Consider the following 102,847-nt stretch of genomic DNA (forward strand, 5'->3'; position numbering starts at 1 on the left):
GCCGCGGCAATGGCTCGCGTCGGGGCCGACAAAGGCGATGCGCCCGGCGGCGATGGCGATGTCATGGTCGGGCAGGCATTCGCGGGTGTGCACATTGACCCATGTGCCGCCGGTGATGATCGTATCGGCCGCGCGCCGTCCGGCGGCGACCTCGACCAATTGCGCGGCCACATCGGGCCAAGAGGGGAACGTTTTATCTGTCATGTCCAAAGGTGACATAGGGCCGGGGGAGGTTCAAGCGATCACGCCATCGGAAAGGGCGCGCGATGTTGCCAGAGCGCGCCGCTTGCGGCTAACTGGCGCGCAAGGCATTTACGGAACGATTATATGAATTTTCTCTTTGTGCACCAGAACATGCCCGGCCAATACCGGGAATTGATACAATGGCTGGCGCAGGCGGGCGGGCATCGCATTTATTTTCTGACCCAACGTCAGAATGCGCCGCAGTTGCCGGGGGTCGAAACCCGTGTCTACCGCCCCCATCACCGCCCCGACGAGAAGGCCTATGGTCTCTCGCGCATTTGGGAGGAAGCCTCAGGCAATGGGTTCGGCGCCGTCAACGCCGCCCAGCAGATCGAAACGCGAGAGGAGTTTCGCCCCGACATCATCATCGGCCACGTCGGTTGGGGGGAGTTAAGTTTCTTCAAACAGCTTTGGCCGGATGTGCCGATCATCGGTTATTTCGAGTATTACTATAACATGACCGGCGGCATGGTGGGCTTTGACCCTGCCGAGAAAATCTCGGCCCATGCGCCCTACCTCAACCATGCCCGCAACATCGTACCGCTGGCCAATATCGAAACCGTCGATCTGGGCCATTGCCCGACCTATTGGCAGCGCGACCGTTTTCCCGAGAGCTTTCACCGCAAGCTCTATGTCTGTCACGACGGCATCCGCACCGATCAGCTCTTGCCCGATCCGGATGTCAGTCTGCGTCTGGGGCGTTTGGCGCGGCCCGTGACGCGCGAGGATGAGATCATCACCTATGTCGCGCGCAATCTGGAAAAGACCCGCGGCTTTCACACGATGATGCGCGCCCTGCCGCGTATCTTGGCAGAGCGGCCCCATGCGCGGGTGGTGATCGTCGGCGGCAATGAGGTCTCCTACGGCAAGCAGAGCGATCATCCCGGCGGTCTGCGCGGAGAGATGGCGGCGGAGTTGCAGGATCGGGTCGATTGGGACCGCGTGCATTTCGTGGGCAAAGTGCCCTATCCCGACTTCAAGAAGCTGGTGCAGATCAGCCGCTGTCACATCTATCTGACGATGCCCTTCGTGCTGTCTTGGTCCTTGCTCGAGGCCATGTCGATGCAGGCCACGATCGTCGCCTCCGACGTGGCCCCGGTGCGCGAGGCCGTGACCCATGGTGAAACCGGCCTGCTGGTGGATTTCTTCGACCCCGATGCGCTGGCAGCGCAGGTGGTAGAGGTGCTCGCCCATCCGCAGGATCACGCCCATCTCGGCCCGGCGGCGCGGGCCCATGTGGTCGAGAATTACGATTTCCTGACCCGCTGCCTGCCCGAACACCTTGCGCAGATCAACGCATTGGTGCCTGAGGGCAAGCGGATCGGCTAGGTCAGTTGCCGAGGTTTCCGGCGGTATTCACCAGCCCGAAGACCGATCCGACAAGGCCCAGAATGGTGCGGGTGTCCGACAGCGGGCTTTCCGTCGCGAGCACCAGATCGCCGGATTGAATGTGGAAATTCCGCGCCGAGAACAGCCCGTCGGATGTGGTCAGATCCAGCGTGAACACCACCCGCGTGCGGCGCGGGCCGCGCACGCCCGCACTCACCGCGCTGGCGGGGTATTCGCGCAGGATCAGGATGCCTTCGGGATCGGCGCGGGATTCGTTCACCCCGCCGATGATTGCCAATGCGTCCAGCGCCGAGACTTCGTCGCGGTTGAAGGGAAACTGTGCCTCCCGCCCGGCGGCACCCAGCGACAGGAAGTAGCGGCGGTCATCTTCGATGATCAGCTTGTCGCCCCCGATCAGCCGGGTGTCGAGGCTTGGGTTCTCATAAAGCCGGTCGATCGAGGTGGTATAGATATTGGCGCCGCGCAGCAGTTTGACCTGCGGGTTTTCGATACTGGAGAGCACGCCGCCGCCAGCCGAGATTGCGGCGAGAACGGTGAAGTTGTTGTCCGGCATTAGGATGTTGCCGGGGCTGCTCACGCCGCTCACCAGATCGACAGAGTTGCTGCGACCCTCGGTCATCGCCAGTTGCACCTGTGCCGCAGGCACGATTGTCTCAAGCCGGCGTTGGAGCAACTGCCGCGCTGAATCCGGGGTGCGGCCCGAGACTCTGACCTTGCCGATATAGGGCATGAAGATGGTGCCGCTTTCCGAGACGCGAATGCCGGGGAGGGTGGCAACTTGCTGAGCCGGAGATGTCAGCAACGAGTTGTCGCCGCTGTCCCAAACCAGAATGTCCAGCCGATCACCGGGGCGGATGACCTGGGCGTTCGATCCTCGGCTGGCACCGATCCAGCCATGGCGCCGCTCGCCAGTGTTGGGCCACTGAGCCACACTGGGCAGAAAGGCTCGGGTAACCGGATAGACGGCGATATCGGCATCAGGAGCGGCTGCTTCCTTCGTTACCTCTCTCTCGATCGCCGCACCGCGGGGGAGGTTGCCGCAAGCCGCCAGAGAAAGGGCCATCAGGGCCAAGAGGAACAGTTTGCTCAGGTGCTTCATAAGATGCGCAGTCGCTTTCTGGTGTTTCACCGGTAAACCGGGGTACTTGTGCCTGTATGCAGTGTAAATTGGTGGCTTGCAAAGGATGTTGTAAAGCCGGTCCCCATCCGAAATTCTAGTCATTCAGGATAGAGGCTGAACATATGGCGTCAATGATTTCAAAAGACAGCGCGTGTCCGGGCAGCTCTGTGATCTTTAACGGCGTGCTTTTGCTAGGTGCGACGGGCCGATTGGGCGGTATGCTGCGCCGTCATTGGCCAGAGCCGCAGGCGCTGCGCAGCCAGTCTAGAGAGCCGCGGCCTGGCTTTTATGATTTCAAGCTACCGAATGCGGAAGAGAGCCCAAGCGACGCGGCCCTCGCAGCCGCGCGTGGGGCAAGGGCGATCATCTCTTTGGCAGGTGTGACCCCGGCCCACGCGGGTGCTTGTGATGCCGCTTTGGAAGACAATGCGACCCTCGCCTTAGCTGCGTTGAAACTGGCAGAGACGGCGGGGGTCCCGCGGCTTCTCGTCGCCTCATCGGCGGCGGTCTACGGTGCAGAGGGCGGCCCGCTGCAAGAGGATCTGTCCTGCGCTCCGCTGTCGGATTACGGCCGACAGAAGCTTGCGATGGAAAAGGCAGTGCAAGAGGCGAGCGGCGAGACCGCAGTCACCGCGCTACGGATCGGCAACGTAGCGGGGGCGGATGCGATCCTCGGCGGTTGGCGGCCGGGCATGCAGATTGATCGCTTCCCCGATGGCCGCACGCCAAGCCGCAGTTACATCGGGCCGGTGACCTTGGCGCGGGTGCTCCACGCGCTCTGCCATGTAGAACACCTGCCGCCCATTCTGAACATCGCGGCACCCGGCGCGGTGGAAATGGGCGCGTTGTTGGATGCGGCGGGGCTGGCGTGGGAGCCCAAGCCGGCCCCTGCTTCCGCCATTCCCGAGGTGCGGCTGGATACGAAGGCACTTGAACGCCACGTCGATTTCACGCCAGAAACTCAAACGCCCGCCGGTTTGGTGCGAGAATGGCAGCAGGATATGAACAAACGATGAAGACCCATCAATGACTTGGCGCAAGCGCATTTTCGATCTGTTCTTCGCCAGCCTGCTTGTCGTCATCCTGGGGCCGATCCTTCTGGGGTTGCTGGTCTGGCTGCTGGTCAAAGAGGGACGGCCACTTTTCCATGTGGCCGAGCGGATGAAAACGCCGGAAGAGAGTTTCAAGCTTTGGAAGCTGCGCACGATGACCGTGGCCGAAGAGGATCAGGGCGTGTCGGGCGGCAACAAGGCCGCGCGGATCACCCCCACGGGCGCATGGCTCAGGGCGCGGCGCTTGGATGAGTTTCCCCAGCTTTGGAACATCCTGCGCGGTGATCTGAGCTTTGTCGGCCCCCGTCCGCCGCTGCGTGAATACGTTGAGCGTTTCCCCGAAGTTTACGGCAAGGTTTTGAAATCCCGGCCCGGCGTTACCGGTCTGGCCACAATCCGGTTTCACAAACATGAAGAACGGCTGCTGTCACGCTGCGAGACCGCGGCAGAAACCGATCATGTCTATTGTCGCGTCTGTGTCCCGCGCAAGGCGCAGCTTGATCTGATCTATCAGCGCCATCAAAGCGTCTGCTACGACTTTGATCTCGTGTTTCAGACCATTAGCAACCTCTTTCGCCGCAGTTAGAGTTTGCGGTTGTCAGCGGGGGCGTTGATGGGCAAATTGGTTAAGAATTGGTGTTTCTGACAAAATCATGGCATTGTTTGCTGAAAATTTAAGCGAATCCAGATTCGAATGGTGATACATTAAGCGCTATTTACTGTTTTTGTGCTTGTTGGCGCTCCCGAAGAACACCATGGACAAAAGAGAGCTACTAATAGGTTTCGGCCGCTGCGGTCGCCAATATACTCGTAGACAGGAGACGGCGCATGTTGAGCATTATCAAGTCGCTGACCAAACGGCAAAAGCGCGTGATCATGCTAACGCTCGACTCCCTTTTAATCGTTGTCTCCACGATTGCCGCCTTGGCTGTGCGCGGCCTGCCCGAAGATTTGCTCGAAACCCTCGTTACTTACGCTCCAATTATACCCCTTACCCTGATCGTCGGTGTGATCGTTTCGATCCGCTTGGGGGTCTGCACCACGCAACTTAATGCCTATGAAACCGCAGCGGTCGGAAGCACCGCGATACTGGGGACCACCCTTGCAGCCGTATCCCTGCTGAGCGCGACCCTTCTGGGGCTGGATTTCCCTATCGGCGTGCATGTGATGTTCGGGGCGATCTTTTTCTCTCTGGTGGTGCTGTCGCGGGTCATCTTGTTGCATATCGTTTTGCAAATCTACCGGACGGGCGACGCGCGGTGCCGTGTTTTGATCTACGGTGCGGGCACCACGGGGACGCAACTGGTTTCGGCCCTGCGCGGCCATGAAACGATTGAACCGATTGCCTTTGTTGATGACAATATCGCGCTTCAGGGGCTCAACGTCTCGAAGCTGCCGGTCTATTCGCCACGGGGCATCGCGGAACTTGCCGTCGAAAAGCAGATTGACCGCGTGTTGCTGGCCGTGCCGTCGCTCAGCACCCCCAAACAGGCCCAGATCGCCCGGCGGTTGGAGAAGCTGGGTCTCGAGGTGCAGACCCTCCCCTCCTTCGCGCAGCTGATCGGGGAAGAGGCTTTGGTCGACAAGCTCTCCCCCGTCTCTCCGAGCCGCTTTTTGAACCGGGATGAGGTCGCGCCTTTGATTAACGAAGGCGGCGAAAGCTATGCGGGCAAAGTGGTTTTCGTCTCGGGGGCAGGCGGCTCCATCGGGTTGGAACTGTGCCGCCAAGTGCTGCTATGCCGGCCCACCAAACTGGTGCTTTTCGAGTTGAGCGAACTGGCCCTCTATAACGCCGACATGGAGATCCGCCAGTTGGCCGAGGGCAGCGATATCGAGATCGTCTCGGTCTTGGGGACGGTGACGGATACCCGGCAACTGCGCAAAGTGCTGTCGCAACACGGGGTCAATGTGGTCCTCCATGCCGCGGCCTATAAACACGTGCCCTTGGTCGAGGCGAACCCGCTGTCGGGGCTGGTGAACAATGTCCTTGGAACCCATGCTTTGGCCGAACAGGCCGCCCGGGCAGGGGTGGAGCGTTTCATCCTCGTATCCACCGACAAGGCCGTGCGCCCGACCAATATCATGGGCGGGTCCAAGCGGCTTGCCGAACTCGTCATTCAGGATATGGCGCGCAAATATGGCGGCCCGGGCGGTGTCATCTTCTCCATGGTTCGCTTCGGCAATGTTCTGGGGTCCTCCGGGTCGGTCGTGCCACTGTTCCAAGAGCAGGTCAGCCGCGGTGGCCCGTTGACGGTAACGGACCGCGGGGTGGCGCGCTACTTCATGACGGTCGAAGAGGCCGTGCGCTTGGTCCTACAGGCCGGATCGCTGGCTCAAGGGGGTGAGGTCTTTGTTCTGGACATGGGCAAACCCGTGCCGATCCTCAAACTGGCCCGGCAGGTGATCGAGGCCGCCGGCTACACCGTGCGGGACGAAGACAACCCCGATGGCGATATCGAGATTGAGATCACCGGTCTGCGCCCCGGCGAAAAGATGACCGAAGAGCTCACGTTGAGCGGTCTGCTGATCAATACGGCCCATCCCAAAATCTATTCCGCGCGGGAAAACGGGCTGCACGAACTCGAAATCGCCTCGGCCCTGCGAGACCTGCGTGAAGCGCTGGTGGCGAATGACGAAGCGCTGGCGCGTCAGGTGGTCTACCGCTGGGTCGAAGGGTTCGCCCCGCCTGAGGCGTTGCGTAAGTCCTCCTGAAAGCGGTTCGATATGTCGCGATATTGCCGCGGTCGGGTGACAGGGCCACGCGGTAGGGGGACAAAGATTGATCTGCAGGGGCCGTCCGTGTCAAATCTAATCAACAATATCGCAGGTAAGGGGCGCTTCGTGCATCAGCGGACGAAATTTGGAACGCGTAGACTGCGCCATGGTTCTTTGGCGTCAATGCTCTTGGTGGGCGGGGCACTGCCTTTTGCCGCTTTGGCTGACCCGACCTATGACATTTTCGAGACGCCCGAACGACCCTCGCTTAACTTTTACGGTTCGCCGGGGTTGGTCGATATGCCAACCGCCCATCCGATGCCGGACGGGCAGCTTGCGATCGGGGTCTCGAACTTTGCCGGCATGACGCGCAGCACTTTGACCTTTCAGGCTACGCCGCGCCTATCGGCCAGCTTTCGCTATGTCGGACTTCAGGATTGGACCGCTGTCGTTCCCGGTAGTTTCGATACCTATCGCGACCGAAGCTTTGACCTGCGCTATCTACTGAAAAAGGAAGACGCCTTCTGGCCTGCAATCACAGTAGGCTTGCAGGATTTTGCAGGCACAGGGATTTACGCGGGCGAATATGTCGTCGCGACCAAGACTTTTGACAACACGCTGCTGCCCGGTCGCGTCAAGGTGACTGGCGGTCTGGGCTGGGGGCGTCTGGGAAGTCACGGCAGTATCGGTGCGCCCTTCGGGGGCAATCGAGGCTCGTTCACCGGGGGCAGTACAGGGGGCAAACCTTCGTTTGATCAGTGGTTCCGCGGGTCTGCCGCACCCTTTGCCGGGGTCGAGTGGGCGGTGAATGACCGTTGGACCCTCAAGGCGGAATACAGTTCCGACGCCTATGAGACCGAAGACGGATCGCGCGAAATCTTTACGCGCAAATCGCAGTTTAACTTCGGCACCGAATACCAATATTCCGACGGGCTGCGATTGGGCGCCTATTATCTCTACGGCGCTGAGATCGGGGTGAACCTGCAATATCAACTGAACCCACGAAGACCGCTCACGCCGATCAAGGTTACCCCGGTCGCGCCATTAAAGGTACGCCCCGCCCGCCCCATCTCTCCGGCGACGTGGGATACGCAATGGGCCGCTAGCACGAGCCAGCAGCGCAACCTACATGCGCAGGTGAAAGAGGTGTTGGATGCAAGCGGTCTTTCCCTCGTTGCGCTGAAGCTGGATGCCGCAAGCGCAGAACTGCGTCTGCGGAATGATAAATATCAGGCCCCGGCTGTTGCCGTCGGTCGAGGCGCGCGCGCACTGGCGTGGGTTTTGCCCGCCTCGGTCGAGACTTTCCGTATCGTCTTGGTCGAAGAAGGTCTGGCGCAATCCGCCGTGACTTTGCGGCGCTCTGACCTTGAAGCTTTGGAGTTTGATCCACAAGCCGCGGATGCGCTGTTGGCCGTAGCAGGTATTGGCGAGGCCGCGCCTCGGTTGCCGCGCGCCATGAAGAATAATGATCTCTACCCCGATTTCGCTTGGGCCATCGGTCCCTATCTGTCGCCCAGCTATTTCGACCCGGAAGAGCCGGTTCGGCTGGACGGCGGCGTCGAGGTGACGGCCAGCTATCGCCCCGCGCCGGGTTGGACCGTCGCTGGCGGGTTGAAGCACCGTCTTTTCGGCAATGTCGGCGATAAGACAAGACCGAGCAACTCACGGCTTCCGACCGTCCGCACCGAGGGCCCGCGTTATGCTCGCGAAGGCAGGACGATCATCGACAATGCCTATGTGAGCAAGCAATGGAAGCCCGGCAACGACCTCTATGCCCGGGTAACCACGGGCTATCTTGAGCGGATGTTCGGTGGCGTTTCGGCAGAACTGCTGTGGAAGCCGGTCAATAGCAACCTCGCGCTCGGGGTCGAGGCGAATTATGTCAAACAGCGCGACTATGACGGTGCTCTTGGCTTTCTGGACTACAGCGTGGCGACGGGCCATGTCTCGGCCTATTATGCCTTTGGCGGCGGCTATCACGGTCAATTGGACGTGGGCCGGTACTTGGCAGGTGATCTTGGCGCAACCGTGACTTTGACGCGCGAGTTCACCAATGGTTGGAAGATCGGCGGCTTCTTCACCATCACCGATGTCTCGGCCGAAGAGTTTGGCGAAGGTTCCTTCGACAAAGGCATCAATCTGACGATCCCCATAAATTGGTTCTTGGGCAAACCGGACAAGCGCAGCGTTTCTACCACGATCCGCCCCATCCAGCGCGACGGCGGCGCGCGGCTTGAGGTCCCGGGCCGTCTTTATGAACAGGTGCGCAGCGGCCACCGCAATGCATTGGAAGATCAATGGTCGAGGGTTTGGGAATGAAGCGTTTTGCAACCGGGCTTCTGCTGATCGCCAGCCTGACCTTGACCGCCTGTGCCGGCGGCGGACGCGAAGAGGAGCGCAGCCCGCTGTTCAGCGCGGGCAGCACGTTGTTCACCATCCTCAAAGACCGGACAGGGCCAGAAGCCCCCCCAAAGGGGCGGGTTACCGTGACCCGGGCATTGCTGGATCAGACCCCCGGCGCCGTCATGCAGGTCGTGCCGGAAAACACCGGGTTGCAGGACTTTCTGCGGCGTGTGGCTCGGCGCTCGGATGGGACGCCGGGTATGGTTGAGGTCTGGCAGTCGACAGACCAGGTTCAGATCGTTCTGCGCGAGGGGGTTCTGGTCGGCACGAAAGGGCTTGGTGGAGACATGCGCTCGGCGCAGGCGCAGACGGTGATTGCAGCACTGGACGGGCAAGGCGGCGGCGGTGAAAGGTTGATCACGCTCGCGCGGCTTGATGGCACGGCACAGACGGTGCCCTTCGCCTGTGATGTGACCCATTTGGGGCCCGAAACGATCCAGATTGTCGACCGCCGCCTTTCAGTACGCCATCTTCGTGAACATTGCGTCTATGGCGCCACGACCTTTACCAATGACTATTGGGCCGAGACCGGAACCGGTAAAATCCGCCGATCCCGGCAGTGGGCCGGGCCAGCATTCGGCTACATGGCAATCGACCTCCTGAAAGAGTAAATCCACCGCTTGCCGCTTGTGATTGCGGCCCATGCGGGCCACTTTGGCGGTATGGATAAAACGCTTCTTTCCCTCGGCCATGGCTATAGCGCGCGGGCCTTGGCGGCCCGGTTGATCCCGCAGGGCTGGCGCATCATCGGCACGACCCGTAGCCGCGAGAAACTGGATGAGATTGCCGCGACGGGGGTGGAGCCGATGCTCTGGCCCGGCAGCGATTTGTCTTCGCTTTTGCAAGAGGTGCCCAACCTGTTGGTCTCTGCCGGGCCGGGGCCGGAAGGGGATCCGGTACTGCTGGATTTGCAGGATGAAATCACCGCAGCGGCCCCCTATTTGCGGTGGGTTGGCTATCTGTCGACCACCGGTGTTTACGGTGACCATGGGGGCGATTGGGTGGATGAGACGACACCGCTCACCCCCTCCACCCGGCGCGGCGCGGCGCGGGTGCAGGCCGAGGCGGCATGGGGCGCGATCCCCGGCCTGCCGCTGCATATCTTCCGGCTCGCGGGCATTTACGGCCCCGGGCGCGGGCCATTCGCCAAGGTACGCAAAGGCACGGCGCGGCGCATCATCAAGCCGGGGCAGGTCTTCTCGCGTATTCATGTGGAGGATATCGCCCAAGCCTTGGACCTGTCGCTGGCCAAGCCGCAGCCGGGGGCGATCTATAACCTTTGTGACGATGATCCGGCCCCGCCGCAGGATGTGATCGGCCATGCCGCCGCGCTTTTGGGCCTGCCCCTTCCCCCGGCGGTGGACTTCGACAAGGCCGAGATGACCCCCATGGCCCGCAGCTTTTACGCGGAGAGCAAGAAGGTCCGGAACGATCACGCCAAGGCGGCGTTGGGCTGGCAACCGATCTATCCCGATTACCGCTCTGGTCTGGCCGCGCTGCTGGAGGCGGAAGACTGAATTCGAGGCACCGCCAGAGGCACTGAATGCGTCAAGACGAACACACGTTGGCCCATTTGCTGGATAGCATGGAGCGCGCGGCAGAGAAGGAGGCGGTGTCGATCAACGACGTGCTGCATGAGATCGGCGACCGTTCGATCACCCCTCTGATCCTGATCGTCGCCTTGCTGCTGGTCTCACCCTTGTCGGGCATTCCCGGCGTCTCGACCCTTGCGGCGGTGACAATCATCCTGCTGGCCGTGCAGGCGGTGACCGGGCGGCGCAGGCTATGGATGCCGCAATTTCTGTTGCGGCGCGAGGTGGCGGGCCATCGGTTGAGCGGCTGCGTGCGCTTTCTGCGCCGCCCCTGCGCTTTCGTCGACGGGCGCTGCAAGCCGCGCCTTCAGTTTCTCACCACCGGGCCAATGCGGTTCATCACACTGGTGGTGGTCACGATCATTCCGCTCGGCTGGCCCTTTATGGAGGTGCTGCCGATGATGTCATCGCTGGGGGCGGGCACCGTTGCCCTCTTGGTGTTTGGGCTGTTCACCCGCGACGGGCTTTTCGTGCTTTTGGGCTATGTCTGTGTGGTGATCACCTTGGTCGCGGGCGGCCTGCTGGTGCTGACCGCCGCCAGTTAGGCGCGCTGCGCGTCCAAGTCACCGATCCCCAGCACTTCGAGCACCTTGGCCGCGATCTGTTCGGCGTTCATCCCCGCCACGGCATACATATCCGCCGGGCTGGCCTGATCGATGAAGGTATCGGGCAGCACCATGGAGCGGAACTTGAGCCCCTTGTCGAACACCGCCTCATCCGCCAGCAGCTGCGCCACATGGCTGCCGAAGCCGCCGACTGCGCCCTCTTCGATGGTGATCAGCGCCTCGTGGTCATGGGCGAGCTTGAGGATCATCTCACGGTCCAGCGGCTTGGCGAAACGGGCATCGGCGATGGTGGGGGTGATGCCCTTGGCCTGAAGCTGTTCGGCGGCCTTCTCGACCTCTTCCAAACGCGTGCCGAAGGACAAAAGCGCGACCTTACTGCCCTCTTGGATCATCCGGCCCTTGCCGATTTCCAGCGGGGTGCCACGCTCTGGCATCTCGACCCCGCGCCCTTCGCCGCGCGGATAGCGGAAGGCGATGGGGCCGTCGTCATGGGCGGCGGCGGTGGCGACCATATGGCGCAATTCTGCCTCGTCCGCGGCGGCCATGACCACGAAACCGGGCAGGTTGGCGAGGAAGGCCACATCGAAGGCGCCCGCATGGGTCGGCCCGTCGGCGCCCACGAGACCGGCGCGATCGATCGCGAAACGCACCGGCAGGCGCTGGATCGCCACATCATGCACGACTTGGTCGTAGCCGCGTTGCAGGAAGGTGGAATACATCGCGCAGAAGGGCTTCATCCCCGCCGCGGCGAGCCCCGCGCAGAAGGTCACGCCATGCTGCTCGGCGATGCCCACATCGAAGCAGCGGCTGGGGTAGCGTTCGGCAAAAAGGTCGAGGCCGGTGCCATCGGGCATGGCGGCGGTCACGGCGCAGATCTTGTCGTCCTCGGCGGCCTCGGCCAGCAGGCTGTCGGCGAAAACGCGGGTGTAGCTCGGCGCGTTGGAGGGGGCTTTCTTTTGCTCGCCCGTCACCACGTTGAACTTGGCCGTGGCATGGCCGCGATCCCGCGCGGCTTCGGCGGGGCCATAGCCCTTGCCCTTTTGCGTCTGGATGTGGATCAGGATCGGCCCAGTCGCGCGTTGATGGACGGTGCGCAGCACCGGCAGCAGCTGGTCCATGTCATGCCCGTTGATCGGGCCGAGGTAGGAGAACCCGAGGTTCTCGAACAGCGTGCCGCCCACGGCCATGCCCTTGAGCATATCCTTGGCGCGTTTGGCGCCTTCGCGGAAGGGCTCGGGCAGCAGGCTCACCGCGCCCTTGGCGGCGGCTTTGAAATCCTGAAACGGCGCTTCGGCGTATAGACGGCTCAGGTAGCTCGACATCGCGCCGACGGGCGGGGCGATGGACATCTCGTTGTCGTTAAGGATGACGATCAGGCGTTTTTTCAGATCGCCCGCGTTGTTGAGCGCCTCATAGGCCATGCCCGCGCTCATCGCGCCATCGCCGATCACGGCAATCGCGTCGCCCAGTCCTTCGGGGATCACGCCACCCAGATCGCGGCCCACGGCAAAGCCGAGCGCTGCTGAGATTGAGGTCGAGCTATGCGCCGCGCCAAAGGGGTCGTAGGGGGATTCGCTGCGCTTGGTGAATCCCGATAGCCCGTCTTTCATGCGCAGGCTGCGGATCCGGTCGCGGCGTTCGGTCAGGATCTTATGCGGGTAGCATTGGTGACTGACGTCCCAGATGATCTTGTCGCGCGGCGTGTCGAAAACCGCGTGCAAAGCGACGGTCAGTTCGACCACGCCAAGCCCGGCGCCAAGATGCCCGCCGGTTTCCGACACGGCCGAGATCGTCTCGGCCCGCAATTCGCGGGCGACTTGGGTCAGTTCGGCATCGGACAGGTGTTTCAGGTCCGCAGGGCGGGTGACCTGATCGAGCAGGGGTGTGGCGGGTTTGTCACTCATCGGGGCCTCTCTGGTGCCGCATTGGCGCATGTGCCGCCCGGCTAGCTGTCGCGGGCAATAACGAAGGCGGCAGCGGCTCGCAAGCTCTGCGCCTCTGGTCCATATTCAGATAGGGCGTCGCAGGCCATGTCCACCAATTCGGCGGCGCGGGTCTTGGCTCCGACCAGTCCAAGGTGGGACACGAAAGTGGCCTTGCCCGCCGCGTCGTCCTTGCCGACCGCCTTGCCCACCGTTTCGGCGTCGCCTTCGACATCGAGGATGTCATCGGCGATCTGAAAGGCGAGGCCGAGGTGTTTGGCGTAAGCGCCGAGGGCGGTGGCATCGGCACCGGCCATCCGTGGCCCGGCCATGGCGGACCATTCGATCAAGGCGCCGGTCTTGCCCGCCTGAAGCGCCGTGATCTCGGCCAGTGACAGCGGGGCGGGGGCGGTTTCGGCGGCGATGTCCAGCGCTTGACCGCCGACCATACCGCCGACGCCTGCCGCTTGGGCGAGGCTGGTCATCAGGGTCAGACGCGCCTCCGCCGGGCAGGGCGCTTGGCCGAGCAGTTCAAAGGACAGCGTTTGCAGCGCGTCACCGGCCAGAACGGCGGTCGCCTCATCCCATTTGCGGTGCACCGTGGGCTGGCCCCGGCGCAGATCGTCGTCGTCCATGCAGGGCAGGTCGTCATGCACCAGCGAATAGGCGTGCAGCGCCTCGATGGCCGCCGCCGCAGGGGCGGCCATGCCGGGGGCGATCCCATGCAGCCGGGCGGATTCGATCACCAGAAAGCCGCGCAGCCCCTTGCCGCCGCCGCAGGCATAGCGCATCGCCTCGGCAACGGGGCCGTCATGCGCGCTAAGCGCTGTGTCGATCTGCGCTTGCGCCAGATCGCGGGCATGGGCGAGCGCCTCTGCCAAAGGGCGGGGGGTGGTCTCTTGCATGCGGGCGGTCAAAGCCCTTCGACGGGTTTCAGCCCATTCGGGTTGCCATCGCCGTCAAGCGTGATCGCGGCGACCTTTTCTTCGGCCTCTTTCAGCTTGGTCTCGCAGCGCGCCTTAAGCTTGGCCCCGCGTTCGTAAAGCGCGATGCTTTCGTCCAATGCGACATTGCCGTTTTCAAGCTGGCCCAAGACTTTCTCAAGCTCGGCCATAGCGGTCTCAAAGTTCATCTCTTCTACGGGTGTGTCGGACATTGCGCGCCTCGTTATCGGAATTTCGCGCGACAATAGAACTTCGCGCCCCGCATTGCCAGCGGGCTTGCGTGATGAATTTTACCGGCCCGGTTCAGCAGGCGGGGCGAGGTCAGTCCGGGGCCAGCATATAGCCCGCGCCGCGCACGGTTTGCAGGTATTGCGGCTGTTTCGGATCGCTCTCGATCTTGCGGCGCAGGCGGGTGATTTGAACATCGACCGCGCGTTCCTGCGCTTGCCCCCGGTCGCGGCCCAGTTCCTCGACCAATTTGGCACGGCTCAGCGCGACACCGGGCTGGGCGGCGAAGATCTTCATCAGCTGCACCTCGGTCGCGGTGAGGCGCACCAGATCGTCGCCCTGCCACATCTCGCCCCGCTCCATGTCATAGCGGATCACGCCGAGCGACAGCACTTTTGGCGCGGTGTCGGCGGCAGAGGTATCGGGCATTCGGCGCAGGATGGCGTTAATGCGCAGCAGCAGTTCTTTCGGCTCAAAGGGTTTGGGCAGGTAGTCATCCGCCCCGGCCTCCAACCCTTCGATGCGGTTGTCGGTCTCGCCCTTGGCGGTCAGCAGCAGGATCGGCGTTTGCAGGGTTTCGCGCAAAGCGCGGGTCAGGGCCATGCCGTCTTCGCCGGGCATCATCACGTCGAGCACGATGAGGTCGAATTCCAACCCCGCCAGCACCCGCCGCGCATGGGCCGCATCGCGGGCCGTGCTGACCAGAAAGCCGTTCCGCATCAGGAACTTCTTCAACAGGCTGCGGATCCGCTCATCGTCGTCAACGACCAGCAGGTGCGGGTCGAGATCGTTCATGGGGCGCTTTCGCGCAGCCGGTCAAAGCTCTGGCGCATTTCGGGGTCCATCATGGCCTCCAATACCGTTCTGAAACCGGCCACGGCTTCGGGTCCGGCGGTGCGAAAGGCCAGCCGCATGCGCGCGCGCTGAGCGTCTGATAGCTCCTGTTCCAGCTTGCGACCCTCGTCGGTCAGGAACAGATGCCGCTCGCGCTTGTCATTGCGGCCAACCTTGCTCTGCACCAGACCATCGGCGATCAGCGTGCGCAAGACACGGTTGAGCGATTGTTTCGTGACCCCGAGGATATTGAGCAGGTTGTTCACCGTCGTACCGGGGGCGCGGTTGATGAAGTGGATGGCGCGGTGATGCGCGCGGCCATAGGCCATATCGGCCAGAATCCGGTCAGGATCGGCAGTGAAACCGCGATAGGCAAAGAACATCGCCTCGATCCCCTGCCGCAGTTGTTCGTCCGTCAAAAACAGCAGGCTGTCGCCGCTGCTAGGGGCCATCATGCGCCCGTCAGCCATAGTGTGTCTCATTCTCTCTCGGGCCTGTTGGGGATCAGTTTACGTCAGCGTTGTTGACATTCCAATAGTGAAAGGCTATCGAATCCCGTGTTTTGCGCAATTAAATGTCTGCATCTGCCGATTGTTGCGCAATTTTTGAAAAGATAGCGCGTCATTTGGAGGGGAAACACCATGGCAGGCGGATATGACAACCGGGATGGGCACATCTGGATGGATGGCGAAATGGTGGATTGGCGCGAGGCCAATGTCCACATCCTGACCCATGCGATGCACTATGCGTCTTCGGTGTTTGAGGGCGAGCGCGCCTACAACGGCAAAATCTTCAAAAGCCGCGAGCATTCCGAACGGCTCAAGCGCTCGGCTGAGATGATCGACTTCGAGATCCCCTACACCATTGACGAGATCGAAGCCGCCAAGGCCGAAGTCCTCGCCGCCTCTGGTCTGCAAGACGCCTATGTGCGTGCGGTCGCTTGGCGTGGTGTGGGCGAAGACATGGGTGTCGCCTCGGCCCGCAACCCGGTCCGCATGGCCATCGCGGCTTGGGAATGGGGTGCCTATTACGGTGACGCCAAGATGAAGGGCGCCAAGCTCGACATCTCCAAATGGAAGCGCCCCTCGCCCGAGACGATCCCGAGCCATGCCAAAGCGGCGGGCCTCTATATGATCTGCACCATGTCCAAACATGCGGCCGAGGCAAAGGGCTGCTCTGACGCGATGATGTATGACTACCGCGGCTATGTGGCCGAGGCGACAGGTGCGAATATCTTCTTCGTCAAGGATGGCGAAGTGCACACGCCGACGCCCGATTGCTTCCTCAACGGCATCACCCGGCAGACCGTGATCGACATGCTGCGCGAGAAGAACATCAAGGTCCACGAGCGGCATATCATGCCCGAAGAGTTGGAAGGTTTCGAGCAGTGCTGGCTCACTGGCACCGCCGCCGAAGTGACCCCGGTGGGGCAGATCGGCGACTGGCATTTCGAGGTCGGCGCGCTGACGCGTGAGATCGCCTTGGACTATGAAAAGCTGGTGCGCAGCTAAACGCTGCCGCTGAACTTTGCCAAAGTTACGCCGCCGTCCTGCAAACCCTTGCGGACGGCGGTTGCAATTTGAACGGCCTCTGCGGTATCGCCATGCAGGCAGATCGTGTCGATCCGACTGGAGATGTGCTTGCCGCTCTCGGTGATGATCGCGCCTGCCTTGACCATTTCAACCATCCGCGCCGCTGCCGTTTGCGCGTCATGGATCACCGCGCCGGGCTTGCTGCGGTCGACCAGCGTCGCGTCGTCGTTATAGGCGCGGTCGGCGAAAATCTCCCCGGCCCATTTGCAGCCCAGTGAGCGCACCGCCCGTTCCTGCGCCGTGGCGGCCAGCACCATGACGATGAGGTCCGGCGCCACGCTGAGCGCCGCCTCATAGAGGTCGCGGGCCAGTTCCTCATCCTCCGACGCCATATTCGCCAGCGCGCCGTGCAGTTTCAGGTGCCGCACTTGCGTGCCGACGCTGCGCGCCATGCCGACGCTCGCGGCGACCTGATAGCGGATCTGGTTCTGCAAGGTGCCACGCGGCACTGAGAGGCGGTTGCGGCCAAAACCGGCGAGGTCCATGAACCCCGGATGCGCGCCGATGCCGACGCCGTTTTCATGCGCCATGCGCATCGTCGCCGCCATGACATCGGCGTCGCCCGCATGCCCGCCACAGGCGATATTGGCCGAGGTTACGACGCGCAGAAGCGCCGCGTCGTCGCCCATTTTCCAAGGGCCAAAGCTTTCGCCCATGTCGGCGTTGAGATCGACGGTTGTCATGTCTGCTCCTTCTCGAAGGGGTCGGCAGTGGCTGAAACCACGCCGGAGATCAGTTGATAGCCCAAAAGGTCGCGAATCCGCGCCGGGTCGCGCAAAAGCGGCTGGCGGTGTTTGGGCAGGGCAGCAAGGTCGGCGCGGTGGCGCGTCTCGGCGGCCAGCGCTTCGTCGAGGTCAATGAACTCGAACCGCAGCGCAGCACCCGGCTGCGCCTGCGCGACGATCGGCAGGTCGCAGGGGATCACCGTGCCGATGCGGGGGTAGCCGCCGGTGGTTTGGCATTCGCACATCAGCACGAAGGGCGCGCCGTCGCCGGTGATCTGGATGTCGCCGGGGGTGATGACCTCCGACACGATGGTGAGCTGCCCGCCGGTGGCGAAACCTTCGCCGTCATGATCCATCCGTGCGCCCATCCGGTTGGCGCGCGGATCACGGCGAAAGGTGGTTTCGGTGAACCGCTGGCGGGTTGCCTCGTCGAAGGCATCGGTCTGCATGGAGGCGACGATGCGCACCCGCCCGGCCCCGAACCGGCTGTCGCGCGGGAGAGTGAGGTTCGTCTCGCCTCCCTTATCGACCCCCAGTGGCAGGGTCTCACCACTTTGCAGCAGCGCGCCAATGCCAGCGGCCAGATGGCTGGCGCGCGCATTCATCACCGGCGCCACGTCAAACCCTCCGCCGACATGGAGGTAGCCATAGGCCCCGTCCCGTGCGCCGCCGATGGTCAATTTGGCCCCGGCAGGCAGCAGGTGGCTCGCGTTCCATGCAATCGCTTCGCCGTCGATGCTCACCTGCATCTGCGCCCCGGTCAGGGCGATGCGGGTGTCCTGATCGACCTCGAAACTGCCGCCGCTGCCCGCCATCTCAAGCGTGGCGCTGTTCGGATCTTGCCCCAGCAGGGCGGCGCCTTCGTGCAGGGCAGTCGGGTCCGCCGCGCCGCCGTGGGTTAGGCCAACGGCGCGATAGCCGGGGCGACCAAGGTCTTGGATGGTCATGGCCGGACCGGCTTGAAGGATGGTCAGCGTGCCGCTCATGTCAGCGCCTCCCGCTCGGCACCGCCGGTGGGGTCGTCGGCGATGCGGTCGAACTCTTGCCGGGGGATGGATGGGAAGATCAGCTCATCGCCCGGCGACAGCGGAAAGGGCATGTCGCTGCCCGGGCGGAAGGTGCGAAAAGCCGTCTGGCCGATGTGCCGCCAGCCGGTGGGGGAGGCATTGGTGAAGATGATGAGCTGCCGAATGGCCACGACGAGCGACCCCGGCGGCACCGATTTCGTCAGCCCCTGCTGGCGCGGAATGTCCCAATGCGGGGGCAGTTCGCCCATGTAGGGCTGGCCGGGGGCGAAGCCGATGGTCAGCACCCGGACCCGCGCCTGCGACAGTTCCGCAATGGCCACGTCGGGGTCGAGGCCCGCGGCCTCGGCGGCCTCCTCCAACTGCGGGGCCAGATCGGTGCCATAGACCGTGGGCACATGCCACAGGCTGCGCCCGGCGGGGAGGGCTTCGGCGAACCAGTCGCGGGTTTCGAGCAGTCCGCGCAGGCGGTCGGTCATCGTGGTGATGGCCTCTTGGGAGACCTCGAATTGCACGAAGGTCGACACCAGCGAGGTGCTCGTCTCACTCATCTCGGGCCAGTCCTGTTCCTCTACCGCCGCGCGAAAGGCGAGGGCGGCGCGGTTGGCGGGTTCGGACATCTTCTCGGCAAAGGTGACCAATAGGCCAGAGAGGCCGACACTGCGGATGCGGGGCCAGTCAGTCATTGCGAAGCATCCTTTCGTAAAGGCGCGGCAGCAGCACCGGGGTCAGATACATCGGCAGTTGCCAGCAGCCGATAAAGATCATCAGCGGCGCGATGACCTCCGCAGGCAGCGCCACGAGAAACAGCGCGATATTGCGGTTGCCCGCGCCGATTGCCAGTGGTCCGGCCACGGCGCGCAGCGGGCCGCGCCGGGTCAGCAGCAATGTGCCCGCCTGCAACAGATAGCTTAGGGCGAAGGCCAGCAGCGTCCAGCACGCCACGGCCCATGGATCGCTGCGCAGCGCCGGGTTCAGCGCCGCCATCAACCCCACCACGATGACCGAGAAGGCGAGCACCGATGCGCCGTCCAGCGCCTCGGTCTGGCGCGGGGTGGGCTGGGGCAGGAAGACATGGCGCAGGGCAAAACCCAGCCCCGTCGCGCCAAGGATCACCGCCAAGAGCCGCAGGGCGGCGAGGGCGATTTCCGAGGCCGGGCCGAGTTGCGGCAGGGCCGCCAGCACCGGCAGGACGGTCAGCGGAAAGGCGGCGGTGCCCAGCACCATGAGCTGCATCATCCGCCCCGCGTCGAGCCGCATCAACAGGGCGAGGTTCACGCTGCCCGTCAGCGCCGGAGCCGCCGCGGCGAGGGTCACGGCCAGTGCCGCAGGGGTCTGCCCCAGCCCGACCAGCACGAAGCCCCCCAGCAGCAGGGGCAGCAGCGTCTGCAAGGCCAGCACCGAGGCCAGCCCCCAGATGAGATCGCGCACTGCACCAAGGGCCGCGCGGTGCCCGATCCTGAGCGCGGTGATCGTCAGCAATGCCGCCACCATCTGCGGCAACCACCCGGCCAGCGCCGCCGCCAGGCCGGGCAGGGCCAGCCCCGCCAGCAGCCCGACGATCAGGCAGGCCCGCGCATGGCGCGAGGCCAGTCTCAGCATATAGCGCATGGCCCTTCACCGCTAAACCGGTGCGCTGCGCAGGTTTTCGGGCAGCCATGTGGCCACTTCGGGGAACCAGATCAGCACGAAGACCATGAAGACCATAATCGCGAACATCGGCAGCGCGGCCTTGGTGATATAGCCCATCTCGTGGTTGGTCATGCCCTGCAGCACGAAGAGGTTAAAGCCAATCGGCGGGGTGATCTGCGCCATTTCAACGACCACGACCACGAAGATGCCGAACCAGATCAGATCGATGCCCGCGCTGCGCACCATTGGCTCGACCACCGCCATCGTCAGCACGACCGAGGAGATGCCGTCGAGGAACATGCCCAGCACGATATAAAAGACCAAGAGCGCCATCAGAAGCTCGAAGCGCGAGAGCTCCATCGCCGCGATCCCGTCGGCCAGCGCGCGGGGCAGACCGGTGAAGCCCATCGACAGTTTCAGGAAGGCCGCGCCCGCAAGGATCAGCGCGATCATCGCAGAGGTCCGCATCGCCCCCATCAGGCTCTCGCGGAAGCTGTGCCAGTTCAGCGAGCCTTGGAACAGCGCCAGTGTGAGGGAACCGATGACGCCGATGGCCGCCGCCTCGGTCGCCGTGGCAAAGCCGAGGTACATGGATCCGATCACGACCGTGATCAGCGCAAAGACCGGCAGCAGGAAACGCGAGTTGCGCAGCTTTTCGCCAAAGCTCATGCCGGTTTCGGCATCGGGGTTCCAGTCCTTCGACAGCATGCTGGTGACGGCGACATAGCCCATGAACATCAGCGCCAGCAGCAGGCCGGGCAGGACGCCCGCGAAGAAGAGTTTGGTGATGCTTTCGTTCACTGTCACGCCATAGACGATCAGCGCCAGCGACGGCGGGATCATCAGCCCCAGCGTGGCCGCACCCGCCAGCGTGCCGATGATCATCTTTTCAGGATAGTTGCGCGCGCGCAGTTCGGGGATCGACATCTTGCCTACGGTGGTCAGCGTAGCGGCGGAAGAGCCCGAGACGGCGGCAAAGACCGTGCAGCCGACGATATTGGTATGCACCAGCCCGCCCGGCAGTTTCGCCAGCCAAGGCGACAGCCCGCGGAACATGTCCTGCGACAGCCGCGTGCGGTAGAGGATCTCGCCCATCCAGACAAAGAGCGGCAGCGCGGTCAGCGTCCAGCTTGAGGAACTGGCCCAGATCGTGGTGATCATGGCGTCGCCCACGGGGCGGGTGGTGAAAAGCTCCATCCCGACCCAAGCCACGCCCATCAGGGCAAGGCCGACCCAGACGCCGGTGCCAAGGAGGAAGAAAAGGACGATCTGAAACAGGGTGATGGCATAGATCTCGGTCATGGCGTCATTCCCCGAAGCTTTGATCGACTAGGTCACGGGTGACGCGGTGGTCGCCCTTGAAGATGAGGTGCAAAAGATTGTCCGTCAGCGCGATGGCAAGGATGCCGCCGCCGATCACCATGACCGATTGGGGTATCCACAGCGCGGTGGCGTCTTGGTCTTGACTGACTTCGTGGAACTTCCACGACCAGTAGACGAACCAATAGGCGTAATAGGTGAAATACCACGCGACCGCCGCCGCCACGGCGAAACACCAGATATCCAGCAGCCGCTTCCCGCCCGCGCTCAGCGCGTTAAGCAGGATCGACACGCGGATATGCGAGCCGCGGTTGAGCGCATTGGCGAAGGCGAGGAAACTGGCCCCGGCCATGGCATAGCCCGCATAGCTGGCAGCGCCGGGAAAGACATTGCCGGTCCAACGGGCGACCATCTGGGCCACGATCAAGGTAAGGATGGCCACCAGACAGAGCGCGGCAAGCGCCCCCGCCCCAGTATAAAGCCCGTCCAATAGTCTGCGCAGCGCCTTCATGCGGCTCTCCCTCCGTCAAGTCATGCCCGGGCATGAGAACGGCGGCCCGGGTGACGGGCCGCCGCAGGTTTCGTGATTATTGCATCGCCTTGTAGTCGTCGACGATCGCCTGACCGTCTTCGCCCGCGGCTTCGAGCCATTCTTGCGTCATGGTCTCACCCACCTCACGCAGGCCCGACATCAGCTCTTCGTTGGCCGGTTCCACGTTCATGCCGCCTTCGCGCAGCCCGTCATAGGTGAACTGAGTGTAGTCCTTGGACGCTTGCAGCCCCCGCTCTTCGGCCTCGGTCGCGCAGGTGGTGATCGCCTCTTTGTTCGCGTCCGAGACTTCGGCCCAAACATCGGCGTTGATCATCACATAGTTGCGCGGCAACCATGCGTCGACTTCGTAGAAATGCGTGAGGCTTTCCCAGACCTTCTGGTCATAGCCGGTGGCACCCGAAGAAATCATCGATTCCGCGACACCGGTGGCGAAGGCTTGGCTGACTTCGGCGGCCTCAATGGTGACGGGCGACATGCCGGTCAGTTCGGCCAGGCGCGCGGTGGTGTTGTTGTAAGAGCGGAACTTCACGCCCTTCATGTCCTCGACCGAGTCGACTTCCTTTTTGAAGTAGAGCCCTTGGGGCGGCCATGGCACGTTATAAAGCAGGACGAGGTTCTGCTCTTCCAGCACGGATTCAACCTTGGGCTTGGCGGCTTCCCAAAGCTGCGCGCTCGCCTCGAAAGAGGGCGCGAGGAAGGGGATGGAGTCAAAGCCGAAGACCGCGTTCTCGTTCTGGTGGCCGGAGAGCAGACGCTCGCCCAGCTGGACCTGCCCGGTCTGGATCGCGCGCTTGATGTCCGCGCCAGCAAAGAGCGCGCCGCCCGGGTGCACGGTGATCTCGATCTCGCCGCCGGTCTTCTCGCCCACGCATTCGGCGAATTGCACACCGTTCTCGGAGTGGAAGTTCGAGGCCGAATAGGCCATCGGCATGTCCCATTTCTCGGCCGCGAAGGCGGGCATGGCGGTGCCCAGCGTCAGCGCGGTCATTGCCGCGCCGGCCATCAGTCTTGCTGTCAGTGTCATGTGGTTTCTCCCTTGTTGTTGCAGTCCCACGCTTGGCGTCAACCGTCGAAGCGTTGGGGGTGATACGGGGTCAGGTCCGTGTTTGGCGTCTGCCCCGTGATCAATCCGGCGATCAGTCGGCCCGTTTTCGGCCCGCCCGTCAACCCGATGTGATGGTGCCCGAAGGCAGTGTAGACCCGGCTCGTCCCGATCTGCCCGATGAGGGGCAGCGAGTCGCTGGGGGCGGGTCGGTGCCCCAGCCATTCGATCTCTTCCGTGGCGGTGAGATGGGGAAAGGCGGCCTTGGCCTGACGGCGCAGCAGCGCCAGGGGGGCTTTGGACGCGCCCGCTTCCAGCCCGCCGAACTCGACGATCCCGGCACAGCGCAGCCCTTCGGCCATGGGCGTGGCGACAAATTTGCCCGCCGCCATCATGGTGGGGCGCGACGGACCGCCCTCAGCATCCTTGAAGACGATGTGGTAGCCGCGTTCGGATTCCAGCGGCACGTTGATCCCCAGTTTGCGCATGAGCGGTTTCGACCAGACACCAGTCGCCAGCAGCACGTCATCGCAGGGCAGGGGGCCTTGATCGGTGAGGACCGAAGTGACTTCTTCGTCGGTGATCGCTACGTCCTGCACCTCGGCCTGCCGGATGGTGCCGCCCATCTTCTCGAAGGCTTTGGCCAGCGCCCGGACATAGCTGCCGGGGTCGGCGATGAAGCCGTGGTCGGCCAGCCGTGCGATGCAGGTGATCTGCGGCCCATAGGCCGGGTCGAATTCCCTGACCGCGCCGCCTTCGATGATTTCCGGCTCGAAACCCGTCTCGCGGCGCAGCGCCCATGTGTAGGCTTCAGCCTCGAAGGCCGCGCGGTTGGTATAGGCAAAGCAATAGTCGCTGTCGCGGACCCAATCCTCCAGCCCCAGATCGGCGCAGAGGGCTTTGTGCTGCGCCACGCTGTCGCTCACGATGGGCACCAACCCGGCAGAGATGCGGCGGGTATCGCGGTCATTGGCGTGGGCCATGTAGCGGCGCAGCCATGGCAGCAGGCGGGCCAGATAGGGCCAGCGCAGGAACAGCGGAAACTCAGGGTCGCGCAGCATCCCCGGTGATTTGCGCAGCAGGCCCGGGCCGGTCACCGGCGCGACGCCCGCCGCCGCCAGCACGCCACCATTGCCATGCGAGGTGCCGCGCCCAGGCTCGGCCCGGTCGACCAGTGTCACCTCCGCCCCGGCGCGGCGCAGCCAGATCGCAGCAGAGACGCCGACGATCCCGGCGCCGATAACGACGACATGCTGGCTCATGGGTGGCGGCTTTCGATTTCGCGTTGGGTCATGGCTTGTTTCCTTTGGGGCATCTTTTACACAAAAAATCATCACGTCAACAAAATGCTGATAAAATGTCATCGTTAGGGTTTCGCTTGTCTCGCCCTGCCCGCAAAGGCACCCTGCGCCCAAACGGAGGGCATATGACAAACGAGACGGGCGCGCGGCTGGGAATCCTCATGCTGGACACGCGGTTTCCCCGCATTCTGGGGGATGTCGGCCATGCGGGCAGTTGGGATTTCCCGGTGCGCTATGCGGTGGTGCCGGGGGCCACGCCTGAAGCGATCGTGTGCGACGATATCGAGCCCTTCGTGCAGGCTTTTATCGCTGTGGGGCGCGACTTGATCGCCGAAGGCTGCACGGGCATCGCCACCACCTGCGGGTTCTTGGCGCTGATCCGGCCTCGCCTCGCCGAAGCGCTGGGCGTGCCTGTCGCCGCCTCTGCGTTGGAGCAGGCGGCGCAGATCGCGGCCTGCCTGCCGCCGGGGCAAAGGGTGGGCATCTTGACGATCTCCGCCGCCACGCTTTCGCCCGCCCATTTGCGCGCGGCGGCTGTGCCCGAGGGCAGCCCGGTGGTGGGGATGGAGGGCAGTAGTTTCGCCCGAACGATCCTCGGCAATCTGCCCGACCTCGACGTGGGGCAGGCACGGGCCGAGATGGTGCAGGCGGCGCAGCGGCTGGTGGAGGCCCACGCGGATGTCGGGGCGATCCTTTTGGAATGCACCAACATGGTGCCATATGCCTCCGACATCGCGGCGGCGACCGGGCGGCCCGTGCATTCGATCCACAGCTATCTCAACTGGTTTCACGCAGGGTTGCTGCCGCCCCGTTTCGGCTAATGTGGCACGCGCAGCCAACCGTCGGTGAAGCTGACCCGGCGCACCCCAGCCAGCGGGAGGAGGCGTTGCAGCTCTGCCTCGAAGGCCGCTTGCCGCCCCTTGCCCCAGCGAACCCCGCGTTCGGGCCAGAGCGCGGTGACGTGCAAGACGTCCAGATCGCGATGCGCCTTCATATCGACCCGCCCCACCAGCCTGTCGCCCTGTAACAGCGGAAAGACATAGTAGCCGTATTCGCGCTGCGCCTCGGGCACGAAGACCTCGATCCGGTAGTCGAAACCGAAAAGCCGGGCGGCGCGTTTGCGGTCGCGCAGGGCGGGGTCGAAGGGGCTGAGCACCCGGAGCCGTTTGGGCGGTTCGTGGGTAAGGGCGGGGTCATCGGCCCAGCCGGGGCGGGCAAAGGCGGGCCGCAGGCTGCCGTCGGCGGCCTCAACGTCGATCTCCTCCAGCCGCCCCGCGGCTTGTTCTGCCGCGCACCAGCCGCGCGCCTCGGCGGGGGAGATATGGGCCCAGAAGGCGGCCAATTCCCCTGCCGTGGCAAAACCCAAGCGCGCCAGCGCCTGATCGCAGCACCAGTCGATCGTCTGCTCTATGTCGGGGGCATGCGCCGGGTCACGCAGCGCGTCGGGCACCACCCGCTCGGTCAGGTCATAGCGCTTGCGAAACCCCTCGCGCCCGGTCACGGCCAGCGCGCCGCTGCGCCACAGATATTCCAGCGCGGTTTTCGAGGGATGCCACTGCCACCAGCCGCCGCTGCTGCGCGGCTCGTCGCGGCCCACGTCGGATGAGGTGACGCTGCCCTCGGCCCGGACCTGCGCGAGCACGTTTTGCATCTGTGTTTCGAAGTCGTGCCGCTGCCAATCCTTCCAGCGGCCCAGCAACTTGGCCGCATCGCGGGTTCGGCGCAGATGCCATTGCGGGTAGAATTCCATCGGGATGACGGCGGCGTCATGGGTCCAATGCTCAAAGAGCGCCCGGTCTTTTTCATAAAGCCGCTTGAGCGCAGCGGGGCGATAGCGCGGACGGCGGGCGAACAGGATCAGATCATGCGCCCGCGCCACCGTGTTGATGCTGTCGAGCTGCACAAAGCCCAGATCATGGATCAGCTTGAGCAGTGCCGCGCCCTTGGCTGGGCCCTGCGGCGGGTCCGACAGCAGGTGACGCGCCAGAAACAACCGCCGCGCGGCGCCATTGCCGAGCCTTGGGCGGCTCACCCCTGACGGCGGCGGCGCAGGGTATCGCCCAGCGACAGCGTTGGCGTCAGGGTGATCTGGGTTTGCATTTCCGGGTCCGGCTCGGGCTGGGCCTGGTTGAGGATGATCCGCGCCGCCGCCTGACCGATCTCGTTCCGGCAAGCGTCCATCGTCGCCAATTGACGCGGCAGACCTTGCAGCAGTTCCACGTTGTTGAACCCGGCAAGGCCGATCTGACCGGGAATGTCGATGCCTTGGTCGATCAGATGCAGCAGCCCACCCGCACCGATCATGTCGTTGGAATAATATAGAAAATCAAGGTCAGGCGAGCGTTCGAGCATCTCTTGCGTCATCTCGCGCCCCTTGGCCAGCGCGGAGCCGCCGGAGTAAAAGGCCCGGTCTTCGATCTCGACCCCCGCCTTGGCGAGCCCTTCGGTAAAACCTTCAAACCGTTTGCGCGCGCGGTGGTCGAGGGGCATTTTCGTGCCCATGAAGCCAATCCGCTCATAGCCCTCGCGCAGGATCGCCTGTGCCATCTCGCGCCCGGCGCGGCGGTGGGAGATCCCCACCATCGCATCGACGGGTTTGCCATCGGTGTCCATGATCTCGACCACCGGAATGCCCGCATTGCGCAGCATGGCGCGGGTGGCGTCGGAATGCTCCAACCCCGCGATGATGACGCCAGAGGGCCGCCATGAGAGCATCTCATAAAGCACCCGCTCTTCCTTCTCGGGCAGGTAGTCCGTCACCCCCACGACCGGCTGCAGGGGCGTGTCTTCGAGCACTTGGTTGATGCCGTTCAGGACTTCGGGGAACACCATATTGCCCAGTGAAGGGATCACGACCGCCACAAGGTTCACGCGCTGGCTGGCCAGCGATCCGGCGATCTGGTTGGGCACATAGCCAAGCGCCTTGGCGGCGGCGAGAACACGGTTGCGGGTGGCCTCCGACACGTCGCCACGCTTGCGCAGGACGCGGCTGACCGTCATCTCGGAAACGCCGCAAGCATCGGACACATCACGCAGGGTCAACGGGCGTTTGGGGGGTGTGGTCAATTTGGTTTTCCTGTTTGCCTCACCCATAGGTAGCGCGAAGCGGGAGGCGCGATCAAGCATTGCCGCAGCCCTGCTGCAAGGCGCAGTCATTCGGTTGCCAATCTGCCGATGACATCGCCAGACGCTTGCGCTAAACCCAAGCCTGTCGGCCCCGTGGCTCAACTGGATAGAGCAGCCCCCTCCTAAGGGGCAGGTTGCAGGTTCGAATCCTGCCGGGGTCGCCATTCGGCGCGTAGGGCGCTGTCGACCATCCTCACCCCCTTGTGCCTTGAAATCCCCATCCGGTCTGTCAGATTGCCCCAGATATAATCAGGAATGGCAGAGGCTTTGATGAAAACAGGAACTTTTGTGATCGGGGCGGCCTTGCTGGCCGTTGCCGGGTGTACGGTGCCGGCGAGTGGGCCGCAGGGCGGCTCGGCCCGTGTGGGCAATCTGCCAGAGGCGGTGGTGAGCCTTGCCGCGCCGAACCAAGATCTGTCGACGGCGCGGTTGCTGCCGGAGGATGGCTGCTATTGGTATCAGCACAACGGCCCGGTCGAGACGACGCTGGTGCCGCTGCGGGCGGTAGGCGGCAATCCGATCTGCACCAAACGCCAAGCCTGACATAGAAACGGGGGCTGCCAAGCGGCCCCCGTTTTTCGTTCCAGCTTAGCTGCTGGCAACAACGCTTTCTTCCGCCGAATAGAGATAGGCTGTCGAGCCGGTCTGCACATTCGGGTAGAGCTGGTTGATATGCGCCATGATCATCCGCACACAGCCTGAGCTTGCCCGGCCCCCGATGCTCTGCGGCTGCGGGGTGCCGTGGATGCGCAGATAGGTGTCGCGGTTTCCTTCAAAGAGGTAAAGCGCCCGCGAGCCGAGGGGGTTTTCCGGGCCGGGCGGCACGCCGTCTTCGAGGCCCGCGTAAAGCTCGGGATCGCGCTTGATCATGTTTTGGGTGGGCGTCCAATGGGGCCATTGCACCTTGCGCTTGATCGTATAAGTGCCCGGCTCATAAAGATTGCCACGGGCAATCGCCACGCCGTAGCGCATGGCGGTGCCGCCCTCTTCGATATGATAGATATAGCGCGCCACCGCATCGACGTGGATGTCACCGACGCGCAGGTTGTCATTCGCCACGACCCGCTGCGGCAAGAAGCGCGGGTGGACGCCCCAAGGGTTGCTCGTCGCCGGGTCAAAGCCCGCTGGGGTGACCTGCGCATCCCATGCGGCCTTCTCTGCCGCGCTTGGGCGCGTGCGGGCCATCAGGGGGGTGGCAATTGCGCCGGAAAATAGCGCCGTGGTGGTCTGAATGAAATGACGTCTTGTCAGCATGTGGTCGCTCCGTGGTTGACCTCTCTGCGCGGGGCAGGGTCGTATGCGTGTATGAGAGACTAACGGCCTTTCTCCGCTGGAGGTTCAAGGAAGAAGGCAGTTGCTGAAGATATTGTGATCTAAAACACACGGTTTTCACCGAAAAAAACGGGGCGCGGGCGGGTGGGCGCGCGCCCCGAATGCTGCGGGGGTAGGAGGTAGGGAGGGCCCGGTCAGCCGCGCCCGCGGTAGGGCGGCACCCCTTGATCGGGGATCCAGACGCCCTCGGGCAGGGGGCCGGTTTGCCAGAACACATCGATGGGAATGCCGCCGCGCGGATACCAATAGCCCCCGATCCGCAGCCATTGCGGGTCGAGGAACTCGGCCAAGCGGCGGGCGATGGAGATGGTGCAATCCTCATGAAAGGCGCCGTGATTGCGGAAGGAGGTCAAAAACAGCTTGAGCGATTTCGATTCCACGAGCCACGGGCCGGGCACATAGTCGATCACCAGATGGGCAAAGTCGGGCTGGCCGGTCATCGGGCAGAGCGAGGTGAACTCCGGCGCGGTGAAGCGCACGTTATAGGCCACATCGGCCTGCGGGTTCGGCACACGCTCAAGCTCGGCCTCTTCGGGGCTGGCGGGGATGCGGGTTTCCCCGCCGAGCTGTTTCAGATTGCTGTAGATGTCGTCGGACATGGGGGTCTCCATCGGTCAGACGCCGCGCTTGTTGCCCCAGATCAGGACATGAAGCTGCGGCAGGATAAGGGGGGCGAACCAGTGATCGGTCATGGCAAGCTCGGTCAGCCAGCCCAAACGGTCGGCCAGCGCCTGCGGGTCCACCGGCGTGGCGGGGTCGACCTCGGGGTTGCCGGGTTGAAGGTAGAGCGGGATATCGAGGTGATGGGCATGCACTTCGCGCGCCCAATGGTAGTCGATCTCGTCAAAGATCACGATTTTCATCACCTGCTGCCGCGCCTGCGCGCCGAGGGTCCGGCAGGCGTCGAATGCGTTCCAATCGACGCGCTCACCGCTTGATGGCGGTTTGGGGGAGAGCACGAGCGTATCAAGCTCGGCAAACCATGGCCGCGCGATAGAGCCTTGGGTCTCGCAGGCGAAACGATAGCCCGCGGCCTTGCCCATGCGGATCAGCGGGCCGAAATCCTGTATCGCCGGATTGCCACCCGAGAGGGAGACGGTCAGCGGTTGGTCCTTGGAAAGCTTGCGGATCTGGCGCCAGATGTCCTCGGTCGACATGGGGGTCCAGCTATGGCGGTACTGGCTGTCGACGGCATGCAGGCTGTCGCACCAGCTGCACCGATAGTCACAGCCGCCCGCGCGGACGAATACCGTCGGCTCCCCGATCAGCGCGCCTTCGCCCTGAATGGTGGGGCCGAAGATCTCGGCGATGCGCAGGGTCATGGCCGGTATTCCGCCCATGTTTTCGGGGTCTCGCTGACCAGCACGGCAGAGGTCTCGGGCCAGCGGGCGGCGCACCAGTCGTGGAAATGTTTCGCCATGTTCTCGGCGGTGGAGGGGCCGTCCAGCACATCGTTCAGATGCCGGTGGTCAAAGTGATCGTCGATATAGGTCTTGAGCGGTTTCAAGTCGTGGTAATCGCGCACGAAACCATCGGCAGTGAGCGTCTCGGCGGCCAGTTCGACCACGACGATGTAGTTGTGCCCATGCAGCCGCGCGCATTGATGATCGTCGGGCAGGTGGGTCAACTGGTGGCTGGCGGAGAAGTGGAATTCCTTGCGAATGCGGAACATCAGCCTTCCCCCTGCGCGGCGAGGGCCGTGGTCCAATAGTCGGGGTCGGCGTAGACCGTGGGATCGGTAATCTTGGCCAGATGAAAGGCTTCGCGCCGTTCGACACAGGTGCCGCAGCGCCCGCAATGGACCGCGCCGCCCTTGTAGCAGGACCACGTCTCAGCGAAGGGCGTGCCGTGCTGCGCGCCTTGGCGGACGATCTCGGCCTTGCTGTGCTCTACGAAGGGCGTGTGCAGCCGCACGTCGGCATAGCCGTCGAGCGCGGCCTGCTGCATCGCATCGAAGGCGCGGGTGAAACCGGGGCGGCAGTCGGGATAGATGAAATGATCGCCGCCATGCACGGCAGTGGCCACCGCCTCATCCCCCTGCGCGGCGGCAATGCCAAAGCCGATCGACAGCATGATCGCATTGCGGTTCGGCACGACGGTGATCTTCATCGTGTCTTCGGCGTAATGCCCATCGGGCACGTCGATATCATCGGTCAGGGCGGAGCCCGATAGCGCCGCACCGATCCCGCGCATGTCGATCAGGTGAAACGGCACGCCCAGCCGTTCGGCCGCCGCCCGGGCGAAATCGACCTCTTTGCGGTGGCGCTGGCCATAGTCGAAGGAGACGAGCCGGGTGAGGTGACGCACCTCGGCGGTGATATGCGCAAGCGACACGGAATCGAGTCCGCCTGAGCAGATGACAAGTGTTTTCATTTTGGGGCCCTTGTTTTGATGTCCGGGTAGGCTGCGACCGGATGGCGGGGCTTATTTCAGAATTTGCGCGGATTGCAAGCCTCACGCGCGGGCGAGCAGCCGCCGCAGAGGCAGGAGGGTTTCCGCCAAAACCCGATAAAATAAGGATTCTGGCCTTAACGATTAAACCTAAGTTAACTTTAGACAATGTCGAATTCGCGCTATGGTGGGGCTATGTTGAAAAGCACCCAAAGCGTCACGCTCGACGCCAGCCATTACGAATTGATCGAGGCGATGACCGATGAGGTGGTCATTCTTGACGCCACCGGCAAGATTGTCGCGGTCAATATGGCGTGGAAACTGTTTTGCGAAGAGAATGGCGGCGATGCCGGAACGCATTACGTCGGGGCCAATTACTTTGACATCTGCGAAGCGGCGGCCATGGGTGCCGTGGTGCAGGCGGAAACGGTTCTGGAAGGGCTGCGCCAAGCGCTGAAAACCGGGACTTCCTTTGAGGGGGAATACCCCTGCGATGGGCCGGGGGTGCGGCGCTGGTTTCAACTCAACGCCAACCGCTTGACGATCCAAGGCGCGCCTTGCCTGCTGTTGCAGCACCGCAATGTCACGACGCGCCGCATGGCGCGATGATGATATCGAACGTGCCCATGTGCAGGCGGAAACCTTTGCCGCCCTCGTGGCCACCACGGGCGAAGCGATCCTGACCTATGACATGGAAGGCCGCATCATCAGCTGGAATCCGGCAGCCGAGCGGCTCTACGGCTATACGGAAGAGGAGGCTTTGGGCCAGTCGGTCGAGCTTTTGTATCCGCCGGAGTGGCCGACGCGGGTGCTTGAGTATCGCGATCAGATCATGGCCGGCAAGCTGCGCCAATTCAATGCGGTGCGCGTGGCCAAGGACGGCACCGAGCGCCATGTCACCATCGCCTGCACGCCCATTCGGACACTTTCGGGGGATATCGTCTCGATCTCGAACATCCACCATGATGTGACCGCCACGCGCAAGGCCGAAGAGGTGCGCGATCTCGTCTCGCGTGAGGTCATCCACCGCGCCAAGAACATGCTCTCTCTGGTCACGGCGATGCAGCGTCAAACGGCGAGTTCGGCGGCCTCTCTCGCGGAGTTCAACAAATCCTTCGGGGCCCGTATTCAGGCGCTGGCCCGCTCCACCGATTTGCTGGTCGATGGCGGCTGGTCTTCGGTGGATCTGGCTGAGTTGGTGCGCGCGCAGTTGGACCCGTTTTTGCATTTGCAGGCCAAGGCGGTGGATGTGGATGGCCCCTCTGTCGCTTTGGGACCGCAGGCGTTGCAACTGATCGGCATGGCGCTGCATGAACTGGCGACGAATTCCACGAAATACGGGGTGATGAGCGACGGCTGCGGCGATATCCAATGCCACTGGTCTCATACCGAAAAGGGGGGGCTGCGTTTCCAGTGGATCGAGACCGGCATTACCTTTGACCCCTCAGCCAACAAGGCCACCGGTTTCGGGAGCAAGGTTCTGTCTGTATTGGCCCCCGCGATGGTCAATGGCGCGGCGGAAACGGTGACCAGCGAAAACGCCCTGACTTGGACAGTCACGATTCCTGCCGCGCATCTGGGAAAACTGGCCTGAGCGGCATCGCGCTGCCGCGCTGCGCAGGGTTGCCGGTTGACCTAAATCGCCCCTTTGCGGAACTCTCCTGCGCTGGAAACTTGTTCCTCCTTTGAGACGTCGTTCGAAAAGGCAAAAGGAGGTTAGGATGGCCGAAGGACAGGGCAAGACCGCGAAACTCTACCGGATGGTGATGGAACAACACCTCTGTCCCTTCGGGTTGAAATCGAAAGACCTGCTGGAGCGGCAAGGCTATCACGTCGAAGATCACCACCTCACGACCCGCGAAGAGACCGATGCCTTCATGGCGAAAGAGGGTGTGGAGACCACGCCGCAGACTTTCATCGAGGGGGAGCGGATTGGCGGCTACGACGATCTGCGCGTGCATTTCGGTTTGGGCAAGCCCAAGGAAGAGCAATCGGACACCAGCTATCAGCCCGTCATTGCCATTTTCGGCGTGGCCTTCCTGATGGCACTGGGGCTCTCTTGGTACGCATTCGGCAACATCTTCACACTTCGGGCCTTCGAGTGGTTCATCTCGATCTCCATGTGTTTCCTCGCCGTTCAGAAGTTGCAGGATATCGAAAGCTTCTCGACGATGTTTCTGAACTATGACCTGCTGGCGCAGCGATGGGTGCCCTATGGCAAGGTCTATCCATTCGGGGAGGCGCTGGCGGGTATTCTGATGACCGCCGGGGCGCTGACCTGGCTCTCGGCCCCCGTGGCGATCGTGATCGGCGCGATTGGCGCGGTTTCGGTGATCAAGGCGGTCTATGTCGACAAACGCGAACTGAAATGCGCCTGCGTCGGCGGGTCGAGCAATGTGCCGCTTGGGTTCGTCTCGCTTACTGAGAACGTCATGATGCTGGGCATGGGGGTCTGGATGCTGCTCAAGGTCTACGGCTGAGCGGAGCGATCCGAGTTTTGGGCCTAGGGAGCTGTGGGGGGTATCTGGTCGGGCTGAGAGGATTCGAACCTCCGACCCCCTGCTCCCGAAGCAGGTGCGCTACCAGGCTGCGCTACAGCCCGACCGATGTGCAGCGCAATAGCGCAGCTTGGCAGCTTTGGCAATTGGTCAGTTGCAGGGATTTTGCGTGGCGTTTGCGGAAAGCGGGGGTAATTGGGGGCGCTGCCCCCGCAGCCTGCGGCTGCTCCCCCGAGGGTATTTGAGAAAGGATGAAGGGGAAGGGGCGGGGCGTGAGACCCCGCCTTAGTTTCTTATAGGCTGGCGTCGAGGGCTTTGAGGATGGCGTCGCCCATTTCCTCGGTCGTGATGGGGGTGCCGCCTTCGGGGCCCATCAAGTCGGGGGTGCGGGCGCCATCGGCCAGCGCGCGTTCGACGGCTTTTTCCAGACGGGCGGCTTCTTCGCCTTGGTCGAAGGAATAGCGCAGCGCCATGGCGAAGCTGAGGATACAGGCGATCGGGTTGGCCTTGCCTTGGCCTGCGATGTCGGGGGCGGAGCCGTGAACGGGCTCGTAGAGGGCCTTGGGGCGGCCATCGGCATTGGGTGCGCCGAGGCTGGCGGAGGGCAGCATGCCGAGGCTGCCGGTCAGCATGGCGGCGCAGTCGCTGAGGATGTCGCCAAAGAGGTTGTCGGTGACGATCACGTCGAACTGTTTGGGCGCGCGCACGAGCTGCATGGCGCCATTGTCGGCATACATGTGGCTGAGTTCGACATCCGGGTATTCGGCGTCGCGCACTCGTTGGGTGACTTCGCGCCACAGGATGCCGCTTTCCATGACGTTGGCTTTCTCCATGGAGCAGACTTTGTTGCCGCGGCGGCGGGCGAGTTCAAAAGCGGAGCGGGCAACGCGCTCGATCTCGCTTTCGGTGTAGCGCTGCGTGTTGATGCCGACGCGTTCGTTGCCTTCCTCGAAGATGCCGCGCGGCTCACCGAAATAGACGCCGGAGGTGAGTTCGCGCACGATCATGATGTCGAGGCCCGCGACCACGTCTTTTTTCAGCGAGGAGAAATCGGCCAGCGCGTCGAAGCATTGTGCCGGGCGCAGGTTGGAGAAGAGGTCCATTTCCTTGCGCAGGCGGAGCAGGCCGCGTTCTGGTTTCACGGAGAAGTCGAGGTCGTCGTATTTCGGGCCGCCCACGGCGCCCAGCAGCACCGCGTCGACTTCGAGGGCGCGGGCCATCGTGTCGTCATGCAGCGGGGTGCCGTGTTTGTCATAGGCCGCGCCGCCGACCAGTTCATGCTCTACGTCGAAGGCCAGATCGCGCTTTTCGCCGAACCAGTCGATGATGCGCGTGACCTGCGCCATGACCTCGGGGCCGATGCCGTCGCCGGGGAGGATGAGCAAGGATGGGTTGGCCATGGGAAACTCCTGAAAATACGGTTGGAGATTGGGTAGCCTGCGGGTTCCGGAGGGTCAAGATAGGGGGCGTCAGCGGGTGAGGTCGACCCAGACGAGGGCATGGCGGCTGGCGCTTTCGCCCTTGGGCCAGATGAGGCCAGCGTCACTGACTTCCCAGTCGCGCGAGGGCAGGATGTAGTCGACGCGCATCGGGCCGGTTTGGGCCCAGTTGACCGTGGGGCGGTGCGGCAGGGGGTCTTGCAGCGGAGGATTGGAGAGGAGGGCGGCAATGGCTTCGCCGCGCCCGTCGCCGCGTTGCGGGTCGAGATTGGCGTCTCCCAGCAGAACGAAGGGGGGTGTCGGGGGCGTTCCGATCGTTCCATCAAGGTGGTGGAGCCAGAAGATGGTTTCGTCATGGTTGCGGCGGCCATTGCGGTCTTCGGGGCCGTCGAAGACCGGCGGGGTGGCGTGGTATGTCAGCAGCGTGACGGGGCCCTCCGGGGTTTGGATCGGCAGGGACCAGTGGCCGTTGGAAGAGAGGCGCTGCGTGGTGTGGGCCTCGGCCCCCGCAAAGGGGGCGCCGTCGATCATCGGGTAGAGTGTATCGGGGAGGTCGCGCCAGAGGAGGGTGCTGAAATCTTGGAGCCCGCCCTCTTGGATCGGGTGGCGTGAGAGGATCGCCATGGCGCCTTGGCCGAAGAAACGGCCATAGCCTTGGGCGTCACGGGGGGTGCCGAGCCTGCCGTCACCGTCGAGGTCGACGCCGCTTTGGCGGCCTGCATTGGGCGGCGCGGCGAAGCGGTGGGGGTAGGGCGCGCCCGCGGCGGAGAGGGCGTCGGCGAGGGCGTTGAGGGCGGCCTGTTCGAGATCGTAGTCGATGCCTTGTAGCGCGATGATATCGGGATCGGCGCTGGTGATGGTTTCGATCACGGAGGCAACCGCGGGGTCGTCCCCGCGTAGGATATCACGCAGGAGCAGGCCCGGCCCTTTGCGCGACAATTCTGTATTGAAGGTAGCGATGCGCAGCGGTTCGGCCTGCGCGGTGTCGGTCAGCAGGAGCAGCGCCAGCAGGAAGCGGATCAGGCGGCCTGCATATGCGCTTCGGCGTAGGCGCGGCGGCGTTTGTCGTGGATCATCTCGGCTACCCGCCCCATGGCGATGCCGCGCATGATCATACTGGCCGGAAGGAATGCCCATGCGCTTATTGTCCAGATCATGGTTTGATGATTGCTCAGTGAGATTGGATCTAGCAGATCGGCGGTGGCCTTGACCACTGCGGGGATGAAGAAGGGCAGAAGGAAGCCAAGCGCGATGTTGATCCGCGCGTCCCGTTGCAGCCGGTAGAGCACATCGCCCCCAGCGGTGGGGTCGAAAAGTGGCAGGTTCACCCAGACGTTGAAAGCGCCTTGGCGTGCGGGCCAGCCCATAACGCGCACCAGCACCACGAAGGTTGCCAACGCGATGAGCGAGACCAGATAGGCCAGACCCGCCGCCGTGCGGATCAGGTTGACCGCCTCGAGAGGGGCGTCGGCGGGCATCATCAGCACCACAAGACGCACCGGGGAATAGGGGAAATCAAGCGCATTGCCCAGTATCGTGCCAAGCGCCGTGAGCGCGCCGGTCAGCAGGGTGGGGGCCGTTTGGCCCCGCGCGATAAGCGACAGGACGAGGATCGTGAAGAGCAGACTGATGAAGCGCAGCCGATTGAAAGGCGGCGCGTCGCGAAATTCGACGATGCCGGGCTGGCGGGCGTTGTATTCCATGAAGGTCAGGATCGCCGCGATACAGGCGAGCAGCACGGTGATCTGGCTGGATTCCGCATCGGACCCCGGCAAGAGAAGCGCCGGGATGGCAATCAATAGCGCCACCAATAGGCCACGCGTCGCCGCGCCTGTCATTCGTCCGATCACTGCTCTGCCCTTTCAAACTGGCCAGCCGCGATACGATGCCGCGTGCTTGTTCCAACTTGATGCCCCCGGTTGATGGGGTGTGCCTCATTCTGGTCCAATTTTTGCCTTCTTTCCGCACATGCCTCAAGGCTCCGCAGAGAGAAGAGCAGGATACTGGGGTATTTTGAGGGTGGGGGTGGTGCCTTCTTGCATCAATTCCGTGGCGGTTTGATGGCAGGCGGCAACATCTTGTGGGCGCGCGGTTCGCGCCCACAAGTTTGATCATGCAGGCCAGGCGTTAGACCCAAGGGCGGCTTTGGCCCAGCGAATCCTCGTAGCTGTCAATCGCGGCACCTTTTTCGAGCGTGAGGCCGATGTCGTCCAGCCCGTTGAGAAGGCAGTGCTTTTTGAAGGCGTCCACTTCGAAGGGGAATGTCTCACCATCTGACGTGGTTACGGTCTGGCCTTCCAGATCGATGGTCATCCGCGCGTTCGATCCTTTTTCGGCGTCTTTCATCAGCACGTCGACCTGCTCTTGCGGCAGGGCAATGGGCAGGATGCCGTTCTTGAAGCAGTTGTTGTAAAAAATGTCGGCAAAGCTGGGTGCGATGACGCAGCGGATGCCGAAATCGAGGATCGCCCAAGGCGCGTGTTCGCGCGACGAGCCGCAGCCAAAGTTGTCGCCCGCCACGAGGATCTGCGCGTCGCGATATTGCGGTTGGTTCAGCACGAAATCGGGGATTTCGTTGCCTTCGCGGTCATAGCGCATTTCGTCGAACAGGTTCACGCCAAGGCCGGAGCGTTTGATTGTCTTGAGAAAGACCTTGGGGATGATCATGTCGGTGTCGATGTTCACCAACGGCATGGGAGCCGCGGTGCCGGTGATTTCTGTAAACTTTTCCATCGGGGTATCCTTCGGAGAGTGCGGGAACCGCGCCGGCTGACGGCGCGTTCTAGGCAAATGGTGTATCAGGAGGGCATGGCATGTCGTACCAAACCGGCACGAAGGTGGAATGGGACTGGGGCAATGGCACCGGGACCGGCAAGATCGTCAAGAAATACACGCAGAAGATCACGCTGAAGCTGCAGGGCAGCGAGGTGACCCGCAAGGCGAGCGATGACGAACCGGCCTATAAGATCGAACAGGACGACGGCAGCGAAGTGCTGAAGTCCGGCAGCGAGCTGCGCAAGGCCGACTGAGCCCTGCGCAACGCGCCCGGTATCCATCCCCCGGTTGCTCACGCCAGTTCGCGCAGGTCGGTCAGGTGACCGGTGAGTGCGGCGGCGGCGGCCATGCCGGGCGACACGAGATGCGTGCGGCCCTTATAGCCCTGACGCCCCTCGAAGTTGCGGTTCGACGTGGCCGCGCAGCGTTCGCCGGGGGCAAGCTGGTCGGGGTTCATCGCCAGACACATGGAGCAGCCCGCCAGACGCCATTCGAAACCGGCCTCGCGGAAAATGTCCGCCAGCCCTTCCTCCTCGGCCTGCGCCCGGACGAGGCCGGAGCCGGGCACGACCATGGCGCGCAGACCGTCCTTGATCTTCTTGCCCTTCAGCACTTCGGCAGCGGCGCGCAGGTCTTCGATGCGGCCGTTGGTGCAGGAGCCGATGAAGACGGTGTCGATCTCGATATCGGTGAGCTTTTGACCCGGTTTCAGGTCCATATACTCCAACGCACGTTTCACGGCATCGACCTTACCGCCCTTGAAGTCTTCGGGCGAGGGGACCGTCGCGTCGATCGGCAGCACGTCTTCGGGGGAGGTGCCCCATGTGACAACCGGTGCGATGTCTTCGCCCTTGAGCGTCACGACCTTGTCCCAATGGGCGTCCTCGTCAGAGAAGAGGGTTTTCCACCAGTCCATCGCCGCTTCCCACTGTGCGCCTTTCGGAGCGTGGGGGCGGCCTTTGCAATACTCGAAGGTCTTCTCATCCGGCGCGATGAGGCCCGCGCGTGCGCCGCCTTCGATCGCCATGTTACAGACGGTCATGCGGCCTTCCATCGACAGGTCGCGGATCGCCTCGCCACAGTATTCGATGACATAGCCAGTGCCGCCCGCGGTGCCGGTGGCGCCGATGACGGAAAGGGTGATGTCCTTGGCCGTGACGCCGGGGCGCAGCTTGCCGGTAATCTCGACCTTCATGTTCTTGCCCTTGCGCTGGATCAGCGTTTGGGTGGCAAGGACATGTTCGACCTCCGAGGTGCCGATGCCGTGGGCCAGCGCGCCGAAAGCGCCGTGGGTCGCGGTGTGGCTGTCGCCGCAGACCACGGTCATGCCGGGCAGGGTCCAGCCCTGCTCGGGGCCGACGATATGCACGATGCCTTGGCGCACGTCCGAGACGGGGTAGTAATGCACGCCGAACTCGCGCGCGTTCTTGTCGAGGGCGGAGACCTGAATGCGGCTGTCCTCGGTCATCGCTTCGGGGTCTTCGCGGCCCTCTGTGGTCGGCACGTTGTGGTCCGGCACGGCGATGGTCTTGTCCGGTGCGCGCACCGTGCGGCCCGACATGCGCAGCCCTTCAAAGGCCTGCGGGCTGGTCACTTCGTGGACGAGGTGACGGTCGATATAAAGCAAGCAGGTACCGTCATCGGCTTCGTGGACGACATGGGCGTCCCAGATTTTATCGTAAAGCGTCTTGGGGGACATGATGGTCCTCTCCCGTGGTTTGGAATGGCTATGGGTGTGGCTGAGAGGGGCGGCTTATAGTCGCGCCAGAACGCTATGCGTCGCGCCGAAAAAGCGTTCGCGCAGACGCGCACGGTCGCAAAGATCAAACACCAGTATCATGGGGCAAGGGATATAGCGCCTGAGCGAGTCTCGCAAGGTGTCGTGATCGTCTTGGAGGCAGGGGGTGGGCTGCGGGTCATCTTGCCCCGGCGCAAAGCCTGTGCGACCGTGATCCTCCCTAGCTGCAAAGGCCGCCCATGATCCCTGAAAGCCACCCGTTTTCGAACTTTCTGCTGTCGCTTCAGGCTTTGTTCGACGGGGTGCTCGGCTTTGGGGAAAGCATTCTGAGCCCCGGTTGGCGGCAAAACCAAATCCTGATCCTGCTGGCCTTGGTGGCGCTGGCGTGGGTGTTGCACCGGGTCACCGGCGTGATGTTGCAAAACTGGGTCCGCTCCCGCGAAGGCTGGTCCAAGTGGCAATTGCGTGTTGTGGTGCAGGTCAAGCGGCGTTTGGGGCTGATCTGGTTCGCTTTGCTGGCGGGGCTGCTCTATCAGGTGATGCAGAACGTGACTTGGCCGTCACGGTCCTATCTCATCGGTTTGGCAGCGACGCTGGCGGCGATCTATGTGGGTATCGCTTTCGCCGCGCGTCTGGTGCGCAACCGACCCTTGCGCCGCATGGTGACATGGGGGCTGTGGATCTATGCCACGCTCTACATGCTGAACGTCGCCGATGATGTGGCCTTGTTTCTCGACGGGGTCGCGCTGACTGTGGGCGAATTCCGCCTTTCGGTGTTGACCATTCTGACCGCGCTGGTGGTGGTCGGTGCGCTTTTGACCATGGCGCGGCTGGTCAGCACAACCACCGCCGCGACGATCCGCAAGAACGAAGACATCAGCCCCTCCATGCAGGTGCTGGCCGTGAAGGGGGTGCAAATCCTGCTCTACGGGCTCGCGTTCTTCATCGGTGTGCGGGCGGTGGGGATTGACCTGACCGGGCTTGCGGTACTGTCGGGCGCAATCGGTGTGGGCCTTGGTTTCGGTCTGCAAAAGGTGGTGTCGAACCTCGTCTCTGGCGTGATCATCCTGCTTGACAAGTCGATCAAGCCCGGCGATGTGATCAGTCTGGGCGAGACCTTTGGCTGGATCCAAACGCTCGGCGCGCGCTATGCGTCTGTGGTGACGCGGGACGGTAAGGAATACCTGATCCCGAACGAAGACCTGATCACCGGGCAGGTGGTGAACTGGTCCCACTCCAATGACTTTGTGCGGCTCGATATCTATTTCGGCACGGCCTATTCCGACGATCCGCATCTGGTGCGCAAACTGGCGGTGGAGGCGGCCAAGGGCGTCGACCGGGTGCTGAGCTACAAGGCCCCGGTTTGCCATATCGTGGGCTTTGGCGATTCGTCGGTGGATTACATCCTGCGCTTTTGGATCAAGGATCCAACCGGCGGGCTGACCAATATTCGCGGCAATGTCTATCTGGCGCTTTGGGATGCCTTCAAGGAACACGGCATCTCCATCCCCTTCCCGCAGCGCGAGGTAAAAGTCATCGAAGACAGTCAACTGGCCCTGTCGCGCGCCGCGGCATCGCGGGATATGCCTGAGTGAGCGGGGATTTGCGCCGTGGTTAACGCTATGGCAACGCGATCCATTGAAAAATAAACCCCGGGTCGCTAAATTGGGGCTGCTCGGCACCGGGGCAAGCGTTCAGCATTGATGGTGCTATTTACGAAGGAGGACAATGTCCTGTCTCTTAACGTTGACGCAGCGCAGGCTGCTGACCATGGGGCTGCAATGACTGCCGCCTCGCAAATCGCAACCAGCGACGACCTGCTGGCGCTTATCCTTTCCTCGCTGAATGACGACAAGGCCGAAGATATCGTGCAGATCGATCTGCGCGGCAAGACGGCCATCGGCGACTATATGGTGATCTGCTCGGGCCGCTCCACGCGGCAGGTTTCGGCGATCTCGGAAAAGCTGGCGCAGGCCGTCAAAGACGCCACCGGACGCACGTCCAAGATGGAAGGCCGCGAAACCGGCGACTGGGTCTTGATCGACACAGGCGACGTTGTCGTGCATGTCTTCCGGCCCGAAGTGCGTGAATTCTACCAGCTTGAAAAGATGTGGCTGGGCGGCGACGACGCGGCCACAGCGGCACCGCACTGATCCCGCTTTGCGGGCCTAGGTCATGCGGGTTCACATCTGTGCCATGGGCCGGCTTCGCGCCGGTCCGGAGAAATCCCTTGTCGATGATTATCTGACCCGGTTCGACCGGACCGGGCGCGGTCTGGGCCTTGGTCCCGCGCGCGTGGTCGAGATGGAAGACAAGAAGAACGGCGGCATGGCCGCCGAAGCCGTGCTGTTACGGCGGGCGATCCCCCAAGGGGCGGTGATCTGCGTACTGGATGAACGCGGCAAGGTCGAAACCTCCCCCGCATTCGCCGAACGGCTTGGCAATTGGCGGGACGCCGGGCGGGGGGATTTGGCCTTTGTCATCGGCGGCGCCGATGGCATCGACCCCAGCCTGCGGGCAGAGGCGGATCATGCTCTCTCTTTTGGCAAGATGGTCTGGCCGCATATGCTGGTGCGGGTCATGCTGGCCGAACAGCTTTACCGCGCCGCCGCGATCCTCTCTGGCGGGCCTTACCACCGGGTCTGAAAGGGCGCAGGTCAGGGCAGCGGGATCGTCACCAATTCAGAAGACCAGCCGCTGACACTGTCGCGCGCTTGAATGCTGACCTCCGTCATCCCTTCGGGGATGCGCACGCCAGAAAGCGAGCGGGTGAAGGGCTGCTCTTTCACATGCGGATGTGCCAGATTTCGGGTGCCCAAGGGTTTGCCATCGGGGTCCAGAATGCGCCAAGCGTCGGCATAGTGGTCCCAGCCACTGTCGTTGTGCCGGATGGTGACGTCAAACTTCCACAAATCGCCCTGTCGATCGACCGTGACATTCAAAATGGCGGGCGGATCGGCGAAACCCGGTGCGGCAAAGGCCATGAAGGCGAGAATGAGGCTACGTTTGAACATGGGACACCAATAAAACAACGAACTGAATATAGCGCATTTCGGAAAGGTTCCAAGGTAGGCGGAAGTTGGGCCCGGTGCAATTCACCCTGAAGCGGCAATTTAGTGGTGCAATTGCACCAAGCGCGCGGCAAACTGGTCAAACCCGCGCCATAGGCTCTATGCTGCGGGCCAGAGGAGGGACCGGAATGCAGATGCCAACACCCGATGCCGGGATCATTGCGCGCAAGGCGCGGGTCGTGGCGCGGCTGCGCGCGGCGCTGCCCCGCGATGCCGTGATTGACGATGCGCATGAGACCCGCGCCTATGAATGCGACGCGTTGACGGCCTATAAATGCCCCCCCTTGGCCGTAACCCTGCCTGCCAGCACCGAAGAAGTCTCGTCCATTCTGGCGATCTGCCATGAGGAGGGCGTGCCGGTGGTGCCGCGCGGCTCGGGCACCTCGCTTGCCGGTGGGGCCTTGCCCACTGCCGATAGCGTGGTGCTGGGGGTGGCGCGCATGGCCGAGGTGCTTGAGGTCGACTACGACAACCGTCTGATGCGCGTGCAGACCGGGCGCACCAACCTGAGCGTCACCGGCGCGGTGGAGGAAGACGGCTTTTTCTACGCGCCCGACCCCTCCAGCCAGTTGGCCTGTGCCATCGCGGGAAATATCGCGATGAACTCGGGCGGGGCGCATTGTCTGAAATACGGTGTCACCACCAACAACCTTTTGGGCGTCACCATGATCATGATGGACGGCGAAGTGGTCGAGATCGGCGGCGGTTATATGGACGCGGGCGGGCTGGACCTTTTGGGCGTGATCTGCGGCTCCGAAGGGCAGTTGGGCGTGGTGACCGAAGCCACCCTGCGCATCCTGCCCAAACCCGAAGGCGCGCGGCCCGTGCTCATGGGGTTCGACGACAACGCCGTGGCTGGGGCCTGTGTCAGCGACATCATCAAGGCGGGCGTCTTGCCCGTGGCGATCGAATTTATGGACCGCCCCTGCATCGAGGCGACGGAGGCTTTCGCCCATGCGGGCTACCCGATGTGCGAGGCGCTGCTGATCGTGGAGGTCGAAGGCTCCGATGCCGAGATCGACCACCAGCTTGCCCTGATCACCGAGATTGCCCGCCGTCACAACCCGGTGGAACTGCGCGAAAGCACCAGCGCCGAGGAAAGCGCCGCGATCTGGCTGGGCCGCAAGTCCGCCTTTGGCGCCATGGGGCAGATCAACGACTACATGTGCCTTGATGGCACCATCCCGGTGAATGAGCTGCCCATGGTGCTGCGCCGGATCGGTGAGATGTCCGATGACTATGGCCTCAAGGTCGGCAATGTTTTTCACGCGGGCGACGGCAATATGCACCCGCTGATCCTGTTTGACGCCAACAAACCCGGCGATCTGGAGAAATGCGAGGCCTTTGGCGCCGATATCCTGCGGCTCTGCGTCGAAGCGGGCGGTTGCCTGACCGGGGAGCATGGGGTTGGGATCGAAAAGCGCGATCTGATGCATGAGCAATACGCCCCCGCGGATCTAGAGGCGCAATTGATGGTGAAGGATGTCTTCGACCCGGCATGGCTGTTGAACCCGGCCAAGGTCTTCCCTCTCGACGTGACGAAAGGGCGACGCGGCAGCGGCGCATCGGTGGCGGCGTGACGGTGACTTCCGAGGCGGAGCTGGCCGAGGCGATCCGTGGCGCAGAGGCGCCCCTGTCCCTGCGGGGCGGCGATACACGCGGCATGGCAGGGCCCGGCGCGGCACTGTCGCTTGCCGGTCTGCGGGGGATCACCCTTTACGAGCCGGGCGCGCTGACGCTGGTCGCGCAGGCGGGCACGCCGGTCTCCGAGATCGAGGCCGCTTTGGCCGCCGAGGGACAGCGGCTGGCCTTTGAGCCGATGGACCACCGCGCGCTCATGGACCGCAGCGGCACGCCGACCATCGGCGGGGTCTTTGCCGCCAATGTCAGCGGCCCGCGGCGGCTTGCTGTTGGGGCGGCGCGGGATTTCCTCTTGGGGGTGCGGTTCGTCGATGGGCAGGGGGCCATCATCAAGAACGGGGGCCGGGTGATGAAGAATGTCACCGGCTATGATCTGGTCAAGCTCATGGCCGGGTCGCAGGGCACCTTGGGCGCGCTGACCGAAGTCTCGCTGAAGGTACTCCCGAAACCCGAAACCAGCGCGACGCTCGTGCTGTCCGGGCTGGACGACGCCGCCGCCATCGCCGCGATGGCGCTGGCCATGCGCAGCCCTTTCGAGGTGACCGGCGCGGCCCATGACCCGGCGCAGGGCCGAACGGTCCTGCGGTTGGAGGGGTTCGAGACCTCGGTCACCTACCGGATCGGGCGGCTGAAGGATTTGCTTGCCGCCACGGGGGGCGAGATCGAGGTGCTTGCAGAAGGTAGCTCAGAGACCCTCTGGCGTGATCTGCGAGATGTGGCGCCCTTCCATGGGGCGGCGGGCGATGTCTGGCGCCTGCATTGCCGCCCGACCGAGGCTCCGGCGCTTGCGGCTAAGGCCGGGGCGGAGGCGCGGCTTTATGATTGGGCCGGGGGGCTGCTATGGCTGCGCATGGCCCCCGGCACGGACCTGCGCGCCCGCTTGGGACGGTATGACGGCCACGCGACCTTGTTGCGGGCCGAGGCGGCGGGGACGCTGCCCCGACAGGAACCCGAAGCGTCGGGGGTGGCGCGGTTGACGGCGGGGCTCAGGGCCAAGTTCGACCCCCGTGGCCTGTTTAACGCCGAAGCCTTGGCCCGCAGCGCATGACTTTGGTGCTGGTCTTCCTCATCGTCTTTCTGATCGGCCCGTTTCTGTTCAAGGCGCTGATCGCCGTGCCGCCTTCGCTTAGGGCCATCCGCGCCTTGGCGGCGATGGTGCTGGCGACCTTTCTGATCGCGCTTGCCCTGCGCTATGGTCTGCTGCGCTATTGGGGCGACAGCGCTTGGCTGTTGGGGGCCATCGCCTTGGCGCTCTGGGCCGCATGGATCGGGGTGATCGCGCTGGTGGTCCAAGCGCTGCGCCGGGCCGATCCGCGCCCGGCAATGCGCCGGTGGAGCGGGGTGCTGGGAGCCGTGGGCACGACGGTGCCGTGGTTCGGCCTCGTCCTCGCCAATCTGATGCGCAGCACATAGGAACGGAGCCGTCATGCAAACCACCTTCACCCCCGCGCAGTTGCAGGATCCTGACACGCAGCGCAGCAATGAGATTCTGCGCGCCTGTGTGCACTGCGGCTTCTGCACGGCGACCTGCCCGACCTATCAGGTCTTGGGCGATGAGTTGGACAGCCCGCGCGGACGCATCTACCTGATCAAGGACATGCTGGAGAACGACCGCGACCCGGATCCAAAGACGGTTCAGCATATCGACCGCTGCCTGTCCTGCCTCGCCTGTATGACGACCTGCCCCTCGGGGGTGCATTACATGCATCTGGTCGATCACGCCCGCGCCTATATCGAAGAACGCTACAAGCGCCCCATGGGCGAACGCGCCCTGCGCTGGATGCTGGCGCGGATTCTGCCCTATCCCACACGCTTTCGGCTGGCGCTGCTTGGGGCCAAGATCGGCCGGCCCTTTGCCCGGCGGATGCCCGACGCGCGGCTGCGCGCCATGCTGGAAATGGCGCCCAAGACGGTCCCCCCGGTCAGCCGCAACGACGATCCGCAGAGCTTTCCGGCTAAGGGCAAGCCGCTGCGCCGGGTGGCCCTGATGACCGGCTGCGCCCAAAAGGCGCTGAACACCGATATCAACGACGCCACGGTCCGGCTGCTAACCCGCGCGGGCTGCGAGGTGGTGGTGGCCCAAGGGGCGGGCTGTTGCGGCGCGCTGACCCATCACATGGGCAAGACCGATGAGAGCCACACCCACGCCGCCCGCAACATCCGCGCATGGCGGGCCGAGATGGACGGCGAGGGGCTGGATGCCATTGTGATCAACACCTCGGGCTGCGGCACCACGGTCAAGGATTACGGCCATATGTTCCGCAATGACCCGCTGGCAGAGGATGCGGCGCGGGTTTCGGCCCTTGCGAAGGATGTGACGGAACTGCTGGCAGAGCTCGACTTGCCCTTTGCCAAACCGGCCGCGTCGGGCATGGTCGTCGCCTATCATGCGGCCTGTTCGCTGCAACATGGGCAACAGATCAAGGCCACGCCGAAGACCCTGCTGAAGCAGGCGGGATACACGGTGGTGGAACCGGCGGACAGTCACCTCTGCTGCGGCTCAGCGGGGACCTATAATCTGATGCAGCCCGAGATTTCGGCCAAGCTGAAAGAGCGCAAGATCAAGACCCTGGAGGCCAAATCACCGGATGTGATCGCGGCGGGCAATATTGGCTGCATGATGCAGATCGGATCGGGCACCGGGGTGCCGGTGGTGCATAGCGTCGAACTGCTCGATTGGGCCTGTGGCGGGCCGAAACCGCCCGCGCTCAGCCGTGATCCTGACGCGCCTGCGCAGGTGCCGCGTTTGCGTTAAGCCCGCGCCGTATTTTCGCCGCAACTCCCCTATATCCGCCAAGTAAACATGGTTTTGAGGTGCATTTTGCGACAATTGTTGGCGGCTATCTTCGGCGTCTTTACCCTTGCCACGGCGGCGCAGGCTCAAGACAGCGCACTCAAAGCGCTCGACAACGGTGTGGATGCCGCCGCGTGGGAGGCGGTGGGCCGTCTCGACATCGGTGGGACCGGCTTTTGCACCGGCACGCTAATCGCCCCGCGTCTGGTGCTGACCGCTGCGCATTGCCTGTTTGACCGCGAAACCAAGGCCCGGATCGACCATGGTGAGGTGCAGTTCCTCGCCGGTTGGCGCAATGGCCGCGCCGGGGCCTACCGCGACATTCGCCGCGCCGTGGTGCATCCCGATTACGTCTATGACGGTGAGGTCTCCTCGGGCCGGGTGCGCAATGATCTGGCGCTTTTGGAACTCTCCCGCCCGATCCGCAACACCACCATCCGGCCCTTCGGCACTGCCGCGCGTCCGCGCCCCGGCGACCGTGTGGGCGTGGTCAGCTATGCCCGCGATCGGGCCGAGGCACCGTCTTTGCAAGAGGTCTGCAAGGTGCTGGCCCAGCAAGAGGGGGTCTTGGTGACCTCCTGCGCGGTCGATTTCGGCTCAAGCGGCGCGCCGATCTTTAGTTTCGTCGCAGGCGAGGCGCATATCGTCTCCGTCGTTTCGGCCAAGGCCGAGGTTGAGGGCGCGCAGGTCTCGCTCGGCACGGCGCTCGGCGCGCCTTTGGCACTGCTGCAAGCGGAACTGGTGGCAGGCAAGGGCGTGTTTCTGGATTCCAACCCCGCAGGCAAGCGCATCCGCGTCGGAGAAGAGCGCGGCACCGGGGCGAAATTCATCCGCCCGTAATTCTGCGCGGCAGGACTTGAAAGCGCGCAAACCCTTTCCCACATGAGCTTTGCCGAGGTGCCTCAATAGGGCTTCGGCGCTTGAAAAACCGGGTCTGTCCAATGGTGGAAGGCCCGATATGTCAATCGCTCACTGATGAGGATGAACACATGCGTAGCTTTGATTTCGCACCCCTTTACCGCTCCAGCGTTGGTTTCGACCAGATCGCCAACATGATGGACCGGGTTCTGACAAATGATGGGGCCACCCCCAGCTATCCCCCCTACAACATCGAAAAGCTCGACAACGATGCCTATCGCATCTCGATCGCCGTCGCCGGTTTCTCGGATAGCGATCTGAGCGTCGAAGTGCGTGAGAAGGCGCTTATCGTTTCGGCCCGCAAGGCGGATGAGGATGAGGCCAAGACCTATCTGCACCGCGGCATCGCCACCCGCGCCTTTGAGCGTCGCTTCCATCTGGCCGACCACGTTCAGGTGATCGGCGCGGCCCATGCCAACGGCATGCTGCATATCGAGCTTGAGCGTCAGGTGCCCGAGGCCCTGAAACCGCGTCAGATCACCATCTCTTCCGAGGTGAAGGCGATCGACAAGGACGTGGTTGACGCCAAATCCGTGAACTAAGCGCAACCGTTCCGGCGCTTTGCGAAGGCCCGCTTTTGGCGGGCCTTTTTTCTGGGCGGTCGCCTCCCAAGCTCGACCCGTTCGTGGGTGAATATCTGCCAAAGCTTGGGGGCGAAAACGGCGGCTTTCTGCTGCGCGGGGGGCGGGGTGAAACCAAGCAAAAGCTGTCGGGTTGAGTGGGGGACCGGGCAGGCGTGCCCGGACAACAGCGTGCAGAGTACCGCACGCGCAATGAAAGGAAGAACCATGACGACCTATGCAAATTCCCTACGCAAGCTTTCCCTGACCACGGCTGTCGCCGCTCTTATGGCGGCCCCAGTCGCCGCACAGACGCTGGACGCGGGTGTCGGCACCGATGCGACCGCCGATCTGGCGGGCACGGAATTGGACACCACAGCCGGGGCCGAGGCGAATGGCACCCTGACCACCGAACAGGCCATCGACCAAACCGCGGCCTCGGACATCGATACGGATGCCGATATCGCGCTGGATGGCAGCACCGTGGCGGTCGCCTCAGATGATACGGTCATCGGCACCATCTCGAACGCAGAGCCGCAAGCGGACGGTTCCATGCGCTATTCCATCGATCTGGCCGAGGAATTCGCCGCCGATAGCGACCGTGCGGTCGTGCAGATCGACCAAGATGTTGACGCCGATGGCCAGCTGCTCATCGGCATGACGGGCGAAGAATTCGCCGCGGCCCTGTCCCAGCAAGTGAATGCGGACGGCGCGGCGCAGACCCGGACCAACTAAGACGGGTCACCCTAGGGCGTATCTCTCCCCCGCCCGAAGGCCGGCAGCATGAAAGTGCTGTCGGCTTTTTCGTGTTCGGGCTGGCGGCCATCGGGTTGCAAACTCTCCGGGACAAGGCTACTCCGCGCTAGTTATGATATAACATATCGAATCATGACGCAGGCCAAACCACGGAGAACGACATGCCCCAAACATCCGCATCCCCGCTATTCTTCCTGACGCTCAGCGCGGGCCTTGCCCTTTCGGCCCCGGTCGTGGCCGAGACGAAAGAGGCATCGCATGACCACGATCATTCCCATGCGCATGACCACGCCCACGACCAGAACGACATCTACAAAGGCTACTTTGACGACGCGCAGATCAAGGATCGGCCCTTGTCGGATTGGGCGGGCGACTGGCAATCGGTCTACCCGCTGTTGCAGCAGGGCGCGCTGGACGCGGTGATGCAACACAAGGCCGAGCACGGCGACAAGACGGCGGCGGAGTACAAGGCCTATTACGAGGTCGGCTATGCCACCGATGTGGACCGCATCACCATCGACGGCAATGCCGTGACCTTCTTCCGGGACGGTGATCCGGTGCAGGGGCGCTATGTCAGCGATGGCTATGAGGTGCTCACCTACAAGAAGGGCAACCGCGGCGTGCGCTATGTCTTTGCCAAAGAGGGCGGCGATGCCGAAGCGCCGGAATATATCCAATTCAGCGACCATATCATCGCGCCGCAAAAGGCCGATCACTATCACCTCTACTGGGGCGATGACCGCGCCGAGGTGTTGAAGGAACTGACCAACTGGCCGACCTATTTCCCCGCCGAGCTGAGCGCGTCTGAGATCGCGGCGGATATGCAGGCGCATTAAGGGCGGCCCGCGGCATGACTGGCAAAAAGCGAAACCTGCGCAGCGGGCTGAAACAGCGGCGGCGTCAGGGGAACCCGATGGCGGCCTTTGACCAACTGCCGCCGCCCCTGCGGGCATGGCTGGCGCAGGCGGCGCTGCCGTGGTCGCCCCGTTCGGCACATCGGCTGTGGTGTCGGGCGTTGCAGCGTTGCGAAGGTGATGTCGCGCAAGCGATCTCGCATCTTTCGCGGGCGGAGCGCCGGATGCTGGCACAGGACCGGCTGACGCAATAGCCCGATGCAAAACGGGGCGCGCCATGGCACGCCCCGTTTCTTTAACTTCCGCCGGTGCTTAGACCGACAGGCAGACGTATTTCATCTCAAGATAGTCTTCGATTCCGTGGTGCGATCCTTCGCGCCCAAGGCCGGATTGCTTGACCCCGCCAAAGGGCGCAAGCTCGGTCGAGATGATGCCGGTGTTGACGCCGACGATGCCATATTCCAGCGCCTCGGCCACCTTGTAGACGCGGCTGAGGTCCTTGGCGTAGAAATAGGAGGCAAGGCCGAAGATCGTGTCGTTGGCCATGGCGATCACGTCATCCACATCCTCGAACTTGAAGAGCGGCGCGAGGGGGCCGAATGTCTCTTCCTTGGCGACTTTCATATCCTGCGTCACGCCGGTCACGATGGTGGGCCCGAAGAAGTTGCCGCCCATGTCGTCCTTGGCGTTGCCCAGAATGATTTCCGCGCCGTTGTCGACCGCATCCTTGATATGCTCTTGCACTTTGTCCGAGGCTTCGGGGTTGATGAGCGGGCCCAGATCGGTGCCCTCTTCGAGGCCGTCGCCGACCTTCATCTGGCTCACGCGGTCCTTCAGCTTGGCCGCGAAGGCGTCATAGACGCCCGCCTGCACGTAGATCCGGTTCGCGCAGACGCAGGTCTGGCCGTTGTTGCGGAACTTGCACATGATCGCGCCCTCGACCGCCGCGTCGAGATCGGCGTCGTCGAAGACGATGAAGGGCGCGTTGCCGCCCAGTTCCATTGAGCATTTCATCACCTGATCGGCGGCCTGTTTCAGCAAGATGCGCCCGACCTCGGTTGAGCCGGTGAAGGTCAGCTTGCGCACCGCCGGGTTCTCGCAGAACTCCTTGCCCACGGCGGAGGAGGAGGAGGACGGCACCACGTTGAACACGCCCGCCGGGATCCCTGCGCGTTCCGCGAGCACGCCCATGACGATGGCCGACAGCGGCGTCTCCGCCGCCGGACGCGCCACAAACGAACAGCCCGCCGCCAGCGCGGGGGCCGCCTTGCGGGTGATCATCGCGTTGGGGAAGTTCCACGGCGTGATCGAGGCCGCGACGCCGATGGGTTGCTTCATCACCATGATGCGTTTGTCGCGCTGGTGGCCGGGGATCATCTCGCCGTAGACGCGCTTGGCCTCTTCGCCAAAGAATTCGATGAAGGACGCGCCATAGGCGATCTCGCCCTTGGCTTCGGCCAGCGGCTTGCCCTGTTCGGCAGTGAGGATGGTGCCCAGATCGTCTTGGTTCTCCATCATCAGGTCGAACCATTTGCGCAACACGGCGGCGCGTTCCTTGCCAGTCCAAGCGGCCCAGTCCTTCTGCGCCTTCTCGGCTTGGGCAATCGCGCCCGCGACCTGCGCGCGGCTAAGGTCGGCGACCTGTGCGATGACATCGCCCCGCGCGGGATTGGTCACGTCAAATGTACCGTCGTCGCCTTCGACCCATTGGCCGCCGATATAGGCGCGGGTTTCAAGCAGGCTGGGGTCTTTCAGCAGTGATTTCAGATCCGTCTTAGCATCAGTCATGTCATCTCTCCGCTATTCTCTATAGCCTCCAAAGCAACAACGAGTATGATTGTCCAGTTAAGTTTGATCAAATCCGGGGTGGGAGACCCAAATGATGCTAGATGACGCCTATGCAAACGCTGCCTATATCGACGGGGCCGACGGCTTTCCGCCCCGCTGGGAAAAGGAGGCAGAGGCATTCCGCGCGTCATTGGGGGCGCGGGCGCAGCTTAACGTGCGCTATGGCCCTTCGGACCGTCAAAAGTTCGACTTTTTCCAGCCCGAGGGTGTCTCGCGCGGCACGGCGGTCTTCGTGCATGGCGGCTATTGGAAGGCTTTCGACAAGAGCTATTGGTCGCATCTGGCCGCCGGTCCGCTGGCGCGGGGCTATGCCGTGGCGGTGCCGTCCTATGACCTCTGCCCCGATGTGCGCATTTCCGAGATTTCCACCCAAATCGCCGCGGCGCTGACCGAAGTGGCGAACCGCACGCAGGGCACCATCGTGCTGTCGGGCCATTCGGCGGGTGGGCATTTGGTGGCCCGCATGACCGACCCGCTGCTGCTGGGGGCCGAGGTGCGCGACCGGATCACGCGGATCGTGCCGATCTCCCCCGTGGCTGATCTGGCGCCCTTGTTGCAAACCGAAATGAACGACATTTTGCGGCTGGATGAGGCCGAAGCCGCCGCTGAAAGCCCGATCAAGATGACCCCGCCCCATGGTGTGGATGTGACCGTTTGGGTCGGCGCGGCGGAGCGGCCCGTCTTCCTCGAACAGGCCGAGAATTTCGCCCGCAGTTGGGGCGCGAAACATGTGGTGGCCGAGGGCAAGCACCATTTCGACGTGATCGATCCGCTGTCAGAGCCGGACAGCGACCTGACCAAAGCGCTGCTGGGCAGCTAAGGCCCGCATTTTGCGGCAAATGTCGCGTGTTAATGCGCGTAAGGCATTTGCCGCAGTGCCGCGGAAACACTATGTCAGAAGGGCAAAGGCCCCTGTCCGGCCGCGCGACCTAATGGAAAGGGCCGAAGATGAGAATCGTTAAATGGGTGTTCTGGGTGACCGTCTGGGTGCTGGTGGGGGCGTTCTTCCACTATACCCTGCCGCAGACCGATATCGTCCGCGTCACGGACACCTATGAAAAGCGGATCGACTTCGGCAACAACTCGATCTTCTGGTCCGGCTCATCGACTGATAGCGCGGGGCAGGCGGTCAACCGCGATGTCTTTTTCATCCAGACCCGCCGGGCCAAGGGCGATGTCATGGTCTACCGCAACGAAGACACCGGCTGGGGCTGGCCGCCCTATTTCAAGTTCGACACCGCCAACCTTCAGGCCGAGGCAGCCGATGCCCGCAGCACCACCGGCGCGCCGCAGTATTACGCGCTGAAACACTATGGCTGGCGCAGTGAACTGTTGTCGATCTACCCCAATGCCATCTCGCTCCGCCCGGTCGAGGGGCCGGAGGCGAGCAAGGGCATCCCCCTCGTGACCATCATCGTGCTGACCCTCGCCGCGGCACTCTTCTATGCGATCTGGGTGCGCTGGCGGCGGTTCCGCCGGGCGCGGCTGGACCCCAAGATCGAGGCGATCGAGGATGACATCGCCGCGCGGCGGGGCCGCTTTGCCCGCTGGCGGGCCGAACGGCGCGCGCGGAAATAACCTCACCACGAACTGCAGGCGCTGAGCGGGGCAAGAAGCGCCCCGCATTCAGCTAAATTCTGGTATTCCATCCTATATGGACATCATCCTCGTCACCACGGTCATTGCGTCGCTCTTTGTCGTTATCGGCTTGGCCGAGCCTTTGGCGGCGCGGTTGCAACTGCCCTACAGCGTGATCCTTGCGGTGCTGGGCATCCTGATCGGGGTCTCGGCGACCTTTTTCCTGCGGACCGATCTGACGGATGCGCTAAACCCGGTGGCGGCGGCCATTCTGGGGCTGCCGATCCGGTCGAACGTCTTTCTATACGTCTTCCTGCCGACGCTGTTGTTTCAGGCGACATTGGGAATGAACCTGCGCCGCATGGTCGACGATTGGGTGCCCATTCTGGTGCTGGCGGTCGTGGCCGTGGTGGTGGCGACGGTCAGCATCGGCTACGCGCTTTTCTGGGTCAGTGCGATCCCGCTGGCGGCCTGTCTGCTGATCGGGGCCATCGTCTCGACCACGGACCCATCGGCGGTGGTCTCGATCTTTCGGTCGATCTCGGCCCCGCGGCGGCTTGCGCGGATCATCGAAGGCGAAAGCCTGCTGAACGATGCCGCCGCCATCGCGCTTTTCGGCCTGTTCATGGGCTATGTCATGCTGGGCATTCCCGACCCGGAACTGGGCAGTGCGCTTGCGCAATTCCCAATGCTGATCGCAGGTGGGGCGCTGGTGGGCTGGCTGGGCGCGCGGATCGCGGTTTGGGTCATGGCGCTGTTTGCGCGGCATGAATTGGCGCAACAGTCGATCTCGGTCGCGCTGCCTTATCTGGCCTATATCGTGGCCGAGCAAAGCGTCGGCGCTTCGGGGGTGATCGCTGTGGTGGCGGCGGGGTTGACGCTGAACCTCACCGCGCCGGGGCGGCTGCCGCCACAGGCGTTGACCAACCTGCGCGAGCTTTGGGACGTGCTGGCCCATTGGGCCGGGGCGCTCATCTTTATCCTCGCCGCCCTGCTGATCCCGCGGCTGCTTGAGGAAGTCCGGCTGGAGGATTTCTTTCTTATCGCCGTGGTCGTGGTGGCCGCCATTTTCGCCCGCGCGGTGATCCTTTTCGGCCTGCTGCCCCTATTGACGGCGGCGAAGCTTTCGCCTGCGGTCGAGCGGCCCTACCGGGTGGCGATCCTCTGGGGCGGTTTGCGCGGAGCGGTCACGCTGGCGCTGGCGCTGGCGGTGACGGAAAGCGTGCGGGTGCCGGATGACATTCAGCGGATCGTGGGTATCTTGGCCACCGGCTTCACGCTCTTCACCCTGCTGGCCCAGGGTACGACGCTGCGTTGGATCATCGGGCGGTTGGGGCTCGATCAACTCTCGCCCATCGATCACGCGCTGTCGCGTCAGGTCATCGCCGTGGCCTTGCAGACCGTGCGCGAAGACGTGGCCCAAACGACCGAGAATTACGACCTGAACCGCGACATCGTGCGCTCCGAGGCGAAACGGTTTGGCGAACGGCTTGAGACAGCGGTCAAAACCGCGGAGGAGGCGACCGATATCCTCGACCGCGACCGGATCGCCCTTGGGCTGATCGCGCTGGCGGGGCATGAGCGTGACACGATCCTTGCACGGGTGCGCGAGCGGACGATCTCGGCCCGGATGGCCGATCTGGTGCTTTCGGATGCGGACCGGCTGATCGAAGGGGCGCGGACCCAAGGGCGCAGCGGCTATCAACGCGCGGCCCGGCGCAGCGTGGCCTATGGCCGCACATTTCGCGCAGCGGCAGTGCTGCACGGGCGCTACGGCGTGTCGGGGCCGCTGGCGCGGATGACGGCGGACCGCTTTGAAATGCTGCTGTCGCAACGGTTGATCCTGCGGGATCTGGGCACTTTCATCGATGGCCGCATTCGCCGGATCCACGGGCGGCGGGTGGCGGAATTGCTGCACGACCTGTTGGCGCGCCGTATCGAAGGGATTGAGACCGCGCTGGAGGGGCTGCGCTTGCAGTATCCCGGCTATGCTGAGGAGTTGGAACGGCGTTTCATCCGCCGCACGGCACTGCGTTTGGAAGAACGCGAATATACATTGATGCGCGAAGACGGTCTTTTTGGGGCCGAAGTCTATACCGCCTTGATGCAGGAACTGGCGACCCGGCGCACCGCGGCAGAGGGGCGCCCGGGGCTTGACCTTGCCGTGCGGCGCGGCGCTTTCATCGAACAGTTTCCGCTGTTTGCGGATCTAGAGGAGGGCGCGCTCAAACGGCTGAGCCGGGCGCTCAAGACCCGCTATGTCGATATCGGCGACGTGGTTTTGCGCAAGGAAAGCCCGGCGCGCAGCGTGTTTTTCATCGCCTCGGGTGCGGTCGAATTGGAAAGCGCGGGCCAGACTTGGCGATTGGGGCGGGGGGAGATGTTCGGCCAGATGGCCATCCTGACGAACCGCGTCCGTCGGGTAGATGTGCGCGCCATCGCGCCGACCACGCTTTTGGTTCTGGACGAAGACCGGTTCCGCCGCCTGCTAGAACGAAGCGCGGCCCTGCGCGAGGCGGTGCGTGCCAGTGCGGAGAAGCGCGGGATCGATCCGGTGGATCTGGTCTCGGGCGGGCGGGGGTAGCTCGGCGCGTCAAACGCTGGTGGAGCGTTTGGGGCCGGTGTGGTGCAGGGTATTTGAGAAAGGATGAAGATAGGGGGTGCGGCCGGTAGAGGCGGCCGCACCTTTGGCTGGGGTCAGTCGTCGGGGGTGATTTCGCCGGTGGTGGCGTCGATCAGCAGCTCGCGTTCGCCGGTGGCGTCGGTCAGTTCGACTTCATAAACCATGCGGTCATCTTCATCGTCGAGCGAGACTTCCTCGATCCATGTGCCGTCTTGGCCTTCCAGCTCGGTCAGTGCGGTCATCAGCACATCGCGGGCCGTGCCAGCGGCGCGCAATTCGTCCTCTTGGAAGAGGCCGCTGAGGAAGCTGGTGAGTTGCTCTTCGGACTGCTTCATTACATCGCCGGTGGCGGCATTGACGGTGACTTCGTACACGGATTCGCCGCGGACCAGGTCGATCTCATAGACCAGCGCGTCGCCTTCGGTTTCGATTTCGGCTTCCAGCACGCCGCCATCGATGCTGCTTTGTGCGGATTTGATGGCTTGGGACATGCTGATGCGCTCGGCCTCGGGGGCGGTCTCTTGCGCGAAGAGGGCTGCGGGGGCGAGCAGGAGCGATGTGGCGAGGGCGGTGAACTTACGTGTCATGGAAAACCTCTTGCGTTGTGGTGCGTCGGGCCGCGGGGCGGCGTTCTTGGTTCAACGCTTGGCGCGGAGGGCTGTTCCAGACGGTAGGGGCGGGCGGCGCTAATCTGCGAAGAGGCCTGCGGGCTGGACGATCGCGCGGGCCTCGCCTTCGGTCACCTTGAGGAAGTAGGCGAGGGCTGCGGCGTTGGTTTCGGGGGCGGCGTATTCGGAGAGGCGGCTGTAGTTTGCGAATTGGGCGTCGCGGATTTGGTCGACCTCATGCAGCATGTTCCCGCGGATCGTGGGGAGCAGGCGGGACAGGTTTTCTTGCGATGTTTGCGCGCCGCTCAGGCCGATGCGCCGCGCGTGGCCGCTGAGATAGGCGTCGGTCAGTTTGCATTCGACTTCGAGCATGCGCACCTGCGCGCGATCCGAGGCGAAATCGCGGAGCAGGTCGAGGTTCGACGTGTCGATGCAGACGATCAGCCGCGTGCTGTCGTAGTAGTCGTAGAGCATCCTCATCAGGGCGCGGCGGTGGCGGGTGCGTTTTTCCAGCGTGGTTTGAATGCCGCCGAGATCGGGCAGGGGGGTGTCTTCTTCGTTGAAGAGGAAATCCACCGCCGGGAGGCCGGTTTGCTGGCGTATCCGTCCGACGAGCCGTTTTGCCACATGCCATTTCTTGGCGATGATGATCAGCAGTTCACGTTCGCGGCCAAGGCTGGATTCCCTCTCCCAAAAGCGGGGGGCGAAACGGCGGCCAATGCGGCCGCGCGCGGTGAGAAATTCGAATAGGTTGCGGCCTTCGTCGCTGATCTGGAAAGGCACGCCTTGCGCGGCGTAGAGCAGGCCGAGGCGGCGTTTGAGGTCCAGTGCCTCGGGGCTGATTTTGCGGGCGAAGAGGTGGTTCTGGCCGAGCAGCAGGTCATAGTGGTCATTGTAGAAGGTGACCGGCATGCCGTAGTCGGAAAACAGCAGGAAGGTCAGGCTCCGGTTGGCGATTTCGCCTTCGGGGACGAGGTGGCGCACGAGGGTTTGAAAGAAGGTCTCATCCGGGATCCACGTGCTGCGAAAAAAGCGGATGACATCGGGGCGTTCGCGGCTGAATGCCATCAGCGCCTCGACGGTGCGGCGGCGCAGGCACCACCATTGGCTGCCGATCTGCACCTGAAGGTCGGCAGGGATCTTGCGGGTCAGGCCGAGACGCTTTTGCGCCTCGAACATCGCATAAAAGCGTTTGCGCTGCGTGCGTTCGTTGAACCAATGGCGATAGATCAGCCGCTCTTCTTTCCAGCCGGTCTTGATCCAATCGCTTTCGAAGTAATCCACGCTTTCGATGAAATCCGCGTTATTTTCATCAAGGAACCGATGCGCGTATTCGGCGGATTTGATCGCCATGCAATCGCCCGAGAGCAGGTAGAAATGCGTGGCGCGCGGAAAGGCTTCCATCGCGGCGGTGAGCGTGTCGAGCGTGGCTTGCACCAGTGACCACTCGCCCCAGCCGCAGCGGATGCGTTTGCGCGGGAAGGCGACGTTGGGGTTGTCGCGCAGGGCCGCGGTGATCTGGGCGTAGTCTTCGGCGCTGGCGGAGGCGTCGAAATGGATCGCCATGTAATCGCCCACCGCGGTCAGCCGCTCGGCTTGCCGGATAATGGCCTCCGGATCCTTGTGGCACAGCAGGATATAGGCAATTTTCGCCATGCAGGATACCGAATGTCCTTGTCGCGGCCCGCTTGCATCGGCCTTTTGTCGTGGATCACCTTCCTAGTTAATCCTGAAGACCGATTGAATAAACAGCATTTCTTTGCTTTTTTGCACCGAGGTCTGACTGTTGCTCAAAACAGCCAACGCCAGCAGGAGGCAGGACGCGCATGGGTTTTCCCGGAACATGGATGACGGAAAGTGAGAGCATGGTGTACCGCGTGGTGCCAAAATGCGCCTGTTCGACCATTGGCCAGATCATGTATTATTCCGACCATGGCGAATTCTTTGACGGCGACATCCATGATGCCAAGTCGGGCATTCATAAATGGGCCTTGGATGGGTCGCAGGGGCCGATCACCGAGAATGTGACGGCGCGCAAATCCTATGCCTTTACCTGTGTGCGCAACCCTTACACGCGAATTCTGTCGTCTTTCTTTGACAAGATTTGCGGCATTCAGCGCAACGGGCGGCGCTATCGCGGCAATCTGGTGCCGCTGCTGGTGCAGAAATACGGGATAGACGTAGGCGGTGAGGACGGCAGGGAGGAGTTCGACCAGATCGCGAGTTTCCGGCGGTTCCTGCTGTTCGCCCGCGATACCATTCGTTGGCGGCGGCCAATGGACCCGGACATTCACTGGTCGGCGGTCTCGGGCCATGTCAGCACCTTTATCGTCAACGGCGGCACCTACGACCAGATCTTCTGGACCGAGCGGTTCAACGATGGGATGCAGCAGGTGCTCGATGCCGTGGACACGCCGCACCCCGTCGATCTGGCCGCGATCCCGCGCTTTAACGAGAGCGAGGGCCATGGGCCCAAGCGGGCGCATCCGGTCGAGGATTACTTTGACGATCTGTCGATGCATCTGATGCGCGAGATCTACAAACGCGACTTCGATCTGTTCAAATATGACTTCGACAACCCCGGCAATAAGCAACCCCTAGGGGAGATCGATTTGGATGAGGTGTACGCCAAGCTCGGTGACTGAGCGGCAGCATCTTGCACCGGGGCGGGGGGCGCTCTACATGCTTTGGCATGTCACAGGTCAAATCCAGTTCCAAATCCGATCCGAATTACAAGGTGATCGCCGAAAACCGCCGCGCGCGGTTTGATTACGCGATCGAAGAAGATATCGAATGCGGTATCATCCTTGAGGGATCCGAGGTGAAATCCCTACGCGAAGGCGGGGCGAATATCGCCGAGAGCTACGCCGCCGTGGAGGATGGCGAACTGTGGTTGGTGAACTCCTATGTGGCGCCCTACAAGCAGGCCAAGACCTTTCAACATGAGGAGCGCCGACGTCGGAAGCTTCTGGTGAGCCGCAAGCAGCTCGCTGACCTGTGGAACGCGACGCAACGCAAGGGCATGACGCTGGTGCCCTTGGTGATGTATTTCAACCATCGCGGCATGGCGAAGATCAAGATCGGCGTGGCCAAGGGTAAGAAGCTGCACGATAAGCGCGAGACGGCGGCCAAGCGCGATTGGTCGCGGCAGAAGCAGCGGTTGTTGAAAGATCACGGGTAAGACGCGCGGCAGGCCCGGAATCAAGCCGTAGGCGCCGGGCCATCGCCTGCCCGCCCATCACGCCAGAGGCGTGCCAGAATACACTAGGCGCACCTTTGGTGCGACCGGGCTGGCGATTTGGTGAAGCGGGCGCCTCCTTGACGGCACACATCAAAGTTGAACCATAAAGTGGTGCCAACAGCCCGTAGCATCGCCACCCCACGGGCAGGGGATGGCCCTCCTTACACCTCTCACCGCCCCCCTTCCACTTGCCAGCATCCCCTGCCGGTTATAGGCATGGGCAACGCCCGCGACGAAGGAGGCCCCCATGGCCGACGATCCCAAGACATTGGTGTCAACCGATTGGTTGGCTCAGCATCTGAAAGACCCGGACCTGCGCATCCTTGATGCCTCGTGGTATCTGCCCGACGCCGGGCGCGATCCGAAGGCGGAGTATGACGCCGCGCACATCCCCGGCGCGCGCTTTTTCGACATCGACGATATCTCTGACGCGCGCTCAGACCTGCCGCATATGGCTCCGCCGATCGAGAAATTCATGTCGCGGCTGCGCGCCATGGGTGTGGGTGACGGGCATCAGGTGGTGGTCTACGATGGCGCAGGCCTGATGTCGGCGGCCCGGGTCTGGTGGCTGTTCCGCCTGATGGGGCAAGAGAATGTCGCCGTGCTGGATGGCGGGTTGCCCAAATGGCAGGCCGAGGGGCGCGAGACTGAAGATATGCCGCCTGTCCCGCGCGACCGCCATATGACCGTGCGTTTCCAGAACCAATTGGTGCGCGACGTGACACAGGTGGCCCATGCCTCCAAACTCGGCGATCCGCAGATCGTCGACGCCCGTGCCGCAGCACGTTTCCGCGGCGATGCGCCTGAACCGCGCGAGGGGCTGCGCGCAGGCCATATTCCCGGCGCGCGTAACGTGCCCTTCACCGAATTGCTCAACGACGACAAGACGATGAAGACCCCCGAAGAGACCCGCGCCATTTTCGAGGCGGCGGGCGTGGACCTGTCGAAACCCGTCATCACCTCCTGCGGCTCGGGCATCACCGCCGCCGTGCTGGCGCTGGCGCTGGAGCGGCTGGGCCACCGCAAATGGTCGCTCTACGATGGCTCATGGGCGGAATGGGGCATGTTCCCCACCGTGCCCGTGGCCACCGGCGCGGCTTAACCTTTTACCGTTACCTTCCAACCGGAGAACCCAATGTTCGAGACGCTCAAGGCGCAACCCGCCGATAAGATCCTCGCCCTTGTACAGGCCTACCGCGAAGACCCGCGCGACACGAAGATCGACCTCGGCGTCGGTGTCTACAAAGACGCCAGCGGCAACACCCCGGTGATGCGCGCCGTCAAAGCCGCCGAACAGCGCATCTGGGAAAACCAAGACACCAAGGTCTACACCGGTCTGGCGGGTGATCCGACCTATACCAATGCGATGGCTGCGCTCGTTCTAGGCGATGCCGTGCCGCGCGGCGCGATTGCCGCTGCCGCCACCCCCGGTGGCACCGGTGCTGTGCGTCAGGCCTTTGAACTGGTGCGCATGGCCAACCCCGAAGCGCGGGTTTTCGTCTCTGATCCGACATGGCCGAACCACCTGTCGATCCTGTCCTATCTGGGCATGGAAGTGGTGAACTACCGCTATTTCGACAGCGCGACCGGCGGCGTGAACTTCGACGGCATGATCGAAGACCTCAAGACCGCCAAGAAAGGCGATGTGGTCCTGCTGCACGGCTGCTGCCACAACCCCACGGGCGCGAACCTCAACAGCGCGGAGTGGGACGCGGTGATCGAAGTGCTGCAAAGCACCGGTGCCGTGCCGATGATCGACATCGCCTATCAGGGATTTGGCGACGGGTTGGAGGCGGATGCCGCTGCGACGCGCAAAGTGGCCGCCTCGGTGCCTGAGTGCCTGATCGCGGCAAGCTGCTCTAAGAACTTCGGCATCTACCGCGAACGGACCGGCATTCTGATGCTGGTGGCTGCCGAGGCGGCGCAGGGGCTGAACCAAGCCACTTTGGCCTTTCTCAACCGCCAGAACTACAGCTTCCCGCCCGATCACGGCGCGCGGATCGTGTCGACCATCCTGACCGATGACGAGCTCAAGGCCGATTGGATGGCCGAGCTTGAGGATGTTCGCAACGCCATGCTGGGTCTGCGTGAGCAACTGGCGGGTGAGTTGCAGAAACTTTCCGGATCGGACCGCTTTGGCTTCCTTGCCCAGCACCGGGGCATGTTCTCGCGGCTTGGCACCACGCCGGATAAGGTCGACGCGCTGCGCGAAAAACATGGCATCTATATGGTTGGCGACAGCCGTATGAACATTGCCGGACTGAACCAGAACAGCGTGCCCATCCTTGCCCGTGCGATCATCGACGTCGGCATCTAATCGCGCTCCGGGCCGCGCATGTCGCGGCCCGATCAGCCTTCGATTGTTGCGGAACAATCGCCCTATGCCTCTATTCTGGCCTCTTTTAATCAAAACTTGGTCGAAATGGCATGTTTGGATAGCTTGAGTGAAAACTCAGGGTCGGGCCAATTTTAGAATCATTCTTACATTGCATCCGCTTGGATGTGAGCTTGCCAGCGGTAGAGCTGGTAATCGTGACAGCCACGCTTGTCACCGTGTTGGGCTATTGGGTGCGCGGGCATAGCAGTCTGCCCGGTAAACATTGGTTTTTGCTGGCCATTCTGGCCATGGATTTCTGGCTTTTGTCGGTCGGGGTCGAGCTTTCCGCCACCTCTGCCGCCTGCGCATTTGGGGTCAGCCGTTGGGCGTGGATCGGCTTCGTGCTGCTGCCGACCTTCTGGGCTTTCTTCCTCTATGAGTATGCGCTCGGGGCCAAGGTGCCGCGATGGCTCGTGCCGCTTTGCGCGGGGCTTGCGCCTGCGCTGATCACCCTCGCCGCGGTGACGAGCGGTTGGCATGAGAAGTTCTATGGCCCCGAAACCAAGTGGTTGCTGAGCGCAGAGGGGGCCTATGTCCAATCCGACCACGGCCCGCTGTTCTTCATCGCGATCACCTATCTTTACATGGTCATCATGGCGGCGGCGGTCGTGGCGGGGCGGGCGGTGCGTTCGGCAAACCCGGCGGTGCGCAGCTTTTTCCTCAAGCTTTTTGCCGCGACGCTGATCCCCATGGTGGCCAATCTGGCCTATATCTTGGGCGGCATCACCCTGTTCAACACCGACCCGACGCCTTTCTCATTCGCGCTTTCGCTGACGCTGGTGGTCTGGCTGGTGGCCGATAACCGCTGGATCGACGTGAACGCAATCGCGCGCGAGCTGTTGTTCTACAACAGCACCGATCCGGTTTTTGTGGTCGACCCGAGCGGCGCTGCGATTGAGACCAATCCAGCCGCCGCCGACCTCTTGCGTCGGGAGGCCGACCCCGAGGCCCCGCTGAGCGCCTTTGGGGAGTTGGGGCCGATCATCCGCTATCTCGCGGCCCATGGCAGCCTGCCCGATGTGACCGATATCCAATTGGGCCACCGCCATTTCGCCGTGCGCGCCCATGCGATTTCTCTGGGTGCGGGGCAGAAACAGGTGGGCTGGGCCGTGGCGCTTTTGGATGTGACCGTGCAGAAGATCGCCGCCGAAAAGGCCATCGCCGCCGAACAGATGCAGGCGCAGTTCCTCGCTACGGTCAGCCATGAGCTGCGCACCCCGCTGACGGTCATCAACGGCGCGCTTGGCCTGTTGTTGCAGGGCGGGGCCAAGGTGAGTGATGCGCAAAAGGCGCGTCTGCTGGCAAAGGCCGCGGGCAGCTCCGAGACGCTGACGACTTTGGTCAATGATCTGATCGACACCCAAAGCCTCAGCAGTGCCGAGTTCAGCATCGACCTGCAGCCTGCCGCTCTCGCCCCGCTGGTGCAAAAGGCCGTGGCCCGGGCGGAGAGCCTGCAACCGGAGAAGGATATCCGCTTCCGCTGCGAGATGCCCAAGGCGGTGCTGACGGTCCAAGCCGATGCAGAGCGGTTGGGGCAGGTCTTTGGCAACGTGCTGTCGAATGCGGTGAAATTCTCTGCCCCGGGCGGGCAGGTGGAGGTCAGCCTACAGCAGTCCGAAGGCATGGCGCATGTGCAGGTCAGCGACAGCGGCTGTGGCATCCCCCCGGGCGCGGAAGAGCAGGTCTTTGCGCCCTTTTCGCAGGTCGACGGCTCCGACACCAAGGTCGCCTATGGCAGCGGTCTGGGGATGCATATCACCCGGCAGATTTTGGACCGGCACGGCGGCAGCATCCGCTATGTCAGCGCCCCGGGTGTCGGCACGACCTTTACCATTTCTTTACCCCTAGTGGCCTAACGCAAACCGCCCGGCCATTGCGGGCCGGGCGGTCAATTGTTTGACGATGTCGCTGGGGCTTAGCCCTTGGCGAACTCGGGGTAGGCTTCCATCCCCAGTTCGGACATGTCCAGACCGGTGATCTCGGCCTCTTCGCTGACGCGGATGCCACCGGCGGCTTTCAGGATCAGCCAGACAACGAAGCTGACGATGAAGACAAAGAGGCCAACCGCGGCGAAGCCGATGATCTGTGTGACGAAGGATGTACCTTCGGTATAGACCGGCACGACCAGCGTGCCCCAGAAACCGGCGATCAGGTGAACCGGGATCGCGCCGACCACGTCGTCGATCTTGAACTTGTCGAGCATCGGCACGGTCAGCACCACGATGACACCACCCACGGCACCGATCCAAAGCGCACCAAACAGCGTCGGGTCAAGCGGCCCTGCGGTGATCGAGACGAGACCGGCCAGCGCGCCGTTCAGCACCATGGTCAGGTCGACTTTCTTGTACATCACCTGCGTCAGGATCAGCGCGGCGACGGCACCGGCGGCAGCGGCCATGTTGGTGTTGGCAAAGATCTGCGCCACGGCGTCCACGTCTTCGATGGTGCCCATGGCAAGCTGCGACGCACCGTTAAAGCCGAACCAGCCCATCCACAGGATGAACGTGCCCAAAGTGGCGAGCGCAAGGTTGGAACCCGGCATCGGCACAACGCGGCCATCCTTGCCGTATTTACCCAAACGCGGCCCCAGAACGATGGCCCCGGCGAGGGCGGCGAAACCACCAGCGGCGTGCACGAGGGTCGAGCCGGCGAAGTCGCTGAAGCCCATGGCGGAAAGGAAACCGCCGCCCCACTGCCACGACGCTTCGATCGGGTAGATGAAGCCGGTCAGCACGACCACGAAGATCAGGAAGGGCCACAGCTTGATCCGCTCGGCCAGCGCACCCGACACGATGGAGGCGGTGGTGGCGCAGAACATCAGCTGAAAGAAGAAGTCGGAGGCGTTGGAATAGCCGCCTGCGTCGATCTCGGTCTTGATGTCCTTGGTCGCGAAGGTGCCAAAGACGCCTTCCATGATCCAATTGCCGTCACCGGGATACATGATGTTATAGCCCACCAGCCAATACATGACCGCGGCAAGCGCAAAGAGGCCCATGTTCTTGGTCAGCTGCGTGGTGACGTTCTTGGAACGCACCAGCCCCGCCTCCAGCATGGCGAAACCCGCCGCCATCCAGAAGACGAGGAAGCCGCCGATCAGGAAAAGCAGGGTGTTGAAGATGAAGGTCGTATCCGCCAGCGTCGCGTATTCCGCGTCCTGTGCCAGCGCCAGCCCGGGCAGGGCGCTGACCGCCGCTGCGAGGGGAAGTATTAAGATGGGTTTCATATGGTCGTTTCCTGTCTGCGGGTCCGAATGCGTGCTTACCGAAGCGGGCGGCTGCCCGTGCAGCATGAGAAAACCGGATATCGGACACTCTTGGACAGGTTTGCCTGCCATATTTGCGCCATTGCGTGGCAGTGCCGCCTAAAAAGCGGGCGCAGGCTGGAATCTGCCTATAAATTAATCAGACATTTGACGCCGATTGGACCTTGCAGCGCTAAACAAACCGCTGCAGTCAGGCTAAAGTGGCGAAAATAGGGCCGAGCAGGCGATATTATGACCGACAAGAACAAGCGCAAACGCCCTTTGGTGGCCGACAAGCGGTATCCCGGTAAGGCCAAACCCAAGGCCAAGACCGCGGCGCGAAGCAAGCCGGCCACGCGCAAGGCCGCGCCCGCCCGCCGCAAAGCCGCCCGTCCCAAACGCCCCCGGCGCGGCGGTATCCTCGGCTTTTTTGCGGGGGTGGCCCGTTGGATTTGGCGGCTGATCTGGACCATCACATGGCGGGTGAGCCTTGTGATCTTCCTCGTGCTCGCCTTGGCCGTTGGCTATATCTACACCACGATCCCGCCGCTCGAAGCGCTGCTGGATGGCCGCGCGCGTGGCTCTGTCACCATGCTCGACCGTGAGGGAGAGGTCTTTGCTTGGCGCGGCGACCAGTTTGGCGGCGTGGTCTCGGCGGAATCGGTCTCCAAACATCTGCGAAACGCGGTCATCGCCACCGAGGACAAGCGATTCTATCGCCATCTGGGCGTCAGCCCGCGGGGCATCGCCTCGGCTGTGCGCATCAACCTGAGCGAGGGGCGCGGGCCGCTTTCCGGCCACGGCGGTTCGACCATCACCCAGCAGACAGCCAAACTGCTCTGTCTGGGCGAGCCCTATGACCCCAGCAGTGGCATGACGGAAAAGGAATATGAGGCGGAATGCCGTCGTTCGTCCTTGGGCCGCAAAGCCAAGGAAGCGCTCTTTGCCATCGCGATGGAGCTGAAATACACTAAGAACGACATCCTCTCGATCTACCTTAACCGCGCCTATATGGGCGGCGGTGCCTTCGGGGCAGAGGCCGCGGCGCAGCGGTTCTTTGGCAAGCCCGCAGCGGCCCTCTCGCCCGCCGAAGGCGCGATGCTGGCCGGTCTTCTGACCGCGCCCACGACGCTTTCGCCCACCAACAATCTGGACCGGTCGCAAAGCCGCGCCGCCACGGTGATCCGCCTGATGGAAGAGCAGGGCTATCTCTCTGCCGCCGAGGCTGATGAGGCCATCGCCAACCCCGCGCAACTGTCCGAGGCGGCAGAGGCCGAGGCGGGCGGTTACTTTGCCGACTGGGTCATGTCTTCGGGGCCGGAGTTCTTTACCCGCAACACCACCGAAGACGTGATCATCAAGACCACCCTTGATCAGCGCATCCAACGCGCGGCTGAGGAGGGTTTGAAATGGGTGTTTGAGAATAAGGTCCGCGAAGGCTCCAAGGCGCAGGCGGCGATCGTGGTGATGTCCTCCGATGGCGCGGTGCGTGCGCTTGTGGGCGGACGCAAGACCAAGGTCGCGGGCGCCTTCAACCGCGCCACGCAGGCGATGCGTCAGACCGGCTCGGCCTTCAAACCCTTCATCTATGCCGCGGCGCTTGATCTGGGCTATTCACCCGATGACATCATCGTGGATGAGCCCTATTGCCTGAACATTCCCGGCTCGGGGCAATGGTGCCCCAAAAACTACACCAAGAGTTTCAAGGGGCCGGTGACCCTGACCGAGGCGCTGAAAAGCTCGCTGAACATTCCGGCGGTAAAAGTCTCGGAAAGCGTGGGCCGCGAAACGGTGAGTTCGGTCGCCACCCAGTTCGGCATCAAAAGCGATCTGGCCGCCGGTCCGGCGCTGGCGCTTGGCGCATCGGAGAGCACCCTGCTTGAAATGACCGGCGCCTATGCCGGTATCCTCAACGGCGGCTCATCGGTGACGCCCTACGGGTTGGTCGACCTGCGCCTTCTGGGCGAGACGGAGCCGCTGATGGGCACCGGCGGTGGCATCAACGAACGTGTGATCCAAGAAGATGCCGCGCGCCAGTTGGTCTATATGATGGAAAAGGTGATCTCCGAAGGGACCGGCCAGCGCGCCAAGTTTGGCGGGCGGCAACTGGCGGGCAAGACCGGCACCACCTCGGCCAATAAGGATGCTTGGTTTGTGGGCTTCTCGGCGGATTATGTGGCCGGGGTCTGGATGGGCTATGACGACAATACGCCGCTTACCGGGGTCACGGGCGGCGGCCTGCCCGCAGAGATCTGGCGCGAAACCATGAGCCGCGTGCATGAGGGGATGCCCCTCAAGGAGTTGCCGATGCAGGCGCCCGCCCCGCCCAGCAACCTGAGCGAGGCACAGCCCGAACCGCAGCCACAGCCGCAACCCCAAGGCGGTGGCAACCAAGGCGGCGGCGCGGACAATGTGATCGACAGGGTTCTGCGCGATATCTTTGGCGGCGGCAGCAGCGGCAGCGGGGCCAGCGCGCCCGCGCCGAACTTCCTTGACCGCTGAGGCGGTCGGGGACGGGCCGAAAAATCAATAGCATTGGGTTGTTAAACTCAGTATCAATTCCCCAAAGGCGGGAAGGTGCTGCGCGCGTGGCGGGCAGCGTTGAAGGGGTTTGATGCAAAGCGATGTGGTGAACAGGGGGCTGTCCGAGCTGCGTCGCGTGCGCAGGCGCAGCCGCGGGCTTTATTGGGCGGTGGCCCTGTTCAGCCTTTTTGCCAATATGCTCATGCTCACTGGCCCGCTCTATATGTTGCAGGTCTACGACCGCGTGCTCGGCTCTGGGTCAGAGGAAACGCTGATCGCCCTCTCGGTTCTCGTCGTCTTTCTCTATGCGGTGATGGGGCTTTTGGACTACACGCGCGGTCGGATCATGGCGCGGGTGGGGGCGCGGTTTCAATCCGATCTCGACCGGCGGGTCTTCGACGCGGTGGTGCGCAAATCCGCCGTGGCGCCGGATGTGAAAACCAACGCGGGCCTTGCCGATCTCGAAGCCGTGCAGCGCCTCATGACCTCCCCGGTGCTGATGGCCGCCTTTGACGCGCCATGGGCGCCGATCTTCTTTGCCGCGATCTTCCTGTTCCACCCGATGCTGGGCTGGCTGGCCTTGGGCGGTGCCGCCGTGCTGGTGGCAATCGCGGTGGCCAATCAGATGCTGTCGCGCGAAAGCCAAGCCCGGGCTGGCATCTCGGGGCAGGTGGCGGATGCCATGTCGGGCCAGATCAGGGTCGAGGCCGAGATGGTGCAGGCCATGGGCATGCGCGATGCCGCCTTTACCCGCTGGCAGCAGGCCCGGGGGCAGGCGCTGGCGCAGCAGGTGAAATCGACCGACGTGGGCGGCACCTTTACCGCGATGACCAAGACGCTGCGGTTGTTTCTGCAATCCGCCATGCTGGGCCTCGGTGCTTGGCTGGTCTTGAAAAACCAGATGACGCCGGGCGCGATGATCGCAGGCTCAATCCTTTTGGGCCGGGCGCTGGCGCCGGTGGAACTGGCGTTGAACCAATGGCCGGTGGTGCAGCGGGGCCGGGCCGGTTGGGCTAATCTGGCGCAGCTTCTGGGTGCGGTGGGGGAGGAGCCCGCGCGCACCGCCCTGCCACAGCCAAAGGCAAAACTCGCCGCAAAGGCACTGACCGTCGTGGCACCGGGTGAGAAACAGGCGGCACTCAAGTCAATCAACTTCACCGTGGAGCCGGGGCAAGCGGTTGGCGTGATCGGCCCCTCGGGGGCGGGGAAATCGACCTTGGCCCGCACGCTCACCGGGGTCTGGCCGCCTGCGGGCGGCTCTATCCGCCTCGACGGGGCCGCGCTGGAGCATTACGGGAGCGAGACCTTGGGGCGGCATATCGGATATCTGCCGCAGCGCGTTCAGCTGTTCGACGGCACCATTGCCGAGAATATCGCCCGGCTCTCGCCCGATCCCGACGACGCCAAAGTGGTCAAGGCGGCCAAGATGGCGGCGGCCCATGAGATGATCCTCGAATTCCCGCAAGGCTATGACACGCCCATCCGCGCGGGGCAGGTGCGGCTTTCGGGCGGGCAGATGCAGCGGATCGGGCTCGCGCGGGCGCTGTATGATGACCCGGTGATCGTCGTGCTGGATGAGCCGAACTCGAACCTCGACAATACCGGCTCTCAGGCGCTGAACCACGCGATCCGACAGATGAAGGCCAGCGGGCGGTCCGTGCTGATCATGGCGCATCGCCCGGCGGCCATTCAGGAATGCGACACGCTGCTGGTGCTGGATAACGGCATGCGCAAAGCCTTTGGCCCCAAGGATGAGGTGCTGGCCGGGATGGTGCAAAACCACCGCGAGATCCAGAAAGCGCCCGCGCGCTCGGGGGGCGTGGTATGAACGCCCGTGAGGACAAGCGCTGGTCGGCGGCGCGGCCCCTGATCCTTGGGTTCATCGGGCTGCTCCTGCTCTTCGGCGGTTTTGGCACATGGGCGGTGACCAGCCAAATCGCCGGGGCGGTCGTGGCCTCGGGCCGGATCGAAGTCGACCGAAACCGGCAGATCGTCCAGCATGAGACCGGCGGCGTGGTGGCCGACATCCTTGTGGATGAGGGCGACAGCATCGCCGCCGGGGATGTGCTGCTGCGGCTGGATGCGGAACAACTCACCTCGCAATTGGCCATTGTCGAAGGGCAGCTTTACGAGCTTATGGCCCGGCGTGGGCGGCTAGAAGCGCAGCGCGATGAGGTTGAGACGGTCACTTTCGACGAAGAGTTGCTGACCGCCGGGGCGACGAACCCTGACGTGCAGGAATTGGTGGACGGGCAGCGCAACCTCTTTGACGCGCGCCGCGTCAGCGTGGCGCAAGAGCTTGAGCAATTGGGCAAGCGCCGGGCGCAGATCAACGCGCAAATCCGCGGGGTCGACGCGCAGGAGGCCGCGCTTTCGCGGCAGTTGGAGCTGATTGAAGAGGAATTGGCCAATCAGCAATCGCTGCTGGACCGGGGCCTGACGCAGGCCTCTGCCGTCCTGACGCTGATGCGCGAACAGGCCCGCCTGCGCGGCCAAATCGGAGAGCTGTCGGCGCAAAAGGCGCAGTCGCAAGAGCGTGTGACCGAGATCGACATCGAACGGCTGAAACTGCGCTCCGCCGGGCGGGAAGAGGCGATCACCCAGTTGCGCGATCTGCGCTACCGTGAGTTGGAGATGGCCGAGCAGCGCCGCGCGCTTAGGGCTGAGATCGACCGCCTTGATATCCGCGCGCCGGTGTCGGGGGTGATCTATGGCATGCAGGTGCAAACCCCGCGTTCCGTCGTGCGCGCGGCGGAGCCGCTGATGTATCTCGTTCCGCAGGACCGTCCGCTGATCATCGCCTCGCAAGTGCAGACCATTCACATCGATCAGGTCGCCGTGGGCCAAGAGGTGAACCTGCGTCTTTCGGCGCTGAACCAGCGCACCACGCCGGAACTGGTGGGCAAGGTCTTGCAGGTCTCTGCCGATTCCATCGAGGATGACGCCACCGGTCAGAGCTATTACCGGGCCGAGATCGCGCTGAACCCCGGTGAGACGGATAAGCTTGAGGCGGGCACCATCCTCCTCCCCGGCATGCCGGTTGAGGCTTTCATCCGCACCGGGGAGCGCTCTCCCATGGCCTATTTGCTGAAACCGATGGCCGACTATTTCGCCCGTGCCTTCCGCGAAAGCTGAGGCCGGGCAGGTGGCAAAGGGGCTTTCCCTTGGCGCGGCGGGCGGTTAGCGTCCGCCCAGAACCGCAACCAAAGGAAGCCCGTCATGTCCCTGACCGCCCGCCTTGCCGAACTCGGCATCACCCTGCCCGACGCGCCCGCACCCGCTGCGAACTATGTGCCCTTCGTGGTCACCGGCGATACCGTCTATGTCTCGGGCCAGATCTCCAACGGGCCGGATGGGTTGATCACCGGGCGTTTGGGCGCTGATATGGACGTCGACGCCGGTGCCGCCGCCGCGCGCAGCTGTGCGCTGAGCCTTCTGGCGCAGGTCCGCGCCGCCTGTGATGGCGATCTGGACCGGCTTAAACGGGTGGTGAAACTGACTGGCTTCGTGAACTCCACCGCCGATTTCACCGACCAGCCCAAGGTGATCAACGGCGCCTCTGACTTCATGGTAGAGGCGTTGGGCGATGCGGGTCGTCACGCCCGCTCGGCGGTTTCTGCCGCATCGCTGCCGCTGGGTGTCGCCGTCGAAATCGAAGGCATCTTTGAGATCGAATGACCCTTCCTGCCGCCTTTTTGAACATTCCGCTGGCGCATCGCGCGCTGCATGACCTCGCCGCTGGACGGCCCGAAAACAGCCGCGCCGCCGTGCGCGCGGCTGTCGATGCGGGGCTAGGCATCGAGATCGACCTGCAACTCAGCGCCGATGGCAAGCCGATGGTGTTCCACGATTACGGGTTGGAACGGCTGACGGCAGAGCAGGGCGCGGTTCGGCTGCGCGACGCAAGTGCCCTTGCCGCGATCCCGCTAAAGGGCGGTGATGAGGGGATTCCGACGCTTGAGGACATCCTCGACCTCGTTGCCGGGCGCGTGCCGCTCTTGGTGGAGTTCAAGGATCAGGATGGTGCCATGGGGCCGGATGTCGGTGCGCTTGAGGCCGCCGCGGCGGAACTGCTTGGCCGCTACCGCGGTGATCTGGCGGTCATGTCCTTCAACCCGCATTCGGTGCGCGCGCTGGCCCGGCTTTTGCCCGAGGTGCCGCGCGGCCTGACCACCAGCGCCTATCGCCCCGATGAATGGCCGCTGCCCGCCGCGACCTGTGACCGGCTGCGCGAGATTCCCGATTACGCCGACAGCGGGTCTTGTTTCATCAGCCATGAGGCCGACGATCTGAGCCGCCCCCGCGTGGCGGAACTCAAGGCCGAAGGGGCGGCGGTGCTCTGCTGGACGATCCGCAGCCAAGCGGAGGAAGAGATCGCGCGTCAGGTGGCGCAGAACGTGACCTTTGAGGATTATCTGCCGCGCCCGCGCCCTTGATCTGCGAGGCCGAGGCCACACATAGGACCCAAGGCAGGCAAGGCTCAGATGAACGCGCAGGAAATCGAGATTACCGTGGTGCCGGAATTGGCGCAGATCGGCCAAGAGGATTGGGGCGCCTGCGCCTGTCCCGAGGCCGCGGATGGGGGCCGTCCGCGCGACCCTTTCACCACCTATCGCTTCCTCTCGGCGCTTGAGCGCAGCGGCTCGGTCGGCCCCGGCACCGGCTGGCAGCCGCAGTATCTGGTGGCGCGGATCGCAGGCCAAGTGATCGCCGTCGCGCCGATGTATGCCAAATCCCACAGCCAAGGCGAATATATCTTCGATCACAACTGGGCCCACGCCTATGAGCGCGCGGGCGGGCGCTATTACCCGAAACTCCAGATCGCGGTGCCGCATACCCCCGCCACCGGGCGGCGTTTTCTGGTGCGGCCCGGGTTCGAAGAGGCGGGCACCGCCGCGCTGGTTCAAGGCGCGGTGCAGCTGACCGACAACAACGCGCTGTCGTCGCTGCATGTGACCTTTTGCACCGAGGGCGAAGTCGCGCGGGCCGAAGAGCTTGGCCTGATGAGCCGCAAGAGCCAGCAATTCCATTGGCACAACCGCGATTATGCGGATTTCGATGGGTTCCTCGCCAGCCTGTCCTCGCGCAAGCGCAAGAACATCCGCAAGGAACGCGCGCATGCGCAGGATTTCGGCGGCACGATCCATACCTTCACCGGTGACCAGATCGAGCCGGAACATTGGGATGCCTTTTGGCAGTTCTACCAAGACACCGGCGCGCGGAAATGGGGCTCACCCTATCTCACGCGGGAATTCTTTGACCATGCGCAGGAAAGCCTGCGCGACGATATCGCATTGGTGCTGGCCGAACGTGACGGGCGTTGGGTGGCCGGGGCGCTGAACTTTATCGGGCGCGAGACACTCTTTGGCCGCTACTGGGGCTGTACCGAACATCACCCCTTTTTGCATTTCGAACTATGCTACTATCGCGCCATGGATTTCGCCATCGCCCATGGGCTTGCCCGTGTCGAGGCGGGCGCGCAGGGCGAACACAAGCTCGCGCGGGGCTATCTGCCTTCGCCCACATGGTCGCTGCATTGGATGCGCGACCCGGGCTTTGCCGCCGCCGTGGGGGAGTATCTGCAGGCCGAACGCGACGCCGTGGACGAAGAGATCAGCGTGCTGACCGACTACGGACCTTTCAAAAAGACGACGATCGAGGAACAAGAATGACCGAGAGATTGAGCATCGAGACCCGCAAGACGCTGCTGCAACCGCTGTTCAACACGGGCTGGGAAATGGTCGAAGGCCGGGATGCGATCCACAAGACGTTCAAGTTCAGTGACTTCGTCGAAGCCATTGGCTGGATGACAAGGGTAGCAATCTGGGCGGAAAAATGGAATCACCATCCGGAATGGAGCAACGTTTACAACCGGGTGGAGGTAACGTTGATCACCCATGACGTGGATGGGCTCAGCTCGCTCGACGCGAAGCTGGCGCGTAAGATGGATGGTCTCTTTGGGGCCGGCAAAGACTGACGGAGAGACCGGATGCAAGATTTGTTTGAAACCGAGTTGTGGCAGGGCAAGACAGTTGCCGATCTGCTGACGCTGGAGTTCTTGGCCAGCGCGGCGGGATCGGTGATCGCCGCGATTGCCATTCTGCTGCTGGGCTGGGTCATCTCAAGCTGGCTGCAACACCGGGTCGAGAATCTGGGCAAACGGCATAAGCATCTCGATGAGATGCTGTTCGAATTCCTCGCCTCCATCGTGCGCTATGTGGTGCTGGGTTTCACCGTTCTCTTTGTCCTCAATACCTTCGGGGTCAAAACGACCTCGGTCGTGGCAGTCATCGGTGCGGCGGGTCTGGCGATTGGTCTGGCCCTGCAAGGCACCCTGTCGAACGTGGCCGCGGGCGCCGTCATGCTGATCCTGTTCCGCCCGATCAAGATCGGCGATTTCGTCGTGATCGCGGGCGAGATGGGGACGATCAAACAGATCAACCTGAACTACACGGTTCTCGCCGATCTCAGCAATGTGCAGGTCATCGTGCCGAACTCCGAGGTTTGGGGCAATGTGATTACCAACTATTCGGTCAACCCGACGCGCCGGGCGGAGTGGACCTTTGGCGTGGGCTATGGCGCGAACCTCAAGACCGCCGAGGATATCATCCGCAGCACGATCATGTCGGATGAGCGCGCGCATACGGATCCCGAGCCCTTCATTCAGGTGAACAATCTCAACGACAGTTCGGTGGATTTCCTCGTGCGGGTCTGGTGCAGCGCGGACGATTACTTTGCCTTCAAGGCCGATATGACCCGCAAGGTCAAAGAGGCGTTGGATGAGGGCGGGGTGGATATCCCCTTCCCCACGCGCACGATCGTTCAGGCGGCGGAGTAAGGCTTCTGAAGGGGCGATGCCCGGTGTGCCACCGGGCGGATCGTAGCAAGGGCAGCGCCTGATCCGCTTAGCCGCTGCCCGTCACTCTACATATTGTCCAACAGCGCTTCGCCGCCGGAAATCTCGCAGGTGCCTGCGCTTTCTTCGGGCTGCCAGAGCGTCACCTTCCCGTCTTCGACCAGCATCGCATAGCGTTTTGACCGGCCCACCAGCCCGGCGCCCTCGGCGTCGAACTCCATGCCGATGGCGCGGGTGAATGCGCTGCTTGCGTCGGCGAGCATGGTGATCCCGGCCTCGGTTGCGCCGGTCGCCTCGCCCCAAGCCTTCATCACGAAAGGATCGTTGCAGGAGATGCAGATCACCTCATCCACGCCCTTGGCGTCGAACCGATCCTTGGTGCGCACGAAGCTGGGCACATGGGCAGAGTGGCAGGTCGGCGTGAAGGCGCCCGGCACGGCAAAGATCACCACTTTGCGGCCTTTGACCTTGTCGGCCATCTGCACCGGTTCGGGCCCATCGGCGCCCATCTGAACCAGTTTCGCGTCTGGCAATGTCGAACCTTGAGAAATCGTCATGGGATAGCCTCTCCTGTCATTGCGGTTGTCTTGGGGCCAGATATAGGCTTTGACCGCGACTGAGACCAGATCAATCGGGGGGTGGCAGATGCAGCATGTGGTGGTGATCGGAGCCGGGCAGGCGGGGGCGTCATGCGTGGCAAAACTGCGGAGCGGCGGGTTCGAGGGGAAAATCACCCTCATCGGCGCCGAGCCGTGCCCCCCTTACCAACGCCCGCCCCTGTCCAAAGGCTACCTGCTGGGGGAGATGAGCCAAGAGCGTCTCTTGCTCCGGCCCGAGGCATTCTACGCCGATCAGGGGATCACGCTGAAGACCGACTGCCGCGTCACGGCGATTGACCCAGAGGCGCGGGTGCTGAGCACCTCCGACGGGGCTGTCGCCTATGACGAACTGGTGCTCGCCACCGGCTCGACCCCGCGCCGCTTGCCCGCCGCGATTGGCGGGGCGCTGGAGGGTGTCTTTACCGTGCGCGATCTGGCGGATGTCGATGCCATGGCCCCGCGTTTCGTGAGAGGTGCGAAAGTGCTGATCGTCGGCGGCGGTTATATCGGGCTGGAGGCGGCAGCGGTCGCGGCCAAGCTGGGGCTTGAGGTCACGCTGGTGGAAATGGCCGACCGGATCCTGCAACGGGTCGCGGCGCCGGAGACCAGCGATTATTTCCGCGCCCTGCACGAAAGCCACGGCGTGCGCCTGCGCGAAGGCGTTGGGCTGGAGCGGCTCTTGGGCGAGGGCCATGTCACCGGCGCACGGCTGAGCGACGGCACAGAGATCGCCGCCGATTTCGTCATCACTGGCGTCGGCATTGAGCCCGACATCGCGCTGGCCGCCAGCGCGGGGGTCGAGATCGACAACGGCATCAAGGTCGACGCGCAGGGGCGCACGAACCTGCCTAGCATCTGGGCGGCAGGAGACTGCACCTCATTCCCCTATCGCGGCGGGCGCATCCGTCTGGAAAGCGTGCCGAACGCCATCGAACAGGCCGAGGTCGTGGCCGAAAACATCCTCGGCGCGGGCAAGGAATATGTCGCCAAACCGTGGTTCTGGTCTGACCAATACGATGTGAAGCTGCAAATCGCCGGGCTGAACGCAGGCTATGACCGCGTCCTCACCCGCCGGGGCGCGGGCAGCGCGTCCTTCTGGTATTACCGCGGTGAGACTTTGCTGGCCGTCGATGCCGCAAATGATCCACGGGGCTATATGGTCGGCAAACGGTTGATTGAGGCCGGCAAATCGCCCGATCCTGCCTTGGTTGCGGACCCTCAGACGGACCTCAAGGCGCTGCTGCGGGCATGAGGATCATCGCTGGGAAATACCGGGGCCGCCCGCTGGCGGCACTTGGCAAGGGCGACGCCGGGGCGCATCTGCGCCCGACCTCGGACCGGGTGCGCGAAAGCCTTTTCTCGATGCTGACCCATCACGACGTGATCAAAGGCGCGCGGGTGCTGGACCTCTTTGCAGGCACCGGCGCGCTTGGGTTCGAGGCACTGTCGCGCGGGGCCGCATCGGTTTGTTTCGTCGAAAATGGCCGCAGCGGGCAGCGGCTGATCGGGGAGAATATCCGCAAGCTGGACACGGCGGCGGACACCCAACTGCTGCGCCATGATGCCACGCGGCTGGGGCCGTGGACGCAGGCGGCTTTCGATCTGGTCTTTCTCGACCCGCCCTATGGCAAGTCCATGGGGCAAAAGGCGCTTGCCGCGGCGGCCGAAGGCGGCTGGCTCGCCCCCGGGGCGATGGTTGTCTGGGAGGAAAGCGCCCCCATGCAGGCGCCCGAGGGATTCGCCCGGATCGACACGCGCAAATATGGCGATACCCATGTGACCCTGTTGGAAAGGGCCACCAATTAACGGGATTTCGCAGGTTCAGCCCGCCTGAGGTTGTACCTTGTCTTTTCCGACAAAATAAGTCACCTATTGCCCGAAGGCCCGATACGCCCTGTGTCGGGACCGTGGTGATTTTCAAGGAAGGACATCCGATGCGCCTCAAAGCGTCCACGGCCATTGCGCTGATCACATTCGCCGCCGCCCCGGCATTCGCCCAAGGCAAGGCCGAGGTGCTGGACACCTATGCCGACATCGCGCAGGCTGGATACGAAGACAGTCTGACCACCGCGCAGACCCTGCAAGCCGCCGTCGAGACGCTGATCGCCTCCCCCTCTGCCGAGGCGCTTCAGGCGGCGAAAACCGCATGGCTGGCCGCCCGCGTGCCCTACCAGCAGACCGAGGTGTTCCGCTTTGGCAATGCCATCGTCGATGACTGGGAAGGCAAGGTAAACGCATGGCCGCTGGACGAAGGTCTGATTGACTATGTCGACGCCTCCTATGGCGGTGAGACGGATGAGAACCAACTGGCGGTTCTGAACGTCATCGCCAACCCGACCTTCACGCTCGGCGGGGAAGAGGTGGACGCCACCGAGATCACCCCCGCACTGCTCGAAGGGCAGTTGCATGAGGCGGGCGCGGTCGAGGCCAATGTCGCCACCGGCTACCATGCCATCGAATTTCTGCTCTGGGGCCAAGACCTGAACGGCACCGACCACGGCGCGGGCGACCGTCCTTGGACCGATTACGCAGCGGGCGACGACTGCACCGGCGGCAATTGCGACCGCCGTGGGCAATACCTCAAGGCCGCCACCGATCTCTTGGTCAGCGATCTGGAATGGATGGCCGGTCAATGGGCCGAAGGCGGCGAGGCACGCGCCGCCGTGCTGGCCGACGAAGACGCCGGGATCGACGCGATCCTGACCGGCATGGGCTCGCTCTCCTACGGCGAACAGGCCGGGGAGCGGATGAAGCTGGGCGTCATGCTGAACGATCCCGAGGAAGAGCATGATTGCTTCTCGGACAACACCCACAACAGCCACTACTACGACGGTCTGGGCGTGCGGAACGTCTATCTGGGCGAATACCTGCGCGTCGATGGGCGTGTGGTCTCGGGCGCGTCGCTGTCCGATCTGGTGGCCAGTGCCGACGCGGGTGTCGACGAAGACCTGCGCGCCAAGCTGAACGCTTCCATGGTGGAGCTGGGCCAGATCAAGACCGCCGCCGAAGCGGGTTTCAGCTATGACATGATGCTTGAGCGTGGCAATGCCGAGGGCGAGGCGCTGATCATGGGCGCGGTCGACGCGCTGGTGAACCAGACGCGCGCCATCGAACGCGCAGTGACGGCTCTGGGCGGTGACGAGATCGCCTTTGAAGGCTCCGACAGCCTCGACGCGCCGGAGGCCGTCTTCCAGTAATCCTAAACTTTCCCCCGGGCCGCGCTGTCGCGGCCCGGGGCCAGCCAAGGAATACGCAACACCATGATTGTTTGTCACTGTCAGAACATCACCGATCGCGACATCAACAATGCCATCGACTGGATGCGCGCCTCTGACGCACGCACGGTCATCACGGCCGGTAAAGTCTACCGCGCCTTGGGCAAAGCGGCCGATTGTGGGGGCTGCATGCCTCTGTTCTTGTCTACCATGCGCGGAAATGGCAACTTTTCCGTGCCGGTGCTGACAACCACTCTATGTCAGGCAAAACCAAACAAGGAGACAGGTTCATGAAGGGCGACGACAAGGTCATCGAATATCTCAATGCGGCATTGCGCAGCGAATTGACGGCGGTCAGCCAGTATTGGCTGCATTACCGCCTGCAAGAAGACTGGGGCTATGGTCGGCTTGCCGATAAATCGCGCGAGGAAAGCATCGAAGAGATGAACCACGCCGACAAGCTGATCGAACGGATCATCTTCCTCGAAGGGCACCCCAACCTGCAAAAGCTGGACGCGCTGCGCATCGGTGAGACGGTCAAGGAATGTCTGGAGGCCGATCTCGCCGCCGAACATGAGGCCCGCACCCTCTATATCGAGGCGCGCAATCACTGCGATCAGGTGGGCGATTACGTCTCGAAGAACCTGTTCGAAGAATTGATCGCCGATGAGGAAGGGCATATCGACTTCCTCGAAACCCAACTGGCGCTTCAGGCGGAACTGGGCGAGGCCGTCTATGGCCAGCTTCAGGCCAAGCCGACGGACGACAGCAAGTAACCACGACAGGCAGGCCCGGTTTCGGGCCTGCCGCTTATCCAAGGCATTCCCCATGCGTTTCCTCATTCCGATGCTCACGGTGGCCGCCGCGAGCATGGCCGCCGCCGCTCCGCAAGCCTTGGAGGAACCGCATCTGAAGGTGATCCCCCGCACTGCGGAAGAGGCCGCCCGGATCGCCAAGGTCACCGCCCCCGCGACCGAATTCGACAAGCCCGAACCCTTTGAAACGAACCCGGCAGGGGCCGCCACGGTCAGCCCGCGCGGCAATGCCGATGCGTTTTCGCTGCCCTCGGGCAATATCCCCTTTGAGCGTGAGTTGGACTTCAAGGTCGGCAACGGGCTGTTCAAAAAACTGTGGGTCTCTTCGCCCTCGTCGACGCTGGCCTCTGACGGGCTGGGGCCGCTCTTCAACGCGCGTTCCTGCCAGCGCTGCCATCTGAAAGACGGGCGCGGCCATCCGCCCGAGGGGCCTCAGGATGATGCGGTGTCGATGTTCCTGCGCATCTCGGTCCCCACGCCCCCCGAAGAGGCGATGAGCGAGATCGAGGCCTTCCTGCTCTCGGTGGGGGATGAGACCCCGCGCACGCGGCCCGATCCGGTCTATGGTGGGCAATTGCAGGATTTCGGGGTGGCGGGACATCCGGCGGAGTACCGTCTCGGCGTGCGTTATGAAGAGGTGGAGGTCGCCCTGTCGGATGGGGAGACCGCCAGCCTGCGCCGCCCGACCTACAGCGCCGAAGACCTCGGCTATGGCCCCTTGGCCGAGGGTGCGATGCTCAGCCCCCGCGTCGCACCGCCGATGATCGGCTTGGGCCTGTTGGAGGCGATCCCAGCGGCAGATATCCTGGCGCTGGCCGACCCGGAGGACGCCGATGGCGATGGCATTTCGGGCCGGGCGCAGATTGTCTGGTCCTTTGAACACGCGCGTCCGATGCTGGGCCGTTTCGGCTGGAAAGCCGGCGCACCGACGATCCGCGAGCAATCCGCCAGCGCCTTTGCAGGCGACATTGGCATTTCCTCCCCCATTTTCGACGCGGCATGGGGCGATTGCACGGCAGAGCAGACCGCCTGCCGCGCGGCACCCCATGGGGATGGTGACGACCGTGGCACCGAGATCGACGCCGAAGGGCTGGATCTGGTGACTTTCTACAGCCGCAACCTTGCCGTGCCCGCCCGACGTGATGTCGGCGCGCCTGAGGTGCTGCGCGGCAAGGCGGTGTTCCATGAGGTCGGCTGCACCTCCTGCCACCAGCCGAAATTCGTGACCGAACGGTTGGAGGACCAGCCCGAGCAGAGCTTTCAGCTGATCTGGCCGATGACCGATCTTTTGCTGCATGACATGGGCGAAGGGCTGGCCGACAACCGCCCTGAGGGCCGCGCGAACGGGCGCGAATGGCGCACCGCGCCGCTCTGGGGCATCGGCTTGACCGAACAGGTCAACGGCCATACCCAATTCCTGCACGATGGGCGGGCGCGGTCGCTGCTCGAAGCGGTGCTCTGGCACGGCGGCGAAGCCCAGCCCGCCCGCGATGCCGTGGTCGACATGCCCAAAGCCGACCGTGACGCCCTGATCCGCTATCTGGAGAGCCTCTGATGCGCAGCCTGCTGACCGCCACCTTCCTTCTGACCGCCGCCCCCGCCCTCGCCGGGGTGGAAGAGGTGATCCAAGATCACGCGCTGCCCGGCACCGCCCGTTTCGCCTCGGCCACGGCGGCGCTTGATACGGCGGCGCAGGCCGATTGCACCGATGCCGCCCTGCGCCCGGCCTATCAGCAGGCCTTCGACGCATGGATGGGCATCGCGCATCTGACCCTTGGACCGCTAGAGGAAGACGGGCGCGGGCTGGCCATCGCCTTTTGGCCCGACACGCGCGGCATGGTGGGGCGCAGCGTGGCGCGGATGGTGGCCGAAGAAGACCCGATCGCGACAAGCGGTGATTACGCCGAAGTCTCCATCGCCGCGCGCGGGCTCTTTGCGCTGGAACGGCTGCTTTATGACGATGATTTCGCGGGCTACGAGGCTGACAGCTATAGCTGCGCGCTCGCCCGCGCGATGGCGGCCGATCTGGCGGAACTGGCGCGGGAGGTCGACACCGCATGGCGTGAGGACTTCGCGACCACGCTCCGCAGCGCAGGGGAGGCGGGCAACGACCGTTTCCTCAGCCCGCGCGAGGCGTCTCAGGCGCTCTATACGGCTTTGGCAACAGGGCTGGACTTCGTCGCCGACCAACGTCTGGGCCGCCCGATGGGCCGTTTCGACGCCCCCAAACCGCAGGTGGCCGAGGCGCGCCGTTCGGGCCGCAGCCTGCGCAATGTGGTCCTGTCGCTCGAAGCATTGCACAGTCTGGCCGACACGCTGTCGGACGCGCCCACCCCCAAGACCGATGCCGCATTCGACCGCGCATTGAGCGCCGCGCGTGCATTGGAAGACCCCGTTTTTGCCGGGGTGGCCGATCCGATCAGCCGTATCCGGGTCGAGGCGCTGCAAAACGATGTGCGCGCCATTTCCGAGGCGGTGGGGGCAGAGATCGCCCCGGCGCTTGGCGTCTCGGTTGGGTTCAACTCGGCGGATGGGGATTGATGCCCTCGCGCCGCCATTTCCTTGCCGGTCTCGCCGCCGCGTCGAGCCTACCGGCGATGGGCTGGGCCGCCGCCGGAAGCCCCGTCTACCTTGCCGCCGCGCGTGACCCATCGGGGGCCTATGCGCTTTTCGGACTGGATGGGACGGGCCACGACATTTTCCGCATCCCGCTGCCGACCGGGGCCATGCCGCCGCCGCCCATCCTACCGCGGCCGAGGCGGTCGCCTTTGCCCGCCGTCCGGGCCGGTTCGCGCTGGTGATCGACTGTGTGAAGGGCCGTGTGGCCCACAGGCTCGACGCGCCGGAGGGGCGACATTTCTACGGGCATGGGGCGTTTTTGCAGGGCGGGGCCATCCTCGCCACCAGCGAAAATGACATCGACAGCGGCGAAGGGCGCATCGGCCTGTGGTCCCGCGCCAAGGGCTATGCCCGGATCGGAGAGATTGCCTCGGGCGGGGTCGGGCCCCATGAAATCCGCCGCTGGGCCGAGGATGTGCTGGTGGTGGCCAATGGCGGCATCCGCACTCATCCCGACAGCGGGCGGGAGAAGTTGAACATCGATGTCATGCGGCCCAATCTGTCTTATGTCAGCCTCGCGGGTGAGGTGCTGGAGCAGGTTTCGCTGCCTGATGACCTGCATAAGAATTCGATCCGTCATCTGGCCTTGGCACCGGACGGGCAGGTGGCCTTTGCGATGCAATGGCAGGGGGAGCCGGGCGACGGCGTGCCGCTGCTGGGGCTGCATCGTCGCGGGGAAGACCCGATCTTGGCCGAGGCCGATCTGGCCGAGCAAATCGCGATGCAGGGCTACGCGGGCAGCGTGGCATTTGCGGCGGATGGCGGGGCGGTCGGGATCACGTCACCGCGCGGCGGGCGGTTGCATGTCTTTGACAACCGTGGCGCATTCCTCGCCAGCCATCGCCGCGCCGATGTCTGCGGGTTGGCACCGGGCCGGGGCGGTTTCGTGGCAACGGATGGGCTGGGCGGTATCCTGTCGCTGCAAGAGGCGACGCTGTCGCGGCTGACCACGGCCAAACGGGCGTGGGACAACCATTTGGTTGCCATCGACGCATAGGCGGGCGGGGGCCGTGCCCCCACCGCGCTTTAGTCGGTCTTGTAGGTCGGGTGGAACAGACCGCCGGGCGAAAGGGTGAAGATCTCGACCCCGTCTTCAGTCACGCCAACCGAATGTTCGAACTGCGCCGAGAGGGATTTGTCGCGGGTGACGGCGGTCCAATCGTCGGCGAGGGTCTTGGTCTCGGCCCGGCCAAGGTTCACCATCGGCTCGATGGTAAAGAACATGCCCGGCTCAAGCACAGCACCGGTTCCGGGGCGGCCATAGTGCAGCACGTTGGGCGGCGCGTGAAAGACCTGCCCCAGGCCGTGACCGCAGAAGTCGGTCACGACCGACATGCGGTGGCCTTCGACAAATGTCTGGATCGCATGGCCGATGTCGCCAAAGGTATTGCCCGGCTTCACCGCGTCGATCCCGCGCATCAGGCTGTCGTGGGTCACGTTGATCAGCCGCTCGGCCTTGCGCGACAGTTTGCCCGCCACATACATGCGGCTGGTGTCGCCGAACCAGCCATCGACGATGACGGTCACGTCGATGTTCAGGATGTCGCCGTCTTTCAGCTTCTTGTCGCTGGGGATCCCGTGGCAGACCACATGGTTCACCGAGATGCAGCTGGCGTGTTTGTAGCCCTTGTAGCCGATGGTGGCGGATTTCGCCCCGGCGGCGTTGACCTTCTCTTCGATCAGGCGGTCCAACTCTCCGGTGGTTTGACCGGGGAAGACATGCTCTGCGATCTCGTCGAGGATGGTGGCGGCGAGACGGCCCGCTGCCTGCATCCCGGCATGATCGGAAGGCTCGTAAATGCGAATGCCGTCGCGCGTCTGGCGGCCTCGGTGTGCGTTGTTCACCGCTCTCTCCATGCTTGTGTTCGCTCCTACTTAACGTGGCTTTCGGGCGAGGGCCAGAGCGGCTCAGCCCGCGAAGGGGATCGGTTGCGCCAGTGTGACGGCTTGGGGCGTGATATGGGTGCCGATGGCGTAGATTTCCAGCCCCGCCGCCCGCGCGGCATGGGAGGCGGCGGCATAGGTCGGGTCGATATCGGTGGCGAGGCGCATCCGCGTGCAATCTGTGCGCTGCACCAGATAGAGCAGCACGGCGCGGTGCCCGGCCTGCGCCATCCGCGCCAATTCGCCCAGATGTTTCGCCCCGCGCGCGGTCACGCTGTCGGGAAACTCGGCCAGCCCGGTTTCGCGTGACAGGGTGACGGATTTCACCTCGACATAGGCAGCGGGCAGGCCATCGCCGTTGAGCAGGAAGTCGATGCGGGAGTTTTCGCCGTATTTCACCTCGGGCCGCACCTCGGTATAGGCGGCGAGCGGGGCGACCTCACCCGCGATCAGCGCCGCCTTCATCGCGCGGTTGGGCAGGGCGGTGTCGACGCCGGTGAAATGGCCGTTCTCATGGTCCACCAACCGCCAGCCGTAGTTCAGCTTCTTCTTCGGATCGTCGTTCGGCTCCAGCCAGATGCGGCTGCCCGGTTCCGCCAGTCCCATCATCGAGCCGGGGTTGGCGCAATGGGCCACTACCTCTTCGCCCGTCTCCTCAAGCCTGCAATCGGCCAGAAAGCGTTTGTAGCGGCGGATCAGCCGGGCGGGGACAAGTTGGGTTTGAAAGCGCATGGGGCGCGGCCTATACCGAAGGGACGCCATCCTCAAGGAGCCGCCCCATGTCAAACCCCACCGCCGCGATGATCGTGATCGGCGACGAAATCCTCTCGGGCCGGACCCGCGACAGCAATATGCATCACCTTGCGGGGGAGTTGACGAAAGTGGGGATCGACCTGCGCGAAGTGCGCGTGGTCTCGGACGATCACGGGGCGATCATCGCCGCCGTGCAGGCGCTGTCGTCGGCCTATAGCCATGTCTTCACCTCGGGTGGGATCGGGCCGACCCATGACGACATCACCGCCGATTGCATCGCCGCCGCCTTTAACCGCGACATCGACGTGCGCGACGATGCGCGCGAGATTTTGGCGGAACATTACGCCCGCGCCGGGACCGAGATGAACGCGGCGCGCCTGCGCATGGCGCGCATCCCTGAAGGCGCCGCGCTGATCGAGAACCCGGTCTCTGCCGCGCCGGGCTTTGTGGTTGAGAACGTGCATGTCATGGCCGGGGTGCCGACGGTCTTTCAGGCGATGGTTGCCAGCGTCCTGCCGGGGCTGACCGGGGGGCAGCCGCTGATCAGTGAGACGCTGCGCATCGACCGGGGCGAGGGCGATATCGCCGGACCACTGGGCGCGTTGGCCGAGGAATATCCGCATCTGTCCATGGGCAGCTACCCGTTCCAAAAGGACGGCGTCTTTGGCGCGCATGTGGTGATCCGGGGCAGCGATCCGGGGATGGTCGAAGCCGCGATGGCCAAGCTCAAGGCTGCTTTCGCATGAGCGAGGCGCAGACGTTTTTCGACGCGGGCGACGCGACATGGCCCGCTGCGCGGCGCTTTGAGCACGGCCCATGGATACTGCGCGAAGGGCAGGGTGGCGGCAAACGCGTCTCGGCGGCGACGGCACGCGGAGCGATAACAGGTGCCGACATTCCGGCTGCCGAAGCGGCGATGCGCGAGATGGACCAGCGCCCGCTGTTCATGGTCCGCGCGGGGGAAGATGACCTCGACGCGCTGCTGGCCGCGCGGGGTTACGACGTGGTCGATCCGGTCACGGTGCTGAGCCTGCCGATCACCCGACTGACGGATTTGCCGATGCCCCCGGTCACCGCCTTTTGCATTTGGGAGCCGCTGGCGATCATGGCCGAGGTCTGGGCCGCCGGCGGGGTCGGCCCCGCGCGCCTTGCCGTGATGGACCGTGCCGCAACCAAGACCGGCATCCTTGCCCGCTGGAACGAGAAACCCGCGGGCGTGGCCTTTGCCGGGGTGCACAATGATATCTGTATGGCCCACGCGGTCGAGGTGCTGCCCCATCAACAACGCCAAGGCGTGGCGACTTGGCTGATGCGGGCCGCCGCCCATTGGGGGCAGGCGCAGGGGGCCGCGCGCCTGTCGGTGCTCTGCGTAGATACGAACACCCGCGCGCAGGCGCTCTATGCCAAGCTGGGCTTTGCCCCGGTCGGGCACTATCATTACCGTCAAAGCACCGAGTGAAGGATAAGACCATGGCCAACGACATGCCCACCGCCCTTGATCTGCCGATGGTCGATCCGCTGCCCGAGGCGACGCAGAAGTATTTCGCTGTCTGTCAGGAAAAGCTCGGGATGGTACCCAATGTGCTGCGCGCCTATGCCTTTGACATCGACAAGCTGAATGCCTTTACCGGCATGTATAACGATCTGATGCTGGGCGACAGCGCGCTCAGCAAGCTTGAGCGTGAGATGATCGCGGTGGCGGTGTCTTCGGTCAACAAATGCTACTATTGCCTTGTGGCCCATGGGGCGGCGGTGCGCGAAATGTCGGGCGATCCGCAATTGGGCGAGGCGCTGGTGATGAACTACCGCGTGGCCAAGATCAGCGCCAAACAACGCGCTATGCTGGATTTCGCGGTCAAGCTGACCGAGGCGAGCGCCAAGGTTGAGGAGGCCGACCGTCAGGCGCTGCGCGACGTAGGCTTCACCGACCGTGACATCTTTGACATCGCCTGCGTGGCGGGTTTCTTTAACATGACCAACCGGGTGGCCAGCGCCACCGACATGCGCCCCAACGACGATTACCACGCGCAGGCGCGATGATCCGGGCGCGCGTCGCTGCGGCTCTGGCCGGGGTGCTGCTGGCGGCCCCGGCGGCGGCGCTTGAACTGGCGCTGCCCAGCACCGCGCGGCTGACGGCGGAACGCAACACCGCGCCGGATCGCTACGCCGCGCCCGTGGGTGTCTATGCCGAAGGGCAGGTGGCGCGGGTCAATGTCGATGGCGACGTGCGCCGCGCCGCTTGGCGGATGGACACGCCGGGGCTGACCGCCTTGCAAGTGATGCGCCCGCTGCGGCGGCAGCTTGAAGAGGCGGGGTTGGACATCGTGCTCGACTGCGCGGCGCGGGACTGCGGCGGGTTCGATTTCCGCTTTGCGATAGAGGTGCTGCCGGGGCCGAACATGTATGTGAACCTGCGCGCCTTCCATTTCATCACCGCCCTGCGGCGAGATGAGGATGGCACACCGACCGAGGCGATCAGCATCCTTGCCAGCACGGCGGCGACCTCGGCCTATGTGCAGATCATCCAAGCCCGCAGCGGCGATGCGCCGGAGGGCGACAGCCCCCCCGTCACGCCCGCCCCAACCGGCGCGGTGCCCCTTGCCGCCGCCACGGAGGATTTCGCGGCGGTGCTGAAGGCCGAGGGGCATCTGGTGCTCAACCGTTTGGAGTTCGAGACCGGTACCTCCGCGCTTGGCCCCGGCCCCTTTGCGACCCTCGCGCGGCTTGCCGAATTGCTTAAGGCAGAGCCGGGTCTGCGGGTGGCGCTGGTGGGTCATACCGATGCGGTGGGCAGTTTGGAGGCCAATACCGCCCTGTCACGCAGACGGGCAGAAGCGGTGCGGGATCGGTTGGTTGAGCGCTATGACGTGGCCCCCGACCGGCTGGAGGCGCAGGGCGCGGGCTATCTCGCGCCGCGCGACAGCAACCTGACCGAAGCGGGGCGCGAACAGAACCGGCGGGTCGAGGTGGTCGTCCTCTCGGTGCAATAGCCTAGGTCGTGACCGTCATCTGGGTGGCCAGCAGCAGGTTCGTCTCGCTTGAGCTTACCCCCTGAATGCGGCGAATTTGGCCTAACACGCTGTCGAGTTCTTCGACGGTCTCCGTCCCCGTCTCGACAATCAAATCCCATTTGCCATTGGTCGCATGGATTGCCTGCACCGCGGGCATGCCTGCAAGAATGCGTTTGATCCGGTCGGTGCCCGCCCCTTCGATGGCCAAGAGCGTATGGCCCCGGATCGGGCTGTGGCGCATGTCTTCTTTCAGGATCAGCGTGAAGCCCAAAATCGCGCCCGAGCTGACCAGACGTTCCACCCGCGCCCGCACCGTCACCCGCGACAGGCCGGTGGTGGCGGCCAGCGCGGAATAGGACATGCGCGCGTCGCGGCGCAGTTCCGCGATGATCTTGTTGTCGATCTCGTCCATCAGCTTCCCGTCTTTTGCACGGGGCCATGTTTACGGCAGCGCGGGCGGGCTGGCCAGTCTTCGCAGATGCGCAATTGACGACGCCCGTGAAACCCATAATCTGCCGCGGAAAGGAACACTTCCATGCAAAGCCGCGCGCCCCTGTTCACCCCGGTCCTGATGGTCGGATGTATCATCATCATGGTCAGCTTCGCCGTGCGGGCCTCCTTCGGCGTGTTCCAGATTCCCATTGCCGAGGAATTCGCATGGGCGCGCAGCGAGTTCTCCCTCGCCATCGCGATCCAAAACCTCGCTTGGGGCATTGGGCAGCCGATCTTTGGCGCGCTGGCCGAGAAGATTGGCGATAGGCGGGCGATTATCATCGGGGCGGTGGTCTATGCCGTGGGGCTGCTCTTGTCGGCCAATTCCGCGACGCCGATCGAGCACCAGACCTATGCCTGGCTCGTGGGCTTCGGCATCGCGGGCACTGGCTTTGGCGTGATCCTCGCCGTGGTGGGGCGGGCGGCCTCGGACGAGAACCGCTCGATGGCGCTGGCCATCGCCACGGCGGCGGGCAGTGCGGGGCAGGTCTTCGGCGCGCCGGTGGCGGAATGGATGCTGGGCTTCATGTCCTGGCAAATGACCTTCGTGAGCTTCGCGGGCGTGATCCTGCTGATGCTGCTGACGCTGCCGATGATGCGCGCGCCTGCGATGGCGAGCCGGGCGGAACTGGAAGAGTCGATGGGCCAGAACCTCGGCAAGGCCTTCCGCGATCCGTCCTATACGCTGATCTTCCTCGGCTTTTTCTCCTGCGGCTACCAGCTTGCCTTCATCACCGCCCATTTCCCGGCCTTCGTGACCGAGATGTGCGGCCCGATCCTTGCGGGCGGCGTGCTGCACAACATCGGCATCACCACCACCTCGGCGCTTGGCGCGGTGGCGATCTCGCTCATTGGTCTGGCCAATATCGCGGGCACGCTGCTGGCGGGCTGGGCTGGCAAGCGCTATTCCAAGAAATACCTGCTGGCGGGGATCTATGTCGGGCGCACGGTGATCGCCGCGGCCTTCATCATGTTCCCGATCACGCCGATGACGGTGATCCTGTTTTCTGTGGGCATGGGCGCGCTCTGGCTCGCCACGGTGCCGCTGACCTCCGGCCTCGTCGCGCATATCTACGGGCTGCGCTACATGGGCACGCTTTACGGCATCGTGTTCTTCAGCCACCAGTTGGGCAGTTTCCTCGGCGTCTGGCTGGGCGGGCGGATGTACGACATCTACGGCAGCTACACTGCGGTCTGGTGGGTTGGCGTGGCCGTGGGCGCCTTTAGCGCTGTAGTGCATCTGCCGATCCGCGAGAAACGGCTCGAGGGGCTGGTGACCGCTTAACCCGCGCGCCAGCGTTCGAGGATGTGGTTGGCGGTCATCAGGTCGAGATGCGCGCCGCCGCCGTTCTTGAATAGGGTGATTTCGTCATCGCTCTGCCGGGTGAAGGCCGAAAGGTCGTAGTAATCCGCAACCAGATGGTCGCGGGTGATGGTGCCCCCCTCAAGCGGGATGTTGATCTCTCCGATATGGCCGATGGTGGTGTCGAAACTGTCGACGAAGACGCGGGCACGCAGCAGCGCCGTGTCGTCCACCTCGCGCATGTCGGGGCGGTAGGCCCCGATGAGATCAACGTGCTGGCCGGGTTGCAACCAATCGCCCTCGATCAGCGGGTCGGTCGACATGGTGGCAGAGGTGACGATATCGGCGGCGCGCACGGCTTGCTCCAGATCGGTCGCCACGTTGATCTTGAGCTCTGCGGCCATCGCCTCGGCGTTCTTGGGCGTCCGGTTCCAGACCGTGAAACGGGCCTTTGGGAAGGCTGCGGAATAGGCGGCGTGCAGCGCCCGGCCTTGGGTGCCCGCGCCGACGATCAGGATGTTCTCACTGTCCGGTCGGGCCAGCCGACGCGCGGCCAATAGGCTGTCGCCCGCGGTCTTCCACTTGGTGACGAGGTGGAAGTCCACGATGGCGGAGAGCGTGCCTGTGACATCATCGAAAAGCGAGACGCCGCCGTTGACCATCGGCACCTCGCGGTCCGGGTTGCCGGGGAAGATCGTGGCGGATTTCACCGCGATGCCCAGCCCGTCGATCCATGCCGCCCGGCTCAAGAGTGTGTCCTTGCCACGGTAGAGGAAGGTGTCTCCGATCTCGGCCTTCGGCAGGTCATGGCCCGCGGCCAGCGCGTCGGTGAGCGCGATCCAGTCCAAGAGCGCCTCGCCCGCGTCGAAAGAAATGTTGGGGATGTCGGTCATGCGGCCTCCTCCCGGGTCAACAGACCTGCGGCGACGAGGCGGTCGGCCCAGCCTTGTGGTCCGGTGAAATGGTGGGTTTGCCAGCCCCGCGCGGCGGCGGCGGCGATGTTGTCGGCGCGGTCGTCGGTGAAGAGCAGGGCTTCGGGCGGCAGGCCGCTCCCTTGCTCCACGGCCTCGTAGATCGAGGGCGCGGGTTTGATCATGCCGAGGTGGCCGGAGATGAAATCACGGTCGAACTCGCGCAGGAAAGGGTAGTGGGTGGCGGCCAAATCATAGCTTTGAATGCCGAAGTTGGTGAGCGAGAAGACCGGAACGCCACGCGCTTGCAGCGCATTCTTCAACCGCAGGGAGTGGTCGATCACCGGGGCGGCCATCTCGATCCAGCGGTCGTGCCAGAGGCGGATTTCATCGCCCCACTCAGGCGTCGCCTCGGCCATGGCATAGATCGTGTCTCGGAAATTCTCGCCGCTGTCGACGCGGTCGTTCATGCCGTGCAGGTCCACGGCGTCGAACATGGCGCGGCGGCGGTCGGGGCCGATCACGCTGTCGTAAAACCGCTCCGGTTGCCATTCGATCAATACGTTGCCGATGTCGAAAACGACCGCCTGTGGTGTCATATCACTTGCCCTAACAATTGCTTAACGCGGGCCTACCCCCGCGCCGCCGCGCGCAGTTCCCGCTCCAATGCTTCGAGGAAACGGGAGCGGTCGGCCTTTGTAAACCCCTTGCCGCCGCCTTGGCGAAAGGGGTCGGCGGCGCGCAGGTCGGCCATCAGGTCGCGGGTCGCCAGCACGTTGCCGATGTTGCGCGCGGTCAGCGCCTCGCCGTTGTGTTTCAGCACCCTTGCGCCCGCCTCGACGCATTTGGCGGCCAGCGGGATGTCCCCCGTCACCACGACGTCACTTGGACCGCAACGCTCGGCGATCCACATGTCGGCCACATCGGGCCCGTCGGGCACGATCACCACCTCGACCAACGGGTTCTGCGACAGGCGCAGCCCGCCGTTGGAGACGAGGAACATCTTGATCTTGTGCCGTGTCGCCACCCGCTCGGCCTCGGCCTTCACAGGGCAGGCGTCGGCGTCGATGTAGAGCGCGGTCATGGCTCAGCCCGCGTAGAGCGCGTCGGCATGGAAGGCGACGTGATCTTCCATAAAGCTCGCCACGAAGAAATAGCTGTGGTCATAGCCCGGCTGCATGCGGAAGCTGCCCTGCTGGCGTTTTGCCGCCATGGCCTCGGCCAGCGCTTCGGGCATCAAAAGGTCGAGGAACTGGTCGCTCGCCCCTTGGTCGATCAGCACCGGCCCGTCGAAGCCCTTTTCGCGCATCAGGAGCGTGCTGTCGTGTTTCGTCCACGTGCTCTCGTCGGACCCGAGGTAGGCGGTGAGTTGCTTTTTGCCCCAATCGCTCGCCGTTGGATGGGTGATGGGCGCGAAGGCGGAGACTGAGAGGAAACGCCCCGGCAGGTTCATCGCCAGCGTCAGCGCGCCGTGGCCGCCCATGGAATGGCCGGTGATGCCTTGACGCTCCATATCGAGGGCGAAATTCTCGCCCAGCAGGGCGGGCAGTTCCTCGGCCAAATAGTCCCACATCTGGTAGTGCGCCGCCCAAGGGTCTTGGGTCGCGTTCACATAGAACCCCGCGCCTTTGCCAAGGTTGTAAGCGTCATCATCGGCCACAGCTTCACCACGCGGGGAGGTGTCGGGGAAGACCAGCGCGATGCCATGCTCCGCGGCCCAAGCCTGCGCGCCCGCCTTGGTCATGGCGTTCTCATGGGTGCAGGTCAGGCCCGAGAGATACCACAGCACCGGCACCGGGCCGTCCTGCGCCTCGGCGGGGAGAAACAGGCCGAATGTCATGTCGCAGCCGCAGGTGTCGGAGGCGTGGGAGTACACCCCCTGCGTGCCACCGAAACAGGCGTTTTCCGAGATGGTTTTCATGGCAGCGTTCCTTTCGAACTTGAGTGTGTCACAGGGCCGAGACCCAGCCGACGACAAGGCTGACGGTCACGATACTGACCGTGGTTGAAACGAGAATGGCGGCAGAGACCCGCTGAGGGGCGACGCCGTAGTGTTGGGCGAGCATATAGACATTGCCCGCGACCGGGAGAGAGGCCGTGGCGATGATGACCCCGGCTTTATACGGGTCGACGCCGAAGAGAAACAGCGCGCCAAAGGCCACGAAGAGCGGGTGCAGCACCAGTTTGCAAAAGGTCAGCCAGCCCGCGATCTCGATCCGCTCGGCGGATTTTGAGGCCAGCGAGGCGCCGATGGCGAACAGCGCACCGGGGGTGGCAGCGCCGCCAAGGATGGCCAGAAATTCGTTCAGCGGCACGGGGATCGGGATGCCGAAGCCGGACCAGAGGAACCCCAGCGTGATGGCGACGATCATCGGGTTTTTCAGCAGGCCAATCCCGACGATCTTAAGCGTCGCCAGCCGCAACTGCCCCTCGCGGGAGCCGGTGATCAGGATCACGATGAGGCTGGAAAAGATGATCATGTCGACGGTCAGTGCCAGCAGCACGGGGCCGATGGCATCCGGCCCTAAGAGCAGCGTCAGCATCGGCACGCCCAGAAAGCCGGTGTTGCCGATCACGGCGCATTGCGCCTCGATCCCGTTGGTGGCCACGTCGAGCCCGCGCAAAAAACCGACGAGGCTGGCGATGGCATAGACGAAGGTCGTCCCCCAGAGGTAGGCGGCGACAAGGCGGCTGTCCCAGACCTCGGCCAAGGACAGATTGGCGGAAAAGCGGAACAGCATCGCCGAAAGGGCGAAGTAGAAGACGAATTTGGTGAGATAGGCCGTCGCTTCGGCTGAGAAGAACCGCGTGCGCCCGGCCCAGTAGCCAAGGCCGATCAGCGCAAAGAACGGCAGGGTTTTCAGGAAGATCGCGACCATGGGTCAAGCATTAGCCAGCCCGCCCTTGGGGTGCAATGGGGCAGGGGCTTGGGCCTTGGCTGAACCGATCGACACCACCCGCGCGCTCATGCGGCTGCGGCCAGCGGGATCGCCCCGGGCAGCCCCGTGATCTCGCCGCCCCAGCAGTCCTATCGGCAGGTTCCGGCAAGGGCAAAGCGCCCGGCCCTTGGCGGGGCGGGTCAGGGAGCTACCTGTTGCGGGATGGACGCCACGCGAAGAACGAGGTTTGGAATATGAGAGTAGTTTTCTTGGCACCCCTAGTGCTGGCCGGATGCGCTGAATTGTCGACAGCGCCGGTGCAGAACCCGATCCCGGCTCCCGCGCCTGCGGCCACCACACCCCCGCCTCCGCCGCCATCGCCGGAACCCGTGCCTTCGGCCCCGGCGCGGTCCGAAACCCCCAGCAGCCCGGCCAAGCCCAAACCGCTGCCGGAGTCGGTCGTCAACGCGGTGAACGACAGCTCCAGCCCCTCTGAAGATGACGGGCAAGAAGAGCTTGCCGCCGCCGAGCCGCCGACCGACACCTGCAAAGAGGGCAGTTGGTGGGGGCTGATCGGTCGCCCGAAATCGGCAGCGAGCATCGTCTCCGAGCCCAAGCGCGTCTATACAGAGGGCGACCCGGTGACGATGGACGCCAATCCCAACCGCACCAACATCGTCTTGGACGCGGAAGGCAAAATCGCCAAAGTCACCTGCGGCTAGGGGCGTCCCCTAGCCCTTGGGGCGGTTGTCGAGAATACGCACAGCTTTGCCCTCGGACCGGGCAACGCCGCCCACGTCCATGACCTCAACCGTGACCGAGATGCCGACGGTCTGTTTGATATGTGCCGACAATGCCTTGATCGCAGCAGCCCGGGCATCGGTGGTCACGCTGGCGTCAGCGCATTCACACAGCACGCGCATCTGGTCCATCCGGTCGGGGCGCGAGAGTTCGATCTGGAAATGCGGGGCCAAGCCCGGCGTGGCCATCAGCGCCTCTTCGATCTGGGTGGGGAAGACATTGACGCCGCGCAGGATGATCATGTCGTCACTGCGCCCGGTCACCTTCTCCATCCGCCGCATGGAGCGCGCGGTGCCCGCCAGCAGCCGGGTCAGATCGCGGGTGCGGTAGCGGATGATTGGGAAGGCCTGTTTCGTCAGTGAGGTGAAGACCAACTCACCCATTTCGCCATCCTCGACGGGGGCGCCAGTCTCGGGGTTGATGATCTCGGGGTAGAAGTGATCTTCCCAGATGTGCAGCCCGTCCTTGGTCTCTACGCATTCCATTGAGACGCCCGGCCCCATGACTTCGCTGAGCCCGTAGATGTCGACCGCATGCATGTCGAAGGCCTGCTCGATCTCCTGCCGCATGGCGTTGGTCCAAGGCTCAGCCCCGAAGATGCCGACTTCGAGCGAGGATTGGCGCGGGTCGATGCCTTGTTTGGCAAACTCATCCAAGATCGACAGCGCGTAGGACGGGGTGACCGTGATGCCCTTGGGGGCAAAATCTTCGATCAGGCGCACTTGGCGCGGGGTCATCCCGCCCGAGATCGGCACGGTCGACAGGCCAAGCGCATCGGCGCCGAGGTGGATGCCCAAGCCGCCGGTGAACAGCCCATAGCCATAGGCATTGTGCAGCATCTCGCCCGGGCGCATCCCCGCCGCGCGCAGGGAGCGGGCGACGACTTGCCCCCAGTTCGCCAAATCGTCCTTGGTATAGCCAACCACGGTCGGCTGCCCGGTGGTGCCGGATGAGGCGTGAATGCGCGCCACCTGATCACGCGGCACGGCGAACATGCCAAAGGGATAATTGTCGCGCAGGTCAGTCTTTACCGTGAAGGGAAAGCGCGAAAGATCGGAAAGCTGTTTCAGATCATCAGGATGCACGCCCGCCTCATCGAAGCTTTGCTTGTAGAAAGGGACGTTGTCATAGGCATGGCGCAGGGACCATTTCAGTCGGTCCAATTGCAGGGCGCTGATCTCGTCCCGGCTGGCGATCTCAATCGGGTCGAGCGTATCCTTCGCGGGGGTCAGGTCTTTCATCAGGTCGGCTCCTCCTCGGTAAATAGCTGGCCCTTGATGCTGCGGGAGAGCCCGCGAAACAGGGCCACGACACGGTCATCCTCGCCCGTGACGGTCACGTCATAGATGCCCGACCGACCGCTGCGCGACACTTCGCGTGCGGTGGCGGTCAGCCGCTCCTCCGGCTGGCCGGGGCTGAGATAGGTGATCTGGTTCTGCTGGGCGACAGTGGTCTGGTTGTAGCTGTTGCAAGCAAAGGCAAAGGCGCTGTCGGCCAGCGTGAAGATGAAACCGCCGTGGCAAATCCCATGCCCGTTCAGCATGTCCGGACGCACTGACATTGACAAAACCGCGCCCCCGGGGGTGACTTCGTCGATCCTCATGCCCAATCCGGCCGAGGCGGAATCTCGGGCGAACATCACCTCGGCACATTTGCGGGCGCGGGCGTCTGGGGTCATTCCGTCATGCCTTTGTGTTTCATTTTCAAGATTGGTTGCACAATTCTGTAACGCTTTCAAGAAATTTTGAGCCGCGCTTTCGGCCATGTCAGGGCTTGATTTGGCCCCCGTCAGGGTCAACTGTAAAGCCATGAGCATAGAGCCCCCATCGCCGATCACGGCTTTCGAGCGCCCTGTCGAACAGGTCGCCTTTCACCGCACCGAACTGTCGCTGATCTTATCGCTCTACGGGCGTATGGTCGCGGCGGGGGAGTGGCGTGACTACGGGATTTCGCACCTTAAGGACGTGGCCGTCTTTTCGGTCTTTCGCCGCACGGCTGAGATACCGCTTTACCGGATCGAAAAGCGTCCCAAGCTGCGCAACCGGCAGGGGATGTATGCGGTGGTGGGCACCGGCGGGCAGGTGCTGCGCCGGGGCCATGACCTGAAGGCCGTGCTGCGCGTGTTGGAGCGCAAGCTGATCCGCGCAGTAGATTAAACGCCGGGGCGGCGATGGGCCGTCACCGGGCCGTCACCGCCCGCTTCGATCCGGGCGATGGCCTCGGCGATGTTTTCATAGCTCACGGCCATGGCGTGGGCATTGGCGTGGATCATCGTCTCGCCATCCACCACCAGCGCGACATGGCCTTTCCAGAACAACAGATCATTGCGCTGATAGGCGCCGCTGACGGGGGCGCCCACCGTCTTCTCTTGCTGGTCGCTGTCACCGGGGCAGGGGATGCCGCAGGCCAGCAGCGCCGCTTGGACGAGGCCCGAACAATCGATCCCCCAACGGCTGTTGCCGCCCCAGAGATAGGGCGTGCCAAGGAACAGCGCGGCGATCTGCGCGGGGTCGGCCTCTCGGCTCTCGACGGGTGCAAGGTGGCCCAGCGGAATGTGCCCCTGCGGGGTTTCGGCGAAATCTTTGGCCTCTGCCGTGACCGTGACGCGCGCACCGTAGCTGAGGCTCAGCAGGTCCGGCGATTTCAGATCGGCGTCGCGATAGGCATGGGTGGCAGGCACGCAGACGCGGTGGGTGGCGCTGCGCGGGGTGCCAAGGGTGCTTTGCAGAACATGCCCGCAATAGCCATCCTTCTCGGCCTTCACATAGGTCCAGCCCGACGCCTCATGCAGCACGGTCACCTGCTCGCCGAACAGCAGCTGCCGGTCGCGCGGCCCGTCGGGGCGTCGGCAGAGGTCGGCCACCGGCGCCGCCACCTGCGCGGGGCGGTTCTGGGTCGCCAGCGCCGGGTCTGGGGTGAGACGCGGGTCGCTCATGATTTCAGCAAGGCAGGCAGGGCGGCATAGATCGCGCGAGTGCCTTGGCCGGTGCCGCCTTTCGGGCGGGCGGGGGCGTCGGCAGGTTGCCAGCCGTAGATGTCGAAATGCGCGTATTTGCTGTCGGTCACAAAGCGGCGCAGGAAGAGCGCGGCGGTAATCGACCCGGCAAAACCGCCCTTGGGCGCGTTGTCGAGGTCGGCGATGCCGGGTTCGATCAGCGCCTCGTAGGCATCATGGAATGGCATCCGCCAGACCGGATCGGCAGACCCGGCAGCGGCGCTTTCCAAAGCCGAGACGAAGGCGGCGTCGTCACTGTAATAGGGCGCAAGGTCCGGCCCCACGGCCACGCGGGCGGCCCCGGTCAGCGTCGCCATCGAGATGATCTGATCGGGCTTGTCCTCATCCGCCAGCGCCAGCGCATCGGCCAGCACCAGACGCCCTTCGGCATCGGTGTTGTTGATTTCAACCGTCAGCCCCTTGCGCGAAGTCAGGATGTCGCCGGGGCGGAAGGCATTGCCGGATACGGAGTTCTCAACCGCCGGGATCAGCACGCGAAGCTGCACCTCCATGCCGGTGGCCATGATCATATGCGCCAGCCCCAGCACGGCGGCGGCCCCGCCCATGTCCTTTTTCATCAGTGCCATCGAGGCGCCGGGCTTCAGGTTCAGCCCGCCAGTGTCGAAACAGACGCCCTTGCCCACCAGTGTCAGCTTTGGCCCCGCGTTGCCCCATGTCATGTCGATCAGCCGCGGCGCGCGGTCGGCGGCGCGGCCCACGGTGTGGATCATCGGCAGGTTGTTTTCCAGAAGGGCATCGCCGGTGGTTACCTCGATCTGCGCCCCATGCCGCTCGGCCAGTTTGCGCGCGGCGGCTTCAAGATCGGGCGGCCCCATGTCGGAGGCGGGTGTGTTGATCAGGTTGCGGGTCAGCATCTCACCCGTGGCCAGCGCGGTGATCTGCTCGGCGTCGACCCCCTCGGGCGCGACGAGGCGGGCGGTCAGCGGGGACTGGTCGCGGTAGCGGTCGAAACGATAGCCCGCCAGCAGCCAGCCAAGCGCCTCTGTCGCCGCCTGATCCTCGGGCAGGCCGCTTTCGATCCGGTAGTCCCCGGCAGGAAGCTTGGCTGCAGCGGCGGCAAGGTGAAAGCGGCCCCGGCGGCGGGCAGCCTCGGACCCGTAGCCCGCCAGTGCCATCACCGGCGCGCCCTCGGCCCCCGGCACCACAAGCGCTTGCCCAAGGCCGCCGGCAAAGCCGCTGGCCTTCACCCATGCCTGCACAGCGCCGGGCTGATCGGCAAGCCAGCCTTCAAGCGCGGTCTCGCTCAAGACATGAAGCGGCAGGGCATTGGCGGAGGGGGCGGCGAATTCGGCGGACATGACAAACCTTTGCAAATCTGGATTTGCGCGCAGCCTACCTTTTCCATCGCCACCCGCAAGCGATCAGATCGTGATCTCTGGCAGGTCCCATATCGCGGTCAGCGACCGTTCGCCGCTGCGGATCAGGCGCGACAGCGTGGCCGCGGTGGCGGTCTCATCCCCCGCGTCGATACAGGCCATCACATCCGCCGCCACCCGAGCGACGAGCGCCATGCCGATTTGATCGGCGATGGCGATCAGGCGGTGCACGCTTTTGCGCAGCCCGGCGCGGTCTTGGCCCTCATGGAGCCTTTTGCAATGGGACAGGCGCAGGGCCAATTCCTCCATCGCGCGGCAGAGAACATCTTCGGCTCCCACCTCACCCAGTTGTGTGTAGAGCAGCGCCAGCCGCTCTTGATCGACGCAGACCTGTTCGGTCGGGCGAATTTGCATAAGTTGCATTCCAGTCATCCTTCGATCGCCCCCACGGCCTAAGGGCAATATGGCGCATGAAGGTGTGCAAAGGGTTGCGATGATTGTGCCTTTTCTCTCGAATTCGTATGGCATTTGCGCTATCTGCGCTAAAACCGCATCACGCATTAGGGGACGTTTACACATGGACAAGGCCAAGGCTCTGCCGTCGTATCTGTTGCAACGCTATCACGGGTGGAAGGCGACCGGCTATGCCGAGAACCAGTCGTGGTATCGCCGCCTTGCTTCCGAAGGGCAGCATCCACGCGCCATGGTAATTTCCTGCTGCGACAGCCGGGTGCATGTGACCTCGATCTTCGGGGCCGATCAGGGCGAGTTCTTTATTCACCGCAACATCGCCAACCTCGTGCCGCCTTACCAGCCCGACGGCAACCAGCACGGCACCTCGGCGGCGATCGAATATGCGGTGACGGCGCTGAAGGTCGCGCATGTGATCGTGTTGGGCCATTCCAGCTGCGGCGGTGTGGCGGGCTGTGCCGCCATGTGCCGGGGCGAGGCGCCGGAGCTTGAGAAGAAAGACAGTTTCGTGGGCCGCTGGATGGACATCCTGCGCCCGACCTTCGATTCCGTGTCCAGCATCAAGGACAAGCGCGAGCAGGAGCGTCAGCTCGAGAAGCTCGCCGTTGTCACCTCGCTGGAAAACCTGATGACCTTCCCATGGCTGAAAGAGGCGGTCGAGAAGGACGAGTTGTCGTTGCACGGTCTTTGGACCGACATCGGCGAGGGCGGGTTGGAGCATTACTTGCCCGAATTGGGCGCGTTTGAGCCGGTCTGACCGTCGATGAATCGTAGAACGAAAAAGGGGGCCGATTGGCCCCCTTTCTTGTTTCTATGCTAAGGCTGAACCTCAGCCCTTTTTCAGCACTTCGCGGCCCAGCAGCTCGGCGATCTGCACGGCGTTCAGGGCGGCACCCTTGCGCAGGTTGTCGCTGACGCACCACAGGTTGATGCCGTTGTCGATGGTGCTGTCCTGACGGATGCGGCTGATGAAGGTGGCGAAATCGCCGACGCATTCCACCGGCGTGACGTAGCCGCCGTCTTCGCGCTTGTCGATCACCATGATGCCCGGCGCTTCGCGCAGGATGTCGCGGGCTTCGGCTTCATCAAGGTGGTCTTCGAATTCGATGTTGATCGATTCCGCATGGCCCACGAAAACCGGCACGCGCACGCAGGTCGCGGTGACCTTGATCGACGGATCGACGATCTTCTTGGTCTCGGCGACCATCTTCCATTCTTCCTTGGTCGAACCGTCTTCGAGGAAGACGTCGATATGCGGAATCACGTTAAAGGCGATCTGCTTGGGGTAGACCTTGGCCTCGTAATTGTCGGTCGGGTTGTAGACCGATTTGGTCTGGTCCCAGAGCTCGTCGATGGCCTCTTTGCCCGAGCCGGAAACCGACTGGTAGGTGCTAACCACGACGCGCTTGATCTTGGCGCGGTCATGCAGCGGCTTCAGCGCCACGACCATCTGCGCGGTGGAGCAGTTGGGGTTGGCGATGATGTTCTTCTTGGAATAACCGTGCACGTCTTCGGGGTTCACCTCCGGCACGATCAGCGGCACTTCGTTGTCGTAGCGGTAGAGCGAAGAGTTATCGATCACCACGCAGCCCGCTTTGGCAGCGGCGGGCGCGTATTTCTTGGTCGCCTCGGAGCCCACGGCGAAAAGCGCCATGTCCCAGCCGGTGAAATCGAAAGTGTCGAGGTCTTTGGTCTTGAGGGTCTTGTCCCCGAAGGTGATCTCAGTCCCGAGCGAACGGCGGCTGGCAAGAGCCACGATCTCGTCCACGGGGAACTGACGCTCCGCAAGGATATTCAACATTTCACGGCCCACATTGCCTGTGGCACCGACGACGGCGACGCGATAACCCATCTGATTACTCCAGTCTGTCCAATTTAATTTGACGCCATTTAACGTGCCTGCGGGGCATTGGCTAGGGCCAGCCGTGCGCGGGCGGGGCAGGGCGGCGCTTTGCCGGGGTTAAAGAACCTTGATCACGTCCTTGTTGATCGCCAGCATATAGCCGCGCCGGGCGATGTTCTTGACCAGCAGTTCCGACACCAGCTGGTTGCCAAGCGTGTCGCGCAGGCGTTTGATCCGCGTGGCACCGGCGGCCTCATCACAGTCGGCAGGGCTGCGGCCCGAGATCATGCCTTCAATCTCGGAACCCGACAGCACGTCGTCATCCATCCGCGCCTCGGCAAGGACCGACATCGTCTCCATCGCAGCAGCCGTCAGTTTGAAGCCGAGGTTGTTGAGATAGACGGTATTCTCTTCCCGGCTGATCAGCAGGGAATTGACCTGGATGCCCGTCCGCTCAATCTGGGCCATGCGGCGGTTGAAGCCGATCAGCATGAACAGAAACACCATCGCCGCGACCAGCATGGCGCTGGCAAAGACCAAAAGCACCACGATCACGATGCGGTAGCTGGCCAAAGTCTCGGAAAAGGCGGTGCCGGACTGGGCGAGGATTTCCAGCAGCTTGATCTCGGCCTGGGTGGTCAGATCGTCGTTCTCGATAAAGATCCGCTCGACCCGGGCGTTAAAGACGTTCGCATCCGGCAGCGCCCAGAGCAGCACAAGCGCCCCGACCAAAAGCACGGCGACCACGGCGGCGATGCCACCGATCACGAAACGCCCGCCAAATCTGCGCATGTCAGAAGCGGAGGTAGAATGTTCCTGCACTGTCTTTCCTTTGATCCAAGCCTTCGTCCCCGAAAACAGACAGCACATTCAACAATGTCCAGCCCTCCGCTGCAAGACGCGGCGTGAGTTCGGTTTCGGCGGAGGCTGGCTCACAGGCCCCGGAGATCTGCGCCACCCCATAGTGAAGGCGCAGCGGATTGTCTTGCTTGGCCTTGTAATCGGCAAAGCATCCAGCCGTTGCCGCGGCGGGCAGGGCCAGAATGACCGCCAGCGCGGTCAGCAATGAGAGACATGGGTTTTTCATATGTTTTTAATGCGCTTTCACCCGCTGATATTCAATAACCAAGGCGTTTTGAGCGCCTTGTTATTGGATAGCGCCCCCCTGTTATTGCCTGTCTTTGGCCCTCATCCCAGTTTGGTGGCACCAACAGACACACGAACCGATACGCGGCCCCCGAGTTATGGCCGCAGAGGATCAAGGGCGCAGCGAAACGCGCCGATAACGAGAAGGGACCAGACCCATGTACCGCAAGTTCATTGCTACCATCGCCGCCCTGTCGGTTGCCATCACTGCCTTTGACGCCCGCCCGGCTGCTGCCGATGAAAAAGAGGTGCTGCGCACGCTCGCCGCGATTGCGGGTGTCGCGATCGTGGGCAAGATGATCTACGACAACAACAAAGAGCGCAAAGAGCGTGAGACCGTGACCCGTCGCCGTGCCGCGCCGGTCTATGAGGCGCCCCGGTATTACCCCACGGTTTCCAAGCGGCCCCATCCGCGCCCCTATGTTGACCCGCGCCCCGCGCCGCGCCGCAGCAGCGACTGGACCCGCCCTGAGCGCGACCGTGCCACTTACCCTGAGCGCGACCGTGCCACTTACCCTGAGCGCGAAGTGCGCCCCCTGCCTGAGCGCGTGGACCGCAAGCTCCTGCCGCAGCAGTGTTTTCGCAGCTATGAGGGCGATGAGGGCAAGGTCATGATGTTTGGCGAGCCCTGCCTTGAAAAGAATTACTCCTATGCCGATCGCCTGCCCCGCTACTGCGCCAAACGCGTCAGTACCGCCGAGGGCGCGCGCTACGGCTATGACGCCCGCTGTCTGCGCGACTCGGGTTACAGCTTGGCGCGTCGGTAAATCCGGCGTGCCTTGACCGAGCGGCACGTCCCTGTCGCTCGGGTTTTGAAAGGGGGGGT

General features: G+C 63.6%; 108 protein-coding genes, 2 tRNA genes and 1 pseudogene. 61 read left to right on the forward strand and 50 right to left on the reverse strand.

Translation table 11 applies throughout. From position 1 onward, the window contains the following. Nucleotides 1-204, reverse strand: a pseudogene (locus tag FCK22_RS04270) (adenine deaminase); the annotation flags it as partial. 123 nt (nucleotides 205-327) lie between these two features. Between FCK22_RS04270 and FCK22_RS04275 the strand changes: the two are divergent. Continuing rightward, nucleotides 328-1,572: a glycosyltransferase family 4 protein gene (locus tag FCK22_RS04275; protein ID WP_067262139.1), complete on the forward strand. Its 1,245-nt coding sequence runs from the start codon at nucleotides 328-330 to the stop codon at nucleotides 1,570-1,572. Nucleotide 1,573: 1 nt separating this feature from the next. On the opposite strand, the gene FCK22_RS04280 is transcribed toward FCK22_RS04275, so the two are convergent. Further along, the gene (locus FCK22_RS04280; protein WP_067262137.1) at nucleotides 1,574-2,692 is read right to left on the reverse strand and encodes a polysaccharide biosynthesis/export family protein; all 1,119 of its coding nucleotides are present in this window, start codon (nucleotides 2,690-2,692) and stop codon (nucleotides 1,574-1,576) included. Nucleotides 2,693-2,844: 152 nt separating this feature from the next. On the opposite strand from FCK22_RS04280, the gene FCK22_RS04285 reads away from it, so the two are divergent. The 7 genes from FCK22_RS04285 to FCK22_RS04315 all read left to right on the forward strand — a co-directional run bounded on the left by FCK22_RS04285 (nucleotide 2,845) and on the right by FCK22_RS04315 (nucleotide 11,020). Next, nucleotides 2,845-3,729 (forward strand): NAD-dependent epimerase/dehydratase family protein, encoded by an 885-nt coding sequence (locus tag FCK22_RS04285; protein ID WP_281429868.1) that lies wholly within the window; start codon nucleotides 2,845-2,847, stop codon nucleotides 3,727-3,729. A gap of 10 nt (nucleotides 3,730-3,739) precedes the next feature. After that, entirely contained in the window at nucleotides 3,740-4,351 is a 612-nt protein-coding gene (locus tag FCK22_RS04290) for a sugar transferase (RefSeq protein WP_067265005.1), read from the forward strand. 242 nt (nucleotides 4,352-4,593) lie between these two features. Then, nucleotides 4,594-6,477: a nucleoside-diphosphate sugar epimerase/dehydratase gene (locus FCK22_RS04295; RefSeq protein ID WP_067265004.1), complete on the forward strand. Its 1,884-nt coding sequence runs from the start codon at nucleotides 4,594-4,596 to the stop codon at nucleotides 6,475-6,477. A 195-nt stretch (nucleotides 6,478-6,672) separates the two neighbouring features. After that, nucleotides 6,673-8,799 carry a YjbH domain-containing protein gene (locus FCK22_RS04300; RefSeq protein ID WP_209273797.1) on the forward strand — a complete coding sequence of 709 codons (2,127 nt, stop codon included), beginning with the start codon at nucleotides 6,673-6,675 and terminating at the stop codon, nucleotides 8,797-8,799. Then, nucleotides 8,796-9,494: a YjbF family lipoprotein gene (locus FCK22_RS04305; protein ID WP_067264999.1), complete on the forward strand. Its 699-nt coding sequence runs from the start codon at nucleotides 8,796-8,798 to the stop codon at nucleotides 9,492-9,494. Before FCK22_RS04300 ends, FCK22_RS04305 begins: the two co-directional genes overlap by 4 nt. A gap of 51 nt (nucleotides 9,495-9,545) precedes the next feature. Beyond that, a complete protein-coding gene (locus tag FCK22_RS04310; protein WP_067265008.1) occupies nucleotides 9,546-10,400 on the forward strand; it encodes an SDR family oxidoreductase in 855 nt (284 codons plus the stop codon). 26 nt (nucleotides 10,401-10,426) lie between these two features. Further along, entirely contained in the window at nucleotides 10,427-11,020 is a 594-nt protein-coding gene (locus FCK22_RS04315) for an exopolysaccharide biosynthesis protein (protein ID WP_067264997.1), read from the forward strand. Here the strand turns inward: FCK22_RS04315 and dxs are convergent. From dxs to FCK22_RS04340, 5 genes are all read right to left on the reverse strand, one after another. Further along, nucleotides 11,017-12,945 (reverse strand): 1-deoxy-D-xylulose-5-phosphate synthase, encoded by a 1,929-nt coding sequence (dxs, locus tag FCK22_RS04320; RefSeq protein WP_067264994.1) that lies wholly within the window; start codon nucleotides 12,943-12,945, stop codon nucleotides 11,017-11,019. The genes FCK22_RS04315 and dxs overlap by 4 nt on opposite strands. Before the next feature lie 41 nt (nucleotides 12,946-12,986). Next, on the reverse strand, nucleotides 12,987-13,868 hold the full coding sequence (locus FCK22_RS04325; protein WP_067264991.1) for a farnesyl diphosphate synthase: 882 nt from the start codon (nucleotides 13,866-13,868) through the stop codon (nucleotides 12,987-12,989). An 8-nt stretch (nucleotides 13,869-13,876) separates the two neighbouring features. Continuing rightward, complete coding sequence (locus FCK22_RS04330; protein ID WP_067264990.1) at nucleotides 13,877-14,119, reverse strand: exodeoxyribonuclease VII small subunit; 243 nt, start codon at nucleotides 14,117-14,119, stop codon at nucleotides 13,877-13,879. A gap of 109 nt (nucleotides 14,120-14,228) precedes the next feature. Next, nucleotides 14,229-14,930, reverse strand: a complete 702-nt coding sequence (locus tag FCK22_RS04335; RefSeq protein ID WP_067264987.1) for a response regulator — start codon at nucleotides 14,928-14,930, stop codon at nucleotides 14,229-14,231. Further along, nucleotides 14,927-15,439 (reverse strand): MarR family transcriptional regulator, encoded by a 513-nt coding sequence (locus FCK22_RS04340; RefSeq protein ID WP_067264985.1) that lies wholly within the window; start codon nucleotides 15,437-15,439, stop codon nucleotides 14,927-14,929. The genes FCK22_RS04335 and FCK22_RS04340 overlap by 4 nt, the downstream gene beginning before the upstream one ends. A gap of 171 nt (nucleotides 15,440-15,610) precedes the next feature. Here FCK22_RS04340 and FCK22_RS04345 point away from each other — a divergent pair, with 171 nt between their 5' ends. Next, entirely contained in the window at nucleotides 15,611-16,480 is an 870-nt protein-coding gene (locus FCK22_RS04345; RefSeq protein WP_067264982.1) for a branched-chain amino acid aminotransferase, read from the forward strand. Here FCK22_RS04345 and FCK22_RS04350 read toward each other — a convergent pair. From FCK22_RS04350 to FCK22_RS04385, 8 genes are all read right to left on the reverse strand, one after another. After that, the gene (locus FCK22_RS04350) at nucleotides 16,477-17,244 is read right to left on the reverse strand and encodes a 5-oxoprolinase subunit PxpA (protein ID WP_067264979.1); all 768 of its coding nucleotides are present in this window, start codon (nucleotides 17,242-17,244) and stop codon (nucleotides 16,477-16,479) included. The two genes, FCK22_RS04345 and FCK22_RS04350, sit on opposite strands and share 4 nt — an antisense overlap. Further along, nucleotides 17,241-18,272: a biotin-dependent carboxyltransferase family protein gene (locus FCK22_RS04355; protein WP_067264977.1), complete on the reverse strand. Its 1,032-nt coding sequence runs from the start codon at nucleotides 18,270-18,272 to the stop codon at nucleotides 17,241-17,243. Before FCK22_RS04355 ends, FCK22_RS04350 begins: the two co-directional genes overlap by 4 nt. After that, nucleotides 18,269-18,997, reverse strand: a complete 729-nt coding sequence (locus tag FCK22_RS04360) for a carboxyltransferase domain-containing protein (protein WP_067264976.1) — start codon at nucleotides 18,995-18,997, stop codon at nucleotides 18,269-18,271. The genes FCK22_RS04355 and FCK22_RS04360 overlap by 4 nt, the downstream gene beginning before the upstream one ends. Further along, on the reverse strand, nucleotides 18,990-19,922 hold the full coding sequence (locus tag FCK22_RS04365; protein ID WP_067264975.1) for a hypothetical protein: 933 nt from the start codon (nucleotides 19,920-19,922) through the stop codon (nucleotides 18,990-18,992). Before FCK22_RS04365 ends, FCK22_RS04360 begins: the two co-directional genes overlap by 8 nt. A gap of 12 nt (nucleotides 19,923-19,934) precedes the next feature. After that, the gene (locus tag FCK22_RS04370; RefSeq protein WP_067264972.1) at nucleotides 19,935-21,245 is read right to left on the reverse strand and encodes a TRAP transporter large permease subunit; all 1,311 of its coding nucleotides are present in this window, start codon (nucleotides 21,243-21,245) and stop codon (nucleotides 19,935-19,937) included. Between the two features lie 4 nt (nucleotides 21,246-21,249). Then, nucleotides 21,250-21,774: a TRAP transporter small permease gene (locus tag FCK22_RS04375; protein ID WP_067264971.1), complete on the reverse strand. Its 525-nt coding sequence runs from the start codon at nucleotides 21,772-21,774 to the stop codon at nucleotides 21,250-21,252. Between the two features lie 76 nt (nucleotides 21,775-21,850). Continuing rightward, nucleotides 21,851-22,840: a TRAP transporter substrate-binding protein gene (locus FCK22_RS04380; RefSeq protein WP_067264962.1), complete on the reverse strand. Its 990-nt coding sequence runs from the start codon at nucleotides 22,838-22,840 to the stop codon at nucleotides 21,851-21,853. Nucleotides 22,841-22,878: 38 nt separating this feature from the next. Continuing rightward, complete coding sequence (locus tag FCK22_RS04385) at nucleotides 22,879-24,120, reverse strand: FAD-binding oxidoreductase (RefSeq protein ID WP_067264959.1); 1,242 nt, start codon at nucleotides 24,118-24,120, stop codon at nucleotides 22,879-22,881. 164 nt (nucleotides 24,121-24,284) lie between these two features. Between FCK22_RS04385 and FCK22_RS04390 the strand changes: the two genes are divergently transcribed. Next, nucleotides 24,285-24,980, forward strand: coding sequence for an aspartate/glutamate racemase family protein (locus FCK22_RS04390; protein ID WP_067264957.1), 696 nt, complete (start codon nucleotides 24,285-24,287; stop codon nucleotides 24,978-24,980). On the opposite strand, the gene FCK22_RS04395 is transcribed toward FCK22_RS04390, so the two are convergent. Next, nucleotides 24,977-26,191 (reverse strand): crosslink repair DNA glycosylase YcaQ family protein, encoded by a 1,215-nt coding sequence (locus FCK22_RS04395; protein WP_136720250.1) that lies wholly within the window; start codon nucleotides 26,189-26,191, stop codon nucleotides 24,977-24,979. The genes FCK22_RS04390 and FCK22_RS04395 overlap by 4 nt on opposite strands. Further along, a complete protein-coding gene (locus FCK22_RS04400; protein ID WP_067268531.1) occupies nucleotides 26,188-27,225 on the reverse strand; it encodes a LacI family DNA-binding transcriptional regulator in 1,038 nt (345 codons plus the stop codon). Before FCK22_RS04400 ends, FCK22_RS04395 begins: the two co-directional genes overlap by 4 nt. 147 nt (nucleotides 27,226-27,372) lie before the next feature. Between FCK22_RS04400 and FCK22_RS04405 the strand changes: the two genes are divergently transcribed. Then, nucleotides 27,373-27,449: transfer RNA gene (locus FCK22_RS04405), tRNA-Arg, on the forward strand. A 106-nt stretch (nucleotides 27,450-27,555) separates the two neighbouring features. Further along, the gene (locus FCK22_RS04410; protein WP_067268532.1) at nucleotides 27,556-27,828 is read left to right on the forward strand and encodes a hypothetical protein; all 273 of its coding nucleotides are present in this window, start codon (nucleotides 27,556-27,558) and stop codon (nucleotides 27,826-27,828) included. Between the two features lie 45 nt (nucleotides 27,829-27,873). Here FCK22_RS04410 and FCK22_RS04415 read toward each other — a convergent pair whose 3' ends face one another. The 5 genes from FCK22_RS04415 to queC form a co-directional block, all read right to left on the reverse strand. Continuing rightward, nucleotides 27,874-28,539 carry a L,D-transpeptidase gene (locus tag FCK22_RS04415; RefSeq protein WP_067268495.1) on the reverse strand — a complete coding sequence of 222 codons (666 nt, stop codon included), beginning with the start codon at nucleotides 28,537-28,539 and terminating at the stop codon, nucleotides 27,874-27,876. A gap of 212 nt (nucleotides 28,540-28,751) precedes the next feature. Continuing rightward, nucleotides 28,752-29,216, reverse strand: a complete 465-nt coding sequence (gene queF, locus FCK22_RS04420; RefSeq protein ID WP_067268534.1) for a preQ(1) synthase — start codon at nucleotides 29,214-29,216, stop codon at nucleotides 28,752-28,754. A gap of 15 nt (nucleotides 29,217-29,231) precedes the next feature. Further along, entirely contained in the window at nucleotides 29,232-29,939 is a 708-nt protein-coding gene (queE, locus tag FCK22_RS04425; RefSeq protein ID WP_067268497.1) for a 7-carboxy-7-deazaguanine synthase QueE, read from the reverse strand. Beyond that, nucleotides 29,936-30,289, reverse strand: coding sequence for a 6-carboxytetrahydropterin synthase QueD (gene queD, locus FCK22_RS04430; RefSeq protein ID WP_067268498.1), 354 nt, complete (start codon nucleotides 30,287-30,289; stop codon nucleotides 29,936-29,938). The genes queE and queD overlap by 4 nt, the downstream gene beginning before the upstream one ends. Next, nucleotides 30,289-30,990 carry a 7-cyano-7-deazaguanine synthase QueC gene (gene queC / locus FCK22_RS04435; protein WP_067268499.1) on the reverse strand — a complete coding sequence of 234 codons (702 nt, stop codon included), beginning with the start codon at nucleotides 30,988-30,990 and terminating at the stop codon, nucleotides 30,289-30,291. Before queC ends, queD begins: the two co-directional genes overlap by 1 nt. 213 nt (nucleotides 30,991-31,203) lie before the next feature. On the opposite strand from queC, the gene FCK22_RS04440 reads away from it, so the two are divergent. The 3 genes from FCK22_RS04440 to FCK22_RS04450 all read left to right on the forward strand — a co-directional run bounded on the left by FCK22_RS04440 (nucleotide 31,204) and on the right by FCK22_RS04450 (nucleotide 33,488). Continuing rightward, on the forward strand, nucleotides 31,204-31,617 hold the full coding sequence (locus FCK22_RS04440) for a PAS domain-containing protein (protein WP_169306058.1): 414 nt from the start codon (nucleotides 31,204-31,206) through the stop codon (nucleotides 31,615-31,617). Then, entirely contained in the window at nucleotides 31,589-32,602 is a 1,014-nt protein-coding gene (locus FCK22_RS04445) for an HWE histidine kinase domain-containing protein (protein WP_136720252.1), read from the forward strand. Before FCK22_RS04440 ends, FCK22_RS04445 begins: the two co-directional genes overlap by 29 nt. A gap of 127 nt (nucleotides 32,603-32,729) precedes the next feature. Then, the gene (locus tag FCK22_RS04450) at nucleotides 32,730-33,488 is read left to right on the forward strand and encodes a glutaredoxin (RefSeq protein ID WP_067268503.1); all 759 of its coding nucleotides are present in this window, start codon (nucleotides 32,730-32,732) and stop codon (nucleotides 33,486-33,488) included. A 45-nt stretch (nucleotides 33,489-33,533) separates the two neighbouring features. Here FCK22_RS04450 and FCK22_RS04455 read toward each other — a convergent pair. The 5 genes from FCK22_RS04455 to leuD all read right to left on the reverse strand — a co-directional run bounded on the left by FCK22_RS04455 (nucleotide 33,534) and on the right by leuD (nucleotide 37,678). Next, a tRNA-Pro gene (locus FCK22_RS04455) sits at nucleotides 33,534-33,610 on the reverse strand. 189 nt (nucleotides 33,611-33,799) lie between these two features. After that, nucleotides 33,800-34,906, reverse strand: coding sequence for a 3-isopropylmalate dehydrogenase (leuB, locus tag FCK22_RS04460; RefSeq protein ID WP_067268505.1), 1,107 nt, complete (start codon nucleotides 34,904-34,906; stop codon nucleotides 33,800-33,802). Between the two features lie 69 nt (nucleotides 34,907-34,975). Continuing rightward, on the reverse strand, nucleotides 34,976-36,082 hold the full coding sequence (locus FCK22_RS04465; protein ID WP_082852179.1) for an endonuclease/exonuclease/phosphatase family protein: 1,107 nt from the start codon (nucleotides 36,080-36,082) through the stop codon (nucleotides 34,976-34,978). After that, entirely contained in the window at nucleotides 35,965-36,783 is an 819-nt protein-coding gene (locus FCK22_RS04470) for a hypothetical protein (protein WP_197471033.1), read from the reverse strand. Before FCK22_RS04470 ends, FCK22_RS04465 begins: the two co-directional genes overlap by 118 nt. Nucleotides 36,784-37,072: 289 nt before the next feature. Further along, on the reverse strand, nucleotides 37,073-37,678 hold the full coding sequence (gene leuD / locus FCK22_RS04475; protein ID WP_067268508.1) for a 3-isopropylmalate dehydratase small subunit: 606 nt from the start codon (nucleotides 37,676-37,678) through the stop codon (nucleotides 37,073-37,075). Nucleotides 37,679-37,758: 80 nt separating this feature from the next. Here leuD and FCK22_RS04480 point away from each other — a divergent pair, with 80 nt between their 5' ends. Then, nucleotides 37,759-37,974: a DUF2945 domain-containing protein gene (locus FCK22_RS04480; RefSeq protein ID WP_067268510.1), complete on the forward strand. Its 216-nt coding sequence runs from the start codon at nucleotides 37,759-37,761 to the stop codon at nucleotides 37,972-37,974. A 38-nt stretch (nucleotides 37,975-38,012) separates the two neighbouring features. Here the strand turns inward: FCK22_RS04480 and leuC are convergent, their stop codons facing one another. Continuing rightward, the gene (gene leuC / locus FCK22_RS04485; protein ID WP_067268511.1) at nucleotides 38,013-39,419 is read right to left on the reverse strand and encodes a 3-isopropylmalate dehydratase large subunit; all 1,407 of its coding nucleotides are present in this window, start codon (nucleotides 39,417-39,419) and stop codon (nucleotides 38,013-38,015) included. A gap of 278 nt (nucleotides 39,420-39,697) precedes the next feature. On the opposite strand from leuC, the gene FCK22_RS04490 reads away from it, so the two are divergent. The 3 genes from FCK22_RS04490 (at nucleotide 39,698) to rlmH (ending at nucleotide 42,104) form a co-directional block, all read left to right on the forward strand. After that, complete coding sequence (locus FCK22_RS04490) at nucleotides 39,698-41,053, forward strand: mechanosensitive ion channel domain-containing protein (RefSeq protein WP_067268515.1); 1,356 nt, start codon at nucleotides 39,698-39,700, stop codon at nucleotides 41,051-41,053. A 186-nt stretch (nucleotides 41,054-41,239) separates the two neighbouring features. Next, nucleotides 41,240-41,611 (forward strand): ribosome silencing factor, encoded by a 372-nt coding sequence (gene rsfS / locus FCK22_RS04495; protein WP_067268516.1) that lies wholly within the window; start codon nucleotides 41,240-41,242, stop codon nucleotides 41,609-41,611. A 22-nt stretch (nucleotides 41,612-41,633) separates the two neighbouring features. Beyond that, nucleotides 41,634-42,104, forward strand: coding sequence for a 23S rRNA (pseudouridine(1915)-N(3))-methyltransferase RlmH (gene rlmH, locus FCK22_RS04500; protein WP_067268518.1), 471 nt, complete (start codon nucleotides 41,634-41,636; stop codon nucleotides 42,102-42,104). 11 nt (nucleotides 42,105-42,115) lie between these two features. Here rlmH and FCK22_RS04505 read toward each other — a convergent pair whose 3' ends face one another. Further along, entirely contained in the window at nucleotides 42,116-42,472 is a 357-nt protein-coding gene (locus tag FCK22_RS04505; protein ID WP_067268520.1) for a hypothetical protein, read from the reverse strand. 185 nt (nucleotides 42,473-42,657) lie between these two features. On the opposite strand from FCK22_RS04505, the gene FCK22_RS04510 reads away from it, so the two are divergent. The 9 genes from FCK22_RS04510 to FCK22_RS04550 all read left to right on the forward strand — a co-directional run bounded on the left by FCK22_RS04510 (nucleotide 42,658) and on the right by FCK22_RS04550 (nucleotide 50,306). Continuing rightward, nucleotides 42,658-44,109, forward strand: a complete 1,452-nt coding sequence (locus FCK22_RS04510; RefSeq protein WP_067268521.1) for an FAD-linked oxidase C-terminal domain-containing protein — start codon at nucleotides 42,658-42,660, stop codon at nucleotides 44,107-44,109. Next, a complete protein-coding gene (locus FCK22_RS04515; RefSeq protein WP_067268523.1) occupies nucleotides 44,106-45,218 on the forward strand; it encodes an FAD-binding protein in 1,113 nt (370 codons plus the stop codon). The genes FCK22_RS04510 and FCK22_RS04515 overlap by 4 nt, the downstream gene beginning before the upstream one ends. Beyond that, the gene (locus FCK22_RS04520; protein WP_067268525.1) at nucleotides 45,215-45,583 is read left to right on the forward strand and encodes a hypothetical protein; all 369 of its coding nucleotides are present in this window, start codon (nucleotides 45,215-45,217) and stop codon (nucleotides 45,581-45,583) included. Before FCK22_RS04515 ends, FCK22_RS04520 begins: the two co-directional genes overlap by 4 nt. A 13-nt stretch (nucleotides 45,584-45,596) precedes the next feature. Then, nucleotides 45,597-46,925, forward strand: coding sequence for a glycolate oxidase subunit GlcF (gene glcF, locus FCK22_RS04525; RefSeq protein WP_067268526.1), 1,329 nt, complete (start codon nucleotides 45,597-45,599; stop codon nucleotides 46,923-46,925). Nucleotides 46,926-47,000: 75 nt separating this feature from the next. Then, nucleotides 47,001-47,804, forward strand: coding sequence for a trypsin-like serine protease (locus FCK22_RS04530; RefSeq protein ID WP_231886460.1), 804 nt, complete (start codon nucleotides 47,001-47,003; stop codon nucleotides 47,802-47,804). A 149-nt stretch (nucleotides 47,805-47,953) separates the two neighbouring features. Next, nucleotides 47,954-48,424: an Hsp20 family protein gene (locus FCK22_RS04535; protein ID WP_067268529.1), complete on the forward strand. Its 471-nt coding sequence runs from the start codon at nucleotides 47,954-47,956 to the stop codon at nucleotides 48,422-48,424. Nucleotides 48,425-48,670: 246 nt separating this feature from the next. Then, nucleotides 48,671-49,177 carry a hypothetical protein gene (locus tag FCK22_RS04540; RefSeq protein ID WP_067266794.1) on the forward strand — a complete coding sequence of 169 codons (507 nt, stop codon included), beginning with the start codon at nucleotides 48,671-48,673 and terminating at the stop codon, nucleotides 49,175-49,177. 182 nt (nucleotides 49,178-49,359) lie between these two features. Further along, complete coding sequence (locus tag FCK22_RS04545) at nucleotides 49,360-50,034, forward strand: metal-binding protein ZinT (RefSeq protein WP_067266795.1); 675 nt, start codon at nucleotides 49,360-49,362, stop codon at nucleotides 50,032-50,034. A 14-nt stretch (nucleotides 50,035-50,048) separates the two neighbouring features. After that, nucleotides 50,049-50,306, forward strand: coding sequence for a DUF6525 family protein (locus tag FCK22_RS04550; protein ID WP_067266797.1), 258 nt, complete (start codon nucleotides 50,049-50,051; stop codon nucleotides 50,304-50,306). 58 nt (nucleotides 50,307-50,364) lie between these two features. Here the strand turns inward: FCK22_RS04550 and FCK22_RS04555 are convergent, their stop codons facing one another. Then, on the reverse strand, nucleotides 50,365-51,840 hold the full coding sequence (locus FCK22_RS04555) for an NAD-dependent succinate-semialdehyde dehydrogenase (protein WP_067266799.1): 1,476 nt from the start codon (nucleotides 51,838-51,840) through the stop codon (nucleotides 50,365-50,367). A gap of 91 nt (nucleotides 51,841-51,931) precedes the next feature. On the opposite strand from FCK22_RS04555, the gene FCK22_RS04560 reads away from it, so the two are divergent. From FCK22_RS04560 to FCK22_RS04570, 3 genes are all read left to right on the forward strand, one after another. Then, entirely contained in the window at nucleotides 51,932-52,720 is a 789-nt protein-coding gene (locus FCK22_RS04560; protein ID WP_067266801.1) for an alpha/beta hydrolase, read from the forward strand. A 128-nt stretch (nucleotides 52,721-52,848) separates the two neighbouring features. Continuing rightward, complete coding sequence (locus FCK22_RS04565) at nucleotides 52,849-53,478, forward strand: DUF1523 family protein (RefSeq protein WP_067266803.1); 630 nt, start codon at nucleotides 52,849-52,851, stop codon at nucleotides 53,476-53,478. 76 nt (nucleotides 53,479-53,554) lie between these two features. After that, nucleotides 53,555-56,062 carry a cation:proton antiporter gene (locus FCK22_RS04570; RefSeq protein WP_067266804.1) on the forward strand — a complete coding sequence of 836 codons (2,508 nt, stop codon included), beginning with the start codon at nucleotides 53,555-53,557 and terminating at the stop codon, nucleotides 56,060-56,062. Nucleotides 56,063-56,175: 113 nt separating this feature from the next. Here FCK22_RS04570 and FCK22_RS04575 read toward each other — a convergent pair whose 3' ends face one another. Both FCK22_RS04575 and FCK22_RS04580 read right to left on the reverse strand, forming a co-directional pair. Then, nucleotides 56,176-56,688 carry a PepSY domain-containing protein gene (locus tag FCK22_RS04575; RefSeq protein ID WP_067266806.1) on the reverse strand — a complete coding sequence of 171 codons (513 nt, stop codon included), beginning with the start codon at nucleotides 56,686-56,688 and terminating at the stop codon, nucleotides 56,176-56,178. Between the two features lie 99 nt (nucleotides 56,689-56,787). Next, a complete protein-coding gene (locus FCK22_RS04580) occupies nucleotides 56,788-58,365 on the reverse strand; it encodes a DUF5928 domain-containing protein (RefSeq protein WP_067266808.1) in 1,578 nt (525 codons plus the stop codon). Nucleotides 58,366-58,535: 170 nt separating this feature from the next. On the opposite strand from FCK22_RS04580, the gene FCK22_RS04585 reads away from it, so the two are divergent. From FCK22_RS04585 to FCK22_RS04605, 5 genes are all read left to right on the forward strand, one after another. Further along, nucleotides 58,536-59,354: a sulfotransferase family protein gene (locus tag FCK22_RS04585; RefSeq protein WP_067266810.1), complete on the forward strand. Its 819-nt coding sequence runs from the start codon at nucleotides 58,536-58,538 to the stop codon at nucleotides 59,352-59,354. A gap of 47 nt (nucleotides 59,355-59,401) precedes the next feature. Further along, nucleotides 59,402-59,890, forward strand: a complete 489-nt coding sequence (gene smpB / locus FCK22_RS04590) for an SsrA-binding protein SmpB (protein ID WP_067266812.1) — start codon at nucleotides 59,402-59,404, stop codon at nucleotides 59,888-59,890. Between the two features lie 307 nt (nucleotides 59,891-60,197). Then, nucleotides 60,198-61,052 carry a 3-mercaptopyruvate sulfurtransferase gene (gene sseA / locus FCK22_RS04595; protein WP_067266820.1) on the forward strand — a complete coding sequence of 285 codons (855 nt, stop codon included), beginning with the start codon at nucleotides 60,198-60,200 and terminating at the stop codon, nucleotides 61,050-61,052. 33 nt (nucleotides 61,053-61,085) lie between these two features. Continuing rightward, nucleotides 61,086-62,267 carry an amino acid aminotransferase gene (locus FCK22_RS04600; RefSeq protein ID WP_067266822.1) on the forward strand — a complete coding sequence of 394 codons (1,182 nt, stop codon included), beginning with the start codon at nucleotides 61,086-61,088 and terminating at the stop codon, nucleotides 62,265-62,267. 215 nt (nucleotides 62,268-62,482) lie between these two features. Next, nucleotides 62,483-64,183: a histidine kinase N-terminal 7TM domain-containing protein gene (locus tag FCK22_RS04605; RefSeq protein WP_136720253.1), complete on the forward strand. Its 1,701-nt coding sequence runs from the start codon at nucleotides 62,483-62,485 to the stop codon at nucleotides 64,181-64,183. Between the two features lie 59 nt (nucleotides 64,184-64,242). Here FCK22_RS04605 and FCK22_RS04610 read toward each other — a convergent pair whose 3' ends face one another. After that, on the reverse strand, nucleotides 64,243-65,550 hold the full coding sequence (locus FCK22_RS04610; RefSeq protein ID WP_067266825.1) for an ammonium transporter: 1,308 nt from the start codon (nucleotides 65,548-65,550) through the stop codon (nucleotides 64,243-64,245). A 270-nt stretch (nucleotides 65,551-65,820) separates the two neighbouring features. On the opposite strand from FCK22_RS04610, the gene FCK22_RS04615 reads away from it, so the two are divergent. The 8 genes from FCK22_RS04615 to FCK22_RS04650 all read left to right on the forward strand — a co-directional run bounded on the left by FCK22_RS04615 (nucleotide 65,821) and on the right by FCK22_RS04650 (nucleotide 74,929). Continuing rightward, nucleotides 65,821-68,070, forward strand: a complete 2,250-nt coding sequence (locus FCK22_RS04615; RefSeq protein WP_197470961.1) for a PBP1A family penicillin-binding protein — start codon at nucleotides 65,821-65,823, stop codon at nucleotides 68,068-68,070. A gap of 112 nt (nucleotides 68,071-68,182) precedes the next feature. Further along, nucleotides 68,183-69,919 (forward strand): type I secretion system permease/ATPase, encoded by a 1,737-nt coding sequence (locus tag FCK22_RS04620; RefSeq protein WP_067266827.1) that lies wholly within the window; start codon nucleotides 68,183-68,185, stop codon nucleotides 69,917-69,919. Continuing rightward, a complete protein-coding gene (locus FCK22_RS04625; RefSeq protein WP_067266828.1) occupies nucleotides 69,916-71,226 on the forward strand; it encodes an HlyD family type I secretion periplasmic adaptor subunit in 1,311 nt (436 codons plus the stop codon). The genes FCK22_RS04620 and FCK22_RS04625 overlap by 4 nt, the downstream gene beginning before the upstream one ends. 84 nt (nucleotides 71,227-71,310) lie before the next feature. After that, entirely contained in the window at nucleotides 71,311-71,769 is a 459-nt protein-coding gene (locus FCK22_RS04630; RefSeq protein ID WP_067266830.1) for a RidA family protein, read from the forward strand. Then, entirely contained in the window at nucleotides 71,766-72,527 is a 762-nt protein-coding gene (locus FCK22_RS04635; protein ID WP_067266832.1) for a glycerophosphodiester phosphodiesterase family protein, read from the forward strand. Before FCK22_RS04630 ends, FCK22_RS04635 begins: the two co-directional genes overlap by 4 nt. Before the next feature lie 48 nt (nucleotides 72,528-72,575). Then, a complete protein-coding gene (locus FCK22_RS04640) occupies nucleotides 72,576-73,763 on the forward strand; it encodes a GNAT family N-acetyltransferase (RefSeq protein WP_067266833.1) in 1,188 nt (395 codons plus the stop codon). Beyond that, complete coding sequence (locus FCK22_RS04645) at nucleotides 73,760-74,068, forward strand: 4a-hydroxytetrahydrobiopterin dehydratase (protein ID WP_067266835.1); 309 nt, start codon at nucleotides 73,760-73,762, stop codon at nucleotides 74,066-74,068. Before FCK22_RS04640 ends, FCK22_RS04645 begins: the two co-directional genes overlap by 4 nt. 12 nt (nucleotides 74,069-74,080) lie before the next feature. Further along, the gene (locus tag FCK22_RS04650) at nucleotides 74,081-74,929 is read left to right on the forward strand and encodes a mechanosensitive ion channel domain-containing protein (RefSeq protein ID WP_136720254.1); all 849 of its coding nucleotides are present in this window, start codon (nucleotides 74,081-74,083) and stop codon (nucleotides 74,927-74,929) included. 86 nt (nucleotides 74,930-75,015) lie between these two features. Here FCK22_RS04650 and FCK22_RS04655 read toward each other — a convergent pair whose 3' ends face one another. After that, entirely contained in the window at nucleotides 75,016-75,504 is a 489-nt protein-coding gene (locus tag FCK22_RS04655) for a peroxiredoxin (RefSeq protein WP_067266838.1), read from the reverse strand. Nucleotides 75,505-75,592: 88 nt separating this feature from the next. Here FCK22_RS04655 and FCK22_RS04660 point away from each other — a divergent pair, with 88 nt between their 5' ends. From FCK22_RS04660 to FCK22_RS04695, 8 genes are all read left to right on the forward strand, one after another. Further along, nucleotides 75,593-76,798 (forward strand): FAD/NAD(P)-binding oxidoreductase, encoded by a 1,206-nt coding sequence (locus FCK22_RS04660; RefSeq protein WP_067266840.1) that lies wholly within the window; start codon nucleotides 75,593-75,595, stop codon nucleotides 76,796-76,798. Beyond that, a complete protein-coding gene (gene rsmD / locus FCK22_RS04665) occupies nucleotides 76,795-77,352 on the forward strand; it encodes a 16S rRNA (guanine(966)-N(2))-methyltransferase RsmD (RefSeq protein WP_067266842.1) in 558 nt (185 codons plus the stop codon). The genes FCK22_RS04660 and rsmD overlap by 4 nt, the downstream gene beginning before the upstream one ends. Nucleotides 77,353-77,480: 128 nt before the next feature. Continuing rightward, the gene (locus FCK22_RS04670; protein WP_067266843.1) at nucleotides 77,481-78,743 is read left to right on the forward strand and encodes an imelysin family protein; all 1,263 of its coding nucleotides are present in this window, start codon (nucleotides 77,481-77,483) and stop codon (nucleotides 78,741-78,743) included. A 63-nt stretch (nucleotides 78,744-78,806) separates the two neighbouring features. Next, nucleotides 78,807-79,055, forward strand: a complete 249-nt coding sequence (locus FCK22_RS04675; protein ID WP_067266845.1) for a (2Fe-2S)-binding protein — start codon at nucleotides 78,807-78,809, stop codon at nucleotides 79,053-79,055. Then, complete coding sequence (gene bfr / locus FCK22_RS04680) at nucleotides 79,052-79,537, forward strand: bacterioferritin (RefSeq protein WP_136720255.1); 486 nt, start codon at nucleotides 79,052-79,054, stop codon at nucleotides 79,535-79,537. Before FCK22_RS04675 ends, bfr begins: the two co-directional genes overlap by 4 nt. 70 nt (nucleotides 79,538-79,607) lie before the next feature. Continuing rightward, a complete protein-coding gene (locus FCK22_RS04685; RefSeq protein ID WP_067262526.1) occupies nucleotides 79,608-81,131 on the forward strand; it encodes a di-heme oxidoredictase family protein in 1,524 nt (507 codons plus the stop codon). Continuing rightward, nucleotides 81,131-82,117: an imelysin family protein gene (locus FCK22_RS04690; protein WP_067262498.1), complete on the forward strand. Its 987-nt coding sequence runs from the start codon at nucleotides 81,131-81,133 to the stop codon at nucleotides 82,115-82,117. The genes FCK22_RS04685 and FCK22_RS04690 overlap by 1 nt, the downstream gene beginning before the upstream one ends. A gap of 109 nt (nucleotides 82,118-82,226) precedes the next feature. Beyond that, nucleotides 82,227-83,192: a DUF1513 domain-containing protein gene (locus tag FCK22_RS04695; RefSeq protein WP_349237602.1), complete on the forward strand. Its 966-nt coding sequence runs from the start codon at nucleotides 82,227-82,229 to the stop codon at nucleotides 83,190-83,192. 29 nt (nucleotides 83,193-83,221) lie between these two features. Here FCK22_RS04695 and map read toward each other — a convergent pair whose 3' ends face one another. Both map and sfsA read right to left on the reverse strand, forming a co-directional pair. Next, the gene (gene map / locus FCK22_RS04700; RefSeq protein ID WP_067262503.1) at nucleotides 83,222-84,052 is read right to left on the reverse strand and encodes a type I methionyl aminopeptidase; all 831 of its coding nucleotides are present in this window, start codon (nucleotides 84,050-84,052) and stop codon (nucleotides 83,222-83,224) included. Between the two features lie 51 nt (nucleotides 84,053-84,103). Continuing rightward, nucleotides 84,104-84,811 (reverse strand): DNA/RNA nuclease SfsA, encoded by a 708-nt coding sequence (gene sfsA, locus FCK22_RS04705; RefSeq protein ID WP_067262505.1) that lies wholly within the window; start codon nucleotides 84,809-84,811, stop codon nucleotides 84,104-84,106. Between the two features lie 47 nt (nucleotides 84,812-84,858). On the opposite strand from sfsA, the gene FCK22_RS04710 reads away from it, so the two are divergent. Genes FCK22_RS04710 through FCK22_RS04725 form a run of 4 tightly spaced genes read left to right on the forward strand, consistent with a single transcriptional unit; the run spans nucleotide 84,859 to nucleotide 87,822 of the window. Then, nucleotides 84,859-85,578 carry a molybdopterin-binding protein gene (locus FCK22_RS04710; RefSeq protein ID WP_067262507.1) on the forward strand — a complete coding sequence of 240 codons (720 nt, stop codon included), beginning with the start codon at nucleotides 84,859-84,861 and terminating at the stop codon, nucleotides 85,576-85,578. After that, nucleotides 85,575-86,291, forward strand: coding sequence for a GNAT family N-acetyltransferase (locus FCK22_RS04715; RefSeq protein ID WP_067262508.1), 717 nt, complete (start codon nucleotides 85,575-85,577; stop codon nucleotides 86,289-86,291). The genes FCK22_RS04710 and FCK22_RS04715 overlap by 4 nt, the downstream gene beginning before the upstream one ends. A gap of 11 nt (nucleotides 86,292-86,302) precedes the next feature. Then, entirely contained in the window at nucleotides 86,303-86,872 is a 570-nt protein-coding gene (locus tag FCK22_RS04720; protein ID WP_067262510.1) for a peroxidase-related enzyme, read from the forward strand. Then, the gene (locus tag FCK22_RS04725; RefSeq protein ID WP_067262519.1) at nucleotides 86,869-87,822 is read left to right on the forward strand and encodes an OmpA family protein; all 954 of its coding nucleotides are present in this window, start codon (nucleotides 86,869-86,871) and stop codon (nucleotides 87,820-87,822) included. Before FCK22_RS04720 ends, FCK22_RS04725 begins: the two co-directional genes overlap by 4 nt. A gap of 1 nt (nucleotide 87,823) precedes the next feature. On the opposite strand, the gene FCK22_RS04730 is transcribed toward FCK22_RS04725, so the two are convergent. Next, entirely contained in the window at nucleotides 87,824-88,255 is a 432-nt protein-coding gene (locus tag FCK22_RS04730; RefSeq protein WP_067262523.1) for an Lrp/AsnC family transcriptional regulator, read from the reverse strand. A 123-nt stretch (nucleotides 88,256-88,378) separates the two neighbouring features. On the opposite strand from FCK22_RS04730, the gene FCK22_RS04735 reads away from it, so the two are divergent. Further along, entirely contained in the window at nucleotides 88,379-89,620 is a 1,242-nt protein-coding gene (locus tag FCK22_RS04735) for an MFS transporter (protein ID WP_136720256.1), read from the forward strand. Here the strand turns inward: FCK22_RS04735 and FCK22_RS04740 are convergent. From FCK22_RS04740 to FCK22_RS04760, 5 genes are read right to left on the reverse strand one after another with little or no spacing between them, the layout of a single operon-like run. Continuing rightward, the gene (locus FCK22_RS04740) at nucleotides 89,617-90,531 is read right to left on the reverse strand and encodes an NAD(P)-binding domain-containing protein (RefSeq protein WP_067266040.1); all 915 of its coding nucleotides are present in this window, start codon (nucleotides 90,529-90,531) and stop codon (nucleotides 89,617-89,619) included. The genes FCK22_RS04735 and FCK22_RS04740 overlap by 4 nt on opposite strands. Then, nucleotides 90,528-91,148, reverse strand: coding sequence for an HAD-IA family hydrolase (locus tag FCK22_RS04745; protein ID WP_067266037.1), 621 nt, complete (start codon nucleotides 91,146-91,148; stop codon nucleotides 90,528-90,530). Before FCK22_RS04745 ends, FCK22_RS04740 begins: the two co-directional genes overlap by 4 nt. A gap of 32 nt (nucleotides 91,149-91,180) precedes the next feature. Beyond that, nucleotides 91,181-91,633 carry a YaiI/YqxD family protein gene (locus FCK22_RS04750; RefSeq protein WP_067266034.1) on the reverse strand — a complete coding sequence of 151 codons (453 nt, stop codon included), beginning with the start codon at nucleotides 91,631-91,633 and terminating at the stop codon, nucleotides 91,181-91,183. 3 nt (nucleotides 91,634-91,636) lie between these two features. Beyond that, on the reverse strand, nucleotides 91,637-92,470 hold the full coding sequence (gene fghA, locus FCK22_RS04755) for an S-formylglutathione hydrolase (protein WP_067266032.1): 834 nt from the start codon (nucleotides 92,468-92,470) through the stop codon (nucleotides 91,637-91,639). Between the two features lie 28 nt (nucleotides 92,471-92,498). Then, nucleotides 92,499-93,428 carry an AEC family transporter gene (locus FCK22_RS04760; RefSeq protein ID WP_067266029.1) on the reverse strand — a complete coding sequence of 310 codons (930 nt, stop codon included), beginning with the start codon at nucleotides 93,426-93,428 and terminating at the stop codon, nucleotides 92,499-92,501. Between the two features lie 254 nt (nucleotides 93,429-93,682). On the opposite strand from FCK22_RS04760, the gene FCK22_RS04765 reads away from it, so the two are divergent. Continuing rightward, nucleotides 93,683-94,150 (forward strand): I78 family peptidase inhibitor, encoded by a 468-nt coding sequence (locus tag FCK22_RS04765; RefSeq protein WP_136720257.1) that lies wholly within the window; start codon nucleotides 93,683-93,685, stop codon nucleotides 94,148-94,150. Nucleotides 94,151-94,159: 9 nt separating this feature from the next. Here FCK22_RS04765 and paaK read toward each other — a convergent pair whose 3' ends face one another. After that, nucleotides 94,160-95,470 (reverse strand): phenylacetate--CoA ligase PaaK, encoded by a 1,311-nt coding sequence (paaK, locus tag FCK22_RS04770; RefSeq protein WP_067266024.1) that lies wholly within the window; start codon nucleotides 95,468-95,470, stop codon nucleotides 94,160-94,162. Beyond that, nucleotides 95,470-95,907: a hydroxyphenylacetyl-CoA thioesterase PaaI gene (gene paaI / locus FCK22_RS04775; protein WP_067266022.1), complete on the reverse strand. Its 438-nt coding sequence runs from the start codon at nucleotides 95,905-95,907 to the stop codon at nucleotides 95,470-95,472. Before paaI ends, paaK begins: the two co-directional genes overlap by 1 nt. A gap of 130 nt (nucleotides 95,908-96,037) precedes the next feature. On the opposite strand from paaI, the gene FCK22_RS04780 reads away from it, so the two are divergent. Next, a complete protein-coding gene (locus FCK22_RS04780) occupies nucleotides 96,038-96,385 on the forward strand; it encodes a DUF2794 domain-containing protein (RefSeq protein WP_067266019.1) in 348 nt (115 codons plus the stop codon). Here the strand turns inward: FCK22_RS04780 and FCK22_RS04785 are convergent. The 3 genes from FCK22_RS04785 to FCK22_RS04795 form a co-directional block, all read right to left on the reverse strand. Then, on the reverse strand, nucleotides 96,382-97,164 hold the full coding sequence (locus FCK22_RS04785) for an NlpC/P60 family protein (RefSeq protein ID WP_067266016.1): 783 nt from the start codon (nucleotides 97,162-97,164) through the stop codon (nucleotides 96,382-96,384). The two genes, FCK22_RS04780 and FCK22_RS04785, sit on opposite strands and share 4 nt — an antisense overlap. Further along, a complete protein-coding gene (locus FCK22_RS04790; protein WP_067266015.1) occupies nucleotides 97,161-98,543 on the reverse strand; it encodes a leucyl aminopeptidase family protein in 1,383 nt (460 codons plus the stop codon). Before FCK22_RS04790 ends, FCK22_RS04785 begins: the two co-directional genes overlap by 4 nt. Nucleotides 98,544-98,606: 63 nt before the next feature. Continuing rightward, on the reverse strand, nucleotides 98,607-98,984 hold the full coding sequence (locus tag FCK22_RS04795; RefSeq protein ID WP_197470934.1) for a hypothetical protein: 378 nt from the start codon (nucleotides 98,982-98,984) through the stop codon (nucleotides 98,607-98,609). A gap of 154 nt (nucleotides 98,985-99,138) precedes the next feature. Here FCK22_RS04795 and FCK22_RS04800 point away from each other — a divergent pair, with 154 nt between their 5' ends. Beyond that, nucleotides 99,139-99,789 carry a carbonic anhydrase gene (locus FCK22_RS04800; protein ID WP_067266009.1) on the forward strand — a complete coding sequence of 217 codons (651 nt, stop codon included), beginning with the start codon at nucleotides 99,139-99,141 and terminating at the stop codon, nucleotides 99,787-99,789. Between the two features lie 72 nt (nucleotides 99,790-99,861). On the opposite strand, the gene FCK22_RS04805 is transcribed toward FCK22_RS04800, so the two are convergent. From FCK22_RS04805 to FCK22_RS04815, 3 genes are all read right to left on the reverse strand, one after another. After that, a complete protein-coding gene (locus tag FCK22_RS04805) occupies nucleotides 99,862-100,884 on the reverse strand; it encodes an aspartate-semialdehyde dehydrogenase (RefSeq protein ID WP_067266005.1) in 1,023 nt (340 codons plus the stop codon). Between the two features lie 108 nt (nucleotides 100,885-100,992). After that, entirely contained in the window at nucleotides 100,993-101,667 is a 675-nt protein-coding gene (locus FCK22_RS04810) for a hypothetical protein (RefSeq protein WP_082852096.1), read from the reverse strand. 1 nt (nucleotide 101,668) lies between these two features. Further along, nucleotides 101,669-101,962, reverse strand: coding sequence for a hypothetical protein (locus FCK22_RS04815; protein WP_067265999.1), 294 nt, complete (start codon nucleotides 101,960-101,962; stop codon nucleotides 101,669-101,671). Nucleotides 101,963-102,179: 217 nt separating this feature from the next. On the opposite strand from FCK22_RS04815, the gene FCK22_RS04820 reads away from it, so the two are divergent. After that, nucleotides 102,180-102,788, forward strand: coding sequence for a hypothetical protein (locus FCK22_RS04820; protein ID WP_067265996.1), 609 nt, complete (start codon nucleotides 102,180-102,182; stop codon nucleotides 102,786-102,788). Nucleotides 102,789-102,847 lie beyond the last annotated feature (59 nt).

Origin of the sequence: Sulfitobacter sp. 15WGC (assembly GCF_005068605.1) — a bacterium.
Taxonomy (GTDB): Bacteria; Pseudomonadota; Alphaproteobacteria; order Rhodobacterales; family Rhodobacteraceae; genus Sulfitobacter; species Sulfitobacter faviae.

Excerpts from the sequence above, each read along its gene's own strand:
- FCK22_RS04585 (WP_067266810.1), top strand. The coding sequence starts at position 58,536 with ATGGGTTTTCCCGGAACATGGATGACGGAAAGTGAGAGCATGGTGTAC.
- FCK22_RS04415 (WP_067268495.1), bottom strand. The coding sequence starts at position 28,539 with ATGCTGACAAGACGTCATTTCATTCAGACCACCACGGCGCTATTTTCC.
- FCK22_RS04340 (WP_067264985.1), bottom strand. The coding sequence starts at position 15,439 with ATGGCTGACGGGCGCATGATGGCCCCTAGCAGCGGCGACAGCCTGCTG.
- FCK22_RS04290 (WP_067265005.1), top strand. The coding sequence starts at position 3,740 with ATGACTTGGCGCAAGCGCATTTTCGATCTGTTCTTCGCCAGCCTGCTT.
- smpB (WP_067266812.1), top strand. The coding sequence starts at position 59,402 with ATGTCACAGGTCAAATCCAGTTCCAAATCCGATCCGAATTACAAGGTG.
- FCK22_RS04440 (WP_169306058.1), top strand. The coding sequence starts at position 31,204 with ATGTTGAAAAGCACCCAAAGCGTCACGCTCGACGCCAGCCATTACGAA.
- FCK22_RS04490 (WP_067268515.1), top strand. The coding sequence starts at position 39,698 with ATGATCCCTGAAAGCCACCCGTTTTCGAACTTTCTGCTGTCGCTTCAG.
- FCK22_RS04505 (WP_067268520.1), bottom strand. The coding sequence starts at position 42,472 with ATGTTCAAACGTAGCCTCATTCTCGCCTTCATGGCCTTTGCCGCACCG.
- leuC (WP_067268511.1), bottom strand. The coding sequence starts at position 39,419 with ATGTCCCCCAAGACGCTTTACGATAAAATCTGGGACGCCCATGTCGTC.
- map (WP_067262503.1), bottom strand. The coding sequence starts at position 84,052 with ATGGAGAGAGCGGTGAACAACGCACACCGAGGCCGCCAGACGCGCGAC.
- FCK22_RS04385 (WP_067264959.1), bottom strand. The coding sequence starts at position 24,120 with ATGAGCCAGCATGTCGTCGTTATCGGCGCCGGGATCGTCGGCGTCTCT.
- FCK22_RS04275 (WP_067262139.1), top strand. The coding sequence starts at position 328 with ATGAATTTTCTCTTTGTGCACCAGAACATGCCCGGCCAATACCGGGAA.
- FCK22_RS04795 (WP_197470934.1), bottom strand. The coding sequence starts at position 98,984 with ATGCAACTTATGCAAATTCGCCCGACCGAACAGGTCTGCGTCGATCAA.
- FCK22_RS04280 (WP_067262137.1), bottom strand. The coding sequence starts at position 2,692 with ATGAAGCACCTGAGCAAACTGTTCCTCTTGGCCCTGATGGCCCTTTCT.
- FCK22_RS04410 (WP_067268532.1), top strand. The coding sequence starts at position 27,556 with ATGAAAACAGGAACTTTTGTGATCGGGGCGGCCTTGCTGGCCGTTGCC.
- FCK22_RS04685 (WP_067262526.1), top strand. The coding sequence starts at position 79,608 with ATGCTCACGGTGGCCGCCGCGAGCATGGCCGCCGCCGCTCCGCAAGCC.
- FCK22_RS04510 (WP_067268521.1), top strand. The coding sequence starts at position 42,658 with ATGCAGATGCCAACACCCGATGCCGGGATCATTGCGCGCAAGGCGCGG.
- FCK22_RS04535 (WP_067268529.1), top strand. The coding sequence starts at position 47,954 with ATGCGTAGCTTTGATTTCGCACCCCTTTACCGCTCCAGCGTTGGTTTC.
- glcF (WP_067268526.1), top strand. The coding sequence starts at position 45,597 with ATGCAAACCACCTTCACCCCCGCGCAGTTGCAGGATCCTGACACGCAG.
- paaI (WP_067266022.1), bottom strand. The coding sequence starts at position 95,907 with ATGACCCCAGACGCCCGCGCCCGCAAATGTGCCGAGGTGATGTTCGCC.
- FCK22_RS04310 (WP_067265008.1), top strand. The coding sequence starts at position 9,546 with ATGGATAAAACGCTTCTTTCCCTCGGCCATGGCTATAGCGCGCGGGCC.
- FCK22_RS04815 (WP_067265999.1), bottom strand. The coding sequence starts at position 101,962 with ATGAAAAACCCATGTCTCTCATTGCTGACCGCGCTGGCGGTCATTCTG.
- queE (WP_067268497.1), bottom strand. The coding sequence starts at position 29,939 with ATGACCCTGCGCATCGCCGAGATCTTCGGCCCCACCATTCAGGGCGAA.
- FCK22_RS04625 (WP_067266828.1), top strand. The coding sequence starts at position 69,916 with ATGAACGCCCGTGAGGACAAGCGCTGGTCGGCGGCGCGGCCCCTGATC.
- FCK22_RS04370 (WP_067264972.1), bottom strand. The coding sequence starts at position 21,245 with ATGACCGAGATCTATGCCATCACCCTGTTTCAGATCGTCCTTTTCTTC.
- FCK22_RS04820 (WP_067265996.1), top strand. The coding sequence starts at position 102,180 with ATGTACCGCAAGTTCATTGCTACCATCGCCGCCCTGTCGGTTGCCATC.
- FCK22_RS04725 (WP_067262519.1), top strand. The coding sequence starts at position 86,869 with ATGATCCGGGCGCGCGTCGCTGCGGCTCTGGCCGGGGTGCTGCTGGCG.
- FCK22_RS04675 (WP_067266845.1), top strand. The coding sequence starts at position 78,807 with ATGATTGTTTGTCACTGTCAGAACATCACCGATCGCGACATCAACAAT.
- FCK22_RS04760 (WP_067266029.1), bottom strand. The coding sequence starts at position 93,428 with ATGGTCGCGATCTTCCTGAAAACCCTGCCGTTCTTTGCGCTGATCGGC.
- FCK22_RS04800 (WP_067266009.1), top strand. The coding sequence starts at position 99,139 with ATGGACAAGGCCAAGGCTCTGCCGTCGTATCTGTTGCAACGCTATCAC.
- paaK (WP_067266024.1), bottom strand. The coding sequence starts at position 95,470 with ATGAAAGACCTGACCCCCGCGAAGGATACGCTCGACCCGATTGAGATC.
- FCK22_RS04735 (WP_136720256.1), top strand. The coding sequence starts at position 88,379 with ATGCAAAGCCGCGCGCCCCTGTTCACCCCGGTCCTGATGGTCGGATGT.
- FCK22_RS04480 (WP_067268510.1), top strand. The coding sequence starts at position 37,759 with ATGTCGTACCAAACCGGCACGAAGGTGGAATGGGACTGGGGCAATGGC.
- FCK22_RS04380 (WP_067264962.1), bottom strand. The coding sequence starts at position 22,840 with ATGACACTGACAGCAAGACTGATGGCCGGCGCGGCAATGACCGCGCTG.
- FCK22_RS04785 (WP_067266016.1), bottom strand. The coding sequence starts at position 97,164 with ATGAGCGACCCGCGTCTCACCCCAGACCCGGCGCTGGCGACCCAGAAC.
- FCK22_RS04580 (WP_067266808.1), bottom strand. The coding sequence starts at position 58,365 with ATGGCGAAAATTGCCTATATCCTGCTGTGCCACAAGGATCCGGAGGCC.
- FCK22_RS04655 (WP_067266838.1), bottom strand. The coding sequence starts at position 75,504 with ATGACGATTTCTCAAGGTTCGACATTGCCAGACGCGAAACTGGTTCAG.
- FCK22_RS04810 (WP_082852096.1), bottom strand. The coding sequence starts at position 101,667 with ATGCGCAGATTTGGCGGGCGTTTCGTGATCGGTGGCATCGCCGCCGTG.
- FCK22_RS04805 (WP_067266005.1), bottom strand. The coding sequence starts at position 100,884 with ATGGGTTATCGCGTCGCCGTCGTCGGTGCCACAGGCAATGTGGGCCGT.
- rsmD (WP_067266842.1), top strand. The coding sequence starts at position 76,795 with ATGAGGATCATCGCTGGGAAATACCGGGGCCGCCCGCTGGCGGCACTT.
- FCK22_RS04560 (WP_067266801.1), top strand. The coding sequence starts at position 51,932 with ATGATGCTAGATGACGCCTATGCAAACGCTGCCTATATCGACGGGGCC.
- FCK22_RS04780 (WP_067266019.1), top strand. The coding sequence starts at position 96,038 with ATGAGCATAGAGCCCCCATCGCCGATCACGGCTTTCGAGCGCCCTGTC.
- FCK22_RS04610 (WP_067266825.1), bottom strand. The coding sequence starts at position 65,550 with ATGAAACCCATCTTAATACTTCCCCTCGCAGCGGCGGTCAGCGCCCTG.
- FCK22_RS04715 (WP_067262508.1), top strand. The coding sequence starts at position 85,575 with ATGAGCGAGGCGCAGACGTTTTTCGACGCGGGCGACGCGACATGGCCC.
- FCK22_RS04470 (WP_197471033.1), bottom strand. The coding sequence starts at position 36,783 with ATGACAGGCGCGGCGACGCGTGGCCTATTGGTGGCGCTATTGATTGCC.
- FCK22_RS04650 (WP_136720254.1), top strand. The coding sequence starts at position 74,081 with ATGCAAGATTTGTTTGAAACCGAGTTGTGGCAGGGCAAGACAGTTGCC.
- FCK22_RS04445 (WP_136720252.1), top strand. The coding sequence starts at position 31,589 with ATGTCACGACGCGCCGCATGGCGCGATGATGATATCGAACGTGCCCAT.
- FCK22_RS04790 (WP_067266015.1), bottom strand. The coding sequence starts at position 98,543 with ATGTCCGCCGAATTCGCCGCCCCCTCCGCCAATGCCCTGCCGCTTCAT.
- FCK22_RS04350 (WP_067264979.1), bottom strand. The coding sequence starts at position 17,244 with ATGACAACCGTCGATCTCAACGCCGACATGGGCGAAAGCTTTGGCCCT.
- FCK22_RS04645 (WP_067266835.1), top strand. The coding sequence starts at position 73,760 with ATGACCGAGAGATTGAGCATCGAGACCCGCAAGACGCTGCTGCAACCG.
- FCK22_RS04335 (WP_067264987.1), bottom strand. The coding sequence starts at position 14,930 with ATGAACGATCTCGACCCGCACCTGCTGGTCGTTGACGACGATGAGCGG.
- FCK22_RS04630 (WP_067266830.1), top strand. The coding sequence starts at position 71,311 with ATGTCCCTGACCGCCCGCCTTGCCGAACTCGGCATCACCCTGCCCGAC.
- leuD (WP_067268508.1), bottom strand. The coding sequence starts at position 37,678 with ATGGAAAAGTTTACAGAAATCACCGGCACCGCGGCTCCCATGCCGTTG.
- FCK22_RS04305 (WP_067264999.1), top strand. The coding sequence starts at position 8,796 with ATGAAGCGTTTTGCAACCGGGCTTCTGCTGATCGCCAGCCTGACCTTG.
- FCK22_RS04390 (WP_067264957.1), top strand. The coding sequence starts at position 24,285 with ATGACAAACGAGACGGGCGCGCGGCTGGGAATCCTCATGCTGGACACG.
- FCK22_RS04660 (WP_067266840.1), top strand. The coding sequence starts at position 75,593 with ATGCAGCATGTGGTGGTGATCGGAGCCGGGCAGGCGGGGGCGTCATGC.
- FCK22_RS04570 (WP_067266804.1), top strand. The coding sequence starts at position 53,555 with ATGGACATCATCCTCGTCACCACGGTCATTGCGTCGCTCTTTGTCGTT.
- FCK22_RS04745 (WP_067266037.1), bottom strand. The coding sequence starts at position 91,148 with ATGACACCACAGGCGGTCGTTTTCGACATCGGCAACGTATTGATCGAA.
- FCK22_RS04635 (WP_067266832.1), top strand. The coding sequence starts at position 71,766 with ATGACCCTTCCTGCCGCCTTTTTGAACATTCCGCTGGCGCATCGCGCG.
- FCK22_RS04285 (WP_281429868.1), top strand. The coding sequence starts at position 2,845 with ATGATTTCAAAAGACAGCGCGTGTCCGGGCAGCTCTGTGATCTTTAAC.
- sseA (WP_067266820.1), top strand. The coding sequence starts at position 60,198 with ATGGCCGACGATCCCAAGACATTGGTGTCAACCGATTGGTTGGCTCAG.
- sfsA (WP_067262505.1), bottom strand. The coding sequence starts at position 84,811 with ATGCGCTTTCAAACCCAACTTGTCCCCGCCCGGCTGATCCGCCGCTAC.
- FCK22_RS04375 (WP_067264971.1), bottom strand. The coding sequence starts at position 21,774 with ATGAAGGCGCTGCGCAGACTATTGGACGGGCTTTATACTGGGGCGGGG.
- bfr (WP_136720255.1), top strand. The coding sequence starts at position 79,052 with ATGAAGGGCGACGACAAGGTCATCGAATATCTCAATGCGGCATTGCGC.
- FCK22_RS04670 (WP_067266843.1), top strand. The coding sequence starts at position 77,481 with ATGCGCCTCAAAGCGTCCACGGCCATTGCGCTGATCACATTCGCCGCC.
- FCK22_RS04550 (WP_067266797.1), top strand. The coding sequence starts at position 50,049 with ATGACTGGCAAAAAGCGAAACCTGCGCAGCGGGCTGAAACAGCGGCGG.
- rlmH (WP_067268518.1), top strand. The coding sequence starts at position 41,634 with ATGCGGGTTCACATCTGTGCCATGGGCCGGCTTCGCGCCGGTCCGGAG.
- FCK22_RS04690 (WP_067262498.1), top strand. The coding sequence starts at position 81,131 with ATGCGCAGCCTGCTGACCGCCACCTTCCTTCTGACCGCCGCCCCCGCC.
- FCK22_RS04750 (WP_067266034.1), bottom strand. The coding sequence starts at position 91,633 with ATGACCGCGCTCTACATCGACGCCGACGCCTGCCCTGTGAAGGCCGAG.
- FCK22_RS04720 (WP_067262510.1), top strand. The coding sequence starts at position 86,303 with ATGGCCAACGACATGCCCACCGCCCTTGATCTGCCGATGGTCGATCCG.
- queC (WP_067268499.1), bottom strand. The coding sequence starts at position 30,990 with ATGAAAACACTTGTCATCTGCTCAGGCGGACTCGATTCCGTGTCGCTT.
- FCK22_RS04465 (WP_082852179.1), bottom strand. The coding sequence starts at position 36,082 with ATGGGCATTCCTTCCGGCCAGTATGATCATGCGCGGCATCGCCATGGG.
- FCK22_RS04315 (WP_067264997.1), top strand. The coding sequence starts at position 10,427 with ATGCGTCAAGACGAACACACGTTGGCCCATTTGCTGGATAGCATGGAG.
- FCK22_RS04365 (WP_067264975.1), bottom strand. The coding sequence starts at position 19,922 with ATGCGCTATATGCTGAGACTGGCCTCGCGCCATGCGCGGGCCTGCCTG.
- FCK22_RS04565 (WP_067266803.1), top strand. The coding sequence starts at position 52,849 with ATGAGAATCGTTAAATGGGTGTTCTGGGTGACCGTCTGGGTGCTGGTG.
- FCK22_RS04640 (WP_067266833.1), top strand. The coding sequence starts at position 72,576 with ATGAACGCGCAGGAAATCGAGATTACCGTGGTGCCGGAATTGGCGCAG.
- FCK22_RS04710 (WP_067262507.1), top strand. The coding sequence starts at position 84,859 with ATGTCAAACCCCACCGCCGCGATGATCGTGATCGGCGACGAAATCCTC.
- FCK22_RS04555 (WP_067266799.1), bottom strand. The coding sequence starts at position 51,840 with ATGACTGATGCTAAGACGGATCTGAAATCACTGCTGAAAGACCCCAGC.
- FCK22_RS04360 (WP_067264976.1), bottom strand. The coding sequence starts at position 18,997 with ATGACTGACTGGCCCCGCATCCGCAGTGTCGGCCTCTCTGGCCTATTG.
- FCK22_RS04450 (WP_067268503.1), top strand. The coding sequence starts at position 32,730 with ATGGCCGAAGGACAGGGCAAGACCGCGAAACTCTACCGGATGGTGATG.
- queF (WP_067268534.1), bottom strand. The coding sequence starts at position 29,216 with ATGTCCGACGACATCTACAGCAATCTGAAACAGCTCGGCGGGGAAACC.
- FCK22_RS04765 (WP_136720257.1), top strand. The coding sequence starts at position 93,683 with ATGAGAGTAGTTTTCTTGGCACCCCTAGTGCTGGCCGGATGCGCTGAA.
- FCK22_RS04345 (WP_067264982.1), top strand. The coding sequence starts at position 15,611 with ATGGCAGGCGGATATGACAACCGGGATGGGCACATCTGGATGGATGGC.
- FCK22_RS04620 (WP_067266827.1), top strand. The coding sequence starts at position 68,183 with ATGCAAAGCGATGTGGTGAACAGGGGGCTGTCCGAGCTGCGTCGCGTG.
- FCK22_RS04740 (WP_067266040.1), bottom strand. The coding sequence starts at position 90,531 with ATGACCGACATCCCCAACATTTCTTTCGACGCGGGCGAGGCGCTCTTG.
- FCK22_RS04600 (WP_067266822.1), top strand. The coding sequence starts at position 61,086 with ATGTTCGAGACGCTCAAGGCGCAACCCGCCGATAAGATCCTCGCCCTT.
- FCK22_RS04330 (WP_067264990.1), bottom strand. The coding sequence starts at position 14,119 with ATGTCCGACACACCCGTAGAAGAGATGAACTTTGAGACCGCTATGGCC.
- fghA (WP_067266032.1), bottom strand. The coding sequence starts at position 92,470 with ATGAAAACCATCTCGGAAAACGCCTGTTTCGGTGGCACGCAGGGGGTG.
- FCK22_RS04325 (WP_067264991.1), bottom strand. The coding sequence starts at position 13,868 with ATGCAAGAGACCACCCCCCGCCCTTTGGCAGAGGCGCTCGCCCATGCC.
- queD (WP_067268498.1), bottom strand. The coding sequence starts at position 30,289 with ATGTTCCGCATTCGCAAGGAATTCCACTTCTCCGCCAGCCACCAGTTG.
- FCK22_RS04520 (WP_067268525.1), top strand. The coding sequence starts at position 45,215 with ATGACTTTGGTGCTGGTCTTCCTCATCGTCTTTCTGATCGGCCCGTTT.
- FCK22_RS04540 (WP_067266794.1), top strand. The coding sequence starts at position 48,671 with ATGACGACCTATGCAAATTCCCTACGCAAGCTTTCCCTGACCACGGCT.
- dxs (WP_067264994.1), bottom strand. The coding sequence starts at position 12,945 with ATGAGTGACAAACCCGCCACACCCCTGCTCGATCAGGTCACCCGCCCT.
- FCK22_RS04295 (WP_067265004.1), top strand. The coding sequence starts at position 4,594 with ATGTTGAGCATTATCAAGTCGCTGACCAAACGGCAAAAGCGCGTGATC.
- leuB (WP_067268505.1), bottom strand. The coding sequence starts at position 34,906 with ATGGCCAACCCATCCTTGCTCATCCTCCCCGGCGACGGCATCGGCCCC.
- FCK22_RS04355 (WP_067264977.1), bottom strand. The coding sequence starts at position 18,272 with ATGAGCGGCACGCTGACCATCCTTCAAGCCGGTCCGGCCATGACCATC.
- FCK22_RS04615 (WP_197470961.1), top strand. The coding sequence starts at position 65,821 with ATGACCGACAAGAACAAGCGCAAACGCCCTTTGGTGGCCGACAAGCGG.
- rsfS (WP_067268516.1), top strand. The coding sequence starts at position 41,240 with ATGACTGCCGCCTCGCAAATCGCAACCAGCGACGACCTGCTGGCGCTT.
- FCK22_RS04545 (WP_067266795.1), top strand. The coding sequence starts at position 49,360 with ATGCCCCAAACATCCGCATCCCCGCTATTCTTCCTGACGCTCAGCGCG.
- FCK22_RS04730 (WP_067262523.1), bottom strand. The coding sequence starts at position 88,255 with ATGGACGAGATCGACAACAAGATCATCGCGGAACTGCGCCGCGACGCG.
- FCK22_RS04575 (WP_067266806.1), bottom strand. The coding sequence starts at position 56,688 with ATGACACGTAAGTTCACCGCCCTCGCCACATCGCTCCTGCTCGCCCCC.